Here is a 112483-nt window from a genome sequence, read left to right on the forward strand (position 1 = left end):
TCGCCGCCAACATCGACCGAACCTCATCCGAGACCGCCATAGCAGATCAACGAATGGAAATCCGTTAAGCAACGCGTTGTTCTCCGACGAGCCCTTATCGGGCGTGATTACCTGCCTGCGCTACGGCTCGCCCTCGGCGGCGGCCAGACCTTGGAACATCGGAGGCGCTCCGACCAGGGACGGCCGCGGTGCGCGCTCAAGATCGGCCGAACGGCGTGGCCGGGGACTGTTGGGCGGCGTGGCCGGGGACGGCCGAACGGCGTGGTCAGGGGCGGCCCAGCAACGCGCCCAGGCTGGCGTCCGAGGCGGCCAGCGCGTCCCGGTCGAACGTACTGCCGGACGCGACCAGCTCCACCGCCCCCGTCCGCTCGATCAACTCCGCGAGCCTGCTCTCCACCCGCGCCGCCGTCCCGATGATCGCCGCCGCCACGGTCTGCTCCACGTACTGCTGCTGCCGCGCGGACCGCCGACCGGCCCGGACCGCGGCCACCGGCTCCAGCGGCGGGAACACCCCCGTGGTACGGCTCTGCGCCATGGCCCACGCCTCCGGCAGGATCAGTTCGGCAGCCTCGTCAGCGGTATCCGCGATCAGTACGTCGACACTGACCGCCACCCGGGGCTCCGCCTGTTGAGCCGACGGCCGGAAGTCCCGCCGATATCCCGCCAGCGCCTCCAGCCCCGGCGCGGGATCTCCGCCCACCCCCAGCAGCGGCCCGCCGACGATCACCGGGAGCCCGGCCTCGGCGGCGACCCGCAGCCCGGTCCCGGTGGCCAGCACGTGGAGCGGAACCGGCCCGTCCGGCTGCGGATGCAGCGTGACTTCCGCCGTCCCACCGAGGAATCCCCGTAACTCGGCGATGTCGGCCGCGAAGTCGCTGTCGCCCTGCCGCAGGGCCCGGCGTACCGGGGCGGTGAAGCCGGGGGAGCGGCCCAGCCCCAGGTCGACCCGGCCCGGCGCGAAGGCGGACAGGGTGGCGAACTGCTCGGCGACGACGATCGGCTGGTGGTGCGGCAGCATCACCCCGGCCGAGCCGAGCCGGATGCGCGAGGTGGCGCCGGCGACAGCGGTCAGCAGCACGGCCGGGGCCGCGCCCGCGATGCCGGCCACGCCGTGATGCTCGGCGACCCAGAACCGGTCGTACCCGAGTCGTTCGGCGTGGGCCGCCCGCGCGACGGTCCCGCGGAGCGCCGCCGCCTCGGTCTCACCGGCGCGGGTACGGGACCGGTCCAGCAGCGAAAGCTTGATCACGAAGGGTGCAGCGTCCCAGGCCGGCCGCCTGTTCCCAGGTCAGGCGGATCAGGAGACGGGCCGCGGGCCGGGAGGCGGGCGCGGGTCAGGAGGCGCGCCGGGCGGGCAACCGGAACATCGGGTCTTCTCCTCAGCGGCAACGGCGTGGAGAATCGGTCGCCGCCGATCATCACCGACCCGGGGACCGGACCATGCCTTTCGATGGGTTCATCTCGTACAGCCATGCCGCCGATGGGCGTCTCGCGCCTGCCGTGCAGCGTGGCCTGCACCGGCTGGCGCGGCCCTGGCACCGGCGCCGGGCGTTGTGGATCTTCCGGGACCAGACCGGGCTGGCTGTCACGCCGGGCCTGTGGTCGTCGATCCAGACCGCGCTGGACGGCTCGCAGTACTTCGTGCTGCTCGCCTCGCCGGAGGCGGCCCGCTCGCCGTGGGTGAACAAGGAGATCGAGCACTGGGTGACCACGAAGTCGCCGCAGCGGATCCTGCCGGTGCTGACCGACGGCGAGTGGCGGTGGGACACGGCGGCCGGTGACTTCACCGGCGACTCCACGGCGGTGCCGGACGCGCTGCGCGGGGTGTTCGCCGAGGAGCCGCTCTACCTGGATCTGCGCTGGGCCCGCGACGACCTGCACCTGAACCTGCGGCACGCCCGGTTCCGGGACTCGATCGCGCAGCTCGCCGCGCCGATGCACGGCGTCAGCAAGGACGAGCTGGAGAGCGAGGACGTGCGGCAGCATCGGCGGGCCCGCCGGCTGTGGTCGGCGGCGACCGCGACGCTGGTGGCGCTCGCGATGGTGGCCTCGCTCACCGGGGTCCTCGCGATGCGCAACGCCGGCCGGGCCAACGCCGCGGCGGTGGAGGCGCATCGGCAGCAGCGGATCGCCTCCGAGCAGCGCGGCAGCGCCGAGCGGGCCACCGAGGAGTCCCGCCGGCAGCAGCAGAACGCCCAAACCCAGGAGGAGCGGGCGCAGGCGGCCGCGGAGGAGACCCGGCGGCAGGAGCGACTGGCCGGCGAGCAGCGCGCGCTGGCCGACGAGGCGGCGGCGGAGGCCGCCACCCAGCAGGAGAACGCCGGCCGGCAGGAGGAGAACGCCCGGCGGCAGCAGGAGAACGCGAGACGGCAGGGGGAGAACGCCCGGCGGCAGCAGGAGAACGCCCGGCGCGCGGCGGAGGACGCCCGGCGCGAGCAGGAGAACGCGCGCCGCCACGAGGAGGACGCCCGCCGGCAGAAGGAGAACGCCCGGCGGCAGCAGGAGGACGCCCGCCGGAACGCCGAGGACGCCCGCCGGCAGAAGGAGGACGCCGAGCGGCAGAAGGGCAACGCCCGGCGTGCCGAGCAGGAGGCCCGGCGGCAGCAGCAGCTCGCCGACCAGGCGGAGAGCCGGGCCCGGGAGCAGGAGCAGCTGGCGCGGCACCACCAGAAGCTGGCCGCGGAGGCGACCGAGGAACGGCAGCGGCAGGAGAAGATCGCCCGCGAGCAGGAGGCACTGGCCCGGGAGGCGGCCGAGGAGGCCCGCCGGCAGCGGGAGGAGGCGGCGCTGCAGCGGCGGATCGGGATCAACCAGCGGCTCGTCGAACGGGCCCGGGCGATGATCGGCGACGATCCGAGGAAGGCCCTCATGCTGGGGGTGGCCGCCCAGCGGCTGCACGCCGACGCCCCGACGAAGGACCAGCTCAGCCACCTCGTCATGTCGACGAACTACGCCGGGGCCCTGGATGGCGTGACGGATGTCGTCAGCGTCGCGGACCGGGTGCTCGCCACCGCGGACGCCGCCGGGACGGTGTCGCTGTGGAACGTGGCGGATCCGGCGAAACCGGTCCGGCTGACCCGGTTGCCGGCCTCCGGCGCGGCGGACACCACCCTGGCGGTGAGTACCGGCGGGCAGACCCTCGCGATCGCCGACGGAAGCGCCACCGCGACGCTGTGGAACATCGAGGACCACACTTCCCCGGTACGGGCGAAGCCCCTCACGGACGCAGCGGGGATCGTCGCCGTGACGTTCAGCCCGGACGGCCGTACCGTGGCGACCAGCAACCGCGACAAGTTCACCGTCCTGTGGGACGTCCCGCCCGGCCGGGACCCGGTCGCGCTCGCCACGCTGCCGCAGGCGTCCGCGCTGACGTTCAGCCCGGACGGCCGGACCGCGGTGACCAGCGGCGCGAAGGCCACGGTGTGGAACCTGGCCGACCGGGCCGCCCCGGTGGCGCTCACCACGCTGACCGGCGCCCGTCCCGGCGGTCTCGTCGCGTTCAACCCGAAACTGGCCGTGGTCGCCGTCGAGGAGGACCTCGGCTGGATGGCGCCCTGGGACCTGCGGGACCCGGCCGCACCGAGACGCGGCTCCGGCGTGGAGCCCAAGGTCAGGGGCTCCACCCTCACCCGGATCGGGTTCAGCCCGGACGGGCTCGCGCTGGTTCTCAGCGATTCGAGTGGGACGACGACCCTGACGAACTTCTCGCTCGGCTCGCTGCCGGGCCAGGCCACCTCGCTGGGCAGGATCGCCACGCTGACCGGCCGGGACGGCCCGATCCGGTCGATGTCGCTGAGCCCCGACGGCCAGATGCTGTTCACCGCGGGCCAGCGCGGGACCGCGACGCTGTGGCGGATCCGGGGCGCGTTCGGGCGCGACCCGATCGCCGCGTTCTCCCGGCCGTCTCCCGCGGACGTCGTCGGTGTGGCGTTCGGCCCGGACGGCCGGAGCGTGCTCGCCGCGGACGCGCCGGGCACGGCCGTGACCTGGGACCTGACCGATCCGGCCCACCCCGTCGAGCGTCCCGCCCAGACGTTGAACACCGGCCGGATCCAGCTGATGAAGCAGAGCCCGGACGGCCGTACCCTGGCCGTCGGGGGCATGGACGAGGTGGTCTGGCTGCTGGACCTGACCGCCCCGGACGGTCCCGCCGTGCTGACCACCATCGGCAAGGGCGGCGAGGACGTCAGCGCCTTCACGTTCAGCCCGGACGGGCAGACCCTGGCCATCGGCCGGGCGGACGGCACCACGACCCTGTACGACCTGGCCGACCGATCCCGGCCGGCCACGATCACCAAGGTCACCGACCGCGGCGTCGTGAACGTGATCACGTTCAGCGCGGACGGCCGCACGATGGCCGTCGGCGCCGGGTACATCGTCTCGCTGTGGACCCTGGCCGACCGATCCGCCCCGGTGCGCCACGCGGAGTTCGGCACCGGTGACCTCGTCTTCGCCGCGGCGCTCAGCCCGGACGGCCGTACCCTCGCTGTCGGCGCCGGTTTCACCGGCTCGGTGGCCCTGTGGGACATCGCCGACCTGGCCCGGCCGCACCGGACCGCCACGTTCCAGGGCACCGACAGCGGGACGCGCTGGCTGGGGTTCAGCCCGGACGGGCACACCCTGGCGACGGCGGGGATCAGCGAGGCCCGGCTGTGGGAGGTCACCGACCGCAGCACACCGTTCCGGTACGCCACCCTGGCGAACCCCAAGCTGAAGACCATCGACCTCACGTTCAGCCCGGACGGCCGCACCCTCGCCGCCGGTGGCAGCCGCCACGTCACGCTCTGGGACTACGCGGTGCCGCCGGACCTCGCCGCCGCCCCGGACACCCACGCCTGCGCGATCACCGGCCGGGGTCTGAGCGAGGAGGAGTGGAACCGCTACATCCCCGAGCTCCCCTATCAGCCCACCTGCTGACCGATGCGGGCTCCGGCACGGGTGGTGCGAGAATCGGCGGCGTGCCGGTGGGGGAGAAGCGGACGCGGCGTCGGGGGCGGGTCCTCGAGGAGGCGATCCTGGACGCCGCGTGGGCGGAGCTGGCCGAACGCGGGTGGTCCGGGTTCACCGTCGAGGGTGTGGCCGCGCGGTCCGGTGCGGCGAAGTCGGTGATCTACCGGCGGTGGAGCGGGCGGGTCGAGCTGGCGCACGCCCTGCTGGCCCGCGGCGGGGCGGCGACGCCGGAGACCGTCGAGTCCCGGGGCGACCTGCGCGCCGATCTGCTGGCGTTCCTGCGGGACACGGTGCGGTTCCTCGGCGGGCCGTTCGGCGACGCCTCCCGGGGGATCGTCATGGAGGGCGATTCCGGTCACCACGCGAGTGTCTTCGGTGGCCGGGTCCTGGCCGCGCTCGTCGGTGAGCTGGTCGACCAGGCCCGCCTCCGCGGTGAGATCAGCGGCTCGCCGTCACCGCTGGCGCTCAACATCGGTCATGCCGTGGTGATGTGGGAGTTCACGCTCACCCACCGCCTGCCGGCCGACGACGATCTCGCGCGGCTCGTCGACGAGGTGTGGTTGCCGGCGATCCGCTCCGCGCCGGCCTGACGCGGAGCGGTTCACCTCGAGGACCTTTCCCGGTACGGGGTCAGCACCACCGGCCCGATCAACCCGGTGCGCTGCCAGTCCGCCATCCGGTAGTTGCTGTCGCCGCTCGCCCGGACCGCGTTGAACATCGTGGTGGCGACCCGTACCTCGATCGTGTTCCGTCCCGGGCGGAGCCGGGTGCCCAGGTCGATGCGGTCCCGGTCGGACTGGTTCACCACGACGGCGCTGCCGTTGACGGTGACCGCGACGGTGTCCAGCACGTCACCGAGCGCCAGGTAGGCGCCGGTGGCCGGCCGGTCCGCCGGGAGCTCGACCGTCGTGGTGTAGACGCCGATGCCGGACGAGGTGCTGAGATCGACCGGCCCGGTGATCTCCCGCCAGGACGGCAGCCGCCCGTCCGGCCCGGCGGTCACCGTGACCGCGGGCTGATCGGTCTTCACGGTGGTGTACTGGTTCTCGCCCGGCGTCCAGGTCTGCGCCCGCAGCGTCCAGGAGTTCAGCGCCTGCCCCGCGGCGATCTCCCGGCTGCCGGTCACCGCGGATCCCGTCCCGAGCCGGGCGGACGGCTTCGCCACCGCGAGGATGACCTTGTCGTAGGCCGGGACGCGGACCCGTACCGTGATGCCGTTTTTCCCGGTCTTGTGGTCTTCGACCCGGGTGATCCGCCCGGTCCACGTGTCGAGCAGGTAGGGCGTGCCGGCGCCGGTGAGGGTCAGGTCGGTGGTGACAGTGGCGCCCGAGCGGTTGTAGACGTAGTCGTAGGTCACGTCCCGGTCCGCTCGCCGCACCAGCCCGAGCGCCGGGGACGGCTCCGCCGGTGTGACGGCCGGCCGGATCCCGGCCGCGGCGAGCGCGGCGGGCAGACCGGCCTCGTCGGCGACCCGGGTCACCGTGCGCTGCGCGAGCAGATCGGCGACCACCCGGGTGAGCCGGGCACGGTCCGGGCCGGCGCCGGTGGTGGCGCTGGGCGCCCCGCCGGTCACGAAGATCCGCAGACCCTTCCTCGCGAGCGTGAGCAGCCGTTCCGCGTCGGCCACCGCCATCGTCGTCTGGTTGTTGAGGACCAGAGCCCGGTAGCCGAAGTCACGGACGGACATCCCGCCGAGGAGGCGCGGCGTCAGATATTCGTACGTGTACCCGGCGCTCGACGTCGCGGAGCTCGTGCCGAGCAGGTGCTGGGTGGGCTGCTGGGTGCCGGTGCTGCGGCCGGCCAGGCCCAGGTCCTCGTAGTAGACGGCCAGGTCGGCGACGCTGCGCCCCTGGCGGAGCACGAGCTGGGTACGGGCCAGCGACGTGTTGATCGCGGCGTAGTCGGACCAGTTGGCCTGGCGCGGGCCGAACTCGTCGTTGACGTTGAGCACGCCGAAGATGTCCCACGGGTGATAGCCCGGCCAGGACCCGTCCCGGCCCGAGGTCCCGGTCCCGGCGGGGGCGTCCCGGTACGGGTAGCCGTGCCAGACGAGCTGGTTCACCCCGCCGGCGTACGCCTTGTTGACGCTGTCCAGCAGACCCTGGGAGTACCTGCCGCCGAGCTGGCTGCCGTCGCCGCCCTCGCCGTACTGGCCGCCCACGTTGGGACCGGCCACGCTGGAGCGGTAGTTGCCGAGGAACGCGGCGCAGCACTCGGTCGAGACGATGTTCTTCCCGGCGGCGTGGGCCCCACCGGCCAGGACGCGGTAGTCCTGCTCGGCTCCGGCCGGGTTGGCGCTGCCGAAGTTGAGCGACTCGCCCTCGGCGATGCCGGCCGCCGCGGCCGCGTCCCCGGAGGCGATGGGCGTGCCGTAGGACTGGACCCGGAACTGCAGGCCGTGTCCCCGGGCCCAGCGTTGCATCGGGGTGACGTACTCGGTGGTGTAGAGGTCGCTGAGCGTCTGCCGGTAGTCCTCGCGGACCTGCGGACCGATGCCGGCCAGCTCGAACGCGGGCGTCTCGTCGCCCTGAAGACCCGCTCCGGCGAGGGCCGGGAGCAGCAGCGTGGGGTCGTACCCCCGCAGTCGTTTGAAGCTCTTGAGGAAATCCCACGTCCACTTCTGCGTGCTGCCGAGCTCGAGGGAGTCCTCGAAGACGGCGCCGCCGCCGATGCGGGCGAGGTTGCGCCGGACCTGCGGGGTGAGGATGTCGCGGTCCCAGAAACGCGTCTGGATGGTGACGCCGCCACGGTTCCAGTGGTCGACGACGTAGTTGGGCTGGGTCGCGGTGTAGCCACCGCTCTGCGCGATCAGCCCGGAGGCCGTCTGGAGCAGGTCGATGACCACCCACGGGTTCCCGTTGCCCGGCCGGAACGTGTGGGTGAGCCGGTCGCCGCGGACCCGGTCGGTGACGTCGGCGACCGAGGCCGGATCCAGCGCGACAGCACCGGCGTCGCCGGGCGCGCAGGCCGTCGCGCACTGGGCCACGAGCGTGGTGATCCTCGTCGTGCGGGCCGCTGTCACCGCTGCCGCACCGATCGGGTGCCCGGCGCTGAGCCGCGAGATCCGCAGCTCTGCGCAGGTCGCGGTCCGGTCGCCGAGCGCGGTGACGGTCACCTTCTCCGCGCCGACGGTGACCGTGTCGCCGGGTGCGAAACCGCCGAGGCTCTCCAGGCGCAGGACGCGGTCGCCGGCGGTGGCGGGCGCGCAGAGTTTCGCCGTCACCGACGGCGGCGCGGTGGTGGGCGCCGGCAGCGCGCCGGTCCGGGTGCTGCCGGCGGCGTTGAACTCCCGGCCGAAGATCACCTGCTGCTCGGCCTGGGGCTGGTTGAAGCTGTTCAGCGTCGGCACGGTCGGCGGGTAGGCCGGGCCGAGATTCTGGTCGACGGTCAGCCCGAGGGCGGCGGCCTCGCCGGTGATGACCTCCATCTTGTGCGCCCAGGACGGGGTGCCCCAGCCGTACTTCGCCAGGAAGGCGTTCGTCTGGTTGCCGGCGCCCGGGACGACGAACGGGGAGACCTCGACGCCGCCGGCGCCACCCGCGGCGATGTCGCGCAGCTCCCGGCGCAGTTCGTCGTCGTCGGTGTAGGCGAGCGGCATCCACCAGCGGTACAGCGGTTTCACGCTCATCGGGGGCGTCGCGAAGGTGGCGGGGGTCAGCACCGGGGTGGCGCCGGTGTCGTACGCGGTCGCCGGGGCGCTGGGCGCGAGCGCGGCGGAGAGGGTGAGCGCGGCGGAGAGGGTGAGGACGGCGGTCAGCGCCGCGGCGAGGCGGGGCCGCGGCGAGTGACGTGGAGACATGCGATCTCCCGGGTGAAAGGTTTCAAGTGGTGGCCGTCACACTAGAGCCCTCGGGCCGTCTAAGCAACGGTCAGTTGCTTATCGGGTACGCGCCATCGCCGCCGCCCTTGATCATCTGTACGGTGGCCCGATGCCAGTCAGTCAGGTGCGGAATGTCGACGAGTTGAAGCGCTGGATCGCTGACGGGAAGCCGTACCAGGAGATCATCGACACGTATCAGGAGAAGTACGGGATCCTGCTGAAGAAGCCGATGCTCTCGGCCTTCCGGCGCCGGCACGGCATCGGGATCCGCATCGTCCGCGACAACGACCTGATCCCGTGGAAGCTGGAAGAGGCGGACCGGCGCCGCTACCAGGCGGACATGCTGCGGGCCGAGGCGCGCCGCCGGGCCGGCAGGCAGTTGAGCCCCGCGCTGGAGGCCAAGCTCGACCGCTTCCTCCGCCGGCTCGCCGAGGAGCGTGTGGTCGTGCACTACGACCCGGAGTCCGCGGAGGGCTTCTGCTACGTGCCGGCCCGCCCGGGGATCGACACCGATCTGGTGCGGGTGCCCGAGAAGATCACCAAGACCACGATCCGGGCGGACACCGAGTGACCGATGCGGTTCACCTCAGGGGTACGGGTGACCGGCGTGCCGTTCGCGGCCGGGTTCGCCGAGGCCGCCGATCAGCCGTCCCGGGTCGAAGCGGACGAACCGGGGCTCTCCGCCCGGGTATCCCGCGCCGGCTCTGATCAGATCGGCGGGGCGCAGGCTCGGCCACCGCCCGGTGTCGACGCGGTGTTCGAGCGCGTGCAGCGCGGTGAGGTACTCGCTGGGCCGGAACGCGCAGTGCCCGGACGCCTCCACGACCAGGCCGCGGAACCGGTCCGGCCGGTACCGGGCGTGCTCGGCGTACCAGTCGGCCTGCTCGACCGGCACCAGTTCGTCGGCGACCGTGTGGATCTCCAGGTGGGGTACCCGCAGCTCGCCGTGCGGCATCGAGGACCGGCCCAGATCCGCGACGGCCCACGGGTCGGCCGTGATGTCGGCGGTCCGGGTGAGCCGGCCGAGCTCGGCCCGCAGGTCCAGGCCGGCCGCCCGGTACAGTGCCGCCACCTGTGCCGACTGCCGGCTGCCGGCGAGCAGGGCCCGGTAGTCGACGCCCTTGGTGAAGGCGGAGTTTCCGCCCGCCGACAGTTCGATCTGCTCGCGGGCGGTGACGTAGCGCTGGAGGGCCCCGGAGGTCAGGATCCGGTACTGGTGCTCCTGCTGCGCCGCGTAGTCGCGCGGCGCCGGCCGGGCCTCGCCCCGGGCCCAGCCGGTCAGGTTGAACAGCGCGGCCGCCAGGGCGATCCGGGCGCGCCCCGGCGCGGTGTTCTGCGCCTCGGCGACCAGGGCGGTGATGTCGGCGGCGGCCTGCGCGGCCTGTTCCGGGCCGGTGTACCGGACCAGCGGGATGTCACGGCCGGGAGCGAGCAGCTCGGTGAGCGCGTGCAGGCCGTCGAGCTGGTAGTTGTTGAGGTTCAGGCCCCCGGCGACGATCCCGCAGGTGGAGAGCGCGCCGTCGATGACCGGCCGGTGCTGGTGGGCCTGCCGGGTGCTGACCAGTCCGCCCATCGACTGGCCTACGGCGAGGGTGCGGCGGGGCTCGCGGCCGAGCAGCGCGGTGAACGCGGCGAGGGCGGCGGCCTGGTCGCCGGGCGCGGTCTCCAGGGCCCACAGGGTCGGCCCGGAGTACGACGACCCGACGAGCGCGTATCCCTCGCCGAGCAGGAGATCGCGGACCTGGTCGTTCGGGGCGTCCTGGGCGCGCAGCGGGCCGAACCCGTGTGCGAACAGCAGAACGGTGCCGTTCCAGCGCTCGGGGACGTGACCCAGCCAGGTGGCGCCACTGGCAAGCGTGCCGCGATGCTCACCCGCTGGTGGCGCGGCCGTGGCGGGTGCCGGTGCGAGCACCGCGGCGACCGTCAGGACGACGGCGAACAGCAGGGGACCCACGCGTCTCATGTCGATATCCTTCGATGGGCGACGCCCGCTATCGTCACGCCGCACCGCCGCGGACGTCAATGCGCCCCCTGCCGTCCGGTGAGGCCACCTCCCCCCGTGTGGAGGTGGCCTCACCCCCCGTGGAACGCGTTCCAGTGCGGCCCGGCCAGCTGATCCGGGCGGAGACCCGTGGCGCAGTAGGCGTCGCCGGCGTCCGTGCCGCTGATCCCGTCCGGGCTGTCGCCGTCGCGTCCACCGGCGACGGCCGCCCGGCCCGGCCCCGTCACCGCCAGCGCCAGACCGGTGGCGAGCAACGCCATGACGGCGGTCTGGACGGTCAGCCGGCGAAGACGTCCACACATCGGGCATCCCTTCGGTGCTGGTCCGCACCGGGCTCCCCGGCCCTGTGCCGCTTCCCAGGCAACCGGGTGGCAGCGTTGTTCAGTAGCCCCGGCCCGGACTAAACAACCGCAGGTCAGCGGGGCGGAAGGCGGAACGTCTCCCGTTCGGCGGCGGTCAGGGCACGGGTGACCAGCGTGCCCGCTACGGCGCGGACCCCGGCGATCGGGCCGCAGACCCGGCACTGCCAGATCCGGACGGTGCCGTCGTGGTGCGCGGTGATCAGCCGGTCGCCGGGAAGGAATTCGGCCTGCGCGACAGTGGAGCCGTGACCGCGTACGGTGACCAGCTCCTGCCCGGTCGTGGCCTCCCAGATCCGGACGCCGCCGTCCTGGCCGCTGCTGGCGAGCAGCCGGCCGTCCGGGCTGAACGCGACGCTCCAGACGGTGTCGCGATGGCCGTGCAGGGAGATCGGTGGACCGTGACCGCCGGTCGGCCAGATCCGCACCGCGCCGTCCTGGCCGCTGGCCGCCACCCGGCTGCTGTCCGGGCTGAAGGCGACCGCCCAGACCTGCCGGCCGGGCGGCTGGTCCTGGATGGTCGTGGTGGTGCCGGTGCCGTCGGCGGGCCGGACGTGGACCGCGCCGTCGCCGCCCGCGCTTGCCACGAGCCGCCCGTCCGGGCTGACCGCGATGCCGCCGATGCCGCCCCGGTGGCCCTGCAGGATTCGGGGCCGGGCGCCGGCGAGCGACCAGACGTGGATGGTGCCGTCGTGACCGGCGCTGGACACGTGTTGCCCGTCCGGGCTGAAGCTGACCCCGGACACGGCGCCGGTGTGGCCGGGCAGCGCGGCGCGCAGGTCACCGGTCCGCGCGTTCCAGACGCGTACCGTCCGGTCCGTGCCGCCGCCGGCCACCCAGCGTCCGTCCGCGCTGACCGCGACCGCCGAGACCTCGCCCTTGCTGCCTTCGAGCAGGGTCGGGGCGGCGGTCCACGGGTGCTGCCAGACCCGTACCGTGCCGTCCGCCCCGCCGGCGGCCAGCACCCGCCCGCCGGCGTCCGCGTCGACCGACCAGACCGGTGCCCGGCTGCCGCGCAGGACGAACGGGTCCGCGGCGGCGGCGGGATCCCAGAACCGCAGCGTGCCGTCGGTGCTGGAGCTGGCCAGCCGCCGCCCGTCCGGGCTGAAGGCGAGGCTCCACACCGCGCCGTCGTGCCCGCGCAGCACCACCGGGTCCTGGTCGCCGAGCACACTCCAGATCCGGATGGTGTTGCTGCCGCTGTGGCTGCTGGCCACCCGCCGGCCGTCCGGGCTGAACGTCACGGTCTCGACGGAGGAGTCGTTGCCCCGCAGGATCACCGGAGCTCCACCGCCGGTGACCGGCCAGACCCGGACGGTGCCGTCGTCGCCGGCGCTGGCCAGCAGCCGCCCGTCGGGGCTGAAGTCCACCTTCTTGACCGCGCCCTCGTGGCCGGAGAGGGTCGTCGGTGTGCCCCGGCCGGACGCGTTCCAGACGCGGATCGTGCCGGTGCCGCTGCCGGCGATCCGGGTCCCGTCCGGGCTGAACGCGACGCCGAGCACCGGGCTGCCCAGCGTCAGCGTCGTCAGCGGCCGGCCCGTGATGTCCCAGATCCGCACCGTGCCGTCGCCGACGGCGGCGGCCACCCGCCGGCCGTCCGGGCTGAACGCGACAGCGTGCACGGCGTCGCCGATCGGCGACCGGAGCATCCGCGTGTAGCCGGTGGCGATGTGGATCGCCGAGACCAGGCCCGCGGCGCCGCCCACCAGCAGCCAGCTGCCGTCCGGGCTGAAGGCGAGGTCGTTGAGCGCCGCGCCGGCGGCGGGGAGGACCAGCGGGGTGACGCGCAGCACGTCCGGTGCGGCGCGTTGCCACAGCCGGACCGTGCCGTCGACGCCGGCGCTGGCGACCACGTCGCCGTCGGGGTGGTACGCCACCGCCAGGACCTGACCGTGGCCGGTGGGCACGACGGCCCGTACCCGGGAATCCGTCACCGCCTGGCGCAGCGCCGCCTGCGCCTGCGCGGTGGGCTGGGTGTCGTAGGCCTCGATGGCCAGCAGCAGGGCGACCTCCTGGTCGACCCCGGCCTGAGCGGCGGCGTTGGCCACCAGCTGATGGGAGCGGGCCAGGTCGCGCTGCTGGTGGGCGCGGGAGGCCTGGACGCCGGCGACGGCGGCGAGCACCGTCATCACCACCACCCCGGCGGTCAGCGCGGTCAGGGTGAGCCGCAGGCGGCGCCGCCGAGCGGTCGCCTCCCGGGTCCGCCGGTCGCGGCTGGCGGTCAGGAACTCCCGTTCCAGGGCGTTGAGCCGCTCCGGGTCGCGGCCGTCCCAGGCGGACAGCGGAGCGCCCCGGTACAGCGCGCCGCTGTCCCGGTGATGCGACCGCCAGGCCCGGCTCGCCTCGGTGAGCCGGCGGTGCAGGCGCAGCTCGTCGCGGCCGCCGTGCAGCCAGTCGTCCAGTCGCGGCCAGGCCGTGATCAGCGCCTCGTGGGCGATCTCGACGGTGTCGGCGTCGAGCACCAGCAGGCGCGCGCCGGCCAGTGCGGCCAGGACCGTGCTCGCCCCCGGCTGGTCCAGTTCGTCGCGCTGGACCCGGCGCCGGGTGTCCGGCACGCCCTCGCCGAGCGTGACCAGCCGGGTCAGCACCTGGTGCACGGTTTCCCGCTCGGGCGGGGCCAGCCGCTGGTAGACCGATTCCGCGGTCTGGGCGATCGCGCCGCTCATCCCACCGGCGGCCTCGTACCCGGTCACCGTCAGGACGTCGCCGCGACGGTGCCGCCAGGTCTCCAGCAACGCGTGCGACACCAGCGGCAGGGCGCCGGGCTGTCCCTCGGCGTCGGCCACGATCTTGGTGACCAGTGCCCGTTCGACGCTGAGCCCGGCCCGGCGCGCCGGCTCGGTGACCACGTCGCGAAGCTCGTCGGAAGTCAGCGGGCCCACCGGGATGTTGGCCCCGGCGAGCAGGCCGGCCAGCGGCGCGGACTCGGCACACCGGGCGTAGAAGTCGGCGCGGACCGCGATCACCACCCGCCGGTCCGGCCCGGTGGCGTGTCGGTCCGGCTCGGCGGCGTCCCGGAGCTCGGTGATGAAGGCGTCCCGCTCGGCGGGGTCGCGGCAGAGCGTGAACAGCTCCTCGAACTGGTCCACCACCAGCAGCCCCGGGGCCGCGTCGAGGGCCCGGCGCAGCGCCTTGTGCGGGTCGGCGCCGGGGGTGAACACCGTGACCGGACCGTGCCCGGCGTGGTCGCGGCGCCACGCCGGGATGAGGCCGGCGCGCACGAGCGAGGACTTGCCGCTCCCGGAGGCCCCGAACACGGCCACGAAACGGTGCCGGTCCAGCGTCTCCAGCAGCCGCGCGAGGATCCGCTCGCGTCCGAACAGGAGGTCCGCGTCGTCGGCGCCGTAGCTGATCAGGCCGAGATAGGGCGGCCGCGCGCCGGATGCGCCGGCCTGCCGCTGGGCGGCCGCCAGTTCGGCGGAGGCCCGCCGCCACCGCTGCTCCCAGGCGGACCCGTCGCCCCCGCACGCCCGGACGAACGCCAGGGTCACCGGCAGGCTCGGCAGCTGCCTGCCGCCGGCGGCGGTGGAGAGGGCCGCGACCGAATAGCCGCTCGCGGCGGCGAGCGCCCGGTATCCCGGGTTGCCCGCCTGCCGGCGCAGGTCCCGCAGTTCCGCGGCCAGCAGTTGCACCGGGCCGGCCGCGGGATCCAGCGAACGTTCCGGACGCGGCATCCCATCCCATCCCGTTGACTCGATGCGTGGGGTTCAGCATCTCGGGAGATGAGCGGAAAGTGCCGGTGATGTCGGATTGTCGTCGCGCTTCTACGATGGTCGATGTCTGCCGGATCGGGGAGGGGAGCAGATGGCGCTGTTCGACGACGCGTACGCGAGGAACCCGCACCCGGCCCTGGCCGAGCTGCGGCAGGCCGGCCCGGCGCACCGGGTGACCTCGGCGGCCGGGACCCCGTTCTGGCTGGTCACCCGCTGGGACGAGGCGCGCCGGGTGCTGACCGATCCGTCGCTGTCCAAGCAGCAGCCGGTCGACCGGCTGCCCCCGCCGCTGCGCGCGGCGCTCTCCACCCAGATGCTGCTGCGCGACCCGCCGGACCACACCCGGCTGCGGCGGCTGGTCTCGGCGGCCTTCACTCCGCGCCGGATACAGGAGCTGGCGCCGTGGATCGAGCGGATCACCGAGCGGTTGCTCGGCGACGTGGACACGGTGTCCGATCCGGATCTGATCGACCGGTTCGCCGTACCGCTGCCGTTCGAAGTGATCTGCGAGCTGCTCGGCATCCCGGTGGCCGACCGCGGCCCGTTCCACGCCTGGTCCACCGTGATCATCACGGGTGGCGCCGACATGGCCGGCGCCATGTCGGCGATCGTCGCCTACTTCCGGGACCTGATCGCCGGTAAGCGCGCGCAGCCGGCCGGCGACCTCCTCAGCGCGCTGCTGGCGGGCGGCGGCCTCACCGACGACGAACTGGTCGGCATGGCCCTGCTCATGCTGGTGGCCGGCCACGAGACCACGGCCAACCTGATCGGCAACGCCGTGTACCTGCTCTGCCGGTGGCCGGACCAGCGCGCGCGGGTGCTGACCGACCCCGATCTGCTGCCCGCCGTGATCGAGGAGGTGCTGCGGATGGCCAGCCCGGCGGCGACCAGCACCTACCGGATCACCACCCGGCCGATCACGCTGGGGGACACCACGATCCCGGCGGGCGAACAGGTGCTCGTCTCGCTGCTCGCTGTCAACCGGGAGCCGGGCCGGTTTCCCGACCCGGACACGTTCGACCCGGATCGGGGCGACGGCGGGCATCTCGCTTTCGGACACGGCGTCCATTTCTGCCTCGGCGCGCCGCTGGCCAGGCTGGAGGCCCGGATCGCCCTGGGGCGGCTGCTCGCCCGGTACCCCGGCATGCAGCCGGCGGTTCCGCCGGAGCAGCTGCGCTGGCGGGCCGGCCTGCTGATGCACGGCCTGGAGGCCCTGCCGGTCCGCCTGCGCGGCGTCCGCTGATCGCGCCCTGTCACGCCCCCGGCAGGCGCAGGCCCGGCACCGGGAATCGCCGGGCCGCCGTCGCGGTCCGGGCTGCCGGTGCTGTCACTCCGAACGCGGCGAAGGTCAGCTCGTTCAACGCCTCGTCGAAGTCGCCGAGCCACGGGTTCACCGAGACGGTGAGCTGCGTCGCGGCGTCCGGTGTGGAGAACGAGTAGCTGAGGTACCCGAAGATGCCGCCGCTGTGCCCCCAGAGGATCTGGCCGCCGGGCAGGATCTGCTGGTAGATGCCGAGGCCGTAGGCGGCCTCGCCGACCGGGTTCGCCAGCATCTCGGTCAGCTGCGGGCGGCGCAGCAGCCGGCCGCCCAGCAGGGCGCGGTAGAACCGGTTGAGGTCCGCCGTGGTGGAGACCATCTCCCCGGCGGACTGCGCCATCGACGGGTTGAGGTCGGTGAAGTCCAGCGGCACGATCTCGCCGTCGCGCTCGATCGGCTCGTACCCGTGCGCGTGCGGCCCGTCGATCGTGACGTCGGTGCCGGGCACCTCGGTGCCGCGCAGGCGGAGCGGCCTGAGGATGCGACGATCAACCTCCCTGCCGTACGCCCGGCCGGTGACCTTCCGCACGATGAGGCCCAGCAGGATGTAGTTGGTGTTGGAGTACGACCACGACGTGCCCGGCTCGAACACCGGCGGCCGGGCGGCGGCCAGCGCCACGAGCTCCTCCGGCCGGAACGTGCGGTACCGGGCGGCCAGCACGTCGTCGATGCTCGCGAACAGCGCCTCGGTGTAGTCGAAGATCCCGCTGGTGTGCTGCAGGAGGTTGCGGATCGTGATCCGGGCGCCGTTGGGTATCGCGCCCGGCAGCCACCGGTCCAGCGTGTCGTCGAGGCGCAGCCGCCGCTCACCGGCGAGCTGCAGGATCACGGTCGCCACGAACGTCTTGGTGATGCTGCCGACCCGGAACTGCCCGCCGGCCAGCGGCCGGGCCGGACGCCCGAGCTCCGCCACTCCGCTGGCGCCGTGCCAGCTCCCGGACGGGCTGTCCACCCGGGCCAGCGCGGCCGTGGCGCCGGTCGCGACGATCCGGTCCAGCGCGGCCTGCAACGCGGCCCGGTCCAGTCCGCCCGGCCCCGCCCCGGCGCGGTCCGGTCCGCCCGGCGCCACCCCGGCCCGGGACGCTTCGGCTCGGGACGCGGTGCCGACACCGGCGGTGAGCGCCGCCGCGGCGGCGCCGGCCAGAACGGATCTACGGCTGAGCATGATGATTCTCCCCCCGGACAGTGACTTCTGTCGCCACCGACGCTGCCAGCATCAGTGACCAGATTCAATGTCCGAGAGCCCTGGGCGCGCCCCTAAGGGAAGCCCCGCACTGATAGGTTCGGTCCCGTCGACCGATGCTGACCAGGTACCGATGTTGACCACGTCTGGAGACGCGCTCATGGGTGAGGTGGCCCTACGGCCGGTCGACGATTCCGATCTGGACGCCCTGTTCGATCAGATGCGCGACCCCGAGTCGGTCACGATGGCGGCGTCGCTGCGGGTGCTGCGCAGGGCCGGATTCACCCCCGTCGGTACGGATGTCGGGTTCGCGAACGCGCGGAGCGCCGAGATCGAGGAGACGATCCTGCGCCTGGACGAGCCGGCCCCGTAGTCCCGGCGGCGGCCGTGCCCATCGACAGCCACCGTTCAGAATGTCGCCAGAGCGAAGATCGCCGCGAGCGCCAGCACGACGCCGATCGCGGCGCCCGTGGCCTGGGTTCCCAGCACCAGCCCGGAACGCGCCGACCGTGATCGGACGACGATCACCGCCGTGCTCAGCGCCATCCCGACGAGCATCACCGGCAGGCCGACGAACATGCCCATGACCAGGAGAAGGCCTTGCGTGTTGAGGCATTGGACGCCCCGGCATCCGGGCGGCGCGCCCTCGGCGGAGAACGCGACGACCAGGTAGACCGCCGCCGCCGCGAGCCACCAGCCCGCCGAGACCAGCAGCGCCCGGCTCCGGACCTCACCGGCAGCGGGCCGAGCAACCCCGTCATCCCCGTCCGGACGGCTCTCCGGGTGGTGCGCGCTTCTCACGGGCACGCCGATCGAACGCTCTTTACATGGATCATGGCGGCGACCCTACGCCGCGGTTGTGCGCGATTCGTGGAGATCCCGGGGCGAACAGGTGCACGGCTCACCGACCCTCCGACATCAGCGATGGAGCGCGGACGAGATCACACACAACGTCACCGTGTGCCCGCGTCCCCGCCAGAGCCGAGACCCGGTCGCACGCACGGCTTCGATGAGTCCTCATCCGCGCCGGACACCGCGGAACTCGTCCACCCACTGCGGGGTGCGCCTGGTGACTCGAGTGTAGGGAGCCTGTTCGGGCGTGTTCCGATCAGTGCGGATGTGGCCGTCCCGGTTCCCGGTCGGGCGAGTGCGCCGGTCCACTGGTGCGGACAGACATCCATCGATATAGGAGTCGAGATGTTCAGTACCCGCAACGCACTGCTCCGGCTGGCCGCGGTCAGCACCGTGGCCGCCGCCTCGGTCGGCGCCGCCGGTCCCGCCCTGGCCCGGGATGCCGCGGCGGCGGTGCCGAAGTGCCCCACGTGGTCGAACCCGGTGCCCGCCAAGGGCGCGATCATCAACATGACCGACATCCCGCTCGGCGTGTTCCACCTGGCGGACGGCAAGTGCCCCAACGGCGGTGGCGCCTACGACCAGCGGCTACCCGCGAAGAAGGACACCTTCCACTACTTCGGCTGGGCGGAGGCCGCCGGCGTGTACGTCGGGCCCGGCTACACCGGCGCGGGCTATCTCGACGGCGACCTGATCGCCACACCCGTCGACGGTCCGAACTTCGTCGTCCGTCCCAAGGGCGGGAACTGGCAGATCTACGTGTGGAAGAAGAGCTGAGCGCGTCAGCTGCTCCCCTCCGCCATGACGACGTCGGACACCCGTAGCCGGAAGCGTTCCGGCTGGCCGCCCACCTGAAAGGTGAGCTCCGAGTGCGGGCTGGTCTTCGCGCCGGTGAACCGGTACGCGTGCCGGCAGGTGGCCGGGCCGACCGTGAGGTCACGGGAGAAGGACGGGTGGTAGGCCGGCGGCTCGCTGTCCTGGACCCGGACCCGGATCGTGGCCCCCCGGTCGGCTTCCGCCGTGAAGGCCAGCGTGTAGACGTGCCCCTGGACGAGCGTGATGTCACTCCTGACGATCAGCACGTCAGCGGGGCGCTGCGTGCCGCCGGCCACCGTGGTGTCGAACCGCCCGCCGTCGGCGTCCACTGTCCCCAGGGCGGGATCGTTGATCCACCAATCCGCCCTGGCCGGCGGCTGGAGCACGTCCTTCCCCGCCGGGGCGGAGACGGTCCCCGCCGGAGCGGGGGCGGTCACGCAGTCGTCCGGCGTCGCGGCGGCGGAGCTGTCCGGGGACGGCCGTTGGGTCCACCACAGGGTGCCGGCCACACCCGTACCCGTGCCGAGAAGGAAGACCGCGGCCATGGCCGCGGCAATCGCGCGCCGCCCGGGGGAACGCGCCCCGTCGATCTCCGGCGTCTCCGCGCTCTCGGGGGTCTCCGCGGCGGCCAGCGCGGACCAGCGGGCCCGCCACCGGGCGATCTCGGCGGCGACCGACGCGTCGTCCGCCCCGGCGGCGTGCAGGCAGGCCGCCACGTACGATTCGACGAACCCCCACCGGGGCATCCGGGGCAACCGCTTGCCGGCCAGCACCTCCGAGATCGTGCTGGGCGGGAGCGGCTCCGGCCGGCTCTCCGGCGCCGAGTTCGCGATCCGCTTCTCGGCGATCTCGCTGAGCCTGCGGAACGAGGGGCGGCCCGATCCGGCCCGCAGCCGGCGCAGTGCCGCGACGAACTCGTCGGCGAGATCAGCCGACGAAGCCGGCGCATCGCCGGATCGCTGCATACCGGTCATGAGCTGGACAATCCTATCGATTCGGGAGCCTGCGTCACCCCGACCATATCGACTATCGTCAAATTGCTCACGGTGCCGGCAGGGCTGCCACCACGGCGTCGAAGAGGCCGGCGTCGCATCGGTCGCCCCGCGGCGGCGGGAGTTCCGCGGGCAGGCCGGCGGCGGGCAGGTCCCACACGACATGGGCGGCGCCCACCCGCTCCACCGCCTGGTACCACTGCCGCAGCGGCTCGGCGAGCCGGACGTGGAGGTCGAAATTGCGGCGCCGGCGCGCGGGATCGGCGTCGCGGCGGCGGCGCAGTTCGTCCTCCGCTGGTGCGGAGACCAGGACCAGGTCCGCGAACCCGAGCCGGCCGGCCGCCACCGCGCCGCGGTGCGCGTCGACCTCGGCCTGCCAATGTCGCCAGGACAGCGCGCCGATGCGGGCGAGCGACCAGGTGTAGTGCAGCTTCAGCGGGTCGTCGTCGCAGACCGCGAGGCCACTGCGGCGCTCGTGCCGCTCGGCCCGCAGCCACCGCCGGTTGCTGACCTCGCACCAGAACGCCGCTTGGTCGGCGGGGTCCGGTCCGGGAAGGTCCTCGGGGCTGGGAACGTGCTCGGGCACGGTGTCGGCCGGGAAGTGCCGGCGGCACCACGTCGTCTTCCCGGCGGCGCTCGGGCCCGTCACCACGACGATCACGCCACCCGTTCTACCGCCGCGCCGCAAGGAAATAAACAGCCCAGGTTCCTAGGATGCCGCTACGGTGTGTGACCTTCGCCCGGGGGAGTGCTACCAACCCGGCCGTTGGGTACACCGGCGCCCATGTGGTTTCCTTTGACGCGGGCGACGGGTTCTCCGGCGTACCCGTCGTCGTGGTGGCGCAGCGCTAGGTAGCAGGTGTCGGATGACTACTCTGACAGCACACTTCGACGTACCCATCGGCCCGGATTCGCCCCGGACCTCTCGCAAGGCCGTCGTCGGCGTGCTCCACGTCTGGGGCTACTCCGACGAGCTGTGGACGGCCGACGTCGCCGTGGTGGTCAGCGAGCTGGTGACGAACGCCGTCCAGCACGGCGCCGGGTCCGTGGTGCTCGAGATCGAGGCCTACGGCGATCAGGTGATCGTCTCCGTCGCGGACGGATCCTCGATCATTCCCCGCCGGCGTGAGCCCGACGGCCGCGGCGGGCGCGGGCTGGCGCTGATCGAGGCGTTGACGCGGCGCTGGCACGTCGAGGAGTACCAGGGCGGCAAACGCATCCGTGCCCAGATGCCGCCCTACCCGGATGCCGGCGGTCCGGGCACGGCGGCCGGCAGCGGCAGGGAGCACCCGTGAAGATCACATCGCAGTACGCCGACGGTGTGGCGCGGTTGCTCGTCTCCGGTGAGCTGGACATGTCCACGGCGCAGTACCTGCACGATCAAGTGGCGGCGGCGCTGGCCGGGACCGAACCCCGTACCCTCGTGATCGATGCCGTTGATCTTGATTTCTGCGACTCGTCGGGCATCCAGGCGCTCGTGCTGACCCATCGGCGCGTCACTCAGCGTGGCATCACGTTCCGGCTCGCGAACGCGCGCGGCGTGACCCGCCGGACGTTGCAGATCACCGGCGTTCTCGACGTGCTCACCGGCCCGCCCGAGGACTGAGGGCGGGCGGCAGCGGCTGATCAGCGGTTGGCTTTTTCGGCCAGCAGCGCTGTGGTCAGCGCCTCGGTGGCCCATGCCTCGGACTCGTCCAGCGACCAGCCGAGGTCGTCGGTGCGGATGAAGTAGGCGGCGTTGCACAGGTGCAGCCACAGGAGGTCGGCCGCGCGGGCCGGGTCCACGCCGTCGCGCAGGCCGCCCAGGGCGGCGAGCCGCTCGGCGACCAGCCGGAAACCACCGCGCATGCTGTCGTGGGCGATCTCCAGGGTCTCCCGCACGCCCGGCTCGCGCGGGGCGGCGGCGACGACCTGCCGCATCAGCGCCGACCACTGATCGAAGGTGGTCCGCGTCGCGTGGACGATGAACCGGATCAGCTCCGCCGGGTCGGTGATGGCCTCGATGCCGGCGATGACCTCGGCGACGTCCTGTGCCGCGGTGCCGTCCGCGATCAGGGTGCGCAGCAGGCCGTGTTTGCCGCCGCCGACCGCGTAGACGGTGGCGGGCGCGACGCGAGCCGCCGCCGCGATCTCTTCGACGCGGGTCTCGAAATATCCGGTGCGCACGAACAGGTCCCGCGCGGCGTCCAGGATCGCCTGGCGGGTCAGTTGGGCGTACTCGGCTCTTCGTCCGCGGGGGCCGGATGTCATGTCGCGATCATAGCTGCTACTTTTCATCAGAGTTAGCTCTACCGAATAGAGCTGGCGCTGGTCAATGAGGAGTTCTGATGCGAGCGGTGTGGTTGACGGCCTTCGGGCCCCCGTCGGTGCTGCGGGTCCAGGACACGCCGGATCCGGTCGCGGCCCCGGGCGAGGTGCTGATCGCGGTGGAGTTCGCCGGCATCACCTGGATCGAGACGATGTTCCGGGCGACCGGCTTCGGCCCGTTCCCGGCGCCGCCGATGATTCCCGGCAACGGGGTCGCGGGCACCGTGCTGGCGGCCGGCTCGGCGGAGGTGGCGCACCTGGTCGGCAAGCGCGTGGTGACCGGCACCGGCGGGTCCGGCGGCTACGCCGAGCTGGTCGCCGTTGACGCCGGGCAGGTGATCGAGGTGCCGGCCGGTGTCGCGACGGAGGACGCCGCCGCGCTGCTGGCCGACGGGCGTACCGCGCTCATGATCATGGAGGCGGCGGCGGTCCGCCCGGGCGACCGCGTGCTGATCGAGGCGGCCGCCGGCGGCGTCGGGTCGCTGCTGGTGCAGCGGGCCCGCGCCGCCGGCGCCGAGGTGGTGGCCCTCGCCGGCACGGCCCGCAAGCTGGACGTGGCACGCGGGCTGGGCGCCCGGCACGCCGTCGACTACCTCGAGCCGGGCTGGCCGGACGCGGTCCGGGCGGCCGTCGGCGAGGTCGACGTCGTCCTGGACGGTGTCGGCGGCGCCGTGGCCGAGACCGCGTTCGGCCTTCTCGCCTCCGGCGGCCGGATGATCAGTTTCGGATTCAGCGCGTCGACCGGGTGGCCCGACGTCCCGGACGAGGCCGCCGCGCGTCGCGGCATCCGGGTGCGACGCGGCGTCTTCGCGTCGCCCGAGGAGCAACGCCGGCACACCGTGGCGGCCCTCGACCTGGCCGCGGCGGGCGCCCTGCGAGCCGTCGTCGGCCAGCGGTTCCCGCTCGAGCGGGCCGCGGAGGCGCACACCGCGATGCAGTCCCGTGCCGCTGTCGGAAAGACCCTGCTGACCGCCTGACCGGCGGTACCTACCCCTGCGAGGAAATCATGCGAATCCTGTTCACCAGCGTGCCCGCTTTCGGTCACCTGCTCCCGATGCTGCCCCTCGCCCGCGCCGCCGTCCGGGCCGGCCATGAGGTGGCGCTGCTCACCCATCCGTCCCTGCGCGACGCGGCGCCGGATCTCACCCTGCTCCCGGCCAGCCCCAGCATGCCGGAGACGCTGGCCGACGTGACCGGGCGGACCCGGCTGGACGCTCTGCAGGACATGGCCCGGGGCGCTGTCGAGTTCTTCGTCGAATCCCGGCTGAACCTGGGCGCCGCCGAGGCCCTGGCCGCCGCGGACGCCTTCGCGCCGGACTTCGTCGTCGCGGACATGGTCGACTTCGTCGGGCAGCTCGTCGCGGCCTCCCGCGGCATCGCGTACGCCGTCCACGGCTCGACCCTGCCGCTCGCCGAGCCGCTGCGCCTCGCCTTCGAGCAGCGGATCAACGACAAGTTCCCCGGGTACGGGGTGACGCGCACGCCGCCGGTGGCCTTCGTCGACCCGTGGCCGGACAGCCTGTTGCGCCCCACCGACACGTTCCCGGTGACCAGGATCGCGATCCGGCCGGAACCGCACACCGCCGAGGGCCCGGAATGGACCGCGCCGCGGTTCCCCGGGCCCGGCACCCGGCCGACCGTGCTCGTCACCCTCGGGACCGTGGTCGAGGACGCGGACGCCCTCGCCGCCGTCGTGGCCGCGCTGCGCCGGCTGGACGTCAACATCCTCGTCGCCCCGGTCCACGGTGCCGAGGCGTCCGCCGGCGACCGGGTGCGCACGGCGGGTTTCGTACCGATGAAGCAGCTCCTCGGCGCCGCCGACGTCGTCGTGTCGGCCGCCGGCGCAGGCACCGTCCTGTCCGTCCTGAGCGCGGGGCTGCCGATGGTCCTGTTCCCGATGGGCCTGGACAAGCCGGTCAACGCCGAGCGGGCGGCCGAAGCCGGCGCGGCAGTCGTCGTCACCGGCCCCGGCGAGATCGCCACGGCGGTCGAGAAGGTCCTCGCCGACCCGTCCTACCGCACCGCGTCGGCCGCCGTGGCCGCCGAGATCGCCGGGCGCGCAACACCCGGCGAGGTCCTGGAGCTTCTCCTGGGCCGTCGGTGACCGTCCGGCGCGGGGACTAGATTGTCCTGATGGGTTCCCTTGACGAGGTCGCGAAGCGTGACGGCTGGCGCTGCTGGGTGTGTGACGAGCCGGTCGATCCGGACATGTCCGTGAACGATCCGCGGGGGCCGAGCGTCGACAGCCGTACCGCTGACCGCAAGGCCAAGGTCGCGGAGCGCCTCGCGCACCGGGCGTGCAACACCCGCAAGGGCGCTGTCAAGGTGGTCATCGCCTGGCCGGACCGGCTCAACGTGGTGGAACCCGCGCCGCTGATCACCGTGGCCGAGCGCCTCGAGCGCAAGGGCGGCCGCGAGCTGGTGGCCCGCTGCCCGAGCAAGCGGGACGCCCAGGAGGCGGCGGACTGGCTGGTCGACCGGTTCTCCCGGCTCGTGCCCGGCCTGCCGGTGACCGCGACCGTCGACGCGGGCGGCGGCCAGTTCCTGGTCGCGCTCGCCACCGGCCGCCGCTGAACGTCCCGTGTCCGGCCGCTGCGCTGCCTCCGCCCGGGGAGTGGGAATGTGATCGAGGGAGTTGCGGCGGCGGGGCAGCATCACCGTCATGAAGGTGCATGAACGAATCGACGGGCGGCTGCGGGCGTTCATCGAGGCCCAGCCGATGTTCTTCGTCGCCACCGCGCCGGCCGGGCCCGGCGGGCATGTCAACGTCTCGCCGAAGGGCATGGGCGGCACGTTCGCGGTGCTCGGCGAGCACCGGGTCGCCTACCTGGACTATCACGGCAGCGGCGCCGAGACGACGGCCCACCTGAGCGAGAACGGCCGGATCACCCTGATGTTCTGCGCGTTCCAGGGCCCGCCGAACATCGTCCGGCTGCACGGCCGGGGCCGCGCGGTGCCGGTCACCGAGCCGGAGTTCCCCGACCTGCTGCGCCTGTTCGCGGCGGCGCCGGACACCCACGGCGTCCGGTCGGTGATCGACGTCGCGGTCGACCGGGTCAGCGACTCCTGCGGGTACGCGGTGCCGCTGATGTCCTACGAGGGCGATCGTGACCTGCTGCTGCGCTCGCACGGCCGGCGCACCGACGCCGACCTGGCCGAGTACCGCCGGGTGAAGAACGGCCACAGCATCGACGGCCGCCCGATCTTCGCCGAGACCCCCGCGACCGGGAGCTGACATCCGGCAACGCCGGCGTCAGGCGTCGACGCGGTAGCGGGCGAAGATCGTGCCCTTCGAGAACGTGTGCTGCTCGATCAATGTCAGGTCGTGGCGGACGCCGCCCTGGAGGGCTCGGGTGCCGCCGCCGACGATCACCGGGCAGATGACCAGGCAGACCTCGTCGATCAGGCCGGCCCGGTAGGCCTCGCCGGCCAGGGTCGCGCCGCCGATCGCCAGGTCCTGGGTGGCCGACTCCTTCAGGGCGCGGACCGCCTCCGGATCGAAGGTGCGCTCGACGCGGGTGCGGGCGGTGCGCGGCTCGGTCAGCGTGGACGAGTACACGATCTTGTCGGAGGACCGCCAGATCTCGCTGTAGTCGAGGATGTAATCCGGGGCGCCGGGCTCCTCGTGCGCGGTCTCCCAGAACGACATCACCTCGTAGAGCCGCCGCCCGTACAGGTGGGTGCCGATGCCCCGGTCCAGGTCGTTCATGAAGCGGTGCACCTCCTCGACCGGCTCGGCCCAGCCGAACTTGCCGTTCTCGTCGTTGACGCACCCGTCGAGGGACACGATGTCGATATTGATCAGCTTGGCCATCGGAACGCCTCCGCATCCGGTTGCACATTGCAACCGGTCAATAGCCTAGGCGGACCGCTTGCAGAGCGCAACCGGTGTGGTCAGCCCGCTCGGGTGCGGAACTCGTGGACCGGGCGCCAGCGATCGTGCAGCGTCGTGATCAGGGAGATCATGGTCAGGAAGAACAGCGTGTCGTAGCCGTCGATCCGCAGCCCGAGCAGCACGTTGGCGACGACGGAGAGCCCGATGTTGAGCACCAGGCGGGCCGCGAAGGCGAGCGCCGTGGAGCGAATGGTCCAGCTGCGCCGGGCAAGGGCCAGCGAAATCGCCGCATTGAGTACGACGGCGATGCCTACGCCGATGAACAACTCGCCCGTGCTCCCGGTGAAGTCGGGCAGCATCTGCCCGAAGACGCAGCAGATCAGCCCGAGCAGCAGCGCCTTCTCCGCGGTGTTCCAGGAGAGGACCCGATCGTTGCGGATGCGCCAGGCGCTCTGCTCGTGCGGCTCGTCGATCGGCGCGGGCAGCGGCTCCGGGCGGATCCGCCAGTCCCAGTCGGCCGGGCGCAGCCGGGGCCGGACCAGTCGCTGGAACGTGACCACGAGTCCGGCGAGCAGGGCGACGATGAGCCCGAGGATCCACCGGTGCGCGGCGATCTCGTCGGTGAGGTCGAGCCGGGCGACGTGCAGCCACCACTCCTGCGGCAGCTTCACCACCACCCAGATGATGCCGGCGAGACTGAGCCACCAGGTGGTCAGCAGGGTGACCGGGGACCAGCGGGACCGGATGGTCTCGTACGCGATGAAGAAGTACTCGAAGACGTTGGGGAAGACCAGCAGCAGCCAGCGGGCCTGCGTCAGCTCGAAGATCAGGGCGCCGGCGAGCCGGTAGAAGAACAGGAACCGGGAGATCCGGAACGCCGCCTCACTGGTCCAGTTGCGCAGCGTCGAGAGATAGGCGATCGCCAGGTAGTAGACGTCCATCGCCTTGTCGTAGGACTGGTAACCGGGAGGGTCGTACCCGAAGGTCTGGAAAATGGTTTGATCGACGCCGTCCAGGACCAGGCAGGCGATCACCGCCGGCAGCGGGAAGTACGGGATGGCCAGCGGTAGCAGGAAACGGGCCGCGACGACGGCGAGGAAGACCACTGCGACGCCGGCGCTCATGATCCGCATCCTCGCACGATGCGCGCGAGGGATCAGCCGGGCTCGGACTCGTGCCCGGCCGGGTGGGTGCGCAGTAGGCCGTCGTAGGCCCGCGCGGCGGTGATCTCGCCGGTGACCACCCGGTGGATCGTGCGGGTGATCGGCATCGGCAGCCCGTGCCGGTCGGCCAGCCGGACCGCGGCGTGCACGGTCTTGACCCCCTCGGCCACCTGGCCCATCTCGGCGAGGATGTCGTCCAGGCTCCGCCCGCGGCCGAGCTGCTCACCGACGTGCCGGTTGCGGCTGTGCGGGCTGATGCACGTCGCCACCAGGTCACCCATCCCGGCCAGCCCGGCGAGCGTGCTCGGCTCGCCGCCCATCGCGACCGCCAGGGTGGTCAGCTCGGCCAGCCCGCGCGAGATCACCCCGGCCCGGGTGTTGTCGCCGACGCCCAGACCCTGCGCGATGCCGGTGGCGATCGCGACGACGTTCTTCAACGCCCCGCCGACCTCACAGCCGATCACGTCGTGGTTGGTGTAGACGCGCAGCAGGCCACGCCGGAACACCCGCTGGATCTCGGTCGCGACGGTCAGGTCCTCGGTCGCGATCACGGTGGCCGCCGCCATCCCCGCCATGATCTCCTTGGCCAGGTTGGGGCCGGTCAGCGCGGCGGCCGGGTGTCCCGGCAGCACCTGTTTGATCACCTCGGTCATCCGGGACAGCGAGTCGCGTTCCAGGCCCTTGCTGAGGCTCACCACCGGAATCCACGGGTGCAGATCCGGCCGGACCGATTCCAGGGTGGTGCGGAACGCTCCGGTCGGCACCCCGACGACCAGCAGCTCGGCATGGGCCGCGGCGTCGGCCAGGTCCGGGGTGGCGCGAAGCCGGTCCGGAAGCGGGAAACCCGCCAGGTAACGATCGTTGGTGTGCTTCGCGTTGATCTCGTCGGCGGTGGCCGGGTTGCGCGCCCAGATCAGCGACTCGTGATCCCGGCGGGTCAGCACGGACGCGACAGTGGTTCCCCAGGAGCCGGCGCCCAGCACGGTGATTCGCACAATCAAACTCCTTGGGTACGGGGGCGGGTCAGCCCTTCGTCTCGATCTCCGCGCGCATGTCGGGGAAGTCGCCCTTTACGTCGACGGCGGTCTCGTAGAAGAACAGGAACATGCCGACGCTGCCCTCGTCGGCCCAGCCGCAGAGTGCCACGTTCTCCTTGCCGATGACGCTGTCGCCGCACTGCGCCACACCGCCGAGCGCGCCGGTGCTGGCGGGTGAGACCCCGGTGAGCTGGCTCTCCCCGCTGAACGACTGGAACATCGTGTCGAGCATCCGCTGCGGGTCGTCGATGTCCACCTCGGCCGCGAGCGCGGCGATCAGCTTCTTCTGGCCCAGGGCGCCGTAGGCGGCCCCGAACGCGTTCGCCGCGCCGGGATAGCCCTCCAGCTCCTTCTCCAGTTCCGTGGTGAGCGAGGACAGCTCCTCGGCCTCGATCTTGTCGTGGCCGTTCAGCGTGTCCGGCTCGCTGATCGTGATCGTGTCCTGGGGATCGGTCACCGTCGCGCTCGGGACGGCGCTGGCGCTCTCGCCCTGCGCGACCGCGCCCCGGTCGTTCCCGTTCAGCCTCTTGCCGGCCAGATAGGAGACGGCGCCGCCGCCCACGAGCAGGACCAGCGCGATCGCCACCGACAGCAGGATGATCGCCGGGGTCCGTGACCTGGCCGGCGGAGCCGGGGGCGGCGTCATCGGAAACGTCGGCGGCATATACCCGGCGTGCGCCGGGCCGGAGTGCGCAGGGCCGGACTGTGCCGGGCCGGGGTGCGGGGAGCCGGGATGGCCGTAGCCGGGCTGGTCGAAGAGCGGCTGCGTGTGCTGCGGCGTCTCGAAGGGGTCGACAGGCGGCGGGTATGTCATCGACGCTCCAGTGGTCGAACTGTCTGTGGATACTAGCGACGAGCAGTAGAGCGACGGATGGCGGCAGGCTGCGCGCTTGGCAATCTCGAATCGGAACACGGCTCATCAGGGCCTACCCGATTTAGGAGATTTATCGTGTCAATCCGCAAGTCTCGGGTCGCCCTCGCCGGCGTCCTGGCCGCGTCCGTGCTCGCTCTGATCCCGACCGGCGCGTCGGCCAGCACCCCGGCTGCCGCCACCGGGAAGTCCACCCAGGCCGGCAAGCCCGCGGTCAAGCCGACCGTCGTGCTGGTCCACGGCGCCTGGGCCGACGCCTCCGGCTGGAACGCCGTCACCCAGCGGCTGCAGGCCAAGGGCTACACCGTCATCGCCCCACCGAACCTGCTGCGCAGCCTGGACGAGGACAGCGACTACCTGAAGAGCTTCCTCGCCACCATCAGCGGCCCGATCGTGCTGGTCGGCCACTCCTACGGCGGCGCGGTCATCACCTCCGCCGCCACCGGCAACCCGAACGTGAAGTCGCTGGTCTACATCTCCGCCTACGCCCCCGACCAGGGCGAGACCATCGCCGACGCCGGCGCCCTCAACGGCGGCGACAACTCGGTCCTCGTCTCCCACCTGATCAAACGGCCCTACCCGAACTCGACCGGCGCCGTCGACACCACCGTCGACCCGGCCTGGTTCCCCAAGCTGTTCGCCGCCGACGCCCCGCTCAGCGAGACCAAGCTGATGGCCACCCAGCAGCGCCCGCTCTCCTCGGCCGCCTTCACCGGCGAGATGGGCGTCCCCGCCTGGAAGTCCATCACCTCCTACTACCTGGTCTCGCTCGACGACAAGACCATCCCCCCGGTCGCCGAGAAGGCCATGGCCGCCCGCGCCGCCAAGGGCCGCACCGTCGAGATCCACAGCTCGCACGCCGCGATGGTCGCCCACCCCGCCCAGGTGACCGACCTGATCCTGCGAGCCGCCCGCTCCTGACCGCCCGGCACGCCCCGGGGACCCGTTCGTGGGTACCCCGGGGCGATCCGGCTCCCGTAGCGTGGGGACGTCATGTCTGCCCCGGCGTCCTACGGCCCCGACCGCCTGTCCGATCTGGACCGCCCGGCGGCCGGCGCCGGCACGTGGCCGCTCTGGCGGGTCCTCGCCCTTGTCGTGATCTTCTACGCCGCGGGCGCCTCGCTGGCCTTCCTCGGCTTCGGGGCGCCGTCGATCGTGGTGCTGTTCCTGCCGGCCGGCATCACACTGTCAGCGCTGCTGCTCAACCCCCGTACCCGATGGCCCTGGATTCTGCTCGCGGTGGCGGTCACCGAGGTCGTGGTGGACGTGTCGCACGGCATGTCGCCGCGCTGGGTCTGGGGGTTCGCGCTGGCCAACACCGCGGAGCCGCTGATCGGCGCGCTGCTGCTGCGCCGGTACGTGCCCGGCGACGTGGACCTGCTGCGCCGCGATCACCTGGCCGCGTTCCTCGCCTGCTGTGTCGGCGCCGGCCCGGCGGCCGGCAGCCTGATCGGCGCCACCATGCTGGCGCTCAGCATCGGCCTGCCGTGGCCGCAGTCGGTGGTGTCGTTCTGGGCCGGTGACGCCACCGGTGTGCTCGTCGTCGCCGGGTGCGTGCTGGCCTGGTGGCACAGCCGCCACGGCCGGCCGGTCGGCGCGCGCTGGCCGCTGGGGATGGCGCTGGCGGTGCTCGCCACTGTCGCCGGTTTCTGGCCACCGCACGTGCCGCTGTTCTACCTGCCCATTCCGGTGCTGTTCGCGCTGGCGTTCACGCAGCCGCTGCCGGTCACCATGACCGCGGCCCTGGCGACCACCGTGACGGCGAACCTGATGACCAGCACCGGTCACGGCCCGTGGGTGTCGGCCGGCACCTCCGACCAGTGGCAGACCCTGACGCTGCAGGTCTTCCTGGTCAGCACGATCCTCGGCGCCCTGCTGCTGGCGGTCGGCGTGGCCGAGCGCGACCTCGCCCGCCGCGACACCTCGCTGGAACGGGAGGCCCGGTTGCGGCTGCACGCGTTGCAGGTGCTGACGACGGACCTGGCGACGGCGGCCACCTCGGAGGCGATCGCGCAGGCCATCGTCCGGGAGGGCATCGGCCTGGCCGCCGACCAGGGCAGCGCCGCGATCATCTCGCCCGGCGGCGCCGGGCTGATGCTCTGGACCACCGGTGGCCGGCCGGCCGGCGTCCCCGGTTCCCTCGACGCGGACACGCCGCACACCGCCGCGATCCGGCTGCGCCGGCCGGTGCTGCACCAGACACGCCAGGACATCGAGGCCGCGTTCCCGCAGATGGCCCCGGACTATCGGGCGCTGGGCATCCACAGTGGGGTGTGCGTGCCGATCCCCGGTGACGACGACGCGCCGCTGGGGGCGCTGACGTTCGGCTTCCATCGCGAGCACGGCGTCGACGCCGACGTGCTCTCCTTCGCCGACGCGCTGGCCAGCCTCACCGGGCAGGCTCTGCGCCGGGCGCAGACCTACGAGCAGGAGATCAGTGCCGCGCACCAGTTGCAGCAGGCCCTGCTGCCGGTGGTGGCGGCGGACGGGCTGCCCGGTGTCCGGGTCAGCGCCGACTACCGGCCCGCCGACCTCGCCCACCAGGTGGGCGGGGACTGGTACGACGTGTTCGCCCTGCCCGGCGGCCGGATCGGGTTCGCCGTCGGTGACGTGGTCGGCCACCACGTGACGGCGGCCGCGGCGATGGCCCGCCTGCAGTCGGCGCTGCGCTTCGTCGCACAGACCGCGCGGCATCCCGCCCAGGTCCTCGACGACCTCGACCGGGCCAGCGCGGTCATCCCCGACTCGATGATGGCCACCGTCGGATTCGCCGACTACGACCCGGTGACCCGGCTGCTGCGGTTCGCCTGCGCCGGGCATCCGCCGCCGCTGCTGGTCACCGGCAACGACGCCCGGTTCCTGTGGGACGGCCGGTCGCTGCCGCTCGGCGTCGGCGCGACCGCCCGGCAGCACGCGGAGTGCGTCCTGGCGGACCAGGCCGTCGTGGTCTGGTACACCGACGGCCTGGTGGAACGGCCCGGCCAGCACATCGCTGCGTCCATGCAGCGGCTCGCCGACGCGGCCGGGCGGCACGGTTCCGGCGACGCCCACGCGCTGCGCCCGCACCTCATGCGGCACATGGTCGGCGACCGGACGCTCGGCGACGACACCGCCATCCTGTGTGTCCAGTTCACCCCGGCGGCCCACGGCGGTTGACACCGGTGACGGGTGCCGCAGATGCTGACAGGGCTGCCACTCCCGGGGAAGGTTCATGTCGGACTTCCAGATACGCACCGCCACCCATGCGGGCCGGATCGTCGTGTCCGTCGCCGGCGAGTGCGATCTGCGCCATCGCGACGAGATGACCACCGCACTGGAAGCGGCCGTGCGGGCCGCCCCGGTGGTCGCCGTCGACCTGGGCGCCGTGCGCTTCCTCGACTCCAGCGGCCTGCACGCCCTGGTCTCCGCCCGCCAGGCCGCGAGCCGCCGGGACGGCGTCGTCTACGTCGTCAACGCCACCGGCACGGTCGCCATGGTGCTGGAGATGACCGGCGTCCTGCAGCTGCTGCGACCACCGGCATGAGCATGGACTACCACAAACCCGAAGACCTTCCTTCGGTACGGGGATTCGTCCGCGCCCGGGCACAAGCAGCCGGCCTGGACGAAGGCGCCGTGGAGGCCATGGCGATCGCGGTCAGCGAGCTGGTCACCAACACGTTGCAGCACACCACCGGCGGCGGTCAGGTCCGGGTCTGGGCCGAGAACTCCTCGGTGTTCTGCGAGGTGGCGGACGGCGGGACCCTGCCGGCCTTCCCCCGGGCGATGCCGGCGGCGGACGCCGAGCGCGGGCGCGGGCTGGCCATCGTGGAGATGCTCTGCGACGACGTGACGGCGATCGCCGAACCGGGGCGCACGGTCGTCCGCATGCGGTTCGCGACCAAGCCGAGGGCGTGACGCCGGCCGATCAGCCGGTCCGCCGAACGCGGCGCTGTTCAGCCGACCGGGCCGAACCAGGCTGATCAACCGCCGGGCCGAACGCGGCCGGTCAGCCGGGCAGGCCGAACGCGGCGGACAGCCCGGTCACCGCGATCGCCTTGGCGACCGGCGGCGACGGGCTCACCAGCGTCAGCGTGACACCGGCCGCCGCGGCCGAGTTGCGGGCGCTGATCAGCGCGCCCAGCGCGTACGAGTCGATCAGCGTGACCCGGGAGACGTCCACCTGCAGGAACCGGCACGGGGAGGCCTGTGCGGCGGCCGCGAGGTTGTCCCGGACCTCGTCGGCGTCCGCGAGGTCCAGCTCCCCGGCCAGCGCGGCCCGCAGGGTGATCCCGTCACTGCTGGTCTCATACATGATCAACGCGCTCCCCGGCATGCGTCGACCGTATCGGCCGCCGGGGCGGCCCGCCCGGTGAGGGGGTCCCGGTACGGATCGACGCGGCCGTCGCGGAGGCCCGCGGGCCCGGGAAGTCCCTGATCAGGGGGCGGGTGGGCTGACCCTTGCGGGCCGTGCTGCCACCCTGGCGGATGAACTGCGGCGAACAGCCACGGCGCGGTGAGCACGATCGTTACGGTGCCGGTGTGACTACCGAGAGAGATGACCGAAGCGCCTTCCGGCGCAGCGCCGGCCGGATCGCCGCCGTGACCATGATCGGGCTGCTCGCCTCCACCGGCGCCGCCACCGCCGTCCGGGCCGACCCGCACCCCGCGCGCACCGCCGGGGCCGCCGGGGTGCCGTCCCGGAGCGTCATGCCCGGCACAGCCGGGATCATCGCGGTGCGCCCGGACGGGAAGGTGTTCGCCACCGCCAGCACCGGGAAGGTGAAGCAGTGGAACACGGCGACCGGCGGCCCGGCCGGGACGTCGTTCGCCGCCCACGCCGGCCCCCTGCACGCCATCGTGTTCAGCCCGGACGGCAAGCTCCTGGCCGTCGCGGGGGACCGGGGGGCGTCGATCTGGGACGCCGGGAGCGGAGAGCGGTCCGGTCCGGTGCTGACCGGCCACGGCGGGCCGGTGCGGTCGGTGGCGTTCAGCCCGTCCGGGCGCCTGGTCGCCACCGCCGGTGACGACGGCACGGTCCGGCTGTGGAACGCCGCCACCGGCGACCCGGTGCGCACCCTGACCGGGCACACCGGCGGGGTACGGTCGGTCGTGTTCAGCCCGGACGGCAGGCTGCTCGTGACGGCCGGCGCGACCGGCCGCGACAAGACCACCGACGCGGATGACGACAACACCGTCCGGCTGTGGCGCACCGGCACCGGCCGGCCGGTCGGCGAGGCGCTGTCGATCAGCCCCGGCCCGGTGTTCGCGGTGAGCTTCACCCCGGACGGGGAGCTCCTGGCCACCTCCGGCGGCGGCCGGGTCGTCCGGCTGTGGGACACGGCGACCGCCGATCCCGACGGCGACCCGCTGGTCAGCAGCTCCGCGCCGGTGTTCGCGCTCACGTTCAACGCCGGCGGCAAGCTGCTGGCCACCTCGTCCGGCGGCGACAACACCGTGCAGCTGTGGGACACGGCGTCGCGCCGGCCGGCCACCGCGCCGCTCACCGGTCACACCGGCCCGGTCCGGGCCATGCGGTTCAGCCCGGGCGGGAACCTGCTGGCCACCGGCAGCGACGACGGAACCGTGCGGCTGTGGGACGCGGCGACCGGCAAACCCGAGGGCAAGCCGCTGACCGGCCACGACGGACCGGTCTGGGCGCTGCGGTTCACACCGGACGGCAAACGCCTGATCACCGCCGGCGCGGACGAGCGGGTGCGGCTGTGGACGCTCGCCACGCGAGACCCGGCCTGACCCGGACGATCGGCTCGGGACCGACCGGAGACAGGCGTAGAGACAGGCGAAAGGGCGGCCCGCACCAGCGGGACGCCCTTTTCGGCCTGGCGGGGGGGTTGTCAGTACCAGACTTTTCGGCCACCGACCGGGCGGCCGACAGCGCCGAGGATCCAGAGCACGGCGCCGATCACCAGGAGAACGATGCCGATCGTGTAGAGGATCGACACGTCCAACAGAACGCCCAACAGCAGAAGAATGAGTCCGAGTGCCAGCATGACTGTGCTCCGTTCCATCGGCGGGTCTCTCCCGCCGGACGCTGCTGTACCCGGTCCATCGAAATATCAATCAACCTCCACGTCGGCCCGCGCCGGCGGCGGGGTGGCGGCGGCCGTGGCGGGCCGGACCAGCAGCGACAGCGGCACGGTCAGCAGCGCCACCGCGGCCGCCGCGAGGAACCCGGCGCCCGCCTCGCCGGTGCCGTCGATCAGCTGACCGGCGGTGGCCGAGCCGAGCGCGTAACCGGCCCACGTGGACGCCCCCATCCAGGCGTACGCCTCGGTCCGGAAGCGTTCCGGCGCCGCCTCGCCGAGCACCACCTGAATGAGGGTGTCCTGCGGGCCGGTCACCATCCCCGCCGCGAGCAGCAGCACGGCGAGCACCAGCAGCGTCGGCGCCCCGCCGGCGGCGGCGAGCACGAGCGTCACCGCCGCGTGGGTCAGCGCGAGCTGCGGGCCCGGCGCGCCCCGGCGGCGCCGGCTGCCGTAGATCAGGGCGCTGACCACCGAGCCGACGCAGAGCGCGGCGACCAGCACGCCGGCCACGTCGCGGTGGCCGGCGCCGGTGGCAGCGGCCGGGCCGCCGACCATCACCGCGCCGAACGTGAACGCGCTCAGGGTGATGACGGCGAGGATCAGCCGTACCTGGCCGGTGGCGAGCGGGCCCAGATAGTCGCGGCGGGCCCCGGTGCGGGCCGGCGGGCGCCGCCGCAGGGCGGGCGTGGCGACGAGCAGCAGGACGCCGGTGGCGAGGATCGCAGCGACCACCCCCAGCACCACGATCGGGCGGGTGACCAGCAGCAGCGCGGAGACGAGCACGGGACCGCAGACGTACATCGTCTCGTTGAGCGCGCCGTCGAGCGCGAAGGCGGTGGGCAGCCGCTCGGCGCCGACGAGCGACGGCCAGGTGGCGCGGGCCACCGGTCCGCACGGTGGCGCGGTGACGCCGAGCGCTGCCGCACCGGCGATCAGCGCCCCGGCCGGCCACGCGCCGAGCAGGGCGGCGGCCATCACCCCGTACCCCAGAAGGTGTGCCGTCAGCAGGCCGAGGAGGATGCGATGCGCGGGGTAGCGGTCGATCAGCCGGGAGCTGAACGGCACGCACACGGCGACGGCGACCGCGTAACCGGTGAGGGCGAGACCGGCGGACGCGTAGGAACCGCCGGCGTCGACCACGGCGAGCAGCAGGGTGAGCGTCAGCATCGGCGGGGCCAGCCGAGTCGTGACGATCGCGAGGATCAGCCGGGGCACCTCGGGCACGGCGAACAGGTCGCGATAGGCGCGCATGCAACCCATTGTTCAACATCGATGCTTACGTGGCGGCCGGTCCGCGTCCGTCCGGGTGCCGTTCGCTGATCCGCCGGGCCGCCCGCCGCACCGGTTGAGTCACCCGGCCCCCGGCGGGTATCACATTGAGGACGGACGATGTGGTCGGCGGCGGGGGAGGCTACCAATGGTGGACCGGGAACACAGGGCGCCGCGGGACCGGTTGCTGGCCCCCGACGAGTGGCGGCGACTGCGTGCCGCCCGGCTGGCGGCGCTCGCGGACGCCCCGGACGCCCTGCTGCCCGCTCAGCCCCCGGAGTCCACCTGGTCGGAGCAGCGCTGGCGGTCGTCGTGGCGGGACGCCCTCTGGGTGGTGGCGGAGTCGGGCACCGAGACGGTCGGGCTGGCCCGGCTCTCCTGGACCGGGACCGGCGCCTACGTCGAATCGGTCTGGACCCGGCGCGACCATCGGCAGCGCGGGGTGGCGTCGGCCCTGGTCCGCCGGCTCATCGCCGAGCACCCGGCGGATCGGGGGGAGATCTTCGTCTGGGTCGTCCAGCCGAACGACGCCGCGATGCGCCTGTACGCGTCACTGGGTTTCGAGACCACGAAGGTCACCCAGTGGCTTTCCGCCCTGAACCGGGTCGAGGAGCAGCTGCGCCTCAACGGCGGGCGCCCGCGAGGCTGAGCGGGGCGTGCCCGAAGCTGGCCTGCCGCCATCGGGTGATCCCGAGCTCCGCGAACGCCTCCGGGTGATCGCACCGCTTGTCGCGGGCGGCCAGGCTCCGGACGGCGAACGCGCTCTGGTCCTCCTCCCAGGCTCGCAGGAACGCGACGCAATCCGCCGGGCGGATCCGGTCGAGCTGGAACAGCGCCTCGTTCAGCGACTTCACGGCCTGGACGTGTTCGCGGGCGGCGTGCTGCCGGCGGAGGTCCTGGATCAGCCCCGCCCGTTCCTCGATGAAGCGTTCCCAGTAGCCGCCGGTCGCCCGGGACACGTCCGACCCGTCGTTGAAGAGCGCGTAGAGTCCTTCGGCGACCAGATCTCCGAACTCCTCGACGGCGGCCCGCTGCGGGTCCTCGAACGGATCGAACTCCAGCTGCCGCACCTCACCCGCGTCCGCCACGCCGTTCCGGCGGGCCTCGCCGGCGAGCGCGAACCAGTCCTCGTTGTAGACGTCCGGGAAGACGTCCAGCTCGTCGGCCGCCACGCGGACGCCCAGCGCGGCGCCGCTGACGAAGATGCCCTGCGGCCGGCCGAGCTCGCGGATCGCGTGGCAGACGACCGAGTTGTCCGGGAAGCTGACCGTCCGCAGCCCGGCGTACCGGTTGGCGCCGAGGTGGTGCGCGACCCGGGCCACGTGGTGCGGGGTGAGCCGGATGATGTCGTCGTCGACGAACATGATCTTCTGCCAGCCCAGGTGCCGGGCGAGCAGCAGGCCGAGGTTGCGCTTGAGGCTGAGGTTGCTCGACCGGCCGGCGCTGAGCACCCGGAACCGTTCCGCCGACGTGGCCGGGGTGAGCAGCCCGGGCCCGTCGTCCGGGATCCCGGCGAGCAACGCGCGGCAGCCCGGGATGCGAGCCACCTCCGCCGCGGCCTCGTCGAGGTCGCAGCCGTGCGAGGCCAGGACGACGAGGGTGGTGTCACAGGCGGCGGCCAGCCTCGCGACCGTACGCAGGCGGTGGGCCCGGCGTGCGGCGGGCACCACGATGGCGTCCACCGGCCCGCCGGTCGGCCGGAGAGCCGGGTCCCAGGCGACGCGCCGCAGCAACTGGTTGTGGTGCGCCCGCTGTCCAGCGCGGCTCATGCGCGGTCCTTCCGGGATTTCGGCGCCACGGCGGGCTCGTCCGGCCAGGCGAAGAGGATGTTCCGGGAGTCCTGCAGGTCGGGGGAGAGGGCTCGGCCGTGGAAGACGGGGACGCGGATGAGCAGGCCGTACACGCCTTCGGGGAAGCGGCGGGCGAGGAGGGCCTCATTGGCCTCCCGGACCTGGGCGTCGGTGAGCGTGCGGACCGCCCCCAGGACGCCGCGGCTGTGGATGCCGTTGCACAGCGTCAGGGTCCGGCTGGAGTTGAACGGGTTGGGCACCCGCGCCAGCAGCGCGACGTCCTCCTCCAGTTCACGGCTCTGCTCGTCGCCGTCCGACCAGACCGGCTTGAAGCGTCTCTCGTCGTCGCCGTGACCCACCGCGAAGATCTCGCCGGTCTTCAGCGTGGGCGTGTCGTCGATCTGCCGGACCGGGAGATCCGCGAGCATCCGCAGGAGCCGGCGGGTGACCGGGTTCCAGCCGATGCCACCGATCAGGACCAGGTGCCCGGAGAGATCGTCGGCCTCCACCTTGGACGCCGGCTTGAAGAAGACCGGCAGCGTCGGGTCGTTCTCGGCCCGGATGTGACCGTGCAACTCGATCAGGGCGTCCAGGTCGGCGAACTGATGCGCCGTGGTGTGGTTCGGATGGGCCTCGTCCGCGAGCGGGCCGACCGCGTCCTTTCCCGCGTCCGGCACGACGATCACGACCGGGCCGCCGTCGGCGAAGAACCAGGAACGGTGCGAGGCGGCCCGGGCCGCGTCGGCGGGGGCCGGCCCGCCACGAGCCTGATCGATGAGGTCGGTCAGCTCGCCGAGCATCCGCCGGCGTTCCTCCTCCTGCTCCGGGGAGAGGCGGGCGGCGGGGACCAGCCGGCGTGGGGTGCCGGTCAGCGTGTGCAACCGGGCGTACGGCTCGGCCCGGTTCTCCGGTAGCAGGACCGGCTCCTTCGGCCGTTCCCACGAGGACACCGCGGCGGCGCTCACCTGCTTGCCGTCCTCTGTGAAGATCACGGCGAGTTCGTTCTGGGTGAGCCGGGCCTGCTCGCGGAGCCCACGCAACCGCTGGGCCAGCTGGATCGCACCTGGTGTCGCCATGAGCGCCACCTCCCGGATTCTGTTATCCGTGGGTCGTGTGAGGCCTTGTTGACAAGGAGTTACCGGAGTAGATTCGAGTTGTCTCTAACTGATTGAAGTTGACTAAACTTAACTCTACTTGAGACAACTTGAGTCAACCAGGCTAGCATAGCGCGAAAGCAGACCGAGGGTGGCCGGTATGCGAAGCGACACGCCCCAGCCGCAGGAGACGAAGGAGCGGCTGATCGAGGACGGACTTCAGGCGGTGACCGTGAAGTACCGTCAGAGGCTCGCGCGCGACCTGCTGCTCGGGCCGGCGCGGCTGCCCCTGGCGTGGCTCAGTCCCCGCCAGCGCGCGTTTCTCGCGCTCCGCCCGGATGCCGCGATCATTGCCACCGGCACCGCTCACGCGGCCGGCGTCGAGCTCGTCCATCACGTGATCCAGCTCTGCGACCACCTCGTCCCGCAGCTGGTCGACGACTTCCTGGCCGGGCGCGAGCTCGACGGGCCGGCGCGCGCCGGCCTGCGCCAGCGGGCGCCGGCGGTCGTCCGCGACGTGCTGCTCCGATCCTGTTCCACCTGGCCGGCCTACGGGATCGAGGCGCTGGACGCGAATGCCCGGGCCGCCGTCGACGCGGCGCTCACCAGCGAGCTGGCCCGCGGCGCCACAGCGGATCCGCCGATCGCGGCTCTGCCCGAGGCCGGACCGGCCGACCAGCGGCACCACGAGGAGCGGGTGCTCTTCCTGACCTCCAGCACGCACGACCGGCACCGGCGGGTCCAGGGACACCTGTGGGAGGAGCAGGCCCGCCACGGGGTCAGCGTCGCGATCACTCTGGTGTCGTCCGCGGCGATCGCGGTGCTCTATCTGGTGATCGTCCTGGTGGCGCGCCGGATCGACCAGGCCATGACGGTCAAGGAGGCCATGGCGCTGGCGGGCGCCGCGCTGGCCAGCGGCGGCCTCGGGATCCTCGGCGCGAGCCTCAGGGAGAAGCTGACCCGTGGCCGGTCCGGGAGCGAGCCACCGCCTGCCCGATCCGGCGACGCAGATCAGGCCCGGCCAGAGCCCCGCTGACCAGTCCGCAGACGACTGTCACGGCGAGAGCCACGGCGAACGATCCGCCGGCGCCGGGAAGGCGGGCCGCGAGCAGGCCCGCGCCGGCCGCCACCGAGGCGATGACGGCGAGGGCGAGAACCACGTAGCTCACCGCGGCCACCGGGTAACGGCCTGCGGGTCGATGCGTCCGGGCTGCCACGATTCGTAACTTACGGCGTTGCCGGCGACAGCGGCACCACCGAACGGCCCATGCCGCGCCGAGGCGCCTCAGCCACGGGGCGGCCTCCGTCGTACGGTCCGGGCCACCACGACCGCCGCCAGTCCCGCGCTCCCGAGCAGGACCACCGCACCCGCCCAGGCCACCGATCGCAGCGGCCCGGCCGCCGGCCCCGCCGTCGTGCTGGTCACCCAGCCGGCCAGGGAGTCGACCCGGGCGCTGTAGTCCGGGCCGGTGTGCGGGCAGCTCGGCCCGGAGCTGACCACGGCCACGAGGGCGACCCGGCCGCCGGGCTCCTGCCGGAAGTACGGCCCGCCCGAGTCGTGCGGGCACGGGCTGGTGTCCGCCCGCGGTGAGCGCCCGGACGTCTCGATCAGCGCAGCACCGACCGCGTCGACGGTGAACGTCCCGGTCTGCAACCGGTCCGGCGGCCGGGTCGCGTCACCGTCGCCGGTCAGCCCGAACCCGGCCAGCCGCAGCACCTCACCGGGCCGCGGCGCCGGACCGGCTAGCGGGATCGGCGGGACGTCGGTGACCGCCTCACCCAGCTCGGCCAGCGCCACGTCGGCGCCCTCGGCCTGGACCGCGCCGACCACCTCGACCTCGTGGCCGTCCGCGCCGCTCAGTTCGGCGCGCCCGACGACCGCGGTGGTCCGCTCGGCGACGGTACGGCTGACCCGCCGGCCGTCCGCGTCCCGGAAGCAGTGGCCGGCGGTGATCACCCAGCGGGGCGCGATCAGCGCTCCGGAGCACCAGCTGTCCCGGGTGCCGCCGCCCTCGGCGGGCAGTCCGGTCATCGTCAGCATCACCGCGAACCGGTAGGCCCGGTCCGGCGCGTCGTCGCCGTTCGCGATCGCGGCGGCCGGCCGCGCCGGACAGAGCACGGCGGCGGCCAGCGCGAGGACGACGAGCAGGTTGCGAGAAGACACGAGCATGCCGCACATGCTGCGCACCGGGCGGTCCGGTGAGCGTCAGCGGCGTCTTTACGGGCGGTTTATGGTCGGCGTGCGAAGCTGGCGACCGGTACGCGGAACGGGGAGGACACGGATGCGGGTGCTCGTGGCGGACGACGAACGCCTGCTCGCCGACGCCGTCGCGCAGGGACTTCGCCGGCTGTCGATGGCCGTCGACGTGGTCTACGACGGCGACAGCGCTCTGGAACGCGTCGCGGTGAATCGGTACGACGTCGCGGTCCTGGACCGGGACATGCCCGGATGCGGTGGCGACGAGGTGTGCCGGCAGGTCGCCGCCGGGCAGCAGGGCACCAAGATCCTGATGCTCACCGCCGCGGCCGGCATCCGCGACCGGGTCGAGGGGCTGGGCCTGGGCGCCGACGACTACCTGACCAAACCGTTCGCCTTCGCCGAGCTGGCCGCGCGGGTGCAGGCGCTGTCCCGCCGATCCGGCGTCGCGCTGCCGCCGGTGCTCGACCGGGCCGGCATCGTCCTGGACAGCACCCGGTACACGGTCACCCGGGACGGGCAGCTGCTGGCCCTGTCGTCGAAGGAGTTCGCCATCCTGCACGTCCTGATGCGTGCCGAGGGCCGCGTGGTCAGCACCGAGGAACTGCTGGAGCAGGCCTGGGACGAGCACGCCGACCCGTTCACCAACACCGTCCGGATGACGGTCATGACGCTGCGCCGCAAACTCGGCGACCCGCCGGTGATCCACACCGTCCGCCGGGCCGGCTATCGGATCGGCTGATGAGTCGTTCCGCCGCCCGCCGGGTGCTGCTGGGCTGCGCGATCGTGCTGGTCGCGGCGCAGGCCGTGCCGATGATCGCGGACGAGCTCCTCGCCCTGTGGCGCGAGCTCGGCCCCGGCTGGTGCCGGCTGCCGATCGACCGGGCCCCCGAGGCGAACACCTCGTTCGTCTGCACCCAGCTCTACCGGCGCCCCAGCATCCCGGGCGTGGTCGTCCGGCTGCTCGTCCTGGCCGCCGCGCTGGCCGCCTGCTACCCGCTGGTGCGCTGGTCGCTGCGCCCGGTCCGGGAGCTCGCGGCCGGCATCGACGCGGTCGGCCCGCAGAACCTCGGGCACCGGCTGCGTCCGGGCCCGGGCACGGACGAGGTCGCCGTGCTCGCCCGCGCGATCGACGACATGATGGACCGGATCGCGGTGGGCTACGAGGCGCAGCGCCGGTTCGCCGCCGACGCCTCGCACGAGTTGCGCACCCCGCTCGCCGTGCAGCGGACGCTGATCGAGGTCAGCATGGCCGACGAGCTCACCACCGAGCAGCTGGAACTGCTCACCGAACAGCTGCTGGTCACCAACGAGCGCAACGAACGCCTGATCGAGGGTCTGCTGGTGCTCAGCGAGAGCGACCGCGGGCTGATGACCCGCACCCCGCTGCGCCTCGACCAGATCGCCGCCGCCGTCGTCGACAGCCACCGCAAACGGGCCGCCGAGGCAGGTGTCACGATCACCAGCACGCTCCGGCCCCGTACCGTGGTGGGGGAGAAGGTCTTGCTGGAACGGCTGGTCACCAACCTGGTGCAGAACGCCGTCAAGTACAACCGGCCGGACGGGACCATCGACGTCCAGGTCGGCGACGAGCCGGCCCTGATCGTCGTGAACACCGGCGACGACGTGCCGCCGGAGGACGTGCCCGCGCTGTTCGAGCCGTTCCGGCGCAAGAGCGCGACCCGCATCGACCACAGCGGTGGCGCCGGGCTCGGCCTGGCCATCGCCCGCTCGATCACACAGGCGCACGAGGGCCTGATCTCGGCGTCCTCCACCGGCCGTGACGGCCTGCGGGTCGAGGTGTCGTTCCCGCCGGCGCACCCATGATCAGCATCGGTTCCCGCTCGGATCTCACCCACAGGTGACAGCACTGACGACCAGCTGGACCAGCTGGACCAGCTGGTCGCGGGCGTCGGCTCCGGCGTTGTGGATCGTGGAAAGGCGTGGCCCGGCTGGCGCTCAGTGCTGTCCCGGCGGGCCGGCGAGAACACTGACAGCCAGCCGGGCACGACGAGCTGGTCACCAGTGCTGCCGAACACCTGTCTGGGCAGCACTGAGCGCCAGCCCGCCCGGACCGCTCCACGATCGACAACCGGCGGCACCCATCTCACCTCCGGCGAGTCGACGGCTCGTCGATCAGCCAGCAAGGTCAGCCCTGGGAGCCAGCTACCGCCCCGGCGTCCAGCCGCTGAACCACTCCGGCAGCTCGTCGGCCTCCCGGTATTCGGGTTCGAAATAGCCGCAGGCGCCACGGCTGTCGCGGCGTTCTCAAATTGATTAGTCCGCTCGTCGTCGTGCGGACTCATTCGGAGAATGAGTTGACCTGGCAGATGGATATTGGCTGCCCAGGATCACTGCTTCGATTCCTGGTGTACTCCACAGGTCTGTCAAGGAGCGTCGTGAAAACAGCGAAATCCATGTATCGAATGGGAGTGGTGGCTCTCTGTCTCGCCGCCGGGGGACTCGTCGCCACCACCACCAGTCCGGCGTCGGCGGCCACACCGCACCGCTACGTCGCGATGGGCGACTCCTACTCGTCCGGTGAGGGCACCTACGCCGACAACAACAGGTACGACCCGGGCACGACCGGTGACTGCCATCGCAGCGACCTGGCGTGGGGGCGGATGCTTGCCGGCGATTCCGCGAACGGGCTGCAAATGTCCGCGCACCTTGCCTGTTCCGGGGCGCTCACCAAGCACGTCATGACGGCCGGCCACCATGGCGCCGAGCCACAGGTCAATCAGCTCAGGAAGCTGAATCCACGGCCGGAACTGGTAACCCTGACGATCGGTGGCAACGACGCCGGCTTCGGTAAGGTCGCCAAGGATTGCTATTTCTGGGGCGGAAAGAAGTGCTCCGACGCCCTCTCCGACGCGGGCAAGGCCATCGACCGGCTCGCCGACTGCACGGATTCCCGGGAGGCCGGGGAGGGCTACACCTGTCTCAAAGATGTCTATCGGGCGGTCAAGGATCAGGTGCCGACCGGCCGGGTCGTCGTGGTCGGCTACCCGCGCCTGTTCGCGACCGGGCGGGAGGCGTACACCCGCTGCTGGTGGGCGAACGGTCTCCCGGGCTCTCTCGGCAAGATGAACGACCTGGTGATCAAGATGAACAAGCAGATCCTCGCCCAGGCAGGGCTGGCGCGGGTGGAGTACGTCGACGTCACCGACACCATGAAGGGTCATGAGCTCTGCACCGACCCGTCCTGGATCCGCAGCATCACGGCGCCGAGCGGGAAGTGGAACACGATCTCGGCCCATCCGATGAAGGAGGGGCAGACGGCGATCAAGAAGGTGGTGGCGGGCTACCTGCGCGACCACCCGGTCGTGTCGGTCACCCCGCCGGCCACCGGGCCGGCTCCGCAGCCGTCGAACAAGCCGCCGGTGGCCGCGTTCACCTCCGGCCGCCTGACCGGCGTGGGCAACCGGGTGACACTCGACGGAAGCGCGTCGTCGGATCCCGACGGCACGGTGACGTCGTGGACGTGGACGTCCGGTGGCCGCCCGATCGGGACCGGCCGGACACTGACCACGTCCTTCGCCGGGAGCGCCGCGCCGGCGGTGACGCTGACCGTCGCCGACAACCGGGGAGCCACCGCCGCGGCCACCAAGGTGCTGTCGTTGCCGAACCGGCGACCGGCCATCTCCGGGGTGACGCCTCGCGACGCCACGGTCGTGCCCAGCACCACGCCGTCCTTCACCGTCGCGGCAACCGACCCGGACGGCGACACGCTCACGGCGACATTTCGCGTCACCGGCCCCTCGGTCGACGTCTCGTCCGGCCCGGCCGGGCTGCGCTGGACCGTTCCCGCGCACCGGCTCGATCCCGGTACCAGATACCGCCTAGAGGTCACGGTGCGCGATCCGTCCGGAGCCGTCGCGACGGCTGCCAGCACCTTCACCGTGGCCATGCTGCCTACCGCCGCCGATGTGACAGCTACCTCTTCCGGCGACGGGTACTGGCAGGTGGACACGTACGGCGGGGTCTTCTCGTACGGCGACGCGCCGTTCCACGGATCGCTGCCCGGCCTCGGAGTACGGGTCACCAACATCATCGGCATGGCGCGCACCCCCGACGACGGCGGCTACTGGCTGGTCGGCAGCGACGGGGGCGTCTTCGCGTTCGGCAACGCCGGCTTCCACGGGTCGATGGGCGGCAAGCCGATGAACGCCCCGGTCGTCGGGATGGCCGTCACACCCACCGGCAAGGGGTACTGGCTCGCCGGTGCCGACGGGGGCGTCTTCGCGTTCGGCGATGCGGGCTTCTTCGGCTCGATGGGCGGCAAACCGCTCACCAAGCCGGTCACCGCGATCGGTGCCACCGCGGACGGCGGCGGCTACTGGCTCGCGGCGAAGGACGGCGGCGTCTTCGCCTTCGGCAACGCCGGCTTCCACGGATCGATGGGCGGCAAGGCGCTCAACGCTTCCGTCGTCGACATGGACGTCACGCCGGACGGCGGTGGTTACTGGATGACGGCTGAGGACGGCGGTGTGTTCGCGTTCGGCAACGCCGGCTTCCACGGCTCGATGGCCGGCCGGTCCCTCAACGGTCACATCACCGGCATGTCGGTGACCCCGAGCGCCGGTGGTTACTGGCTCGTCGGCTGCGACGGCGGCATCTTCGCCTTCGGCGACGCGGTCTTCCGCGGTTCGAAGCCGACCTTCCAGTGCCGCGGGACCTGACCGTTCGGCACTGCATACTCGTGATCCATGGGTTTCGAAGCGGAGTGGCAGGGCGGTCGCCTGAGGACCGATGCGGACGAACTGCCACGACACGCTGCGCGCCCTCATGGACCGGCCGCCCACCATGACGGCTGACCGTTTCACCGCCTTGGTACCGTGACCGGCCCGGGGGAGGTCGCCATGGTCAACGCCGTCGCGCAGCGTTCCGCACGCCGGTCCGTGACGATCGTCGCGGTGGCGGTCGTGCTCGGCCTGCTGGCGTTCGCGGCCGACGCCGTCGACGGCATGGCCGGGCAGCTGATGATCGTGGTAGTCAGCAGTGGCTTGGCCTGGGGTTCAGCGGCGTTGCTGGCCGGCCGCTCGGCCCCGGACCGCCGCCGTGCGATGACGGGCGCGACAGTGCTCCTGGTTTGCGCCACCCTCGTCTACTACCTTCTGATCCTCGTGGTCAGCCGCCGCTGGAGCGGTGGCACGCTGGTGGACGGGTCATCGGGGGATTGGCACGGACTGCGCTCGCTGGCGATCATGACCACGGCCTGGCTGCTGGTCTCGGTGGTCGCGGGGCCGTCACTGGGCCTGCTGGGCCACCTGACGCGCACCGCGCGCCTGCCGAGCGCCGCCCTGGCCGCGGGCGCCGCGTGCGGTGCGCTGTCCGGCCAGGGCTGGCTGACGGTCACAGCAGCCCCGCCCTGGCTCATCTGGACGTACGACGGACCGGACGCCGCCCTGGTCCGCGGCTTCATCGCCGCCAAACTGATCGAGGTAGTGGTCCCTCTCGCCTTGCTCGCGTGGCTGGCCACCGCCCACCGCCTCTGGCGAGCATGGCCCCTCATGCTCTCCGCGACGGCGCTCACCGCAACCCTGAGCGCGCTCGCCTGGCGCTTCCTCCACACCGCCGCCAACCAGCTCGGCTGACCCCTCACCCGTGGACAGAGATTCAGACGGCGATTCGCGAACCACAGACACCCGAAAGCGCTGCCCCGGGTCGTCAGCCGGCCCGCGACACCCCGCGAGCGCCCGTCAGCGCATGCTCAGCGCCGCGTAGATGATGCCCTCGGCGGTGCTCATCTGGCCCGAGCCCTTGGCGTCGGTCGAGGTCACCGAGTACACCAGGCGGAAGCTGCCGTCGCGGCTGGCGCCGATCGCGCTGGAGTACCCGTACCGGGCGCCGGACTTGGCCCAGAGCACCTCACCGGTGGGCAGCGTGGTCGCCTCCAGCCCGGCGCTGTGGGTGGCCGGGCCGCCGCTCACGTCCGGCACCGCGGGGAGCGTGAACATCTCGTCGAGCTGTGCGGCCGGGAGCAGCCGGCCGGTGAAGAGCGCGGCGGTGAACGTGTCCAGGTCGGCCAGCGTGGAGATCATGTCGCCGGCGGCCGGGGTGAGGGTCTGGCTCCAGTTCGTCACGTCGATCAGCGACTGCTCCCCGTCCCGGGTCACGGTCTGGTATCCGTGCGCGTGCGGGCCCCGGATGGCCGGGTCGGCGCCGGGCGCGTACGTGTCGCGCAGCCCCAGCGGTCCGGAGATCCGCCGCCGCACCTCGGTGGCGTACGAGTGCCCGGTGATCTTCTCGATCAGCATCCCGGCGACGATGTAACCCATGTTCGTGTAGTGCTGCTCGTCGCCGGGCGCGAACTCGCGCGGGTTGCGCAGCGCCTGCCGGACGATCCGTTCCGGGGTCCAGACGTCGTACCGGTGTGCCAGCGCCCATTCGATGTCGTCCGGCAGCGTGGGGCTGGGCAGTCCGCTGGTGTGGTTCAGCAGCTGCCGCACGGTGACGCCGGCATACGAAGCGGGGAGCACCCCGGGCAGGTGCCGCCGGACCGAGTCGTCCAGGCTCAGCCGCTGCTCGGCAGCCAGTTGCAGGACGACGGTGGCGGTGAAGACCTTCGTGACGCTGCCGATCCGGAACCGCGCGTTCGCCGGCACCGGCTTGTTCGTCCGCAGGTCCGCGACGCCCGACGCGCCCGCCCAGCAGCCCGCCGCCGTGGTGACCCGCGCCTGTGCGCTCGTCGCCGCGGCGCTGGGCAGCCCCATCATGGCCTTGCCCATCGCGGCCGCGTCAAGCGAGCAGATCGTGGAAACCGGCGGGGAAGAAGCGGTGGCGGGCGCGGCGATCCCGAGAGCAAGCGCCGAAGCGAGCGAGACAGCGGCGACGCGGACCTTATTGATCTCCATGCCGACCACCCTGCCGAGGCGGCGCGTCCCGGACATCGGGGTCACCACCCCGGCCGGACCCTGAACCGTCCACTTAGGGGGTCTGGATCAGCCCGTCACCCACGTCGGGGGCGGTCTACGCGCCGGGCCGGACGATCTCCGCGCGCACCTCGTGCATCCGCAGCTCCCCGCTGCGGATCTCCTCGGCGAAGTGGCAGGCCACCCGCTGCCCCGAGTCGTCGAAGACCCGTAGTTCCGGCCGCTCCTCGGCGCAGCGGGTCTGCGACCAGGGGCACCGGGTACGGAACCGGCATCCGCTCGGCGGGTTCGCCGGGGACGGCAGGTCGCCGGCGAGCAGGATCCGCTCGCGCCGGTCCTCCACGCGCGGGTCGGGGATCGGCACGGCGGAGAGCAGCGCCTTCGTGTACGGGTGCAGCGGGCGCTCGTAGAGCCGGTCGCCACCGGCCTCCTCGACCAGTGCGCCGAGGTACATCACGCCGATGGTGTCGGAGATGTGCCGGACCACGGCGAGGTCGTGCGCGATCACCAGGTAGGTCAGCCCGAGCGAGTCCTGCAGGTCGCCGAGGAGGTTGATCACCTGCGCCTGGATCGACACGTCCAGCGCGGAGACCGGCTCGTCGGCCACGATCAGCTCGGGCCCGAGGACCAGGGCGCGGGCGATGCCGATCCGCTGCCGCTGGCCGCCGGAGAACTCGTGCGGGTACTTGTGCAGCGCCGACGCCGGCAGGCCGACCGCGTCGAGGGTGGACCTCAGACGCGTACCCACCTCGGCCTTGTTCTTGTGCAGATCGTGCGCCTTGAGGCCCTCGACCAGCAGGGACTCCACCGACTGCCGGGGGTCGAGGCTGGCCATCGGGTCCTGGAAGACCATCTGCATGCGCCGCCGGAATCGTCGCATCTGCTCGCCCTGGAGCGCGCGGACGTCCGTACCGTCGAAATTGATCTTTCCGCTGGTCGGCTCGACCAGTCGCAGCAGGCCGCGCCCGAGTGTCGACTTGCCGCACCCGGACTCACCGACGAGGCCGTAGGTCTCGCCCCGCCGGATCCTCAGGGACACGCCGTCGACGGCATAGACGAATCCGACGGTACGGTCGAAGAGCAGTCCGCTTTTGATCGGGAAATGGACAGTCAGGTCGTCGATCTCCATCAGGGCGTCGCTCACGCCGGCACCTCCTGCGGTACGGGGTTCGTGCACCGCAGCGCGCCACCGCGGGCGGTCGGCTCCAGCGGCACCGTCGCGCCGACGCAGTCGTCGATCACGCGGTCGCAGCGCGGCGCGAAGGCACACCCCTCCGACCACGGGATGTTGTCGCCGACCGAGCCGCGGATCTGGTGCAGCCGCCCGCCGCGAGCGGCGTCGAGCCGGGGGACCGACTGCAGAAGCCCATGGGTGTACGGGTGCCGGGGGTCCCCGAACAGATCGTGCCGGGCGGCCCGCTCGACCACCTTGCCGGCGTAGAGCACGTTGACCGTGTCGCAGAGCCCGGCCACCACGCCGAGGTCATGGGTGATCATCATGAGAGCCGTGCCGGACTGCTCGACGAGCTCCTTGAGCAGGATGAGGATCTGCGCCTGGATGGTCACGTCCAGTGCCGTCGTCGGCTCGTCGGCGATCAGCAGGCGCGGCTTGCAGGCCAGCGCGATGGCGATCAGGGCCCGCTGCCGCATGCCGCCGGAGAGCTGGTGCGGGAACTCCTTGAGCCGCCGCGTGGGGTCCGGGATGCCGACCGCGTCGAGCAGTCCGCCGGCCTGGCGCAGCGCGGCCTGCCGGCTCTGACCCTGATGGCGTTCCAGCACCTCGGCCACCTGGAGGCCGAGCGGGATGACCGGGTTCAGCGAGGAGAGCGGGTCCTGGAAGATCATGCCGATGTCCCGGCCGCGCCGGTCCCGCAGCTCCTGCGGGCGGAGCCGGAGCAGGTCGACGCCGTCGAAGCGGACCTCACCGGCGACCCGGTTGCCGTGCCGGGGGAGCAGACCCATGATCGCGAGGCTGGTCACCGACTTGCCGCAGCCGGACTCGCCGACCAGCCCGACCGTCTGACCGGGTTCCACGGTGAAGCTGACGCCGTCCACCGCGGTGAACGGCGCGGCGCCCCGGCGCTGGAAGACGACCGACAGATCGCGTACGTCGAGCAGAACCATGACAAGGTCACCGCCGGTTCTTCGGGTCGAGCGCCGCACGCATGCTCTCGCCGAGCAGGGTGAAGCCGAGGGCCACGAAAATGATCGCGAGGGCCGGGTAGTAGGCCAGCTCGGGCCGGACCTCCAGGTATCGCACGCCGTCCACGCCGAGCATCAGGCCCCACTCGGCCCGGTTGATGTCCGGGTCGCCGAGCCCCAGGAACGACAGCGCTGCCGCGTCCAGGATCGCCACCGCGAACGTCAGGGTCGCCTGCACGATGACCGCTGTCATCGAGTTCGGCAGCATGTGCCGGGTCACGATGTGCCGCTGCCGCACCCCGAGCGAGCGGGCCGCCAGCACGTGGTCGCTCTCCCGCTGCGCGAGCATCGACCCGCGCAGCAGCCGGGCGAAGATCGGCACGTTCACCACCGCGACCGCGATGATCACGGTCCACTGGGTGGACTCGCTGGCCAGGGCGACCAGCGTGATCGCCAGCAGCAGGCTGGGCAGGGCCAGCATCACGTCGGTGACCCGCATGATCAGCACGTCCACCCAGCCGCCGACCGCACCGGCGATCGCGCCGAGCAGCACCCCGAAGAGCAGGCCGATGAGCGTGGCCAGGACACCGACGAACAGCGTCTGCCGGGCGCCGTAGATCATCCGGGACAGGAAGTCGCGGCCCAGCGGGTCGCTGCCGAGCGGGTGCCCGGCGGTCGCGCCCGGCACCGAGTCGACGGTCAGCTTCTCGGTCAGCTCGGGGAACCGCTGCACCGGGTCGTGCGGCGCCACCAGCGGCGCGAAGATCGCGATGATCAGGAACACCAGGATGATGACCGCGCCGGCGATCGCCGTGGGGTCGCGCGTCAGCCGGCGACCGGCGTCCCGGATCAGGCTGACCCCACCGGCTTCCGACGTCCGCGCGGCCAGCTCGTCGATGCGGCGGCGCTTGTGCTCGGCGAGTGTGCTCACTGGACCCGCACCCGGGGGTCGATGAACGCGTACGAGAGGTCGACCAGCAGGTTGACCACGATGAAGACGACGGCGGCGAGCAGGATCAGCGCCTGGAGCACCGGGTAGTCACGGCCGCCGCTGATCGAGTCGGTGATCAGCGTGCCGAGGCCGCCCCAGTTGTAGACCTTCTCGGTCAGCACCGCCCCGGCCAGCAGCGCGCCGGTCTGCAGGCCGATCGTGGTGACCACCGGCAGCAGGCCGTTGCGCAGCACGTGCCGCTTGCGGATGGTGGCGTTGCGCAGGCCCTTGGCGTCCGCGGTACGGATGTAGTCCTCGTCCAGCACGTCCAGCACGCTCGCCCGGGTGATCCGCACGATGATCGCCAGCGGGATCGTGGCGAGCGTGACGGCCGGCAGCACCAGGTGCCAGAGCGCGTCGGCGGACGCGTCGAACTCGCGGGTCAGCAGCCCGTCCAGCACGAAGAAGCCGGTCACGTCGGTGTTGTCGGTCCCGGTGGTGATCCGCCCGGACGGCGGGAAGAAGTGGATGTCCTGGGTGAGCCAGTCCTTGAGCAGGTACCCCAGGAAGAAGATCGGGATCGAGATGCCGATCAGGGTGACGATGATCGTCGCGTTGTCGAGCAGCCGCCCGCGGTGCCGGGCCGCCAGGTAGCCGAGGGGGATGCCCAGACCGACCGCGATGATGATCGCCGCGATGGCCAGCTCGACGGTCGCCGGGAAGGCCCGGCCGATCACGTCGGTCACCGGTTCGCCGGTACGGATGGAGTTGCCGAAGTTGCCGGTCACCACGTTCTTCAGGAAGCGGCCGTACTGGACCCAGATCGGCTGGTCGTAGCCGAGGGCCCGGATCAGCGCCTCGCGGGTCTGCGGGGTGGCGCGTTCGCCCAGCAGCGCGTCGACCGGCCCGCCGGGCAGGCTGCGCAGCCAGAAGAAGACCAGGGTCATCAGGGCGATCAGCGTGACGAAGAGTTGGATCAGGCGGCGCGAGACGACTCTCACCATGACGTTTCCTCCGGAATCGGCGCTGCCGCGGCCCGGGGTCCGGGTCGCGGCAGCCCTCGGCGCCTACTTGGTGAGCGTGACGGTGTCGAACTCCTCGGCGGTGAGCGGGCTCGGCACCAGACCCTCGACCTCCTTCGTGGTGACGATCGCCGGCGGGGCGTGCCAGATCGGCACGGCCGGCAGCCACTTGGCGGCGAGATCCCGGTTGACCTGCTCGAACGCGGTCCTCTTGGCCCCCTGGTCGACTGTCGCGTCGGCCTTGCCGATGGCGGTGAACATCTCGGTCATCGCGTCGGCGCCGAACTCGACCTTGGGCCGGCCGAAGAACGTGCCGACGAAGTTGCCCGGGTCGTTGTAGTCACCTGTCCAGCCGAGGATGTGCAGGTCCTGCTTGCCGAACTGCTGCACGTCGTCCTTGAAGCCGCCGTTCCACGGACGGGGCACTCCGGTGACCTTGATGCCGGCGGCCTGCAAGTCGTTCGCCAGCACCGTGAAGATCTCCTGCGGGTTCGGCATGTACGGCCTGGACACCTCGGTCGGGTAGTAGAAGTTGAGCGTCAGGCCGGTCGCGCCGGCGTCGGACAGCAGCTGCTTGGCCTTGTCCACGCTGTAGTCGTACTTCTGCACGTCCGGGGCGTAGCCGAGGACCGACTCCGGCAGGAACTGGTCGGCCACCACCGAGCCGCCCGGACCCTTGGTCTGCACCAGCTGGGCCCGGTTCAACGCGTACGCGATCGCCTGGCGTACCCGGAGGTCTTTCAGTTTGGGGTTGTTCTTCTGGTTGATGCCCAGGTAGAGGATGTTGAAGGCGGGCCGCTCGAGCACCTGGTAGCCCTCGTCGGCGAGGGCCTTGCGGTCGGCCGGCGCCGGGAAGTCGATCGCCTGGACCGTGCCGGCGCGCAGTTCCTGTTTCCGGGTGCTCTCATCCTTGATGATCTTTATGATCACCTTGTCGACCTTGGCTTTCTCGCCCCAGTAGTTCGCGTACTTGTTCAGCGTGATCTCGCCGGTCGCCTTGTTCCAGCCGCCGAACGTGAACGGGCCGGTGCCGGTCGGGTGCTCGTTCGCGAACGCGCTGTAGGAGAAGGAGTCGCCGTTCTGCGTCACGGTGTCGGAGCCGTACTGCTTCATCGCGGCCGGGCTCGCGATGGAGAACGCGGTGAGCGCGAACGCGCCGGGGAACGCGCCCTTGTACTTCGTCATCGTCACGACGGCGGTGGAGGCGTCCTGCGCCGTGCAGTTGTCGTAGACGGCGTCCGGGCTGCCGGCGAACCCGCCGAAGACGTCGGCGTAGTAGATCATCTGGGACTGGGCGGCGTCGCCCTTCATGTTGAACCACCGGTCGAAGTTCGCGCAGACGGCGGCGGCGTCCAGCGCGGTGCCGTCGTGGAACGTGACGCCCTGGCGCAGCTTGAACGTCCAGATCTTGCCGGTCGGGTCGTTGGACCAGCTCTCGGCCAGGCCGCCGGTCAGCTCGGCGGTGCCGGGCTTGTGGGTGATGAGCGTTTCGTAGACCTGCCGGATCGGCCGGAGCGACTCACCGTCGTCGTTGAAGATCGGATCGAAGTTCTTCGGGTCGCCCGCGCCGGCGAAGATGAAGGTGCCGCCGGTGGCGGCCTCGCCGTCGTCGGCGTTGTCACGGTCGCTCTCCGCGCAGCCGGCCGCGCCGATCGTCAGTGCCGCGATGACGCCGGCGGCGATGACCCTCCCTGGTGCACGCATCGTGTTCACCCCGTCCTTGTGGGTCGGACAAACCGCTTCGGAGCGACACTATCCATTTACGGTGATCAACATGTTGAGTTGGTATCGGATCGTGTCCTTCCGGTGCCATAACGCCACTTCTATCTCCCGTGCGATATGCCGAGCAATATTGACGATTAACGATTAGTTGCTTAGCGTTCAGGCACACGCCGGCGCGTCCCACCCCACGTCCGCGCCGGATCCTCCGCGCGAAAGGCGCCTACCATGCGTCGCATCACGCTCGCCGTCACCGCGCTCCTCCTGCTCGCCCTGGCCGGCCCACCGGCCACCGCGCACGACCCGGACACCCCTGAGGGCCGCGCCGAGCAAGCCGAGATGCTGCGCATCTACGAACCTGCCTGGCGCAGCGGCGAACGCCTCGCGGGCGCGCCGGTGACCTGCGTCAACGGCCTGGCCGACAGGTACCCGTGCAAGAACGTCGACCTGCTCAGCTTCCTGCCGCAGTCCGCGATCGGCGGCGGCGGGTCGTCGAGCATGTGGTACTGGGCCGACCCCGCCGACAGCAACGAGTACATCCTGTACTGCCGCTCCAACGGCGTCTCGTTCATCAACGTCACCGACCCGGGGAACCCGAGATACCTCGGAAACCTGCCGTCCGCGAATGGCGTCAGCTCATCCTGGTGCGACATCCGCACGTACCGGAATTACGCCTACATCGGCAAGGATTCGGTGTCCCACGGCATCCAGATCTTCGATCTCAACAAATTGCGCGGCGTGACCACCACGCAGACGTTCACCGCGGCCGCGCGGTTCACCGGCCTGACGAACAGCCACACCCTGTGGATCAATCAGAACACCGGCTTCCTGTACGTCTCCGGCGCGAACACGTGCAGCAAGGGCCTGACCATCTACGACATCAAGACGCCGCTCTCGCTCAAGCTGGCGGCCTGCTACAGCCGCGAGGTCTACTCGCACGAGTCGGTCGTGGTGAACTACGCCGGCCCGGACACCCGGTTCACCGGCCGGGAGATCGCGTTCAACTACACCGGCCAGGGCAAGCGGTTCCAGATCCTCGACGTCACCGACAAGGCGAACATCAGGGTGCTCTCCAGCGTCACCCATCCCGGCGCGAGCTTCATCCACCAGGGCTTCGCGACGAGCGACTACAAGCACATGATCGTCAACGACGAGACGATCAGCACCCGGGGCGGCAGCCCGGACTTCGTCTACAACATCGAGAAGCTGGACGCCGCGCGCTACGTGGGCAAGGACGTCGCCACCCGGGGCGAGTTCGTCAACCACAACGGCTACACGGTCGGCAACCGGCACTTCCAGGCCTCGTACCGGGGTGGCCTGCGGATCCTGGACACCACGTCGGCCGCCTCGGCCCGGTTGCCCGAGGTCGGCTACTTCGACGTCGACCCGGCCTCCAACGCCAGCGGCTACAGCGGCAGCTGGATGGCCCTGCCGTTCCTGAAGAACGGTGTCGTCGCGGTGCAGAGCATCGGCGTCGGCCTGTTCCTGGTGCGGCCCACCGGAACGGCGGCGGTGAGCTGACCGGTCAGCCCGCGGCCCCGCGTCACCGTCGCCTGCTCGCGGCGGCGGTGACGCTCGCCGGCTTCGCCGGCGCCGCCTACCTGTTCGCCGACAGCCGGCCCGCCGCCGCGCCGCCGCCGGTGCCCGAGCCGGTCGCCTACCACAGCGACGGGCTCTCCGACTCCTACGACGGCTTCCGCGTCGAGCCGCTGCGCCTGCCCACCGGCCGCGGACCCGGCACCGTCGCGCTGCGCGTCACCGGCCCGACGACACAATTCCAAACCATTCACACCAAACCCATGCACATGTACGTCCTCCGCGACGACCTGTCCGGATATCAGCACCTGCATCCGGAGGTCGTCGACGGCGCCTGGACCGCACCGGTCACCATCACCGACGGCGGCGCGTACCGGGTGTACATCGAGTTCGTCCCGCAGGGCCGCCCGGCCGGCGCCGACCCCACGGTGCTCGGCGTGCCGTTCGTCATCGCGGGCGACACCAGCATGGTGGCGGTGCCGGCCCCGCGCGCGGAGGAGCGCTCCGGCCGGTACACGGTGCGCCGCCTCGACGGCACCGCCGACCTGGCCTCCGGAACGCAGACCGCCCTGCGATTCCAGGTGCTGCGCGACGGCCGCCCGGCGGCGCTGGAACCGTATCTCGGCGCGTACGCCCACCTGTCCAACTTCGAGGTGCGCACCCAGGGCCTCAAGCACCTGCACCCGATCCCGGCCAACGCCACCGGCGACGCGCCGGCCGACGGCGTCCTCGCGTTCCACGCCGCCTTCGCCGAGCGCGGCGACAAGCGGCTGTTCCTGCAGTTCCGCGCCAGCGGGACGGTCCACCAGGTGGCGTTCACGGTCTTCACGAGGTGACCGCGCCCCCGCCGGTGACCGGTGGGGGCGCGATCGGATCGGGGCGGTGCTCAGACGGCGGCCGCGTGCGCCCGCCGCCCGGCGTCCGTCTGCTCGGCGTCCGTCTGCCCGGCGTCCGTCTGCCCGGCCTCCGGATCAGCGCGGACGGCAGGAAGGCGAGGCCGGAGGACCGCTCCCGGTGATCCGGGCCGCTCAGGTCGTGGTGGCGCGCCGGTGGTGCGCGTCGTTGAGCGCGGCGGCCTCGGCCCGCACGTCGTCCGGGATCCGGTCGCTCGCCCAGGACTCCATGCTGCGCGTCATCTGCGTGACGAAATGCCGCCCGATGGGGGTGAGCAGCCCGGAGGAGAGCAACCAGGCGCACACCCGCTCGATGGCGAGACGCCAGCGCGTGTACTCGACCAGCGCCTCCCGGCGGCGCGCCCCGTCGTTCTCCCGGGCGGCCTCGCTCCGCCAGAAGCGTGCCACGGCGATGTGGGCGTAGCAGCCGTGCAGCAGTCCGGAGGGCGGGCGGGGGTCGTCCCGCCAGGGCGCGTAACCGCGGACCTCCGACGACATGTCGACCAGCGGGAAGAGGTCCATCACCGCGGACAGCTTGAGGTGCTGCAGCTCGTGGACGAAGGTGACGGCGGTCGACTGGGGATCGGTCGGCAGGGAGATCGCCAGACAGCCCGACGCGTGCCGGAAGGTGCCGCTGACGTGTCCGCTCGCGACCGGGGAGAGCGGGAAGAGCGTGCGCATCGCGGCGCGGACGTCAGCGGCGTCGGCGGGATGGCGTGCTCTCAGCCATTCCCAGCCGGCGGACAGGCGTTCGGTCCAGAGGCCGGCCGACTCGGGCGGGATCAGCGGCTGGGCCGACGGGGCCAGCGTGTGCGGGTCGTCGACCGTCAGCGTCCACCCGTCCAGGGCGATCCGATCCACCGGGTGCCAGGCCGGTGAGCGGATCTCGCCGTCCGGTCCCAGGGGGAACCGTTCGCCGCCGACGGTCAGCGCGGCGCTCGCCGGCTCGACCCGTACGGTGACCGCTCCGCCGGCGGCGACGTCCAGGACGCCGAGTGTGGGGATCGGCAGGCGGCCGTCGTCGGCGGTCACCTCGATGCGGATGTCGCACCGGGCGCGCAGGGCTGCCGCCAGCGCGACCAGGGCCAGGCCGGTGGGCTCGGCGTTTCCCGCCACCGTCCGCATCGCCCAATTGCTCACCGACGGGTGGGTGAGCACGCGGTTCACCGTGGCGGGGGAGTGTGCGGCGACGGTTCGCAGCGCGTCGTGGACCGGGCCCGCCGAGCGGATCGCCAATGCCCGGGCGAGAATGATGTTCTTGCTGCGCTGCGTATTGATCAAGAATGTGAGCGCGTCGTGGCCTTCACCCCGCGCCAGGCGGGTGAGCATCGCCGGCGACATCACGTGTGTGGCGGGGAAGCCGTGCGGCCCCGGTGAACCCTGGTCAACCCGAGTCTGATTCACGTTGATAGATGGTAATGGTACCGCCCGGAAGGCCGGATCGTTGCCGCCGAGAGGATGTGGACAGATACAGTGAGCAGCCGAGATAGTGGGGGCACGAAGTGTTTCGGCGAATTGTCTCTCGGCGGTGTCCGAGCCGGTTGGCGGGCTGGTGAATGCAGGAAGAAGACAGCGGGCTCGTCTCGGATCTGATCGAGGCGGCCGATTTCGGGGCACCGCACGTCGACATGATCGGTGATGAGGCTTTGAGTAAATCTTTGCGGCGGCTCATCGCGGAGACCCGCTCGGGTTTCTCCGAGTTCAGCGGCTTCCAGAATCACATCGCACCCCCGCGCCCGTCCCGTGGAAAAGACGAATGACCGGCGCGGACCAGCCGGTCATCGCGTCCTTCGTGGCGCCCGGCCACCTCTCCGGCCGGACCAGCGTGGCCGCGAACCTCGCCTGGATGCTCGCCAGCAGCGGCCAGGACGTCCTCGTGGTCGACTGGGACTTCCGGGGCACGTCGATCCATGACTACCTGCGTCCGTTCCTCGTCGACGAGGTGACCGGCACGGGCATCGGCGCGGTCCTGGGCGGTGAGCTCGCCGCCGCCCTCAGCCGGGCCGCCGACCTCGGTTCCCTGGCGACCGGCCCCCTGGACGTCGGACCGGTCCTCCGGCGGTACGTGCCGGCGGCCGGCAGACCCGGCACCCGGCTCGACGTCCTCGAGCACCGGCTCACCCCCGCCCGCGACGCCTACACCACCGAGGCGGTGATCGCCTTCACCGAGCTCCGCGCGCGGCTGCTCGCCTCCCAGTACGACTACGTCCTCGTCGACGGGCCGCCGTCCGGCACCGGACCGGCCGCGCTTCTCGAAGGCCGGCTCGCCGACCGTGTCGTCCTCTGCTTCCCGTCCCGGGCGGCGGACGCCGGAGCGGCAGCGCGCCTGGCGGTCGAGATCGTGTCCGAGAGCCCTGCCCAGGCCCGCATCATCGCGGTGCCGACGTTCCTCGACCACACCGATCCCGGCCACGCGTCGGAACAGACAGCCGATCTGCGGCGGATCCTGCTGCGCGCGCTCGACAAAGCTCCGGTGCCGGCCGGCGACACGCTGCGGCAGGTCGTGCCGATTCCCTTCCACACCATGCTCGACGTGCTCGTGCCGCTGGTCTTCGACCGTGACGAGCAGCGTGAGCCGCTCCTGATCGCGTACGAGCAGCTCCTCAAGGCGATCACCGACGACCGGGTCCCCGCGCTGCCGGCGCACACCCGGTCGCTGACCGGCCGGTACCGGGACCTGATCCGCAGCCGCAGCGGCGCGTCGTCGCCGGAGAGCCGCCGGGTCGACCTGGTCTACTGCGCGGCCGACCGTCCCTGGGTGGACTGGATCGCCGATCAGCTCACCGGCGCAGGCGCCCAGGTGGGCACCCTCTGCCTCGACCTGGAGCCCGGACCGCCGCCCAGCGGCGCGGTGATCGTCGCCGGCTCCGGCCTGACCCTGGAGCGGGCCGGTCTCGACGGCGGCCAGGGCCCCGACCTGCTCGTGCTCCGCGTGGCGCCGGACGCCGAGGAGGTCGCCGGCACGCACGGCGTCGTCCTCTACGACTGCGCGCCCGCCCAGGCTCGCTGGCGTCTGCTGGCGGCGCTCGCCATGTCGGGTGAGCCGCTGCCGGGCGAGCCGGCCCGACTGCCGTCCACCGGACCGGGTCCGGTGGCCGGATTCAACGTGCCGGCCTGCGACCGGGCCACGGCACACCGCGCCAGGGAGTTCGAGGCCCTGCGGGACGCCCTGCGCGCCGCCGAGCACGGCAGCCGCGCGCTGATCACCGGCGGGTCGGGCACCGGGAAGACGCACCTCGCCAAGGAGTACGCCCATCGGTACGCCCACGAGTACCGGGTCGCCTGGTTCGTCCCGGCCCGTACCCGGCAGACCGCCCGGCGCTCGCTGGTCGAGCTGGCCGGCCGGATCGGCGCCGTCGCCGGTGACGAGGAGGACCTGCCGGCCGCCGCCCTGCACCGGGCGGCCGACGACTACCGGCCCTACCTGATCATCTACGACGATGTCACCGACGTCGGCGCCCTGGCGGGGCTGGTACCGGACGACGGCAGCGGCCATGTCATCTACACCCGGACGCCGGAGACGCCGGACGAGTCGCCGGATCCGCGCACCGGAACCCTGGTCCGGCTGCCGAGCCTGGATCGCGACGAGGCCCGGCGGACCCTGCGCGGCCAGCTGCGGGACGTCGCCGAGGAGCACCTGGACACACTGCTCGACGCGGTGGGCACCGATCCGCTGACCATCAGGCTGACCGCTGGTTGCCTGCGAGCGGCGAGCCGGGTGCTGCGAGCCGGCGACGCCATGCACGCCGGCGAGGCCTCGGCCGTCGTTGTCCAGCAGTTCCTGCGCGCGCTGCCGCAGCGCTCCGCGGATCGGCTCGCCGACGTCGCACGATGCCTGCTCGAACTGCTCACCACGTACCCGGACGGGCACGCCGTCGCCGCTCTCGCGCTGATGTGCGCCAACCTCTCCCCGGACGGTGTCGCCCTGCGGCTCGTGCGCAGCAGCGCGTTCCTCAGCGGCCTCGTCACCGCGACCGGACGGGATGACATGTCCACCGCACGGGACGACATGGCCACTGGACGGGACGACGAGGACACCCTCCCGCTGGCGAACGACGCGGCCGAGATCGAGGTGCTGCTGGCCAACGCCGCCGCGTTCGAACTGTTCGGCGTGGACTGGGGCGGGCGGCGCGAGCTGCGCATGCATCGCATGATCCAGAAAGCGTTGCGCGAGGTGACGGATCCGGCGCGGATGCGCAGCATTCGCTGGACGACGATGCTCGCGCTGTCGGCGTACGCGCCGAACGACGCCGAGTACCTCGCCGGGGACGGCGCCGCGGCGCTGGAGATCCTGGCGCCACACGTCGAGCCGGTCGGCGCGCTGGGGGAGCGGCAGCTCACCGCGGTCCGCCGGTGGGTGGTCGTCCACGTGGGTTCGATCGCCCGCACCGGCACCGTCGAGGAGCGTCAGGAGGCCCTCGGTCTCGTCGACCGGGTCCGGGACGCCTGGGGGGAACGCGCGGCCGACCCGCTGGGCGTCCGGCTCGCCATGCACCACGCCGACCTGCTGCGATCGCTGGGACGCAACACCGAGGCGCTCCGGATCGACATGGCGATGCGGGACCTGCCGCAGAGCTCGCCGGCGGGCGGCCAGCTGCGGGCCGCCCTGAACCGGCGTGGCACCCCCGGCGACCTGCGTGGCGTGGGAGCGTTCGGCCGGGCGCTGACCGAGGACAAGAGGATCTACCGGGCGCTGCGCACGATGCTCGGCCCGGATCACCCGCAGACCTTGCAAGCACGGCACAACCTGGCCGTCTCGAACTACCTCGACGGCCGCCAGGTGGACGCCGCCCGGCGTGAGGAGGAGACCTACCACGCCCGCCTGCGGCTTGACGAGAACGACATCCTCACCTGGTGGTGCGCCATCGATCTGGCGATTTTTCGCCGCGAATTGGGCGAACTGACCGATTCACGACTGCTCCTGACCCTGGCAGCGGACAGACTGCGAGGCATCGTCGGCGTTGACGACCACCCGCAGATCTACCGAGCCATGGCGGCCCGCGCGGTGACCGAGCGCCGGTCCGGCGATCCCCACTCGGCCCGCACCTACAGCAGCAAGGCAAGCGTCGGGTATCGCAAGACTCTCGGAGACCAGTCCCTCGTCACCCAGGGAGCCCAGCTCAGCATGGCGATCGACTACTCGCTCACCGGCGACATGACGTACGCGCTCGAGGTCGCCGGTGGCAACCTCGCCGAGTTCCGCCGGCAACTCGAACCCGGACACCCCTTCATCGCCATCTGCCTGACGAACGTCGCGGGCATCCAGCGGCGGGCCGGCAAGGCCGCCGAAGCCGTCCGGTCGGCCGAGGAAGCCGTCACGATCTTCACCCGGCTCTCCCGGAGCCATCCCTGGACCGTCGCGGCTCGGACCAATCAGGCGAACGCCCTGGCCGCGGCGGGCGAGACGGACGAGGCCGTCACGGTGCACGCCGACGCGGTACAGACCGCCGGACGGTTCCTGCCGATCCGGCATCCCTATCTGGCGGTCCTCGCCGGCAATGCCGGCTTCGTCCGAGGGCCGGCGGCGGGCTCGGCTGCGCCGGACAGCGCCGGAAACGGGCCTGTGGATATCGATATCGAGGTCCCCTCCACATGAGACGCTGGCAGCAGGCATGCGGAGCAGCGATCTCCGATCGGCCGGACGACGCGATCGGAGGACCCGCGACATGAGCGCCAGCCGCTGGGATGCCGTTCAGCAGATGCCGTCGACCTCGGGTGCCGGTGCGCGTCACGACGACCGCACCGGAGCACGCGTCGTGGACCCCTTCGGCAACGACGCGGCCGTGGAGCTCTGCATCGACATACTCCATCGGGCGCCGTCCCTGCGTTCCCTCGCGCAGTACACCCTCGGCAGGAGCGATTTCGTCGTCGACACGCTCGAGACCGTCACGGACGAGCCCGTCCCCGCCTGGGAGGACGTCGAGGGGTTCGGCAGCGACATCTACGACTCCATGGTCCGTCTCAACGCCCGGCTCACCGGCGCCCGCACCGGAGCGCTGATCCGGGTCTTCGCCAGCGCCGGCCGGGGCGCTGTCCACTGGGCCGAGGTCAGCGAGTCCCAGCACCTTGTCGCATTCTCGCTGATCCCGCCGGACGAGCCGGTCCCGCGGGACGAGCCGGTCCCGCGGGATGAGCCGGTCCCGCGGGATGAGCCGGCCCCGCGGGATGAGCCGGCCCCGCCGGATCAGCAGGCGTCGGCGTTCGAGCGCCAGCGTCACAACGATCGCGCGGTGACCAGGCTCGCCAACCAGCTCCGCGAACAGTTGCGGCAGCTGCCTCGTGACTACGGCGGCTGGCTCGCGGAGGAGCGATCCGCCACCGGTACGGACGAGTCCCCGGACCCGGCGCCCGCCCGGACCGATGACGAGACAGCGCCAGTGATCCCGCACGTTCTGAACGAGGGTTCCTTGCTGGCCGACCTGTGCCGGGAGTGGCTCGATCCGGACGACCTCCACTACGCGTCGGTGTTCGTCGGCGGGGAGCAGATCGCGGTGGCGGACATCCTGCATCACCGCCGGCTGCGGCCTCTCGCGTCGGGGACGACGCCCCCGGAGCGCCGGCGGTTCTACGCGGCCCTGGGACGCGACCTCGACGACTACTCCACCCAGGTCGACCGCAAGGTTCACGACCTCATCGGCGGTGAGCTGTTCTATCTCGTTTTCGACGTGGAACGGGGCGCTGTCTACTTCCACTCGCTCGGCGGCAAGGCCTATCTCGTCGCGGTGACTCTCGCCCAGGACCGGGTCGCGGACACCGAGCTGAAGGTGCGAGCCCTGGCCGAGCGCCTTCAGGGGCAATGACCCCGCCGGCGGCCGCCGCGAGCCTGCGTGCGCATCCGCTGGTCGGCGCGGCGGCCCGGCTCGGTGTGTTCGTGGCGATCGCCGCCGCCGGGTGGGCCACCGCGGCCGCTCTCGACGTGCACGATCTCGGTGACACCGGCGCCTACCTGCACGTCGTCACGTCCCTGCTGGCGATCGGGCTGGTCGCCTCGGTGCGCGGCATCGACCTGGTCGAGGCCAGGCGGCATGTGACGGTCGTGGTCACCGCCGTCACCGTCGGCGTCCTGCTCAAGGCGCTGCTCATCACCGCGGTCATGTACGCGTTCTTCCGCGAGCCGGCATTCCTGGTCCTCGGCATCGCCGTCGCCCAGATCGATCCGCTGTCGTTCGCCGCTCTGAGCAGCAGCGGTGACACCTCACCGCGGGTCCGCACACTCCTCGCCGCCTGGTCGGCCTTCGACGACCCGATCACCGTGCTGCTGACCGTCTACCTGGCGGGAACGCTGGCGACCGGACCGGCCGGAGCGTCGCTGCCCGACCTCTCCAGCTTCGGCACGGGGCTGCTGCACAACGCCGCCTTCATCATCGTGGCGTACCTGTTGTGGCGGCTGACCCGCATCGCCGGCGCCGGCGGGCGGGTGCGCACGATCGTGCAGACGCTGCTGCTGGGCGCGCTGATGGCGTACGCGGTCTGGCAGTTGCTGATGCTCGGTCTCGCGGTGTCCGCGCTGTTCTTCCGGCCGGACATCGGCAGACTGCTGGACCGGCTCGCCACCGCCGCCTTCAACGTGGCGACGTTCGCGCTGGGCCTGCTGCTGGCCGCGGGCGTCGCGATGCGTGCCGGCATCGTGCTGGGCGCTGCGGCGTTCGGCGCGCAGATCGTGGTCGGCAGCCTGGTGGCGGTGCGCTTCTCCGGTCCGGACCGGCGGGCGGTGGCCCTCGGCCAGCAGAGCGGCATCACCGCCGTGCTGCTCGCACTGCTGCTGGAGAAACCGTTCCCCGGGAGCGTCGCCGTCGTGGCGCCGGCCATCGTGATCGTGAACGTGCTGCACGCACTGGCCAACAATCTGCGATCCCGGCCCGCCCCGGCCGCTCAGCCGGGCGCGTCGGACGCGAAGTCGGAGAGCACCTCGGTGCGCACTCTTCCGGACAGCCCGCCCAGCTCGTCCTGTCCCTGAAGCAGACGCGTGGCCCGGATGCTGTGGTCGAGCGTGCCCTGCCGGGCGTCCTCCCCGCCCGCGAGCTGATCGGCCAGCCAGCTCGCCTCGTACACGTACAGGAAGCCCATGAACGTGTCGAACACCCGGATGATGGCGTCGAAACGTTGCCGGTGCTTGCCCAGCAGCCGCCCGTGCTCGTCCGTCTCGGCCGTCGCGTACCAGTCCGTCACCGCCCGGCGGAACGAGTCGGTGAGCAGGCGCAGCAGGGTGACCACACCGGTCGCGGTGTGCGCCCGCTGCTGACGAAGCGTCGCCGTGACCAGCCGGCGGGCGGACGCCGCCTCGGCGTTGTCGTCGAACATCTGCCGGAACAGCGTGGACAACCGGGTGTCGATGCTGAGCGCGTTTATCGCGTCGTCGAAGACGGCGGTGACCCGCTCCGGCAGCTGACCGGCCGGCGGCGGCGCCGCGGAGCCGGCGTCGGTCCGCAAGCCGCCGATCAGCAGCGGAACCGTCTCGAACTGCCTGCTCAGCTCGGCGATCCGCTGATCCGAGGAGGTCGCCAGGCTCTCCACGCGACCGGCGAGATCGAGGACGATGTCCAGCGTGTTGGACTGCTGCTGCCCGAGACGTTCGAGACGGGCCAGCAACGCTGCCGCGGGATCGGCGGCGTCGACGCGGTCGAGCCGGCGCTCCACGCCACTGAGCGCGGCATCGAAGTCGGCGGCGAAGCCACGCTTCTCATAGATGATCGGGTCGCGCTGCAGGACTTCCCGGAGACGGTCGGTGTACTCCGGTGAGAGGTAGCCGCCGATCACGACCAGGACCTCGCGGTTGGCGGCGCCACGGAGCCGGGAGACGTACGAGATGAGGGTGGTCAATTGTGAATCGTCGAGCACCGCGTCGTTGACCAGCACGGTGATCGCGGCGCCCCGGGAACCGATGGGTATCCAGTAGTCGACCGGCACACCGTCCACGAAGTTCTTGGCGCCGGAGGTGAGCCCGTGCGCCGTCAGCGTGCGCCTGATGTCGCGATGGGTGGCCTCGGTGTTCGGCCCGTAGAAGGCGTCGCGTGCCACCACGCGGACCATGGCGTCGGTGACGGCGCCGTCCTGGTCGGCTGCCCTGCGGTAGAGCTGGTAGCAGAGCCGGATCACGTCGCGTGGCGAACCGCCCGAGATGTCGACGATGTAGCTGACCACGCCCTCGGAGAAGGGGAAGAGCCGGTCGGCTCCCAGCTCGCTCTGCTGCCGTGCCCGGATGTAGCTGACGGCGTCCTGCGCGGTGAGCGGCGCCATCGTCACCTGGCGGGTGATCCGGGCGCGGACGTCACTCTGCAGGCTTTCCAGGAAGTCCGGCAGGCCGGCCAGGACCAGGAACGCCCCGGCTGACAGGAATCCCTCGAGCAGTTGTTTCAGCGCGATCTGCACCTCACCGTGCGGCCGGTTCGACGCGGAGAGCAGGTGGTCGAGCTCGTCGATCACCACCATGAACCGGAACCGGCCGCCGCGGAACAGCACCGCGAAGACGCTCATGGCGTCCAGTGCGGACCGCTCGCTCATGGTCGTCGGATCGACGATGCCGCGCTCGCGCAGGTTCTCGGCCGGATCGTTGCCGACGAGCCATTCCCAGACCGCGTCCTCGAACCCGTGGCGGAGCAGCAACGTCAATGCCGTACCGAATGCCTTGTTCTCGGTGATGTCACGGAGCCGCTGCTGGACTTCCTCGATCAGGCCGCTCTCCGGCAGTCCCAGAGCCTCCACGACGGCTACCGGATCGGCTTTCCCGGCGCGCAGTTTGCTCGCGATCTCGGCGTGCAGCTCCGAACCCGCCATGCTGTCCGCCACGACGTCGGCATAGAAATGGCGAACGCGTGCCATCACCAGTTCCCGGCGGTCGGCGAGGGATTCGGCGAAGGCTCGATAGAGAGAGACGAAATTCCCGTACGGAGCGTTGACGAACAGTTGTTGAACGGTTTCTCCGGCGATCTGCCGGGCGGTGTTCAGCAGATAGACGGCGAGGTGGGACTTACCCGTTCCGTAGTTACCGACGATGGCCAGCACGCGACCGGCTCCGGGAGAAGCGAGATAGTCCTGGAGCTCGGCGACAGCCGTGCGGATGGCCGCGGTCTGTATGGTGACCGTCTCGGCCCCGATGTGCGAGACCTGAGCCACCGCGGTCGGCGGGAAGGGATTGATGTCGCTGAACCGGGGAGGCGGGCGTCTGTCATTCATTGATCTCCCCCGAACCTCGTTCTGCTGATGTAGAAGTCCGCGATCAGGTCACGGGTCAGCTGCTGGGCGGGGGATCGCCGCCGGAGCACGTCGTCGTACAGTCCGTACAGTACCTGTTGGAGTTCCCCCACAGACGTTGGTTTGACGGTTACCAGCCAGCGTAGGACCTCGGGGGCGGCTTCGGCGATGCTTCTATCGGAGGCATGACGGTCGCGACGCTGGTTGAAGAACTTCTCGCCGTCCTCCGGACGGAGGACTCCGAGGCGGAGAAACACCGGAACGGTGGCCGCCCTTTTCAGCCTCGCGCTGTACTCCTCGAGGCGGCCCACGAAAGATGTTTCGGCCAGCATGACAACTCTTTTAGGTATCAAATTCGCATATACCACTAACTCGTCTATTACGTCGGCGGTCGGCGGCAGCATGACGATGAGGACGGCGTCCCGGGTGAGTTTGTCGGCGAGATAGGGCAGGACGAGGTTGGCTTCCCGCTGGCCCTCGTCCTGCCAGGGCTGCGCCAGATGCCGGCTGTCGTGCAGCTTCTTCATCAGGTGGTGGCACACCGTGTTCACGCGTTCCGGCGCGGTGAGAGCGGCCGGGACGTCGCCGGCGAGAAAACGAAGGTCGATGATGTGCGCGGTCGTCTTCTTCCGGGCGGCCGTGGCGCGGGCCTTGATCTCGCGTTGCATCCAGTAGGCACAACGATTCAGCAGCGCTGTCTTGCCGAACTGCCGATCGCCGACCGCGATGGCCATGGCGCCGCCGCGCTCGAACGCGTAGTCCGTGTCGAGGATGCTCTGGAACTCCTCGAAGGCCTGCTTGGTGTTGTCCACGTCGATGAACAGGTCGTCGTGGTGCGCATCCGTCACCGGGTTGAGCGGCTTCAGCGGATCACGCTGGCCGGGGATGTCGAACGGATTGGTCACGGCGCCACCCCCGGTCCGGCCGCGGGCCTCATCACGACCCCCGGTCCCGCCTCGGGTCTCATCGCGGCGCGTTCCCGCCGCGGCCGTTCGACCGCCACCGCCACCTTCTCCACCCGGGCCAGCAACGCGCGCACCATCGCCCGGGCGGCGGCCGCCGTCTCCGGGGGCCCGTCGTGCCGGACGTCGTCGATCGCGTCGGCCAGCTCCTGACCTTCAAGCAGCTTCTGCACCGTGCCCGGCTCCGTCCAGCCGCGGTGGGACGCGGCGATCTCCTCGAGCTGATTCACCAGGTCGACCCGCGCCGCCCGCCAGGCGTCCGGCGGCGGCATCGGTCCGCTCTCCTGAGCCGCGCGCCCGTCGATGAGCGACTGCGCCTCGCGGTCGTACTGCCGCTTGGCGGACCGCAACGCGGTGGCCTGCAGCCGCCGGGCGCCGCGCTCCGCGAGCTGGGTGGCGAACAGCCAGGTGAGCAACGCTCCGGCCACGGCCGGCAGCAGGACCGTCAGCATGTTCCGGATCGGCCCGGGAGTGCTCGTTCGTGGTGCCGACGTGACCTGAGCGGCCGCGATCAGGGCCGCGCAGGCTCGGCTGAACGCCGGCCCGTTCTGCGCGCGCCACGCCTCCAGCGAATCCGGGGCGCCGGGCGGCGCGGACGCGGACATCGTCGGCAGACCGCTCGCCGATGGCGCGGGGCTGGCCGGTCGGAGTATCACGGCGGTTTCAACGAGTGCCGCTCGCTGTGCGGTACTGAGGCAGTAAACGACGTCACCATCCTTGTCATCCGCTCGTACGGGCCCGATTGATGCCAGGTTCAGAGCGGCACTCGCGAGAAGGGCCGCGAAAAGGCCTCTCCCGAAGTGACGTGACGTCATAGGCACGCACTGTATCGGCTACGGATGCGTTCCGGGGCCACCGTCCGGCTGTTATTCATCGACCGATATGGCTGTCCATCGTGTCATCCGCGATCGCCGTGCGGGTCCGGCCGGAAACGGCCGGCGGCGGCCTGCCACAGGGGCAGACCGCCGCCGGCGCCGCATTCGTCACCAGACGCGGGTGCGCCGGCTTCCCGCGGTGAGACCGGCGAGCGGACCCGCCGGGTACGTCCGGCCCGGCTCCTTGGCGACACCGGTCAGGTCGGCGCCGATGACCGCCGGCGTCCCGTCCCGCTCCTCGAACTCCGCGTCGGCGAACCGGACCCGCTCCAGATCGCGGCCGCCGACCGGGGCGAGACCGGGCCCGCCGATGCCCTCCGGCAGGTCGGTGACCAGGTAGACCTCGGCGCCCTCCTCGACGATCGCGGCGGACGCGTCGCCCAGTGTCACCGGGTCCCGCTCGCCGGCGTACGGGCGGGCGCCGGCGGCGTAGACGTTGTCCCGGGCGTACACGGCCTGCTTCACCGCGAGGAAGCGCTGGTGGTCGCCGGGCGGCTGCTCGTCGATGCGCCGCAGGTACTCCTCGAACGAGGCCGGGTAGGCGTCGTAGCCGGCGGTGCCCGCGTGCGCCGGCTCACCACCCTCGGGAACCGTCCCCGCGTACGCCGCGGCCGGGTCCCCGCCCACGAACACGTTGCCGATCCACCGGTCGTCGCCGCCGACGATGAATGCGTAGCCGGCCACCTGGGTGCTGTGCGGCAGGTGGTACGGCGTGGCCCGGTCCATCACCGGCATCAGCCACAGCGTGCCGCAGATCAGGTTGTGGACGAACGCCCCGCCCTGGCTCCACAGCTCCAGCGCGGCCGGCGAGGCGAGGACGTTGTGCTCCACCAGGTACGGCCCGTGGCTGACCTCGATGAACAGGTCCCGGTTGTTGTTGTAGTAGACGTTGCGCGACACCCGGGTGCCCTGCGTCTGCCAGTCGAGCCAGGTGCCGAGCGAACAGTCGTGGATCCGGTTGTGCCGGATCACCACGTCGATCGCCGCGTGCAACTTGATCCCGCCGATCTCGTACCCGTAGAACTCGCGCTTGAGCGCGATGTTGTAGATGTGGTTGTCCTCGATGGTGGAGAAGACACAGCCGAGGTGGCCGACGATGCCGTTCTGCCCGCAGTCGTGGATGGTGTTGCGGCGGATCACGTGCGAGCCGATGTGCTCGCGGTCCCAGCCGATCTGCCGGGCCGCGAAGACCGACTCCAGCTGGTACTGGTAACCGGGCTTGTCGCCGCGCTCGGTGGCGTAGTTGTGCCCGGTCGACGCCTCCTTGCCGATCGAGATGGCCGAGCACTTCGCGTCGTGGATGACGTTGTCCTCGATGATCCAGCCCTTGGCCCAGTTCGGGCCGATCAGCCCCGGCTGGTCCGCCGTGGGCGGGGCCCACGGGGTGGCGGCCTGAGCGAGCTCGAAGCCCCGCACGGTGATGTAGTCCAGGTGCGGCACGAGCGGATAAAACACCGACCGTCGTACGTTGATCTCGGTGAGCTCGGCGTTCGGGTCGGCGCCCTGGAAGTTCGCCCAGATCGTCGTCTCCGCGGCGCCCACCTCCGCGTACCAGACCAGCAGCGTCCGTTCCGGCTCCCGGATCCGGTCGGTGACGCCGGTCCAGTTGTCGACCACCTCGATCCGCTTCTCCGGGGCGGCCACCTCGGCGCGCGAGCCGGCCTCGTAGAAGCTGACACCGTTCAGGTAGACGTCGCCCAGGTGCTTGCGGGTCGCCCCGTCGGCGTAGACCACCCAGTCCCCGGCGATCTCCTCGGCGAACGGGTTGAACTCGCCGAAGAGCGTGTTCGGCACCGTCGCCCGCCACACGGTTCCCTCGTCCGGCTCCCAGGTGGTGATCCGCTCGGATCCCTTGATGACGACGTGCTCGCCCTCGGCCGCCTGGTAGGTGATGCGCCGGGTGTCGCTCAGGCCGCCGCGCCGCGGCGTCACCCACTCCCGGTACTCGCCGGCGTGCACGACCACGGTGTCACCGGGCCGGGCGAGCGCGGCGGCCCGGTTGATGGTCCGCAACGGACGCTGCCGCGATCCGTCGGCGTCGTCGGTCCCGGTGGTCGCCACATGCAGCGATGTCATCTCGTATGGCCTTTCTATCCTTTGACGGCGCCGGTGAGGCCACCGACGATGCGACGCTCGAACAGGCTGAAGAACACCAGCGCCGGAATCATCGACAACGATGTGAAAGCGAGCACCTTCGCGGTGTCGACCGAGTACTGCGACGCGAACGCCTGCACGCCCAGTGGCAGCGTGAATCCATCCTGGTCGTTGAGGATGAACAGCGGCAACAGGTAGCTGTTCCAGCTGTTCACGAACGCGAGGATGCCGGTGGTGATCAGGCCCGGCACGCTCAGCGGCAGCACCATCCGCCAGAAGAAGCCGAGCCGGCTGCACCTGTCGATGGCGGCGGCCTCCTCGATCTCCCGCGGGATGGCCCGCAGGAACGGGACCAGGATGATGATCGTGGTGGGCAGCCCGAAGGCGATCTGGGGCAGGATGACGCCGGGCAGCGTGTTCACCAGACCGAGGTTCTTCACCAGGATGTACAGCGGCGTGATGGCGACCGTCGCCGGGAACATCAGGCCGGCGGCGAACAGGGCGTACAGGGCGCCTCTGCCGGCGAACCGGTATCGGGCCAGGACGTAACTGGCCATCACGCCGAGCACGACGACGCCGGCGGTGGTGGTGAGCGCCACGATCGTCGAGTTGCCGACCTGGCGCCAGAAGACCTCGCCGGTCAGCACGTCGGTGTAGTTGCTGAACACCCACGGGTCCGGCAGACCGGCCGGATCGGTGGTGATCTGCGAGTTGGTCCGGAAACCGCCGACGATGATGTAGATGACGGGTCCCAGCATGAGCCCGATCAGCACCAGTGCGGCGAAATAGCGGGAATGTCTCATGCCTGTCCTTCGCTGTCCCGGCGCAGCACGAACCGCTGGTACACCAGCGCGATGATCATGGAGATGGTGAAGAGCACGACCGCGACCGCGTTGCCGTACCCGTAGTTCGCCGCGTTACGGCCCTCGGCGACCATGTACGTCGCCATCGTCGAGGTGCCCGCCGTCGACGCGACGTACTGGCCCCAGATGATGTAGACCAGGTCGAACAGCTGCAGCGCGCCGATGATCGACAGGAAGCCCCAGATCCGGATGGTGGGCCCGAGCAGCGGCAGGGTGATCCGCCACTGGGTCTGCCAGAACGTGGCGCCGTCCACCGCGGCGGCCTCGGACAGCTCCTCCGGGATGTTCTGCATCCCGGCCAGGAACAGGATCACCGCGAACCCGATGTACTTCCAGGTCAGGATCAGCATCAGGGTCCAGATGGCGAGTTCCGGGTTCGCCAGCCAGTCCTCCGCGAGCCCGCCGAGGCCGATCGAGCGCAGCACGTCGTTGACCGCGCCGTTCGTCTGCAGCAGGAGCGCCCAGGCCGTCCCGACGATCACTTCGGAGATCACGTACGGGACGAAGATCAGCACCCGGATCAGCGACTGGCCACGGATCTTCTGGTTCAGCAGCAGCGCCAGCCCGACCGCGATCGGGCCCTGCAGCAGCAGCGACAGCACCACGATCTGACCGTTGTGCCAGAGCGCCTCGTGGAACGCGCTGTCCTGCAGGATGGTGACGTAGTTGTCCAGCCCGACGAAGTCGGTCGGCGGCCCGTACCCCTTCCACCGGTAGAAGCCGTAGTACGCGGCCATCACCATCGGGAAGATCACGAAGCCGGAGAACATCAGGATCGCCGGGCCGGACAGCGCCGCGATCTCCAGGCGTTGCCGCCAGCCGATCCCGCGCCGGCGGGGCCGGGCCGGAGGCGGCGTCCGCACGCCGCGCCCGGCCCGCACCTCGGTGACCGTCACGGTCAGCCCTTCTTGGCCGCGTCGTTCACGGCCTGGATGATCCCGGCGACGTCACCCTTGCCGGCGAGCATGTTCACCACGCCGACGTTCAGGGCGTTGCCGACGTTCTGCCCGTAGATCGTGTCGAGCCAGAGCGAGACGTAGGGCGCCTTGTTGTAGGCGTCGAGGACCGCCTTGAGGTAGTCCTCGGTGACCGCGCCCTGCGCCTGCTTGTTCACCGGCAGCGCGTTGTAGGCCTTGTAGTACGCCTCCTGCACGTCCTTGGTCAGCAGGTAGTTGAGGAACTCGGTGCACTCCTTCGGCGCCTGGGCCGAGCACGAGTACCCGTCCGTGCCACCCATGATCGCGGCCGGGTCGCCCTGCCCGCCGGCCACCGCGGGGAACGGGAAGAAGCCCAGGTCGGGCAGCGGCTTGGTGTCCTTGGTCAGCGAGGCGATCACACCCGGGTCCCAGGCGCCCATCAGTTCCATGCTCGCCTTGTAGTTGGCGACCAGGCCCGCCGAGCTGCCCGCGCCCTGCTGGGCGGAGGTGGTCAGGAAGCCGTCGTTGAACGGTTTCGTGGCGGCGAAGGCCTGGAGGTCGGTACCCGCCTTCACCCAGCACGGGTCGCTGAAGTTCTTCTCCTTGGCGGCGGCGTCGAGCGAGGCCTTGCTGCACGCGCGCAGGGCGAAGAAGTAGTACCAGTGGGCGGCCGGCCACGCGTCCTTGGCGCCGAGTGCGATCGGCGTGCCGTTCGCCTTCAGCTTGCCGACCGCCTGGTTGAGCTCGTCCAGCGTGGCGGGCGGCGTCGTGACGCCGGCCTTCGTGAAGAGATCTTTGCTGTACCAGAAACCCCCGGGCAGGATCGACACCGGTACGGCGTACGCCTTGCCGTCGATCTGCCCGGTTCCGAGCGCCGCCTCGCCGACGGCCTGCTTGCTCTCCGCGGTGATGTCGTTCGTGATGTCCTTGAGCTGGCCCGCCTCGGCCATCGCGGCCATCTTCCCGCCGCCGCGCTGCAGGAAGATGTCGGGCGCGGAGCCGGAGTTCAGCGCGGTCTGCAGCTTGCCGTCCAGGTCCTCGTTCTGCACCTGCTGGATCTTGATCTTCACGGTGGGGTGGGCGGACTGGAAGCCGGCGACCGTCTTCTCCCAGAACGCCGCGCCTGGCCCGGTCGACGCGTTGTGCCAGAGCTGCATCGTGACGTCGCCACCGGAGTCGGAGCCGTCGTCGTCACCACCTCCGCAGGCGGCGAGGCCCGTGGCGCTCAGTGCCAGCACGGCGGCGGCGGCGAGAGTTCTCCTTGACAACATGTGGTGCCCACCTCTCGGTAGCGAAACTTTCGGAAGTCATTCGAAAGATGTCGCTCAAGTTATGGAGAGGTCAATGCGCATGTCAAGACGTGACGCGCGAGAATCAGGCGAGTCCGCGTCCGGAGTGGCAGTAACCGAAAATCGGAAGTTGGCAGGGCTAGCCGAAAGTTTCGGATGCCGGCGGGCACGACGAAGCGGTGCGGCGGCGTGTTCCGCCTCCGCACCGCTTCACGGGACGGTCAGCTGAGGCTGAACCGCTGGTTGGCCTGCCCGTTGCAGTCGTAGATCTGCATCTGCTGGCCGTTGCCGGTGCCCCACACGTCCAGGCAGCGGCCGGACTGCACGCCGGTGATGGTGCCGTTGGCGTTGACGTTCCACTGCTGGTTGGCCTGGCCGCCGCAGGCGTAGATCTGCACGGCCGCGCCGTTGCCGGAACCGGCCGCGTCCAGGCACCTCGAGCCGTACACGGTCAGCTGCTTGCCGGACGTCAGCGTCCACGTCTGGTTGGCCTGGCCGTTGCAGTCGTAGAGCTGCACCCGCGTGCCGTTGTTCTGCGACGCGTTCGGCACGTCGACGCACCGCCCGGACTGGGCGCCGACGATCCGGCCCGTACCGGCAGGCGGGGTGGAGCTCCCGCTCGGCGCCGGCGAGGACGGGTTCGGCGTGGCCGCGTTGAGGGCGTTGAGCACCGAGTTGTAGGCCGCCTTCTTGTTGCCGCCGCCGTCGAACAGCAGCGGGTTCTCGCTGGCGCGCCACGAGTCGCTGTCCCGTACGCCCCACACCGTGATGCCGATGCAGCGCGGCACGTTGAGGCAGGCCTGGGTCAGCCCGGCGTACTGCGTGGTCGACGCGTTGGTGACGTCGACCTCGGTCAGGGTCACGTCCACGCCCAGGGCCGCGAAGCTGGACAGGGTGGTCTGGAAGTTGCCCGGCAACGAGCTGCCGCCGGTGAAGTGGGTCTGCAGGCCCACGCAGTCGATCGGCACGCCACGGGCCTTGAAGTCCCGGATCATGTTGTAGACGCCCTGCGTCTTGCCGTAGGTCCAGTTCTCGATGTTGTAGTCGTTGTAGCAGAGCTTGGTCGACGGGTCGGCGGCGCGCGCGGTGCGGAACGCCACCTCGATCCAGTCGTTGCCGGTGCCCTGCAGGTTGGACGGCCGGCGGCTGCCGTCCTCGTTGAACGCCTCGTTCACGACGTCCCACGCGGCGAGCTTGCCCTTGTAGTGGGCCATCACGCCGTTGATGTGCTCGATCATCGCCTGACGCAGGGCGCTGCCGCTGAGGCTCTGCATCCAGCCCGGCTGCTGGGCGTGCCAGGCGAGGGTGTGGCCGCGGACCTGCAGGCCGCGCTGGGTCGCCCAGTTGTAGATCTGGTCACCGGACGTGAAGGTGAACCGGCCACGCTGGGGCTGGGTGGCGTCCGGCTTCATCTCGTTCTCGGCCGTGATCATGTTGAACTCGCGGCCGGCGATGGTGCTGTAGGTCGCGTCGTTGAGCCGTCCGGCGGCGATCGCCGTGCCGAAGTACCGGCCCGATTGCGCGGCCGCGGCGCCCAGCGTGCTCGCCGCGGCGTTGGCGTCCGGCATGACCATCAGGGCGCTGAACGCCCCGACGGCGGCCACCGTGGCGGCGATCAGCAGGCGGGCCGGCGTCGATCGCCATCGCGGGGAGCCGGGGGAGAGGGGTGGGGATGTGGTTGCCACGAGAGCATTCCCTTCTCGACCTGGCACGCTCTTCACATGGGTGGGTCGGTGTCGCATGCGAAATGCGCGCTCAGCCGAATCGGAGCGACGATTCTCAATGCCGCGATGCTGGCACGGCAACATCCCGGAAACAAGAGATTCCGGAAGCCGGCCGTAACTTATGGACCGCATCTCCGTGCGTGGCGATCAGCTCATGTGGCTCTCCAGCAGCGCTTTTGCGCGAGGCTAATTGCGCCGTTGGGTGGCAACCAATTCTGAAACTTTCGAACCCCCGACTTCGTCGCTCCCATCCCTATAACACTTCCGCGAATAATTCTTTTTGCGAAAGGCGCGGAATGGCAGGAAGTCGCATGCGCCGGTGCCGGGCGGTCACTGCGGCGCGGGCGGCGGCCGGTGCCCGGCGCGCTTGACCTTGTCACTGTGTCAAGCCGTTCACTGGGCTCATGACCACGATGCTGGAGAGCCCGAACTCCTCGGCCCGGCTGCAAGCCGCCCTCGCCGCCGGGACGTCCGCCGACCCGCGGATGATCGACAAGCTCGTCGAACGCTGCGGGATCGAGCCGGACTTCTTCGTCCGCGACATGCTGACCTGGGCGCTCACCCGTTACCCGTCGTCGCTCACGGTTCCCCGCCTGATCGTTGCACTCGGCTCGCCGAATCCGCGGGCACGCAGCCAGGCGCTGCACACGCTTTCCAAGATCGGCGACCGGGCGGCGTGGCCGGCGATCACCACGGCGTTGCTGACCGACGCCGACGACGAGGTGGCCCGCACCGCGTGGCGTACCGCTGCCGTTCTCGTGCCCGCCGGTGCCGAGCCCGACCTTGCGGCGGTGCTCGCCACCCAGCTCGGCCGGGGCGGGCGCGAGACGCGGCTCAGTCTCAGCCGGGCGATGATCGCGCTCGGCGACGTGATCCAGCCGCTGCTGGAGATCGCCACGACCAACCCCGCCGATGGGGTACGGGAACACGCGCTCGCCACCCGGCACCTGGCCCTCGATCCCGAGGCCGACTTCGCGTTCGCCGTCGAGGAGGCGAAACGTATCGTGGCCCTGGGCCCGGCCGCGCAGGAGGTGTGACGAACCGTGTTGATCGGGGACGTGGCGCGGCGGTCCGGGGTCAGCGCCCGCATGCTGCGGCACTACGAGTCGCTCGGCCTGGTCCGGCCGACGGGTCGTAGTGCCGGCGGCTACCGGGAGTACTCCGGCGACGACATCCGGCGGATCTCGCACATCGAGATGCTGCGCTCGCTCGGGCTGTCGCTGCGCGAGGTCGGCCGCGCCCTGGACGATCCCGGCTTCACGCCGTCGGCCCTGGTCGCCGACCTGATCCGGCAGACCCGGGAACGCATCGCCGCGGAGACGGAGCTGCTCACCCGGTTACGCCGGATCGACACCGCCGAGCCCTCCGGCTGGGACGACGTGCTGCGGGTCGTCGCGCTGCTGCAGGCGCTGGGCTCGGAGAGCGCCGGCCGGCGGCAGCGTGCGGCCCTGACCCCGGCCCTGTTCCCGGCTGACCGGCTACCGGTGGAGGCGCTGGTCGAGGCGGCGCTCAGCGAGACCGACCCGAACGCGGCCGGCGCGCTGCGGTGGGCGCTCGCCCGCTCCGGCGAGGAGGGGCTGGCGCAGCTGGCCGGCGCGCTGGACGCACCGTCCGCCGAGGTGCGCCGGCGGGCGGTCGACGCCATCGCCGAGATCCCGGGCGAGGCGGCCACCGCGATCCTGCTCGACTATCTGACCCACGCCGAACCGGAAGCCGGCACGGACGCGGCTCCCGGCGCCGCCCCCGGTTCCTCAGCCGGCCCCTCCTCCTGCGCCTCTTCCGGCGCCGTCGGCACCTCCCCGGACGCGGCTTCCGCCGCCGCCGGTGCCTCTTCGGGCGTCTCTTCCGGTGCTGATCTCGTGGTTCGGCGGCGGGTCGCGCTTGTTCTCGGTGCGCGGGGAGCGCCGGAAGCGGTGCCGACGCTGATCGGGATGATCGTCGACCAGGCCAACGACGTCGACGCGGCCGATGCGCTGAGCGCGCTCGCGGCCGACCCGGCGCTGACCGACCGGATCGCCACCGGCCTGGTCGACCGCCTGCACCACGACGACGTCGACGCGGCCGCTCGGGGCCGGCTCACGCAGGCGCTCGCCGACATCCCGGGCGACACCACGACGCGAGCCCTGACCAGCCTGACCGGGGACGAGGACCGCGCGGTCGCGCTCACCGCAACCTACCTGCTGAAACGCCGCGCCGGCTGAAGCCGCACGTCGAAGACCGCCGGCTGGGGCTCGCCTCGGGCGCCTCCCCGCGGCGGCGGGGTCCGACAAGATGGGCTGGCTCTGCTCGGACACCGCCGAGCTGTCGTTCACCGACTGCCGGCCGGGCGATGGGGAACGCCGTGCCGCAGGCTTCACCGGCGCCCGCCGAACGTCCACGGATGCACCTCGATCCGCGCATAGGCGCCAGTGCCGGCGAACAGTTCCCGGACAGCCTCCGGCTCGGCGAACTCGCCGATCACGGCCGTACCCTCCCAATCCTCTCCGTCCTCGGAGAGCAGCCGCCCGAAAGCGATGAGCCGTTCCCGGTCGAGCTCAGGCTCGGTCAGCGCCGCTCCCGGCCAGTCGATCAGCGGCTTGGCGTGCGCGAGCACCAGATATCGCCCGCCACCGTCGTCCCGGCTGCCCGGGAAGTCCCACATCGTCCGCCCGAGCAGGTCGACGAACCGCCGGATGATCACGGAACGGTAGATCCCGGCGAGATAGTTCGGTTCCTCGTACCCGAAGATCTTGACGGTGTCGGGGTCCGGCAGGTCGACGATGTGCACGCTGCCGGTGGCGGCCTCCCGGTCCTCGGTGAGCGTCGGCCCCCGCGCGATCATCCGATCGGCGAACCGGTCCATGAACGCCCAATGCTCCTCCACGAGCCGGTCACGCAGCTCTCCGGAGCCGTCACGATCGCGGCAGTAGAAGAAGTAATCGCCCATCCGACGAGGATGGCACCCCATCCACGCACGTGCCGCCCGCAGGCGGGTCTCTAGGCTGGGGGAATGAAGGTTCTGTCCATCCAGTCGGCGGTCGCGCACGGCCACGTCGGTAACTCCGCGGCCGTGTTCCCCCTGCAGCGCATCGGCGTCGAGGTCGTCCCGGTCCTCACGGTGAATTTCTCCAACCACACGGGCTACGGCGCTTGGCGGGGTCCGCTGATCCCGCCGGCGGATGTGGCCGAGGTCCTCCTCGGTGTGCAGGAGCGGGGAGTGTTCCCGCAGATCGACGCGGTCCTCTCCGGTTACCAGGGCGGCGCCGGCATCGCCGACGTCATCATCGACGCGGTCGGGAGGGTGAAGGCGGCGAACCCGGCGGCGGTCTACGCGTGCGACCCGGTCATGGGTAACGCCAAGTCGGGTTGTTTCGTGGCCCCGGAGATCCCGGTGCTGCTCCGCGACCGGGTCGTCCCGGTCGCCGACATCATCACCCCGAACCAGTTCGAGCTCGGCTTCCTGACCGGCACCGCGCCGGCGAGCATCGAGTCGACCCTGGCCTCGGCCGACCTGGCTCGTGCCATGGGCCCGTCGACGGTGCTGGTCACGAGCGTGGAGCGCCCGGACCGCGAGGAGGGCACGATCGAGATGCTGGTCGTCGACGACGCCGGCGCCTGGATCGTCACCACGCCCCACCTCCCGTTCAAGGCGAACGGCTCGGGCGACGTCACGGCGGCCCTGTTCACCGCCCACTACGTGGCGACGAAGGACGCCGCACTGTCCCTGGAGCGGACGGCGTCCAGCGTCTTCGACCTGATCGAGACGACGTACCGCTCCGGCGAGCGTGAGCTGCGGCTGGTCCAGGCCCAGGAGTTCTACGCCAACCCGCGCATGCAGTTCGAGGCGAAGCAGGTCCGCTGAACCGAGCCCCGACGCCACGGGCCCGCTGACCGGGCCCGTGGCCGCCGGGCAGACGACGGGCCGGTGGCCGCAGGGCAGGCGCAAGCCGATCGGATCACCGGCTCCGACCGGCCAGCCCGCGGCGACGGCCGCGTTGGTGATGCGGTCGACTCCTCGCGGAGATTTGTCGCGCACTCGGCGCGGGCGGTGGAGCTATGCCCGTGTGGCGATTGTCTTGGCGGCCTCTATCGCCGACGTGTAGTCGGGGTTGGCCCCGATCTGGGCGAGCAGCATGTTCGCTGAGTTGTAGCAGTCGAACCTTTCGATCTTTCCGTCACGGAGAAACCAGAGATCTGCCGTCGGCACGTCGATCGGATTGCCGGTCGGCGGGATTTCGCCGACCGGGGTCGGGAAGCCGCCGAGGTGCGTTCCCTGGATTCGGAGTTCGACGGCGACGACGTCACCGAGTGCGTGCACTTCGAGCAGCTCGCGGTGAACGTCGGGGAAGACGCTGGCGAAGCCCGACACCGCCTGAGGAATCTGGTCTCCGCGGAAGGTCAGCGAATTCGGCAGGTCGTTGAACGTCCCGTCCTCGGTGAACAGGGCGCGGAAGCCTTCACCGTCGAGGGTGCTCCCCTCCGCCAGCCGGTATGCCTCACGAACGATTTCTTCGTTGCTTTTCATTTCCGCTCTCCTGGATGCGTGGAGTCGCTACGGGAATAGGTTGCTGCGGCTCGGCGGCAATCGAGTGGCGACGCCATCTCCGCGGTCGGCGACGCTCGCGATGCGATCTCACCGCTGCGCGTCCCACCAGGCTACCAAGTTTTTGACTGTATGGTCAATAACGTAAGCTTGCTCACGTGCCTCGTCCCCGCAAGTTCCACGAGAGTGATGTCGTCAGCAGCGCCGGTGAGGTGTTCGCCGTGCACGGCCTTGCCGCTGCGACGCTGGATGACCTGGTGCGGGCGACCGGCTTGGGGAAACAGAGCCTGTACAACGCGTTCGGCGGGAAGCGGGAATTGTTTTTGCGGGCACTTTCCGAGGATCGCGATGAGGCGACGCGCGCCGTCACGGAAGCGCTCGGACACGATGACGCTTCGCCGCTGGAGCAAATCCGGGGTCACATGCTCCGGATGGCGATCGATTTCAGCAGCACTGATCGACGGGTCTCACTCACCACACGGGCGCTGGTCGAGTCGACCGGCGCGGAGGATCCGCTCTCGACGGTCACCAAGGCCGGTATCGAACAGCTCGCGGGCGTCTATGCCCAATGTCTGGACCATGCGCGGGAGAACGGGGATCTCCCGGCGGGCGTGAACGTGCAATCGCTGGCGGTTTACTTTGTCGCCGTCACCCGAGGGATGGAATTGCTTGGCCGCGCCGGCGTGGGCCGCGGCGTTCTCACCGCTGTCGCACTCGACGCGCTTCGCGTGCTCGACGGTCAGCGGACGGAAGCGGCCGATGACGTCCGTTGACGCGGGATCGATCGCCGAGGCCTTGACACTGAGCCATGCTGAGCCCGGAAATGTCGGTGCCTGCTGTTAGCGTCCGCGGCGTGATGAACGTCGATACCGAGAAGGCCGTTCTGTCCGAGTTTCTCGCCTATCAGCGCGCCAGCGTGCGAGCCATCCTGGTGGGCCTCGACCGGACCGCTCTGAGCGCGTCCGTGCTGCCGTCCGGCTGGACGCCTCTCGGCCTGGTGGAGCACCTCGGGCATGCGGAGCGCCATTGGTTCCAGGAGGTGTTCCGGGGCTCTGCCGAGGCGTTGCCGTGGCCGGACGGCCACGCGCCGCTCACCACGCCGCGATCGCCGGCTCAGGTCTTCCGGTTCTACGACGACCAGTGCCGGGTGTCGGACGCCGTCATCGCGGAGTCCGCACTGACGGCCACGCCCGTCGGCCGGCATCCGAGCGAGCCGCTGGGGTCGCAGACACGCGACCTGCGCCGGATCATTCTGCACGTCATCGAGGAGACCGCCCGGCACGCCGGCCATCTGGATGCGGTGCGGGAGCTCATCGACGGGCGTACCGGGCTGGGGCCACGCTGACCACGGGCTGACCTGGAACAGTCAGTTCTGTCTGTTTCAGGCCAGCAGGGCGTGCCGGGCGAGCTCCTTCCAGTGCTCCAGCAGCGGCTCCGACGACGGATCGCGAGCGTCGAAGGCGTAGCTCAGCGCCGTCCCCCGCATGCTGGTGAACAGCACCGGCCGGATCGGCAGGTACAGCGGCCGCCCGACCAGGTCGGGGCCGAAGAGGTGGTCCATCCGGCCCCAGATGGCCTGGCCCAGGCGTTTCTCCGCCGGGCGGATCGCCGCGGCCAGGGCCGGCTCGGTGCGCGCGGCGACCCACAGCTCGGTCGCCGCCCAGAAACTCGGCTCCTGGAACGTCGCCCAGAGCACGTCCACCACCACGGCGATCCGCTCGCCGGGACCGCTCGCCTCGGCGATCCGCTCGCTCAGCACCGGCGGGACCGGCTGCTCCAGCTGCGTGGCGAAGATGTGGTGCGCGGCGGCGACCAGCAGCTCCTCCTTGGACCGGAACTGGTGCAGCATCCGGCCGCGCGACATGCCCGCCTCAGCCTGGATCGAAATGGTGCTGGTCCGGGCGTATCCGTCGCGCAGCAGGCAGGTGACAGCCGCGTCGAGGATCAAGGACCGGGACTGGCTGGTACGGTCCGCCCGGGAGCTGGTTGTCGTCATGACGTCGACAATAACGGTCTAAGCTGACTCCTCGACAACGGAAACGGCCGCCAGCGCTATCCGTACATAATCGGCCGCCGCCTCCTCGGGAGTCTGCGGACCGCTCGGCTGGAACCATCCGGCGACCCCCTGGCACATCGCCAGGATCGCCCGCCCGCACGCCGTCGGATTGGTCGTCCGGAAGACGCCGTCCCGGCACCCCGCCGTGATCGTGTCGCGCAGCAGGCCCTCGATCCGATCCCGGTGCCGCACATAGCGCTCCAGGTGCGGCGGCGTCAGCGACCGCCGCTCGGAGTCGAGGAACGCCAGGTCACGGTGATGTGCCATGTAGAGGACGATCGCCTCGACCGCGCCGCTGAGCCGGGCGACCGGGTCCGGCCCGGCCTCCTCGAGGGCCGCGTCGACGTGGCTGGTGACGATCTGCATGGCGTGGTCGAGCAGCGCCATCAGGATCGCCTGCTTGTTCTCGAAGTGGTAGTAGAGCGCCGGAACGGTCACCCCCACCTCGCTGGCGATCTTGCGGACGCTCGTCGCGTCGTACCCGTGCTGGACTATCTGATCGAGTGACACCGCGAGGATCGGTGGCAGCTCCAGCGCGGGATAAACCGTCCACTCCCTCATAACGCTGACATGCCTCCGTCGACGACAAGGCTCGTACCGGTCACGTAGGAGGAGGCGGGCGAGGCCAGGAAGAGCAGCGCCCCGTCCAGCTCGGCCTGCTCCCCGAACCGGCCGAGCATGCTGTTGCGGGCCACCATCGCCCGCAGTTGCTCATCATCATTCGCGGTCATCTCGCTGGCGAAGTACCCGGGGCAGAGCGCGTTCACCCGGATGCCCTTGCGCGCCGACCACTCGCTCGCGAGATCGCGGGTGAGCCCGAGGACACCGGCCTTGCTCGCCGCGTAGGCGGCCTGCGGGAACGGCGGCGCGATGTGCGCGAGCACGCTGGCCACGTTGACGATCGAGGAGCCGTGCGGCATGTGCGGCGCGCAGGCCTGTGCCATCCAGAACGGTCCGGCCAGGTTCACCCGGAGCACCGACGTGAAGCCGTCGAACGACTCCCGCGAGGCCGGCACGGCGTGCCCGATCCCGGCGTTGTTGATCAGCACGTCGATCCGGCCGAATGCGGACACCGTCGCGGCGACGGCGGCCCGGCACTGCTCCGGGTCGCTGACGTCGGCCGCGTGGGTGAGCACGCGCGTGCCTGCGGCCCGCAACGTCTCCGCGAGGCCGGTGAGCCGATCGGCCCGGCGCGCGACGAGCGCCAGGTCCGCGCCTGCGGCGGCGAGGGTACGGGCGAAACCCGCCCCCAAGCCCGAACTCGCGCCCGTCACCAGGACGACCCGGCCGTCGAGACGAAAGATCTCCACGAATACCCCTCTTGACTTCGGCTACAGTGGCCCGAATTCTAGTTAGCGCTCGCTAAGTAGACGAGAGGCGCTCCGAGAATGACGGATCTGTACGCACGACGCTCGCTCTTCGACGACGAGCACGAGGCCTTCCGGGACAGCGTCAAGGAGTTCGTCGCCCGCGAGGTCGCCGCGCACGTCGAGGACTGGGAAGAGGCCGCCGACATCCCGCGCCACGTCTGGCGGGTCGCCGGCGACCTGGGATATCTCGGGCTGCCGGTGCCCGAGGAGTTCGGCGGTGGCGGCATCGGCGACTACCGCTTCCGGACCGCGATGATCGAGGAGACGGCCCGGGCCGGCGCGAACTCCCTCGCGGCCGGGTTCGCCGCGCAGACCGACGTCGTCCTGCCCTACTTCATCGACCTGGCCGCCGGTGAGCAGCGCAAACAGTGGCTGCCGAAGCTGGCGTCCGGCGAGTGGATCGGGGCGATCGCGATGACCGAGCCCGGCACCGGCTCGGACCTCAAGGGCATCCGCGCCACGGCGGTCCGCGACGGCGACGGCTGGGTGCTCAACGGCGCGAAGACGTTCATCACCAACGGCATCAACGCGGACCTGGTCGTCGTGGTCGCCCGCACCGGCGAAAGCGCGTTCAGCCTGTTCGTCGTCGAGAGCGGCACACCCGGCTTCACCCGCGGCCGCAAGCTGCGCAAACTCGGCCTCAAGGCGCAGGACACCGCCGAGCTGACCTTCGACGACGTGCGGCTGAGCCCGGGCGCGTTGCTGGGGGAGGAGGGCCGCGGGCTGCACGCGCTGATGGCGCACCTGCCGCTGGAACGGCTCAACATCGCCGTCACGGCGTGTGCCGGCGCCCGCGCCGCGCTGGCTTGGACGATCGGCTACGTCCGGGACCGCTCGGCGTTCGGCAAGCGGCTCGCCGAGTTTCAGAACACCCAGTTCACCATCGCCGAGATGGTCACCGAGCTGGAGGTGACGCAGGCGTACGTGGACGACGCCGTGCTGCGCTTCAACGCGGGCGAGCTGTCCGCGGTCGACGCGGCGAAGGCCAAGTGGTGGGCCACCGAGATGCACAACCGGATCGTGGACCGCTGCCTGCAGCTGCACGGCGGCTACGGCTACATGCTGGAGTACCCGATCGCCCGCGCGTACGCCGACGCCCGGGTCACCACGATCTACGGCGGCACCACCGAGATCATGAAGCTGATCATCGCGCGTGACGTGCTGGAGACGCGGTGAACGCCGGGCTGGTGCGCCCCGAGCGGCTCGGCCCGGCCCTCGCGGCGGCCCTCGGGGACGACGCCTGGCGCGGCTTCACCGCCGAGCTGATCGCCGGTGGCAAGTCCAACCTGACGTTCCGGCTGCGGTCGGCGGCCGGTGAGGTCATCCTGCGCCGGCCGCCGGACGGCGAACTGCGGCCCAGCGCGCACGACATGGGACGCGAGTGCCGGGTGCAGACGGCGCTGGCTTCCACCCCCGTACCGGTGCCGGAAATTCTTCTGAACGACGCCGGCGGCGAACTGATCGGCGTGCCCAGCTACGTCATGTCGGCGGTGCCCGGTGTCGTCGTGCGGGACGCGTTGCCACCGGGATTCCCGGTGGACCTGCGCGCGCTCGCCCGGGGGCTGGTGGACGCCCTCGCCGCGATCCACTCCGTCGACGTGGAGAAGGCCGGGCTGGGCGATTTCGGTCGCGCGGAGGGATACCTGAGCCGGCAGATCCGGCGCTGGAGCCGGCAGTGGGAGGCGGTCGGGCAGGACGGGGTGCTGGCCGTCGGCGAACTCGCGGCGGCGCTGGCGGCCGCGGTGCCGGAGCGGACCGGGCAGTCGCTGGTGCACGGCGACTTCCGGCTGGACAACTGCGTGCTCGACCCGGCGCGCCCCGGAGTGATCAACGCGGTCCTCGACTGGGAGATGTCCACTCTCGGGGACCCGCTCGCTGACCTGGGACTGCTGCTCTTCTACTGGCGGGAGCCCGGTGAGCAGCCGTGGCGGCTCGCGCCCTCGATCACCCGTACCCTCGGATTTCCCCGGCGTGCCGAGATCGCCGCCTGGTACGCCGAGGCGACCGGCGCCGACCTGTCGCATCTCACCGTCTACCTGGCCCTCGCACACCTCAAGTTCGCGGTGATCACCGAGGACATCAATGTGCGAGTCCGGTCAGGCGCGATGGCCGGCCAGGACTTCGGCGACCTCACCGGAGAGTCCGCCCGGATCGCCGAGGCCGGACTCGATCTGCTTGCTTCGTCGCCGACCGGGAGGGTCTGACATGGACTTCGCACCCAGCCGGATCTCCACCGACATGGTCGACGCGATGTGGCAGTTCATGCGCGAACGTGTCTTTCCCGCCGAGCCGGTCTGGAAGGCGCAACTCGCCGAGCTCGGCCCGCACGCCACCCCGCCGGTCCTCGAGGATCTGAAGCGGGACGCGCGCCATCGCGGTCTCTGGAACCTCTTCCTGCCCTCGGTCTCCGGGCTCAGCAACCTGGAATACGCGCCGGTCGCCGAGGTCACCGGCTGGTCCCCGGTGATCGCGCCGGAGGCGATCAACTGCCAGGCGCCGGACACCGGCAACATGGAACTGCTGCACCTGTTCGGCACGCCCGAGCAGAAGAGCCGCTGGCTGGAGCCGCTGCTGGACGGAACGCTGCGGTCCGCCTACGCGATGACCGAGCCCCAGGTCGCCTCCTCGGACGCCACCAACATCGAGACCTCGATCGTCCGCGACGGCGACTCCTACGTGATCGACGGCCGCAAGTGGTGGATCACCGGCGTCGCGGACGCGCGCTGCCGGGTCTTCATCGTGATGGGCAAGACCGACCCGTCCGCCGCGCCGCACCGCCAGCAGTCCATGATCATCGTTCCGCGCGACACCCCCGGCGTGCAGGTGGTCCGTGACCTGCCGATCTTCGGTTACCAGGATCAGCACGGGCACTGCGAGATCAATTTCTCCGGGGTACGGGTACCGGCCGCCAACCTGATCGGCGAGGAGGGCGCGGGTTTCGCCCTCGCACAGGCCCGCCTCGGACCCGGCCGGATCCACCACGCGATGCGTGCGATCGGGATGGCCGAACGTGCCCTGGCCCTGCTGGTCGAGCGCGCCCGGACCCGGACCGCGTTCGGCGGCACGCTCGCCGAGCAGGGCGTCGTCCAGCAGCTGATCGCCGACTCCCGGATCGAGATCGACCAGGTACGCCTGCTCGTCCAGAAGACCGCCTGGCTGATCGACACCCAGGGCGCTCGTGCGGCCCGGACCGAGATCGCCGCGATCAAGGTGGCCGCCCCGGCCGTCGCCACCCGCGTCGTCGACCGGGCGATCGAGGTCTTCGGCGGGGCCGGGGTCAGCGACGACACGCCGCTCGCGTACTTCTACGCGTGGGCCCGGGTGCTGCGCATCGTCGATGGCCCGGACGCGGTACACCGCCGCACGATCGCCCGCCAGGAGCTCAAACGTCCCGCCGCTCATACCGGTTAGCCCGCCGTCCGGCCTCCGCCGGCGCCGCGGGGCGTCACCGAGCACGACTACGGTCGATGAGCGCGCACGCATGCTCGCGCCGGCGGGGACGAGGTCGCACGCATGCTCGCGCCGGCGGGGACGAGGTCGCACGCATGCTCGCGCCGGCGGGGACGAGGGCACACCGAAGCGGTTCGTGCGCTTTCATCCAGGTTCTGGCGTCGACGAAAGCGCACAAAGGTGATGTGTGTGCCCTCGTCTACGCTGCGCCGCCGATCCCGCCTGCTGGGCCGCCCGTCCGCATGTCGCCCGCCGGCGTGCGGCACCGCCGGCGTGCGGCACCGCCCCGGCGGGAGTTGACCCTGCTTCAGAACGCGGCCTCGTCGTAGCGCCTGCGCAGGTCGGCCGCCTCGGCCTCGGACAGGGCCTCCCGGGACGCCAGCTCCGCGTACACCGGCGGGAACATCTCGTGCAGCCGGTCGATGAACTTCACGTCGGCGGTCGCCTCGACCACCCGGATGCCGGCCGGATCGGTGGTCATGTCCAGGATGACCGGGCCGGCCAGCTTGACCGCCACGTCCCAGGGGCGGCCCGGCTCGGCGACCCCGCAGAGGTGGAAGCCGTAGACGGTCCGCACCTCGGCGAGCTCCTCTGCCTCGGCCGGCTCGTGGCCGTAGACGCGGACGCCGCAGATCACCTCACCGGGCTGCTGGGCGCCGTGCCCGGCGTGCTGGTGCTGTTCCGGATCGGCGGACTCCAGTGTGGTCCGCATCCGGGTCATGATCTCATCTTGCAGATGAGCGGGATCCGTTCCCGGGTTGAGCAGGGCGACCGCGCCGGCCGACACCACCAGGATCAGCGCCGCCCACGCGTGTCTGCGGGCAATCATGATCGGGTTTCACCTTGCCGTAGGGGGCACCCTCCGACCGTCGCCGGAGGGTGCCGTGCCGATCAGACGAAGTTCACGTCGCTGCACCACATGTAGGCCTGGTCCTGGTGGGAGGCCTGCCAGATGACGAAGAGGACGTGATGCCCGGTGTAACCCGAGGTCGAGATGTTGAACGAGATGTTCTGCGCGGGCGCGTACCTGCCGGTCTGCGTGATGAAGTCGAGGTTGCCCCAGCCGAGGCGCTGGGTGGCCGGGTTGAACCCCTGCTTGCTCACGTAGACGCGGAAGTAGTCGGCGCCGTGGCTGGCCTGGTCGTACAGCTGGACCGTGAAGTTCCGGCTCAGGGTCGTCTGCTTCCACGCGCCGGGCTGGTTCAGGCTGTCGTTGCGGGTCAGGCCGTTGCTGCACAGTTGCCCGTCGGGGGTGCGGGCCTGGAACTGGGCGCCGAGGCCGTCGCGCAGGGCGCTCATCCAGTTCCACATGGTGTCCGGGTTGGCCTGGAACGCCTGCCAGCACATCGGATCCTGCTGCTGCATGGCCGGGTTCATGTGCTGGCTGCCCCAGGTCTTCCAGCACTGGTAGGCGCGCGATGCCGGGTTGATGATCGTGCCGTGGGCCTGCGCCGCGCCGGCCGAGGGCAGCAGGCTGAGCATGGTGGCGAGCAGGACGATCAGCACGTGGCCGGACCGGCGGCGTCGAGTGGACTCGTGTGGGGGCACGGTGGTCCTCCGTTCTTCGGTGATGGGGATGATGGGGATTTGGGAGCGCTCCCGGACCCAGCATCACACCTCGCCGCCGACATATCAACCTATGTCGATTGGTGTCCTCCGGTCAGCGGCGGCCGAACTCCTCGGACAGGACCGCGCGCGTGACGGTGGCCCCGAGCCGGTCGCCCTGCACGGCCGCGCCCCGGTAGTGCACCCCGGCCCAGATCCGGGCCTCGATCAGCTCGGCGCGGGCCGCCGCGAGGCTGCCGAAGTGCCGGGTCGTGCCGGATTCCGCGCTGTAGGCGCTGAACGACAGGTCGTCGCGGCCGAAGAACGCCCGCAGCGCCGTCATGATCGCGCTGGTGTAGCACGCGTGGCCGGAGGGCCATTCCGGCGAGGGCGCGGTGACCCGCAGTGGCGTCCAGGCCGGGTCGGCGCTGGTGGCCGGGTTGCCGTCGGTGTCCGCGAGGGGGATCGACGTCACCGGCCGCCAGAAGCTCCAGCGCCGCTTCTCCTGGTAACAGGAGATCATGGTGTCGGCGGTGGCGATGTCGACCATCGCGAGCATCCGGGCGGTCTGCAGCGGGCTGAGCCGGTGGCCGGTGGCGAGTTCCCGCTTGATGTACCACTCCACCTGCCGGTAGTCGTCCCACCAGGCCGCCGCCTCGGTCTGGTCCGGGGTGCGGGTGGTGCTGTTGATCGCGCCGACCGACTTGACCTCGTTGAGCTGGCGCGCGTAGGTGGCGCTTGTCAACGCGGGCGGCCCGGCCACGCGGTAGGCGGAGGGGTCGTCGACGGCGAACGGCTTGAGGAACGCGTACCAGGCGCCGGCCTGCACGAATCCGGGCGGGGTGAGCCGGTACTGACCGGGCTCGGTGCCGACCGGCCACGTAGCGGCGGAGAACGCGCCGTCGTCCCGGCGATCCGCGATCATCGCGGCTGCCGCGGCCGCGCCGACACGGATCCCGCCGCGCTTCGCGCGACCATCGGGGATCGCGGCGAGCGCTTCGTCGTACTGTGCCCGCAGGGCGTCCGCCTGCGCCGGGAACAGCGATTGGAGTACGTCGTGAGCCGCCGTGGCGACGGCCGCCGGCGTGGAATATCCCCGCCCGGCGGCGGGGGCGGCCAGGTAGGGCTCGTAGGGCGTGCCGGCGATCGCGTTGACCGCGTCGTACACGGCACCCTGCACCATGGCGAAGCTGCGCGCGCCCGCGGTGGGCGACTGGCGGCCGACCTCGAAGATGGCGGTCTGCGCGTGGATGTTCCAGACGATGACGGGATTGGCCGAGGCCGCGGGCTGCGCGGCGGCCGCGGCAGTGGCGGTGGCGGTGGACGCGGTCACGGCGAGCGCTGCCACCAGCGTCGCGGCGGCCAGTCCGCGGAAACGAACACGATGTGCCATGGGATTCCCCCCGTGGGCCGGATCGAGTGTCGGCCCCAGCATCGAGGTTCGCCTATGGAAAAGACAACGTTCTGACGGGAAGCCGCTATCGGCCGGGACCTCGCCGATCGACTGCGAGGCCCCGGCCGCTCCCTCGTCGTCAGCCGGCGAGGTGCTTGCGGGCGAAGGCGATGTTGTTCGGCAGCGCCTGCGCCCACACGTTGTGGCCGGTGGCGTAGTGGCGGTAGGTGACGTTCGCGCCGTGCACCCGCATCTCGGTCACCTGCAGGTCGGTCAGGAACGGGAAGGCGACCACGTCGAACCGGCCCTGGTTCACCAGCACCGGCGCGTCGAAACCGGACACCGGCAGCGTCGTGACGTCACGCAGCACCGACGGGAACGGCCCGGTGTTGAGCGGCTTCTTGAGCATCTGGCCGATCCCGATGCCCTGGGTGCGGGTGTTCATGTCGAAGTAGCAGAGCCGGTGCGCGTCGTCGACGATCGCCCGGCCGGCCGGGGTCAGGTAGGCGTCGAGGTCGAAGCTGGGCCGGGCCGTCTCCAGGCCGGCGAGGATGTAGGAGACGTAGGTCGTGTAGTCCGGCGCCGGCAGCGGGGGGATGTACGGCCCGGCGAGCGGGATGTAACCCTCCACCTTGGTGGCCGGCGCGTCCGCCATGGCCGCGGCGAGCCGCAGTTCCGGCGCCCGCTCCTTCGCCTTCGCCGCGGTGGCGAGGGTGGCGTGGCCGCCCTGCGAGATGCCGTTCACCACGTAACTGCTGGACAGCGCCGGGGTCGTGGCACGCGCCGCGCGCACCGAGTCGATCACCGCGTTGGCCTCCGCGTCGGCGTCCAGATAGGCGTGTGACCCCTCGGTGCCGATGCCGATGTACTCGGTGGCGACGAACGCGAAGCCCGCCTGGATCCACGGGGTCACCACGTTGACGTCCGCCGCGGCCGTCCCGTAGTCGTCGGTGTAGGCGCAGTCGTCGGCCAGCCCGGCCGTGACGTGGGCGTTCGCCAGGATCGGCCAGCCGCCCGCCGGCGCCGTGCCGGTCGGCACGTAGACGGTGGCGAGCGCCTGCCGCGGCTGGTCCAGCGAGTCCTGCGTCCAGTAGGTGATCGACGTCGCGACGCTTCCGGGCGCCTCCTTGCCGGGCAGCGGCGTGGAACTGATCACCGAGCCGGGGGCGCCGGCCGGCTCGGCGGCCGACGCCGGAGCCGGCAGCCCGAGGGCCAGGAGCGGGCCGATCGCCAGGGGCACGACGCGGCGGAGGTGAAGCATCGACATCACTCGTCTCTGTGGAGATCCTGTTAGGTTAGGCGAACCTAACATGACGACTGTCCGATTCGTTCAAGACAGTGCCGCGGTTTCTTTCGTACCGTGAGCGCCATGGCACCCACCTTCAACGCGATCGGCCTGGCCACGGCCGACATGGCCGCGTCCCTCTCCTTCTACCGCCGGCTCGGTGTGACATTTCCAGCCGGCGCGGAGAAGGAACCCCACGTCGAGGCGACAGTCGCCGGTGGCATTCGTCTCATGTGGGACACGCACGACGCGCTGCGGTCCTTCGACCCGGAATACCGGCCGGGGCCACCCGGCGGCGGCTGGGCCTTCCTCTGCGCCGATCCGGCCGAAGTGGACGCCTGCCACGGTGACCTGGTCGCGGCCGGGCACCGGTCGGTGAAACAGCCGTGGGACGCCCCGTGGGGTCAGCGGTACGCCCAGGTCCAGGACCCCGACGGCAACGTGGTCGACCTCTTCGCCTGGACCGGGTCAGGTGATCAGGGCTCAGCGACGCAGGAGTAGCGCGCTGAGCGGCACGCCGGCCATCGCCCGCACCTCACGAGCCAGGTGGGCCTGGTCGGCGTAGCCCGCATCGGCCGACACCGTCGCGAACGGCCGGCCGGCGCGGGCCAGCGCGACGGCCCGCTGCAACCGGAAGATCCGGTGCAGGGTCTTCGGACCGTACCCGAAAGCGGTGTTGCTCCGGCGCTGCAACTGCCGGGCGCTGAGGCCGCACCGATCGGCGACCGCGCCCACCGGCAACCCGGCCCGCGCGGCGCCGGCCAGGGCGACCATCACCCGGTCGGCGTCCTGCCAGCGGCGGCCCGCGGCGGCGGTCAGCGCGGCAACCGGATCGGCTGCCTCGGCGATGGCCCGCACGGCAGCCGCCGGCCACAACGCATCGAGCGGCACACGCTGATCGACCAGCTCGGAGGCGGGCACGCCGAGCACGCCGGGCCCGGTGCCGACGCCGAACCGCAGCGCGGCGAACCGGCTGCCGGGCGGGGGGAGCGTGACCCGCGCGGTGGTGTCCGGCCCGGCGACGAACACCGTGCCGTCCTGCCAGATCAGGTCGAGACAGCCGTCCGGCAGGATGCGTTTCGGCTCACCGCGTTTCGGCTCACCGCGTCCCTGTTCGGCGCGTGTCTGCCCGGCGCGTCTCGGCTCATCGTGCGGCGGCGTGACGCTGCGCCACGCGACGACGTGGGGCAGAGGCGAGGCCCATTCCCGATACACGCCTGCGACCATGCCACGAGGGTGTGACAAGTCCGGGGCTCGTCTACCGCGGGAGCGTTTTCTGCGCTGGCGGGTGGGCGTCACGGTGGTCGGATGTCAACGAGACGTGGTGGCCCGGCGTCTGAAGGACAGCCCGGTCGTGCTGGTGGTGACGCGGCGGCTCGGCGAGCCGGAGACCTCGCCGTCGATGCTTGCGGGTCTGCGGGACGCGGGGGAGTGGACGGTCCTGCGGCCCGCCCCGCTGAGCCCGGCCGGGACGCGGGAATCGTCGACGGCCTACTCGGACCGATGCCGGCGTCGTCCGCCGAGAAGGTGCACGAGCTGACCGGCGGCAACCCGCTGCTGCTGACCACGGTGCTGACGGCGTGCCCCGCGCTGCACCCGACGGCATCGAGCTGACCGTGAACCCGCAGGGCCTGCTGCCCAAGCTGCGGGCCCGCCTGACCAGCGCGTGGTCGCCGGTGGACCAGGTCGGGACCGTGCTCACCTACGCGACGGCGCTGATGCGTACCAATCAGGTGCGGGAGGCCGCCGAGGTGGTCGCGGAGTCCTACGCCGCGCTCGCCGCGGTGCCGCCGTCGGCGGAGCGCGCGTTCGTGGTGCGGCGGCTGGACGGCGCCCAGGCGATGATCGCCCTGTTCGGATCCCGGGCGGCGGCCCGGATCGCCGACCTGCTGGCCACGCTCGACGACCGGGATTCCGGCGACGCGTCGCACCGGTCCACGTTGCAGGCGTTGCAGGCGGCCGTGGAGGTGCGCTTGCCGGCCGAGGCGGTGGTCGCCGCGCTGCGCCGGGAGTTCGAGGCGCACACCCCGGCGGCCCAGGACCCGGTGGTGATGCCGCACACCCTGTTCACGCTGCTCTGGGCCGACGAGTTCGACCTGGTCGAACGGTGCTGCGACGCGCTGCTGGACCGGCGGCAGCGTAGCGAGACCATGCTGAACGCCGTCGTGCTCGCGGTGCGGGCCGGTTCGCGGCTGGAGGCCGGGCGCCTGGCGGACGCCGAACGTGACGCCCGGCTCGCCACCGACCTGTTGCGCGGACAGCAGGTCGCCGACCCGATCCTGGCGCTGGCTCTCACGCCGCTGCTGAACGTCCTGGTCGAGCTGGACCGCACCGACGAGGCCGGCACCCTTCTGGAGCGGGCCGGCTGTCTGCGGGCGCTCCCGGACACCTGGCCGCACACGCTCCTTCTGGCGGCGCGCGGCCGGGTCCGCGGCGCGGGCGGGGACTTCGCGGGCGCGCTGGAGGACCTGCTGGAGAGCGGCCGGCGGATGGAATCCTGGGGCACCGGCAACCCGGCCATCTCGCGCTGGCGCTCCGAGGCGGCGTTCATGCGCGGCCAGCTGGGTGACACCGCGGGTGCGCTCCGGCTGGTGGACGAGGAGTTGCGCCTCGCCCGCCGGTGGGGCACACCGCGGGCGATCGGCATGGCGCTGCGGGCCCGGGGCCTGCTGCTGCGCGGGGCGGACGGGATCGCGTGCCTGTCCGAGGCGGTGTCCGTGCTGCGGCCCGCGCCGGCTCGCCTGGAGCTGGCGTACGCGCTGGCCAGCCTCGGTATCGGGCAGCGGCGCGGCAACAACAAGGGCGAGGCCCGCGAGACGCTTCGAGAGGCGCTGGCCCTGGCCCAGCAGCTCGGCGCGGTGCGGCTGGCCGCCCGGACCCACACCGAGCTGCTGGCCGCCGGCGCGTTGCCGCGGCGCAGCGAGCACTTCGGTGCGAAGGCCCTCACCGCCAGCGAACGCCGGGTGGCGCGGCTCGCCGCGGTCGGCCGGACCAACGGGGCCATCGCCCGGGAGCTGTTCGTGACGCGTCGCACGGTGGAGACCCACCTGACCAGGGTCTATCGCAAGCTCGGGATCCAAGGCCGGTCGGAGCTCGTCCGTGCGCTCCAGGTCTGACGTGCGCTCCAGGTCTGAGCGGCCGCCGGGGTCAGGAGGGGGCGCAGGCGTTGGTGGCCTGCTGTCCCTCCTCGATCCGCTCGATCGGCCCGGCGGCGAGCTGCCGCAGGGTCGTGCGCAGCAGCTCGCGGGCCGGTGCGTCCAGCTCCGCGAGGAGCTGGTCCTCGACCGCGGCGATCGCCTCCCGGGTGGCGGCCAGCGCGCGGCGGCCCTCGTCGGTCGCCTCGACGATGCGGACCCGGCGGTCGGCGGGGTCGGGCCGGCGGAGCACCAGCCGGGCCGCCTCCAGCTCGTCGATGACCAGGACCAGCTTGCTCTTGTCCACGGAGACGGCCTGGGCGAGGGCGAGCTGGCTGGTGGCGGGCGTCTCGACCACGGCCATCAGAACCGTGTAACCCCAGAGGCTCATGCCGTGCTCGCGGACGACCGCGGCCTCGGCGGTGGCGAGCCCTTGCTTGAGCCGGGCGAACAGCCAGTGCAGATCGTCGTGCAACCGGCTGCTGGTGGCCTGGTCAGCGGCTGCGGGGCTCAACGACATGCGGAGAGAATAGCAAATCCGATATCGTCTTGACTCAAGACGATTTCAAGTTACTCTTATCGCACTCCCGGATCATCTTGTCTCGGAAGGAAATGCTGTGGCGCATCTGCTGCATCTCGATGCCAGTGCCCGAAGTGAGTCGATCTCCCGTGAGCTCGGCCAGGACTTCGTCGCGCACTGGAAGAACGCCCAGGCGGACGGCACGGTCACCTACCGTGACCTGGTTCGAGACCCGGTCCCGCCGGTCGACGAGGCGCGTGTCCGGCTGTCCACCCTGTCCGGCCAGAACGGGGTACGCGACCTCGCCGCCATGGACGAGGTGGTGGCCGCCACGCCCGAGTTGGCCGGCGCCTGGGCCGCCACCCGTCCGCTGATCGAGCAGTTCATCGCGGCCGACACCCTGCTGCTCGGCGCGCCGATGTACAACTTCTCGATCCCCGCGGCCCTCAAGACCTGGATCGACCGGGTCACCCTGCCCTGGCTGCCGGTCGCCGGGAAGTCCGTCGTGGTGCTCAGCGCCCGCGGCGGCGCCTACGGGCCCGGCACCCCGCGGGAGCCCTTCGACTACCAGGAGACGTACCTGCGGGCCTACTTCTCCGCCCTCAAGATCGAGAACGTCGAGTTCGTGCACAGCGAGTTCACCCACGCGCCGGTCATGCCGTTCCTCGCGCAGTTCCGGGACCAGCAGAAGGCCTCGCACACCGCCGCCCTGGAGACGGTCGAGGCGCTCGCCACCCGGGTGGCCGCCGGCTCGGTCAGCTCCTGACTCCCGCTGCGGCGACCGCGCCGCACCACTCGACGGACATCCGACCACGGAAGGAAACCCCCACCATGGACAGCTCCCTCAAGGACCGGGTGGTCCTGGTCACCGGCGCCTCGACCGGCATCGGCGCGGCGACCGCCCGCGCCTACGGCCGGGAGGGCGCGCAGGTCGCCCTGACCTACCGCAACAACCCCGAGAAGGCCGAGAAGGTGGCCGCCGAGATCGAGGCGGCCGGTGGCCGGGCGCTCGTGGTCCGCCTCGACCTGGAGGACCTGAGCACCATCGAGGCGGCCGCCGCCGAGGTGGTCGCCCGCTGGGGCCGGATCGACGTGCTCGTGGCCAACGCCGTGCGCTGGGGCGGCGACGGCCCGCCGGACCCGAGCGTGCGCTTCGAGGACGTGCCGCTCAGCGAGTGGCAGGCCATGATCAGCGCCAACCTGATCGGTGCCGCCGCGCAGGTCCGCGCGGTCCTGCCGAGCATGCGCTCGAACGGCTGGGGCCGGATCGTGCTGATCTCGTCAAGCGTCGCCGAGGAGGGCGTGCCCGGCCCCGGCCCGTACGGAACCGCCAAGTCCGGCCTCTACGGCATGGCCCGCGCGCTCGCCTGGGACGCCGGACGGGACGGCATCCTGGTCAACGTGGTGGCCCCCGGCTTCACCCTGACCGACAGCCGCCCGGTGCCCAAGGTCCTCACCGACCGGATCGCGGCCGGCATCCCCACCCGCAAGCTCTCCCACGCCGAGGACGTGGCGAACCTCGTCCTCTTCCTCGGCTCCGGAGCCAACGGAAACCTCACCGGTGAGGTCGTGCGCGACGGTTCCTCCGCCGCCCGCGCGCCACACATCGGCGGCTAGATCCATCTCTCCCCCCGGGCGGGAGACCTGCCTGGTGGAGGTCCGCTACCTGCTCTCTCTGCTCCCGCAGAACAACCGGGAGACGCCACCCGCCGTGGCGTGCGCCGACCCGGCCGACCGGCCCTGCACGGCGCTGCTCGACCTGGTCCCGGCCGACCCCCACCTCGGGTACGACGTCCGCGCCGTGATCGAGGAGGTCGTCGACGACGGCGAGTACTTCGAGGTGCACGAATCGTGGGCCGGCAACGTCGTCTGCGCGTTCGCCCGCCTGGACGGGCACGTGGCCGGCATCGTCGCGAACCAGCCGTCCACCGTCGCCGGCGTCCTTGACGTGCACGCCTCGGAGAAGGCCGCCCGGTTCGTCTCGGTCTGCGACGCCTTCAACATCCCGCTGGTGACGCTCGTCGACGTACCCGGCTTCCTGCCCGGCGTCGACCAGGAGCACGGCGGGATCATCCGGCACGGCGCGAAGCTTCTGTACGCGTACTGCAACGCGACGGTGCCGCGGATCTCGGTGGTGCTCCGGAAGGCGTACGGCGGCGCCTACATCGTGATGGACTCGCAGTCCATACCACCCGGGCCATCTCGCGCAGCACCCGCGCGCGATCCGGCATGTGGATGATCGACTCGAGCGCCCAGACGGAGTCGAACGAGCCGTCCGCGAACGGCAGGTCGGCGGCGTCCGCCCACTGGAACGACACCCGGTCGGCGAGGCCCGCCGCACCGGCCCGGAGGCCGGCCCGCTTGACCTGCTCGTGGCTCACCGTGACGCCGACGACCTCGTTGCCGGTGGCGGTCGCGAGCCGGATCGCCGGCGTGCCCATGCCGCAGCCGACGTCCAGCACTCGGCCACCCGGCTTCGGCTGAAGCTTCTCGATCATCAGCTCGGTGAACCGCTCCTCGGCACGTTCGAGGGACGAGGTGTCCTCCGGGTTGTCCCAATAGCCGAAATGCAGATTGTGGTCCCCGCTGAAATTGTCCGACTCGAAACCCGCCATCTGATCGTAGAGCTGTCCGACCTGATCTGCGGTGTCGGATTGGGCTCGGGTCATGGGTCTGCTCCATTCCAGAGAGATGAATGAGAAACGCGGTGCTGCGCATTCTCCGTTCCGGGATCGGGGAGAGCGGCCCCGCTGTTCGATGGAGTGCCGCCTGGCAGGCCATGCGTCACCGCCAAACTAGCAACACGTTTGTCGGCCGAGCAATAAGGAAATGGATCTCAAAATGTTTCGGTGTTTATTGCGGTGGCTCCCGGATGCCATTCGTCGCGGGCCGCGCCGATAATGCGTTCGTGTCACCGCGAATAACGCCGGCGGGTGTCGGACATTCTAGTGATGGCGGGCGCGCGCTACTGTGGCCGGATGTCTACGAGACTGTCACCCGCGGAATGGGTGCGGCGCCGCCGGGCCGACCGCATCGACCGCCGGCTCGAGGTCGCCGGTGCTCGGGCGTTCGGGCGGCTCGGCCGCCTCGGAGAGAGCTGGCACATCGTCGACTGGTCGCAGACCGGGCTGTCACGCCGGCACGACGAGAGCGACCCGGTGCGCGCCCGGGCGAGCTTCCTGGCGATCGGGCCCGCCGGCGTCTACGCGGTCACCGTCGCCGACCAGGGACTCTCCCGCGTCCTGATCGTCGGCGACGTGGTGCAGATCAACGGCAGGCGGCTGCCCTATGTCGCCGAGGCCCGCCGTGCCGCCGCCCGGGCGAACACCGCGCTCTCCGAGGCGGCCGGCGTCAACGTGCCGGTGACCCCGGTCCTCGCGTTCGCCGGCGCCGGTGTGCTGAGCACGCACGGCCTGCCCACCACCTGCCTGATCACCACCGACCGCGACCTGGACAAGCTGCTCACCGCCGGCGGTAACCGGATCAACCCGGGAACCGCCGCGCGGCTCGCCCGGATCGCCCGGGACCGCGCCGGCGCCGACCGGCCGAGCATGGCGGCCCGGCCCGGTTGAGCATGGCGGCCCGCCTCATTTGAGCATGGCGGCCTGCCCCAGTTGGGCATGGCGGCCCGCCCCGGCTGACCGCCGCGACCATCCGTTCGTGGGTCGCCCGGACGGGGGGTCCACGCTCCGTGCGCCCCCGCCCGACCTGGCGCGCCGACGACCGTACCCATTGGTGTCCCTCGATCGTGGTGTTGACCCTCCGATCGTGAGCGTCAATCGTGTGCGGCGGGCCGGAACGGCCTGCTCCGGCGCGGCCACCGCCGTGCGCGAGCGCCGGAGGCCGGAGGCGACGGAGGGAAGACCGCATGGGGCACAGGAGCGGCGCGACGTCCGCACGCGGTGGCACGATTCGCGGTCGCGTCGTCCGCACCCTCGTGCCGCCCCTGGTGGCCATGCTGGTGCTGCTGAGCGTGGTCGCCGCGGGCGAGGTCGCCGGGTACCGGGCGGCGAACGCGACCGAGACCCGGGTCGACGTGGTGCTGGCGCTGCAGAGCCTGGCGCGGGAGCTGCAGACCGAGCGCGGGGTGACCGCCGGGATGCTCGCCGGCGACGAGCGTTTCCGCGCCGAGATCGCCGCCGCCCGCGAGCGGGTGGACGCGCGCCGCGATCGGGTGGAGGCGCTGCTGGCCGGTGGCGGCCCGCTCGCCGAGCAGGCGGCCGAGCAGGTCGAACAGCTGGACGAGCTGCGGGACGTGCGGGCCGGCGCCGACGCGGGATCGGCCGGCGACACCGAGACGTTCGACTTCTACACCGAGCTGATCGAGGAGCTCGGCGACATCTTCCTGGACCTGGAGACGGTCGCCGACGACCAGCTGCGCCGGGGCGCGGAGTCGCTGGAGATGCTCAACCAGGCGACCGAGGCGATCGCCCGGGAGCGCGCCGTCCTCAACGTGGTCTTCTCGGCCGGTGGGTTCGAAGCCGGCGAGTTCGCCGACTTCGTCAAGATCCTTGCGGTACGGGACCTCGCGCTCGGCGAGTTCGACGAGTTCGCCGGCCCCGATGCGGCACGGGCCAAGGACGCCCTGTTCGCCTCGCCGGCAGCGGCCGAGGCACGCGCCATGGAACAGGTGGCGCTGGAGGCGAGCGGCGGTGAGCGGCTGCGCGTCGGCGCCGAACGGTGGTGGACGGTGCTCGCCACGGTCCTGGACGACCTGTCCCGGCTGGCCCAGCGGATCGGCGCCGACGCCCAGGACCGGGCCCAGCAGCTGCGCGAACGCGCGACCGTCCGGGTCGGCGCCCTCTCCGCGGTGGTGCTGCTCTGCCTGGCCGGCTCGCTCTATCTCGCGACGGTGGCGACCCGGTCGCTCGCCGAGCCGCTCGCCGCCCTGTCCGAGGAGGCGCACCGGCTGGCGGGGGAGCGGCTGCCGGCCGCGGTGAGCCGCGCGGTCGCCGGCGGGGACACGACGCCACCCGATCCGGTACGGGTTCCGCCGGACGCCAGCGGCGAGGTCCGCCGGGTCGCCGACGCCCTCGACCGGGTGCAGACCACGGCGTACACCCTGGCGACCGAGCAGGCGGCGCTGCGGCGCACCAGCGCCGAGTCGCTGGCGAACCTGGGCCGGCGCAACCAGAACCTGCTGCGCCGCCAGCTCGGCTTCATCACCCACCTGGAGCGGGAGGAGTCCGACCCGGCCGAGTTGGCGAACCTCTTCGAGCTCGACCACCTGGCCACCCGCATGCGGCGGAACGCGGAAAGCCTGCTGGTGCTGGTCGGCGCGGCGAGCCCGCGGCAGCGTACCCGGCCGGTCGCGCTCGCCGACGTGATCCGATCCGCTGTCTCCGAAGTGGAGGAATACCGGCGGGTGGTGCTGCGCCGGATGGACGACGCGACGGTGCACGGCCCGGCGGCCAGCGGCCTCGCGCACATGCTCGCCGAGCTGGTGGAGAACGGCCTCACGTTCTCCCCGCCGGACCTGGAGGTGGAGATCCACGGACGGCGTCTCGACGACGGCTATCTGATCGCGATCTGCGACCAGGGTGTCGGGATGACCGACCCGGACCTGCGCCGGGCCAACGAGAGGCTGCGCGGTGGCGGCGACTTCCTGACCGCGCCGGCCCGGTTCCTCGGGCACTACGTGGTCGGCCGGCTCGCCGCCGAGATGAACGTCGACGTGCAGCTCACGCCGTCACCGGTGATCGGGGTGACGGCCCGGGTGGTGCTGCCGGCCGGGCTGCTGGCCGATCCGCCGGCGCTGGCCCCGGTGGAGCCCGATCCGCTGGTGGCGCAGCCCGTGCGGGTGAGCCCGTTGCGGGTCCGGCCGCAGGCCGACGAGGTCGACTACGTGGTGCTGCCGGAGAGGCCGGTGACCTGGGCGAACCCGGAGCCCCTGAGTACCCCGGCGTCCGTGAGCACCCCCGCGTCCCCGGGGACCTCCGGGACGGCGCACGCGTCGGCGACCGTGGCCCCGATCGTGCCGGCTCCGATTGTGCCGGCTCCGATCGTGCCGGCTCCGCGCGCCACGATGGACACTCGCGCGCTTCACCGCGACGGCGACTCCGGCGCCGAACCGCCACGCACCCCGAACGGCCTGCGCAAACGCATCCCACGGGTGCGGCCGCCGGTCACCCCGGGGCCGGCGCCGGCCGCCGCAGCCGAGGCTCCGGCGCTGGTCACCGACTCGCCCCGCGCGGTGCGGGACCGGCTCACCGCCCTGCGTGACGGCATCCATCGTGGCGCCCGCCGCCCCTGACCCGAGGAGTACCCGCATGAGCGTGGACGCGCCCGCCGCCGACCGGCATCAGTTCAACTGGATGCTGGGCAACTTCGTGCACCAGACGGACGGTGTCCGGGACGCCGTGGCGGTGTCGTCGGACGGCCTGCTGATCGCCGGTTCGGACGGCCTGAGCCGGGCCGACGCGGATCAGCTGGCCGCGATCGTGTCGAGCATGGCGAGCCTGGCGCGGACCGCATCCCGCCGGTACGACTTCGACGGCCTCAAACTCGTCATGATCGAGATGCGCCGGGGCTTCCTGGTGATCTCGGTGATCCCGGGCGGCAGCTGCCTCGGCGTGGTGGCCGGCGGCGACAGCGACCTCGGCCTGATCGGTTACGAGATCTCCCTGCTGGCCGAGCGCTTCGGTGACCTGCTCACACCGGCGCTGATCGCCGAGTCGCGGCAATACCTCCCGCGATGACACCTGCCGCGATGAACCGTCCGAGGGACGCCGATGAGCCGCTCGTGCGCCCGTTCATGCTCACCGGCGGGCGGACCCAGCCCATGCACGACGGGGTACGGGTGGAGACCCAGCTGCACGCCGCCCCCGCCGCGCTGTCGGCGCCGCTGCGTTTCGAGGCCCGGCGCATCGTCGAGCTCTGTCAGGTTCCCCGGTCCGTCGCGGACCTGTCGGTGGCGCTCGGTGCGCCGCTCGGCGTGGTCCGGGTGATCGTCGCGGACCTGATCACCGAGGGGTTCCTGGTGGTCGGCGAGGCGCCGGGCGAACTCTCCACCGCGTTGATCGAGAGGATCAGGGATCGTGTTCGGGCGCTCTGACACCGTACCGGCGCTGACGCCGGTAGCCGTCAAGATTGTCATCAGCGGGGGCTTCGGCGTCGGCAAGACGACGTTCGTCAGCGCCGTCTCCGAGATCGAGCCACTGGTCACCGAGGCGGAGATGACCGAGCGGTCGATCGGGGTGGACGACACGTCGGCGGTGGCCGCGAAGACCACCACCACTGTCGCCCTGGACTTCGGCCGGATCACGCTGGACGACGCGTTGCTGCTCTACCTGTTCGGCACGCCGGGACAGGACCGGTTCGCGTTCCTCTGGGACGACCTGGTGACCGGGGCGCTTGGCGCGGTCGTGCTCGTCGACACCCGCCGGATCGAGGACTGTTTCCCGGCGATCGACTACTTCGAGGAGCACGACATCCCGTTCGTCGTCGGCGTCAACGCGTTCGACGGCGCGCGGCGATTCGATCTGGGCGAGGTCCGGGACGCCGTCGGGGTGCCGGACGGCATCACGCTGCTGGAGTGCGACGCCCGCCGCCGCGAGTCGGTGAAGGCGGTGCTGGTGGCCCTCACCGAGCGGGTGCTGACCCGGCGCCTGGAACGCGCCGGCGTGTGAGCCGGGCCGTCCGCTTCCGCAGCCGGATCGTCGGCTTCGGCGGCGGGCCTTCGCCCGCCGGGTCGTCGGCTTCGGTGGCGGGCCTTCGCCCGCCGGGTCGTCGCTTTGTCAGCCGCCGAGCACCCACACGTGCGCGCGGCCGTTCGCGGTGCCGGTCTTCTGCACCACCACCATGTCCTGGCGCTTGTCGCCGCTGGCGTCGGTGACCAGCACCGCGTACCGCTCGTCGGCGAGGCCCAGCAGCGTGCGGGCCTTCACCAGCGTGCGGCTCAGCTTCGCCGCGCCGTCCAGGACGTGCAGTTCGGTCTTGCCCTCGGCGGTGGCCGGCTTACGCACCAGGACGACGTCGGGTCGCTTGTCCCGGTTCCAGTCGGTGACCTGGGCCTGCATGCCGTCCTGCACGGGCTCCGCGGTGACGATCGTCGGCAGCAGATCGCGCTGCAGGTTCGCCGCGCCGTCGAGCACCTGGACCTCGACCTTGCCGCTCGCGGTCCCGAACGTGCGCACCGCGACCAGGTCGAGGCGGCCGTCGGCGTTCCAGTCCACCACGGCGAACTGCGCGCGGTCGTCGACGGCCAGACTCGTCGTGGCGTCCAGGATCAGGTCGCGGAAGGAGTCCCCGTCGGCGACCCGGATCTCGACCTTGCCGCTGTCCGTGCCGGTCTTCTGCACCACCACCAGGTCGGGCCGGCCGTCGCTGTTCCAGTCGGCGGCCGTGTAGTCGTGCCGGGCGTCGGTGGCCTCGATCGCGGTCGCCGTGATCAGCGACAGGGAGGTGAAGTCGCGGGTCCCGTTCAGGATGCGGACCTCGGTCTTGCCGGTGGCCAGACCGGCGCCGTTGATGACCATCAGGTCGTCGTGCGAGTCGCCGTCCCAGTCGGCCATCAGCAGCTCGTGCTGCCCGGTCAGGGCGCCGATCTCGGTTTCCGCCGTCGCGGTGACGCGCTGGAACGGCCCGGTCGGCGTGGGGGAGGAGGCCGGGGTGGGCGAGACCGGCGAGGCGGGCGGGACCGGCGAGGCAGGCGACGACGCGGGGCCGGTCGCCGGCGACGCGCCGGACCACAGGCGCGCGACGATCAGCGCGGCGTCGTGCGCCTCCGGCGAGTAGGCGCCCGGGTAGGCCGACGTCTGCACATACTGGCAGATCGCGCCGATGTCGCCGGTCAGCCAGCCGCCGCCGGGGAACTTGCGCTGCATCGCCTTGAGGAACGCGTCGGTCGCATAGGCCGGGTCGGTCAGCTCCGTGGTGCTGCCCCAGCCCTGCGAGGGCCGCTGCTGGAAGAGGCCGAGGCTGTCATGGTCGTGCGCGACGCGATGGTTGTTGAGGGTGCTCTCGGCGATCGCCGTGGTCATCGCGATGACGGCGGCCCGCTCGGGCAGGTCGCGGGCCTTGACCCGGGCGACGATGATCCGGGCGCAGGCGATGGCGCGGCCGCTGACGGCCGAGCCGAGACGCCGGCCGTTCATCAGCGGGCGCAACTGCTCGGCGATCGCCCTGTCGGCGGCGGTGGCGTCGCCGGGGATGCAGGCCGTCGACCCGGGCGCCGGCGCCGGCAGCGGGGCGGCCTGCGCGGCCGCGGGCACCAGCGAGGCGACCGTCCCGACGGCGAGTGACGCGGTGAGCAACAAACGGTGCACGACACGAGTGCGAACCTGAGTCACTGCCATGTCGTACCGGACCTCCCCATGACCGTCGACGCGGGACCAATCTGCCATAGATCGGGCCCGGATCGGAAGGCGCGGAGGGGCAATGAGACGAAGATGTTTCAGCTCCAGTCGGCTTTTCGGGCGATCGCCGTCAGTTCCGCCGGGTCGGCGACGGCGTCGGCGGGATTCTCCGGCCAGGACTCGACCTGCTCGGTGGCCCAGTCGGCCCACCGCGCGACCATCGCGTAGAAGTCGGTGAAGAACGCGCCGGCGAGCATGGGTACGGCGGCCCGGTGCTGGTAGGGGCCTTCGCCGGCCGCGTACTCACGGGCGGCGGCCAGGTTGCCGGCGTTGGCTTTCCCGGCCCAGTCGCGGGCCGCGGCGATGGTGCGCAGGGCGTCCTCGCGGGTGCCGTGATCGGCGTAGGCGAGTTTGACCAGCTGCTCGAACTCGAGGACCGGCCCGTCGCCGGGCTCGGCGAGCCACCCGGCCAGAGCGGCGCGGCCGGCCTCGGTGATCGCGTAGACCGTGCGTGGCCGCCGCCCGACGGTCTCCGTGGTGGCGGTCGCCCAGCCGAGGGTCACCAGCTTCTTGGGCTCGTCGTAGAGACGGCTCTCGGCGCGCGGCCACATCCGGCCGAGGCTGCGCTGCACCTGCCGGGTCAGCTCGTAGGTGCTCCAGGACCGGACGGCCAGCAGACCGAGCACGGCGAAGGTGGTGCTGGTAGGGCGGGCGCTTGACACATACTCTCCTTGGGACCATTCTGAATACTCTCAATGAGAGTATAGGGAGGTGTGATGACCAGCAAGACGAACCGGGAGCAGGAGCGGGCCTGGAACGGCGACGAGGGCGCCTACTGGGCGCGCCACCATGAGCTTTTCGAGGGCTCCCTGGCGCGCTATCAGCCGGCCTTCCTGGCCGCCGCCGCGATCGAGCCCGGCCATCGCGTGCTCGACGTGGGTTGCGGCACCGGCGTCACGACACGCGCGGCGGCGGCCGCCGCACCCGCGGGCCACGCGGTCGGGGTCGACCTGTCCTCGGCGATGCTCGACGTGGCGCGCGAGCTCGCCGGCCGGGCCGGGCTGGCCAACATCAGCTTCGAGCGGGCCGACGCGCAGGTGCACCCGTTCCGCTCCGGGGCCTTCGATGTGGTCATCAGCCGTACCGGATCGATGTTTTTCGAAGGGCCGCGGGCCGCCTTCGCCAATCTGTGCCGGGGTCTCGCGCCCGGCGGCCGGCTGGTGCTGCTCACCTGGCAGCAACCGGGCCGGCAAGAGTGGATCAACGAGTTCGCGCGGGCGCTCACCGGCCGCGAGCTGCCGGCGTCGGCGCCCGGCGGCCCGGGCCCGTTCTCGCTCAGCGACCCGGACGAGGTGCGGGCGGTGCTCGGCGCGGCCGGGTTCACCGGCATCGAGCTCACCGCGGTCAGCGAGGCGATGAACTACGGCCGCACGGTGGGGGAGGCGCACGAGTTCCTGCTCGGACTGCTCGGCTGGATGCTGCAGGGGCAGGACGACGCACGCCGGGCCGCCTCGGCGGAGAACCTGCGGCGCGTGCTGGCGGGGCACGCTACGCCGGACGGCGTCTGTTTCGGCTCGTCCGCATGGCTGATCACCGCCCGGTCCGGGTGACCTCTGCTTCCCGGTCGCCTGTTACCGGTCGTCTGTTACTCGCCGCGGTTTTCATTCCGGGCCTATGTCATCGCCGGGGTGGCGTGTGCATCGCGGCGGCGGAGCAGGAGGGCGCACGCAGCGATCGTCAGCATCAGCAGGACGCCGATGTAGAAGCCCCAGCCGGCGGTTCCGGAGGTCAACGAGTCGCGGACAATGCTGCCGAGCCGTGGCCCACCGTCAAGCGTGGACACAAACCTGTAGGTGCCGCCGTCACCATCCGGCGTCGCTATGGCAATCAGCCAGGTGCTGACCGTCGTCACCGCGGCGGCGAGTGCGACGATGGCTGTACCGGCGTCCCGCACCCGCCGGGAGAGCCGGCGTGGCCAGAGCAGCCATCCGAGCACGGCAGTCACCGTCAGCATGATCCCGGCCGACCACGCGGTCGAAGACGCCCAGGCGGATGCCGTGTTGACGTGTTCGGTCACCTGACCTGTGCCGTACCGCATCGACGTCCAGCGCTCGACGTACCACGGCAGGAAGCTGTCCAGCACCAGTGCGACTGCGGCGATCACCATCACTGATTCTGGGCGTCTCACCGTCACGGCTCCCGACTATCTCATCCGGCACTCCGGTGTTGCACACGCGTCGCGGGCGCGCCTCCACAGAGGTGACATTCATGGCGCCGGCTCAGCTCGAACCGTCTCGCGCTCCCGGCTGACATGGGATAGCTTCCTTGCGCGCGCCGGGCAAAGGCACATGGGAAGGTGCGTCATGTTCAGTCATGTTGCCTTTTGCTGCGGGCACTGCTCCGCAGCGGCATGAGCCGGTTCGAGTCCGGTAGCCCGGCGCGCGTTCTTCGCTGATATGTACGATCTGCCGGTGAGCCATTCGCGCCCGGAGGGGTCCCTGATTTCCGTCGGATTGTTTTTCGATCGGCTGGCGGACGCCGAGGCGCTGGATTCGGTCTGCGCGACATTGGTGGCACGAGGCGCGGAGTACACCGGCGAGGCGTGGGTGGGGCAATCCGATCCGGGCCCGTTCTCGTATGTGAGCGATCTCGCGGTCATGAGTGTCGACGACTGGCCCGCGCCGCGCGTGGATCGACGCCCTTACCGGGTATACCTGATGACTGCCGAGTTGGGCCCGGTCGCGGTGACCTTCGGCAAAGGGGATGTCCGTGGTGGTCGTTCGGTCGAGGTCCTCATCTCCGGTGACGTACATGACGTGGATCCGGCGTACATGGATGAAGAGGATCGCATCGACGCGGAGCGGTCCTGGCGTGAGCTGACCAGGCTCTGCCGCGACCTTTGCGAGACGCTCGACCCGCTCTACGCTGTGCTCGGACTGGAGGAGCCCACGCCGACCCCGACGGAGTTGCATTCCGGTTCGTATTGGTCGCCGGCCACTGATTTCTTCGTCTCCGACCGGCTGCGACCATTCGGCACGGCAGTGTTCGACCAACTGCTGGCGGGGGATGTGACAAGACAGTGGCATACCGGGATGTTCTACTCGTACTTCTATTCGGAGACTCCGCCACATCAGGCCCGGGAATCCGCTGAACTCAAGGAAGCGATGCAACGGCTCGGCGCTGCAGTGGTCGCCAATGGCTGGGTCGCCAGAGTGGGGTAGCACTGTTTGGGATGACACTCGCACTCTTCTCGGCTCGAGCGTGCGCTGGCCGGTGGCGGCAGCTGCGACGGTCCGTAACGCGGGAATTGCGGCCGAACAATGAACGCCGTGCGGGTTCCAAGATTGCTTATCCTGTTACGGGTTCTCGCGGGCAGCGGATGGGTGGCGATCATGACCGGAGCTCATGTGAAGTATTAGTGATTTCTGTTGGCCGGTTTCCGGTGGGGCGGCGACAATGGGTTCATGGCGCAGCTTTCTTTATTCCCCGTGAGGCATCTGCGGGACCCTGCTGCGCGTCGCAATTATTCGCCGGAGGGGGAGCGGTTCCGGCGTGAGCACGAGCGGCATCGCGCGTGGGGCCTTGTGCAGCGGCATGCTCGGCGGCTGCGTCAGTTGCGTGATCAGATGGAGGCTCCGGCTGCTGCGGAGCCGGCACCACAAGTCCCGGAGCCGCCACCACAAAACCCGGCCTTGTCGGCCACCCCGGCGCCGTGCGATACGCCGCCGCCGTCCGCAGCCGGTGCTGCGTCCCTTGCTCCGGCTGCGTCCGTCGCTGGCGCCCCCTCCACAGGTCAGGTGCAGTCTGCGACCGTGCCAGCGACCGCGCATCAAACATCGGCGGCTGATGCGCCGGCTGTCGAGGCGGAGACGCTGACCGCGGATCGGGCAACGGTGCTCAAGCGCTCGCGCCGGGTGCCGGGGCCAGTGGTTCAAGATGTCCGGCACAAAATGATCGGCCGGTTTTCCGAACTCAGGGGAGGGCTGCCGTTCACGCGCGGTAAGCGCCAGAAATGGAATGATCCGAAGAATGGCAGAGGTCCGCCGTGCAGCGGAACCGACAAATGACACCGGAGCCGGCCGCGATCTCCTCGGCATCGCCGGTCCCCTTCGTCATGGGCGGCGCCTCGCCTTACCGGTCGAATCTGCGGTCTCGGTCGACCGGGCCTTCCGGCCGTGTCTTCGATCATCGCGGCAACCGACCGCCGTGTCTCGCAGCCCAATAATGGCATCGCTGGTAGGCGCGCGTAGGGACATCGCTGGCAGGCGCGTAGGGGCATCGCTGGCAGGCTCGTAAGGGCGTCGCTGGCAGGCTCGTAAGGGCGTCGCTGGCAGGCGATCGATCGGTAGAGCTCGGGAAGACGGCGCCCGCGGTGCGCCCGGGAGTGTGATCGGCTCCGCCCCCGGATCCCCGTGGGGACGGGAATCCGGGGCGGAGGTGGTGTCAGATCAGGTTGAGCGTCATCGTGTTGTTCGGGCCGGACAGCAGCAGCGTCAGCAGCGGCGTGAGCAGCCCGCACCCGGTGAAGGGCGGGATCGTGTACGTGCCCTGCATCGTGATCGGCTTGAACAGCTCGACCGGGCTGGTGTTGTTCAGGGTCAGCGTGGACGGCCGGACCGTGCGGCAGCCCTGCTTCACCAGGTTGAGCTTCGGCAGGGCGTCCTTGTGCACGTTGGTGACCTGGAGCGTGAACTGCGACGTCGTCGAGAGCTTCGACGCGCCGAGATCGATGGTGCCGGTCAGGTTGCCGACCGGCACGATCTTCACCGTCGAGGTGACGCCGATCAGGTTGGCCAGCTTGAGCTTCGCGGTGAGGTCGGCCAGGTTGACGCTGCCGGTCACCGTGTTGGTGTCCAGGTCGATCTGGGTCTTCACGGACGACGTCGGGACGGTGACGTCGACGTTCGGCTTGGCCAGATGGGTCGTACCCGTGACGTTGTTGAAATCGATCGCGATCGGTGCGGCCTGTGCGGGAGTGGCGGCGGTGATCGCGGCGGCGGCCCCGAGCACTGTCGCTGTGGCGAGCACGATGGTGCGGCGAAGGTAACCCACGGTTCCTCCAGAGTGGTGGTGGCTCTCACGGACGGGGGTTCGCGAACCGGCATGCGGCCCTGAGGTTACTCCAGAGTAAGTTTGGAGGGAAGCAGCTCATGCGGGCATTCATCGAGACGTAGATCGATGCTTCAGGCTCAGGGGGCGGTCCAGCCGACCGGGATCTGACCGATGCGGACCCGCTGCGGATGGTCACCGACGCCGACCGAGGTGACCGCGCGGCCGGTGGCGAAGCTGATCGCGGTCACCTTGTCGGCGCCCGCCTCCGAGATCACGCAGTCGCGGCCGTCCGCGCTCACCGTCGCCCAGTACGGCTTGATCGCGGTGACCAGCGGTCCCGGGTTGAGCGTGGCCCGGTCGACCACCGTCGCGTAGTCGTCCATGGTCCCGGCGACGCACAGTTTGGCGCCGTCCCGGCTGATCGACAGGCCGTGGTGACGGGAGTCGTTCACCCACGTGGTGCGGTCCGGGTCGGTGGCCGGGTTCTGGGGCATGTCCCGTACCCGGGAGATCTTGTCGGTTGTCACGTCGTATTCGACGAGCCCGGCGAAGAACGAGACCTGGAAGTACAGTTTGGACTCGTCCGGTGCGAAGACGGCGGGACGGACCGCGTCGGACAGGTCCCGGCGGCCGAAAGCGTCCAGCCGGGGCCGCATGTCGATGGTCCTGACCACGGAGAACGTGCTGGTGTCGGCGATCGTGATCTTCCGGTCGCCCTTGGTGAAGTCCAGCCAGGGCGCGTCGAGGTCGGTGTTGACCTCGCCGATCGACATGTTCCAGAGCTGCCGGCCGCCGTTGGTGTAGACGTTCTCGTGCGGCTTGTCCCCGGTGGCGAACGAGCCGACCTGGCGGCCGGTGGTGATGTCGAGGACGTGCACGGTGTTGCCGGTGGAGGCGGAGACCGCGACCGTGCGGCCGTCCGGCGAGACCGCCATGTGGTCGGAGCGGAAACCGCTGACCGGGAACCGCCAGCGCAGCGCCCCGGTCGCCAGGTCGATGGCGACCACGTCGGCGAAACTGGGCCGGGAGACGACGAGGGCGTCCCCGGTGGGTGTGGTGTACATGTCGTCGACGAGCTGGTCGTGCCCCTCGCCGGGCCCCTGCTGGACGCCGAGGTAGAAGGCCAGCTTGATCGGGTTGAGGTAGATCTCGGTGAGCCGCTGCGCCCGGTCCGGGGTCACCGAGAGGCGGCCGATCCGGCTGTAGGAGCCGCTGGCCTCGATGACGTCGACAGTGCCGTCCCAGTTGTTGCCCACGAACATGACCTGACGCAGTGCGGGCGCGGCGGCGGTCCCCGGGACGGTGGCGGCACCGGCCGCGAGCAGGCCGACCAGGGCCGCCGCGGCCAGGCGTTTCCAGGGTACGAGCGGAACCATGACGTGACTCCCATCAATGTGTTCGGCTGTTACTGAGCAGTAACGCCCATGAAACAAGAGGGCGGCTCACATTGATAGATGTCGTAATGCTCGGCCATCGGAAACGCTGGGGCCTTCGTCCCGTGCCGGTCGGCTGCCGGCAGGCGGATGCTGAGCGCCGATGGAGTGGTTTCGGTGCTCGCCACGCTGGAAGGCGCCCTGCGCGGCGTCGCCCCCGAGGTGCAAAATCGGTCACGATCGCTGCTACGCTCGTCGCCCAATCGATCTTGACGGGGGCACTCGTGGCCAAGTGGCTCGACTACCAGACGATGACGACCATGGCCAAGGCGGTCGGCGGACCGCGGGTGCTCGCTGCCGCGTTCTTCGTCGGAGGCGCTGTGGTCACCCGGGGTGGCGAGGCAGGTCTCCGGAAGATTCTGGCCATGAAGCGGGCGTTCGACGCGCGCGCCGAAGCGGCAGCCCAGTCGCGGCTCCACCGCGTCGCCCGGGACGCCGATGCCGGCGGCGGCCTGACGCTCCGAGCCGGCGACGAGTTCCGGGTGCTCGCCCGCGACGGCGACGCGATCCTCATCGAGGTCGTCGGCAACGCGAACAATCCCTGGTACGCGTCGAGCGACCTGCTCGCCTCCATCTCGGACTTCACACCCCACGGCGAGCAGGGATAGCTCGGCGTCGGACGACGAAGCCGACCGTGCCGATCCCGCGCCGTGGCCCGGCCGGCGACGCCGGCCACGGGGTGGGGCACCGCCTGATCAGCCCGGGGCCGGCAGCGGCACCCGTGGCCAGTTGAGCAGTTTGGCGCCGAGCACGGCTGCCTGCAGGGTGAAACGGTGCGTGGGATCGGCCGGGTCATAACCGGTCAGGGCTTTCACCCGGGCCAGCCGGTACGTGACGGTGCGCACCGAGATGTGCAGCTGTTTGGCGGCCTCGGTGGCAACCGTGCCGCTGGCGAAATAGGCATCCAGGGTGTCGAGCAGCGGCGCGGCGCCACCGCGGGCCTGTGCCAGCGGGGTCAGCACCGCCTGGACCAGGTCGACGATGGCCGGCTGATCGCGCAGCAGCACCCGGTAGATGAGCAGGTCGTGCGCGCTGGTGACCGGGTTGTCGGTGTTCAGCCGCCCGGCCATGGTGAGCGCCTCGCGGGCCTCCTCATAGGAACGGGCGATGCCGTACAGGCCCGGGTGGGCCCGGCCGACGGCGACGCGCCACGGCCGGCCGCGGGGGAGACGATTCAACTCGCTGTGCATGAGAGCGCCCAGGTCGGCACCCGTGCCCGTCGCGGACGAGGAGCGGCCCGCCGCGGGCGGGTCGGCCGGTGCGATGACCACCAGCAGGCCCTCCTTGGTCGCCACCAGAACGTCGCGGTCGCCGAGCCGGTCGAACACGACCGCCTCCAGGGCGCTGATGGCCGTGTCGGCGTCCGGCAGCCGCCGGCTCGGCGCCGCCAGCGCCACCTGGTGGCTGCGGGCCAGATCGAGGCCGAACGGTTCGGCGCGCTCCACCAGCGCGCCCACATCGGAGTCGCCGCGCACCAGGTCGTCGATGAGCTCGCGGCGCAGCGTCTCCTCGCGCCGGACCAGGTCGCGCCGCGCGTCCGCGTAACCCTCGGCGAGGGTGGCGACGGCCTTGTCGACGACCTGCAGCACCGCGGCCGCCGCCGCGCGCACCGCTTCCCGGTCGCGCGAGCGCACCACGATGGGGAGGTCCTCCCACAGCCGACGGGCCGCGGACAGGTACAGCTGCACCACGCGCCCGGCGGAGATGCCCTGCTCGGCTGCCTGCCGGCCGAGCCGGCCGACAGCATCCAGCTCGCGTTTCTTGACCTGCCGGCCGTGGATGGCCGCGTCGGCGAGCATCGGC

At 71.4% G+C, this 112483-nt stretch carries 104 protein-coding genes and 1 pseudogene (1 of these 105 cut by a window edge); 52 read left to right on the top strand and 53 right to left on the bottom strand.

All coding sequences use genetic code 11. The features are described from left to right. Positions 1-265 precede the first annotated feature (265 nt). Positions 266-1249, bottom strand: coding sequence for an MsnO8 family LLM class oxidoreductase (locus AB0F72_RS25650; protein ID WP_360435867.1), 984 nt, complete (start codon positions 1247-1249; stop codon positions 266-268). A 191-nt stretch (positions 1250-1440) separates the two neighbouring features. Between AB0F72_RS25650 and AB0F72_RS25655 the strand changes: the two genes are divergently transcribed. Together AB0F72_RS25655 and AB0F72_RS25660 are read left to right on the top strand one after the other, a co-directional pair. Then, entirely contained in the window at positions 1441-4917 is a 3477-nt protein-coding gene (locus AB0F72_RS25655) for a TIR domain-containing protein (RefSeq protein WP_360435869.1), read from the top strand. A gap of 41 nt (positions 4918-4958) precedes the next feature. Beyond that, a complete protein-coding gene (locus AB0F72_RS25660) occupies positions 4959-5540 on the top strand; it encodes a TetR/AcrR family transcriptional regulator (RefSeq protein WP_360435871.1) in 582 nt (193 codons plus the stop codon). An 11-nt stretch (positions 5541-5551) separates the two neighbouring features. On the opposite strand, the gene AB0F72_RS25665 is transcribed toward AB0F72_RS25660, so the two are convergent. Beyond that, entirely contained in the window at positions 5552-8749 is a 3198-nt protein-coding gene (locus tag AB0F72_RS25665) for a glycosyl hydrolase (RefSeq protein WP_360435873.1), read from the bottom strand. A 130-nt stretch (positions 8750-8879) separates the two neighbouring features. On the opposite strand from AB0F72_RS25665, the gene AB0F72_RS25670 reads away from it, so the two are divergent. After that, complete coding sequence (locus tag AB0F72_RS25670) at positions 8880-9341, top strand: hypothetical protein (RefSeq protein WP_360435875.1); 462 nt, start codon at positions 8880-8882, stop codon at positions 9339-9341. Between the two features lie 15 nt (positions 9342-9356). Here AB0F72_RS25670 and AB0F72_RS25675 read toward each other — a convergent pair whose 3' ends face one another. The 3 genes from AB0F72_RS25675 to AB0F72_RS25685 form a co-directional block, all read right to left on the bottom strand. Then, a complete protein-coding gene (locus AB0F72_RS25675) occupies positions 9357-10733 on the bottom strand; it encodes a hypothetical protein (protein WP_360435877.1) in 1377 nt (458 codons plus the stop codon). Positions 10734-10843: 110 nt separating this feature from the next. Continuing rightward, entirely contained in the window at positions 10844-11074 is a 231-nt protein-coding gene (locus AB0F72_RS25680; protein WP_360435879.1) for a hypothetical protein, read from the bottom strand. 113 nt (positions 11075-11187) lie between these two features. Further along, positions 11188-14805: a hypothetical protein gene (locus AB0F72_RS25685; RefSeq protein WP_360435881.1), complete on the bottom strand. Its 3618-nt coding sequence runs from the start codon at positions 14803-14805 to the stop codon at positions 11188-11190. A gap of 130 nt (positions 14806-14935) precedes the next feature. Between AB0F72_RS25685 and AB0F72_RS25690 the strand changes: the two genes are divergently transcribed. Next, positions 14936-16087, top strand: coding sequence for a cytochrome P450 (locus tag AB0F72_RS25690; protein WP_360435883.1), 1152 nt, complete (start codon positions 14936-14938; stop codon positions 16085-16087). 10 nt (positions 16088-16097) lie between these two features. Here AB0F72_RS25690 and AB0F72_RS25695 read toward each other — a convergent pair whose 3' ends face one another. After that, positions 16098-17327, bottom strand: a complete 1230-nt coding sequence (locus AB0F72_RS25695; RefSeq protein ID WP_360435885.1) for a serine hydrolase domain-containing protein — start codon at positions 17325-17327, stop codon at positions 16098-16100. A gap of 178 nt (positions 17328-17505) precedes the next feature. Here AB0F72_RS25695 and AB0F72_RS25700 point away from each other — a divergent pair, with 178 nt between their 5' ends. Continuing rightward, positions 17506-17718 carry a hypothetical protein gene (locus AB0F72_RS25700; RefSeq protein ID WP_360435887.1) on the top strand — a complete coding sequence of 71 codons (213 nt, stop codon included), beginning with the start codon at positions 17506-17508 and terminating at the stop codon, positions 17716-17718. A gap of 35 nt (positions 17719-17753) precedes the next feature. On the opposite strand, the gene AB0F72_RS25705 is transcribed toward AB0F72_RS25700, so the two are convergent. Then, positions 17754-18152, bottom strand: coding sequence for a hypothetical protein (locus AB0F72_RS25705; RefSeq protein ID WP_360435889.1), 399 nt, complete (start codon positions 18150-18152; stop codon positions 17754-17756). Positions 18153-18542: 390 nt separating this feature from the next. Between AB0F72_RS25705 and AB0F72_RS25710 the strand changes: the two genes are divergently transcribed. Continuing rightward, complete coding sequence (locus AB0F72_RS25710; protein WP_360435891.1) at positions 18543-18974, top strand: hypothetical protein; 432 nt, start codon at positions 18543-18545, stop codon at positions 18972-18974. Between the two features lie 5 nt (positions 18975-18979). Here the strand turns inward: AB0F72_RS25710 and AB0F72_RS25715 are convergent, their stop codons facing one another. Together AB0F72_RS25715 and AB0F72_RS25720 are read right to left on the bottom strand one after the other, a co-directional pair. After that, entirely contained in the window at positions 18980-19987 is a 1008-nt protein-coding gene (locus AB0F72_RS25715; RefSeq protein WP_360435893.1) for a carbohydrate binding domain-containing protein, read from the bottom strand. 67 nt (positions 19988-20054) lie between these two features. After that, a complete protein-coding gene (locus tag AB0F72_RS25720) occupies positions 20055-20666 on the bottom strand; it encodes a hypothetical protein (RefSeq protein ID WP_360435895.1) in 612 nt (203 codons plus the stop codon). Positions 20667-20871: 205 nt separating this feature from the next. On the opposite strand from AB0F72_RS25720, the gene AB0F72_RS25725 reads away from it, so the two are divergent. Further along, on the top strand, positions 20872-21300 hold the full coding sequence (locus AB0F72_RS25725) for an ATP-binding protein (RefSeq protein ID WP_360435897.1): 429 nt from the start codon (positions 20872-20874) through the stop codon (positions 21298-21300). Beyond that, positions 21297-21611, top strand: coding sequence for an STAS domain-containing protein (locus AB0F72_RS25730; protein WP_360435899.1), 315 nt, complete (start codon positions 21297-21299; stop codon positions 21609-21611). The genes AB0F72_RS25725 and AB0F72_RS25730 overlap by 4 nt, the downstream gene beginning before the upstream one ends. A gap of 20 nt (positions 21612-21631) precedes the next feature. Here AB0F72_RS25730 and AB0F72_RS25735 read toward each other — a convergent pair whose 3' ends face one another. Further along, a complete protein-coding gene (locus tag AB0F72_RS25735) occupies positions 21632-22255 on the bottom strand; it encodes a TetR/AcrR family transcriptional regulator (RefSeq protein ID WP_360435901.1) in 624 nt (207 codons plus the stop codon). A 77-nt stretch (positions 22256-22332) separates the two neighbouring features. Here AB0F72_RS25735 and AB0F72_RS25740 point away from each other — a divergent pair, with 77 nt between their 5' ends. The 4 genes from AB0F72_RS25740 (at position 22333) to AB0F72_RS25755 (ending at position 25547) form a co-directional block, all read left to right on the top strand. Continuing rightward, positions 22333-23289 carry a zinc-binding dehydrogenase gene (locus tag AB0F72_RS25740; protein ID WP_360435903.1) on the top strand — a complete coding sequence of 319 codons (957 nt, stop codon included), beginning with the start codon at positions 22333-22335 and terminating at the stop codon, positions 23287-23289. 29 nt (positions 23290-23318) lie between these two features. After that, a complete protein-coding gene (locus AB0F72_RS25745) occupies positions 23319-24416 on the top strand; it encodes a glycosyltransferase (RefSeq protein WP_360435905.1) in 1098 nt (365 codons plus the stop codon). A 29-nt stretch (positions 24417-24445) separates the two neighbouring features. After that, positions 24446-24886 carry a hypothetical protein gene (locus AB0F72_RS25750; protein ID WP_360435907.1) on the top strand — a complete coding sequence of 147 codons (441 nt, stop codon included), beginning with the start codon at positions 24446-24448 and terminating at the stop codon, positions 24884-24886. An 88-nt stretch (positions 24887-24974) separates the two neighbouring features. Further along, positions 24975-25547, top strand: a complete 573-nt coding sequence (locus AB0F72_RS25755) for a pyridoxamine 5'-phosphate oxidase family protein (RefSeq protein ID WP_360435909.1) — start codon at positions 24975-24977, stop codon at positions 25545-25547. 18 nt (positions 25548-25565) lie between these two features. Here the strand turns inward: AB0F72_RS25755 and AB0F72_RS25760 are convergent, their stop codons facing one another. The 4 genes from AB0F72_RS25760 to AB0F72_RS25775 form a co-directional block, all read right to left on the bottom strand. Next, positions 25566-26126: a dihydrofolate reductase family protein gene (locus tag AB0F72_RS25760; protein WP_360435911.1), complete on the bottom strand. Its 561-nt coding sequence runs from the start codon at positions 26124-26126 to the stop codon at positions 25566-25568. An 80-nt stretch (positions 26127-26206) separates the two neighbouring features. Then, positions 26207-27271 (bottom strand): hypothetical protein, encoded by a 1065-nt coding sequence (locus AB0F72_RS25765; RefSeq protein WP_360435913.1) that lies wholly within the window; start codon positions 27269-27271, stop codon positions 26207-26209. 32 nt (positions 27272-27303) lie between these two features. Then, positions 27304-28305 (bottom strand): NAD(P)H-dependent glycerol-3-phosphate dehydrogenase, encoded by a 1002-nt coding sequence (locus AB0F72_RS25770; RefSeq protein WP_360435915.1) that lies wholly within the window; start codon positions 28303-28305, stop codon positions 27304-27306. A 28-nt stretch (positions 28306-28333) separates the two neighbouring features. Further along, positions 28334-29161, bottom strand: a complete 828-nt coding sequence (locus AB0F72_RS25775; RefSeq protein WP_360435917.1) for a hypothetical protein — start codon at positions 29159-29161, stop codon at positions 28334-28336. 135 nt (positions 29162-29296) lie between these two features. Here AB0F72_RS25775 and AB0F72_RS25780 point away from each other — a divergent pair, with 135 nt between their 5' ends. The 4 genes from AB0F72_RS25780 (at position 29297) to AB0F72_RS25795 (ending at position 33112) form a co-directional block, all read left to right on the top strand. Continuing rightward, the gene (locus AB0F72_RS25780) at positions 29297-30139 is read left to right on the top strand and encodes an alpha/beta hydrolase (RefSeq protein WP_360435919.1); all 843 of its coding nucleotides are present in this window, start codon (positions 29297-29299) and stop codon (positions 30137-30139) included. 72 nt (positions 30140-30211) lie between these two features. Beyond that, complete coding sequence (locus tag AB0F72_RS25785; RefSeq protein ID WP_360435921.1) at positions 30212-32374, top strand: SpoIIE family protein phosphatase; 2163 nt, start codon at positions 30212-30214, stop codon at positions 32372-32374. Positions 32375-32429: 55 nt separating this feature from the next. Further along, positions 32430-32741, top strand: a complete 312-nt coding sequence (locus AB0F72_RS25790; protein ID WP_360435923.1) for an STAS domain-containing protein — start codon at positions 32430-32432, stop codon at positions 32739-32741. Beyond that, positions 32738-33112: an ATP-binding protein gene (locus AB0F72_RS25795; protein ID WP_360435925.1), complete on the top strand. Its 375-nt coding sequence runs from the start codon at positions 32738-32740 to the stop codon at positions 33110-33112. Before AB0F72_RS25790 ends, AB0F72_RS25795 begins: the two co-directional genes overlap by 4 nt. Before the next feature lie 91 nt (positions 33113-33203). Here the strand turns inward: AB0F72_RS25795 and AB0F72_RS25800 are convergent, their stop codons facing one another. After that, entirely contained in the window at positions 33204-33530 is a 327-nt protein-coding gene (locus AB0F72_RS25800; protein ID WP_360435927.1) for an STAS domain-containing protein, read from the bottom strand. Positions 33531-33736: 206 nt separating this feature from the next. Here AB0F72_RS25800 and AB0F72_RS25805 point away from each other — a divergent pair, with 206 nt between their 5' ends. Continuing rightward, on the top strand, positions 33737-34948 hold the full coding sequence (locus AB0F72_RS25805) for a WD40 repeat domain-containing protein (protein ID WP_360435929.1): 1212 nt from the start codon (positions 33737-33739) through the stop codon (positions 34946-34948). A gap of 101 nt (positions 34949-35049) precedes the next feature. On the opposite strand, the gene AB0F72_RS25810 is transcribed toward AB0F72_RS25805, so the two are convergent. Together AB0F72_RS25810 and AB0F72_RS25815 are read right to left on the bottom strand one after the other, a co-directional pair. After that, positions 35050-35175, bottom strand: a complete 126-nt coding sequence (locus AB0F72_RS25810; RefSeq protein WP_360436111.1) for a hypothetical protein — start codon at positions 35173-35175, stop codon at positions 35050-35052. A gap of 96 nt (positions 35176-35271) precedes the next feature. Then, complete coding sequence (locus AB0F72_RS25815) at positions 35272-36492, bottom strand: MFS transporter (protein ID WP_360435931.1); 1221 nt, start codon at positions 36490-36492, stop codon at positions 35272-35274. A 166-nt stretch (positions 36493-36658) separates the two neighbouring features. Here AB0F72_RS25815 and AB0F72_RS25820 point away from each other — a divergent pair, with 166 nt between their 5' ends. Next, positions 36659-37159 carry a GNAT family N-acetyltransferase gene (locus AB0F72_RS25820; RefSeq protein WP_360435933.1) on the top strand — a complete coding sequence of 167 codons (501 nt, stop codon included), beginning with the start codon at positions 36659-36661 and terminating at the stop codon, positions 37157-37159. Here AB0F72_RS25820 and AB0F72_RS25825 read toward each other — a convergent pair. Then, positions 37134-38279, bottom strand: coding sequence for a hypothetical protein (locus tag AB0F72_RS25825; RefSeq protein ID WP_360435935.1), 1146 nt, complete (start codon positions 38277-38279; stop codon positions 37134-37136). The genes AB0F72_RS25820 and AB0F72_RS25825 overlap by 26 nt on opposite strands. Then, on the bottom strand, positions 38276-39376 hold the full coding sequence (locus tag AB0F72_RS25830) for a helix-turn-helix transcriptional regulator (RefSeq protein WP_360435937.1): 1101 nt from the start codon (positions 39374-39376) through the stop codon (positions 38276-38278). The genes AB0F72_RS25825 and AB0F72_RS25830 overlap by 4 nt, the downstream gene beginning before the upstream one ends. A gap of 178 nt (positions 39377-39554) precedes the next feature. On the opposite strand from AB0F72_RS25830, the gene AB0F72_RS25835 reads away from it, so the two are divergent. Further along, the gene (locus AB0F72_RS25835) at positions 39555-40430 is read left to right on the top strand and encodes a hypothetical protein (protein WP_360435939.1); all 876 of its coding nucleotides are present in this window, start codon (positions 39555-39557) and stop codon (positions 40428-40430) included. A gap of 249 nt (positions 40431-40679) precedes the next feature. On the opposite strand, the gene AB0F72_RS25840 is transcribed toward AB0F72_RS25835, so the two are convergent. After that, positions 40680-41564: a trypsin-like serine protease gene (locus tag AB0F72_RS25840; RefSeq protein ID WP_360435941.1), complete on the bottom strand. Its 885-nt coding sequence runs from the start codon at positions 41562-41564 to the stop codon at positions 40680-40682. A 112-nt stretch (positions 41565-41676) separates the two neighbouring features. On the opposite strand from AB0F72_RS25840, the gene AB0F72_RS25845 reads away from it, so the two are divergent. From AB0F72_RS25845 to AB0F72_RS25860, 4 genes are all read left to right on the top strand, one after another. Continuing rightward, the gene (locus AB0F72_RS25845) at positions 41677-42333 is read left to right on the top strand and encodes a response regulator transcription factor (protein ID WP_360435943.1); all 657 of its coding nucleotides are present in this window, start codon (positions 41677-41679) and stop codon (positions 42331-42333) included. Beyond that, the gene (locus tag AB0F72_RS25850; RefSeq protein ID WP_360435945.1) at positions 42333-43418 is read left to right on the top strand and encodes a HAMP domain-containing sensor histidine kinase; all 1086 of its coding nucleotides are present in this window, start codon (positions 42333-42335) and stop codon (positions 43416-43418) included. The genes AB0F72_RS25845 and AB0F72_RS25850 overlap by 1 nt, the downstream gene beginning before the upstream one ends. Before the next feature lie 605 nt (positions 43419-44023). Then, complete coding sequence (locus AB0F72_RS25855) at positions 44024-46273, top strand: GDSL-type esterase/lipase family protein (protein ID WP_360435947.1); 2250 nt, start codon at positions 44024-44026, stop codon at positions 46271-46273. Positions 46274-46453: 180 nt separating this feature from the next. Beyond that, on the top strand, positions 46454-47188 hold the full coding sequence (locus AB0F72_RS25860; protein ID WP_360435949.1) for a hypothetical protein: 735 nt from the start codon (positions 46454-46456) through the stop codon (positions 47186-47188). A 105-nt stretch (positions 47189-47293) separates the two neighbouring features. On the opposite strand, the gene AB0F72_RS25865 is transcribed toward AB0F72_RS25860, so the two are convergent. From AB0F72_RS25865 to AB0F72_RS25890, 6 genes are all read right to left on the bottom strand, one after another. Then, the gene (locus AB0F72_RS25865) at positions 47294-48448 is read right to left on the bottom strand and encodes a serine hydrolase domain-containing protein (protein WP_360435950.1); all 1155 of its coding nucleotides are present in this window, start codon (positions 48446-48448) and stop codon (positions 47294-47296) included. 115 nt (positions 48449-48563) lie between these two features. Next, positions 48564-49595, bottom strand: a complete 1032-nt coding sequence (locus AB0F72_RS25870) for an oligopeptide/dipeptide ABC transporter ATP-binding protein (protein WP_360436105.1) — start codon at positions 49593-49595, stop codon at positions 48564-48566. An 11-nt stretch (positions 49596-49606) separates the two neighbouring features. Then, entirely contained in the window at positions 49607-50590 is a 984-nt protein-coding gene (locus tag AB0F72_RS25875; protein ID WP_360435952.1) for an ABC transporter ATP-binding protein, read from the bottom strand. A gap of 7 nt (positions 50591-50597) precedes the next feature. Further along, positions 50598-51539: an ABC transporter permease gene (locus AB0F72_RS25880; RefSeq protein WP_360435954.1), complete on the bottom strand. Its 942-nt coding sequence runs from the start codon at positions 51537-51539 to the stop codon at positions 50598-50600. Continuing rightward, on the bottom strand, positions 51536-52543 hold the full coding sequence (locus tag AB0F72_RS25885; RefSeq protein ID WP_360435956.1) for an ABC transporter permease: 1008 nt from the start codon (positions 52541-52543) through the stop codon (positions 51536-51538). The genes AB0F72_RS25880 and AB0F72_RS25885 overlap by 4 nt, the downstream gene beginning before the upstream one ends. A gap of 63 nt (positions 52544-52606) precedes the next feature. Continuing rightward, complete coding sequence (locus AB0F72_RS25890; protein WP_360435958.1) at positions 52607-54265, bottom strand: ABC transporter substrate-binding protein; 1659 nt, start codon at positions 54263-54265, stop codon at positions 52607-52609. Positions 54266-54508: 243 nt separating this feature from the next. Here AB0F72_RS25890 and AB0F72_RS25895 point away from each other — a divergent pair, with 243 nt between their 5' ends. After that, the gene (locus AB0F72_RS25895) at positions 54509-55801 is read left to right on the top strand and encodes a choice-of-anchor B family protein (protein WP_360435960.1); all 1293 of its coding nucleotides are present in this window, start codon (positions 54509-54511) and stop codon (positions 55799-55801) included. Positions 55802-55848: 47 nt separating this feature from the next. Next, entirely contained in the window at positions 55849-56652 is an 804-nt protein-coding gene (locus AB0F72_RS25900) for a hypothetical protein (protein WP_360435962.1), read from the top strand. A gap of 192 nt (positions 56653-56844) precedes the next feature. Here AB0F72_RS25900 and AB0F72_RS25905 read toward each other — a convergent pair whose 3' ends face one another. Further along, a complete protein-coding gene (locus AB0F72_RS25905) occupies positions 56845-58113 on the bottom strand; it encodes an HEXXH motif domain-containing protein (protein WP_360435964.1) in 1269 nt (422 codons plus the stop codon). 152 nt (positions 58114-58265) lie between these two features. Here AB0F72_RS25905 and AB0F72_RS25910 point away from each other — a divergent pair, with 152 nt between their 5' ends. The 4 genes from AB0F72_RS25910 to AB0F72_RS25925 all read left to right on the top strand — a co-directional run bounded on the left by AB0F72_RS25910 (position 58266) and on the right by AB0F72_RS25925 (position 64666). Further along, positions 58266-58469 carry a hypothetical protein gene (locus AB0F72_RS25910; protein WP_360435966.1) on the top strand — a complete coding sequence of 68 codons (204 nt, stop codon included), beginning with the start codon at positions 58266-58268 and terminating at the stop codon, positions 58467-58469. Then, entirely contained in the window at positions 58466-62305 is a 3840-nt protein-coding gene (fxsT, locus tag AB0F72_RS25915) for an FxSxx-COOH system tetratricopeptide repeat protein (RefSeq protein ID WP_360435968.1), read from the top strand. The genes AB0F72_RS25910 and fxsT overlap by 4 nt, the downstream gene beginning before the upstream one ends. 70 nt (positions 62306-62375) lie before the next feature. After that, complete coding sequence (locus AB0F72_RS25920; RefSeq protein WP_360435970.1) at positions 62376-63509, top strand: hypothetical protein; 1134 nt, start codon at positions 62376-62378, stop codon at positions 63507-63509. After that, complete coding sequence (locus AB0F72_RS25925; protein WP_360435972.1) at positions 63506-64666, top strand: hypothetical protein; 1161 nt, start codon at positions 63506-63508, stop codon at positions 64664-64666. Before AB0F72_RS25920 ends, AB0F72_RS25925 begins: the two co-directional genes overlap by 4 nt. Here AB0F72_RS25925 and AB0F72_RS25930 read toward each other — a convergent pair. The 8 genes from AB0F72_RS25930 to AB0F72_RS25965 form a co-directional block, all read right to left on the bottom strand. Continuing rightward, a complete protein-coding gene (locus AB0F72_RS25930) occupies positions 64582-66882 on the bottom strand; it encodes a BREX system ATP-binding domain-containing protein (RefSeq protein WP_360435974.1) in 2301 nt (766 codons plus the stop codon). The genes AB0F72_RS25925 and AB0F72_RS25930 overlap by 85 nt on opposite strands. Then, positions 66879-67805 (bottom strand): hypothetical protein, encoded by a 927-nt coding sequence (locus AB0F72_RS25935; protein WP_360435976.1) that lies wholly within the window; start codon positions 67803-67805, stop codon positions 66879-66881. Before AB0F72_RS25935 ends, AB0F72_RS25930 begins: the two co-directional genes overlap by 4 nt. Continuing rightward, positions 67802-68467, bottom strand: a complete 666-nt coding sequence (locus tag AB0F72_RS25940; RefSeq protein ID WP_360435978.1) for a hypothetical protein — start codon at positions 68465-68467, stop codon at positions 67802-67804. The genes AB0F72_RS25935 and AB0F72_RS25940 overlap by 4 nt, the downstream gene beginning before the upstream one ends. A 378-nt stretch (positions 68468-68845) precedes the next feature. After that, positions 68846-70813, bottom strand: a complete 1968-nt coding sequence (locus AB0F72_RS25945; protein WP_360435980.1) for a right-handed parallel beta-helix repeat-containing protein — start codon at positions 70811-70813, stop codon at positions 68846-68848. A gap of 14 nt (positions 70814-70827) precedes the next feature. Further along, positions 70828-71634, bottom strand: coding sequence for a carbohydrate ABC transporter permease (locus AB0F72_RS25950; RefSeq protein ID WP_360435982.1), 807 nt, complete (start codon positions 71632-71634; stop codon positions 70828-70830). Then, positions 71631-72590, bottom strand: coding sequence for a sugar ABC transporter permease (locus AB0F72_RS25955; RefSeq protein WP_360435984.1), 960 nt, complete (start codon positions 72588-72590; stop codon positions 71631-71633). The genes AB0F72_RS25950 and AB0F72_RS25955 overlap by 4 nt, the downstream gene beginning before the upstream one ends. 2 nt (positions 72591-72592) lie before the next feature. Continuing rightward, positions 72593-73882, bottom strand: coding sequence for an extracellular solute-binding protein (locus AB0F72_RS25960; protein WP_360435986.1), 1290 nt, complete (start codon positions 73880-73882; stop codon positions 72593-72595). A 239-nt stretch (positions 73883-74121) separates the two neighbouring features. Next, a complete protein-coding gene (locus AB0F72_RS25965; protein WP_360435988.1) occupies positions 74122-75585 on the bottom strand; it encodes an endo-1,4-beta-xylanase in 1464 nt (487 codons plus the stop codon). Between the two features lie 443 nt (positions 75586-76028). On the opposite strand from AB0F72_RS25965, the gene AB0F72_RS25970 reads away from it, so the two are divergent. Together AB0F72_RS25970 and AB0F72_RS25975 are read left to right on the top strand one after the other, a co-directional pair. Next, positions 76029-76661, top strand: coding sequence for a HEAT repeat domain-containing protein (locus tag AB0F72_RS25970; RefSeq protein WP_360435989.1), 633 nt, complete (start codon positions 76029-76031; stop codon positions 76659-76661). A gap of 6 nt (positions 76662-76667) precedes the next feature. Continuing rightward, a complete protein-coding gene (locus tag AB0F72_RS25975; protein WP_360435991.1) occupies positions 76668-77825 on the top strand; it encodes a MerR family transcriptional regulator in 1158 nt (385 codons plus the stop codon). Between the two features lie 152 nt (positions 77826-77977). Here AB0F72_RS25975 and AB0F72_RS25980 read toward each other — a convergent pair whose 3' ends face one another. Beyond that, on the bottom strand, positions 77978-78550 hold the full coding sequence (locus tag AB0F72_RS25980; protein WP_360435993.1) for a YciI family protein: 573 nt from the start codon (positions 78548-78550) through the stop codon (positions 77978-77980). 63 nt (positions 78551-78613) lie between these two features. Here AB0F72_RS25980 and pdxY point away from each other — a divergent pair, with 63 nt between their 5' ends. After that, complete coding sequence (gene pdxY / locus AB0F72_RS25985; protein WP_360435995.1) at positions 78614-79465, top strand: pyridoxal kinase PdxY; 852 nt, start codon at positions 78614-78616, stop codon at positions 79463-79465. 192 nt (positions 79466-79657) lie between these two features. On the opposite strand, the gene AB0F72_RS25990 is transcribed toward pdxY, so the two are convergent. Continuing rightward, positions 79658-80128: a nuclear transport factor 2 family protein gene (locus tag AB0F72_RS25990; RefSeq protein ID WP_360435997.1), complete on the bottom strand. Its 471-nt coding sequence runs from the start codon at positions 80126-80128 to the stop codon at positions 79658-79660. A gap of 176 nt (positions 80129-80304) precedes the next feature. On the opposite strand from AB0F72_RS25990, the gene AB0F72_RS25995 reads away from it, so the two are divergent. Beyond that, the gene (locus AB0F72_RS25995) at positions 80305-80919 is read left to right on the top strand and encodes a TetR/AcrR family transcriptional regulator (RefSeq protein ID WP_360435999.1); all 615 of its coding nucleotides are present in this window, start codon (positions 80305-80307) and stop codon (positions 80917-80919) included. An 83-nt stretch (positions 80920-81002) separates the two neighbouring features. After that, positions 81003-81491, top strand: coding sequence for a DinB family protein (locus AB0F72_RS26000; RefSeq protein ID WP_360436107.1), 489 nt, complete (start codon positions 81003-81005; stop codon positions 81489-81491). A gap of 36 nt (positions 81492-81527) precedes the next feature. On the opposite strand, the gene AB0F72_RS26005 is transcribed toward AB0F72_RS26000, so the two are convergent. From AB0F72_RS26005 to AB0F72_RS26015, 3 genes are read right to left on the bottom strand one after another with little or no spacing between them, the layout of a single operon-like run. Further along, positions 81528-82142: a TetR/AcrR family transcriptional regulator gene (locus tag AB0F72_RS26005; RefSeq protein ID WP_360436001.1), complete on the bottom strand. Its 615-nt coding sequence runs from the start codon at positions 82140-82142 to the stop codon at positions 81528-81530. Positions 82143-82160: 18 nt separating this feature from the next. After that, the gene (locus tag AB0F72_RS26010; RefSeq protein ID WP_360436003.1) at positions 82161-82763 is read right to left on the bottom strand and encodes a TetR/AcrR family transcriptional regulator; all 603 of its coding nucleotides are present in this window, start codon (positions 82761-82763) and stop codon (positions 82161-82163) included. Then, positions 82760-83512: an SDR family oxidoreductase gene (locus tag AB0F72_RS26015; protein ID WP_360436005.1), complete on the bottom strand. Its 753-nt coding sequence runs from the start codon at positions 83510-83512 to the stop codon at positions 82760-82762. Before AB0F72_RS26015 ends, AB0F72_RS26010 begins: the two co-directional genes overlap by 4 nt. A gap of 78 nt (positions 83513-83590) precedes the next feature. Here AB0F72_RS26015 and AB0F72_RS26020 point away from each other — a divergent pair, with 78 nt between their 5' ends. The 3 genes from AB0F72_RS26020 to AB0F72_RS26030 are packed head-to-tail and all read left to right on the top strand — an operon-like array spanning position 83591 to position 86983. Continuing rightward, complete coding sequence (locus tag AB0F72_RS26020) at positions 83591-84748, top strand: acyl-CoA dehydrogenase family protein (protein ID WP_360436007.1); 1158 nt, start codon at positions 83591-83593, stop codon at positions 84746-84748. Continuing rightward, a complete protein-coding gene (locus tag AB0F72_RS26025) occupies positions 84745-85776 on the top strand; it encodes a phosphotransferase family protein (RefSeq protein ID WP_360436009.1) in 1032 nt (343 codons plus the stop codon). The genes AB0F72_RS26020 and AB0F72_RS26025 overlap by 4 nt, the downstream gene beginning before the upstream one ends. A gap of 1 nt (position 85777) precedes the next feature. Beyond that, positions 85778-86983 carry an acyl-CoA dehydrogenase family protein gene (locus AB0F72_RS26030; RefSeq protein ID WP_360436011.1) on the top strand — a complete coding sequence of 402 codons (1206 nt, stop codon included), beginning with the start codon at positions 85778-85780 and terminating at the stop codon, positions 86981-86983. Between the two features lie 346 nt (positions 86984-87329). Here AB0F72_RS26030 and AB0F72_RS26035 read toward each other — a convergent pair whose 3' ends face one another. The 4 genes from AB0F72_RS26035 to AB0F72_RS26050 form a co-directional block, all read right to left on the bottom strand. Then, on the bottom strand, positions 87330-87851 hold the full coding sequence (locus AB0F72_RS26035) for a hypothetical protein (RefSeq protein WP_360436013.1): 522 nt from the start codon (positions 87849-87851) through the stop codon (positions 87330-87332). Positions 87852-87913: 62 nt separating this feature from the next. Then, complete coding sequence (locus tag AB0F72_RS26040; protein ID WP_360436015.1) at positions 87914-88570, bottom strand: lytic polysaccharide monooxygenase; 657 nt, start codon at positions 88568-88570, stop codon at positions 87914-87916. Between the two features lie 112 nt (positions 88571-88682). Further along, positions 88683-89960: a PA-phosphatase gene (locus tag AB0F72_RS26045; protein ID WP_360436017.1), complete on the bottom strand. Its 1278-nt coding sequence runs from the start codon at positions 89958-89960 to the stop codon at positions 88683-88685. 139 nt (positions 89961-90099) lie between these two features. After that, a complete protein-coding gene (locus tag AB0F72_RS26050) occupies positions 90100-91227 on the bottom strand; it encodes a lipase family protein (RefSeq protein WP_360436019.1) in 1128 nt (375 codons plus the stop codon). Between the two features lie 102 nt (positions 91228-91329). Between AB0F72_RS26050 and AB0F72_RS26055 the strand changes: the two genes are divergently transcribed. Then, positions 91330-91746 (top strand): VOC family protein, encoded by a 417-nt coding sequence (locus AB0F72_RS26055; protein ID WP_360436021.1) that lies wholly within the window; start codon positions 91330-91332, stop codon positions 91744-91746. Here the strand turns inward: AB0F72_RS26055 and AB0F72_RS26060 are convergent. Continuing rightward, positions 91729-92460 carry a helix-turn-helix domain-containing protein gene (locus tag AB0F72_RS26060; protein ID WP_360436109.1) on the bottom strand — a complete coding sequence of 244 codons (732 nt, stop codon included), beginning with the start codon at positions 92458-92460 and terminating at the stop codon, positions 91729-91731. The genes AB0F72_RS26055 and AB0F72_RS26060 overlap by 18 nt on opposite strands. A gap of 216 nt (positions 92461-92676) precedes the next feature. Here AB0F72_RS26060 and AB0F72_RS26065 point away from each other — a divergent pair, with 216 nt between their 5' ends. Beyond that, positions 92677-92859, top strand: coding sequence for a hypothetical protein (locus AB0F72_RS26065; RefSeq protein WP_360436023.1), 183 nt, complete (start codon positions 92677-92679; stop codon positions 92857-92859). Then, the gene (locus AB0F72_RS26070) at positions 92826-94361 is read left to right on the top strand and encodes a LuxR C-terminal-related transcriptional regulator (protein WP_360436025.1); all 1536 of its coding nucleotides are present in this window, start codon (positions 92826-92828) and stop codon (positions 94359-94361) included. Before AB0F72_RS26065 ends, AB0F72_RS26070 begins: the two co-directional genes overlap by 34 nt. Before the next feature lie 31 nt (positions 94362-94392). Here AB0F72_RS26070 and AB0F72_RS26075 read toward each other — a convergent pair whose 3' ends face one another. Beyond that, positions 94393-94899 (bottom strand): MarR family transcriptional regulator, encoded by a 507-nt coding sequence (locus AB0F72_RS26075; RefSeq protein ID WP_360436027.1) that lies wholly within the window; start codon positions 94897-94899, stop codon positions 94393-94395. Between the two features lie 97 nt (positions 94900-94996). On the opposite strand from AB0F72_RS26075, the gene AB0F72_RS26080 reads away from it, so the two are divergent. The 3 genes and pseudogenes from AB0F72_RS26080 to AB0F72_RS26090 form a co-directional block, all read left to right on the top strand. Next, entirely contained in the window at positions 94997-95665 is a 669-nt protein-coding gene (locus AB0F72_RS26080) for an NAD(P)H-dependent oxidoreductase (RefSeq protein WP_360436029.1), read from the top strand. Positions 95666-95730: 65 nt separating this feature from the next. Further along, a complete protein-coding gene (locus AB0F72_RS26085; protein WP_360436031.1) occupies positions 95731-96516 on the top strand; it encodes an SDR family NAD(P)-dependent oxidoreductase in 786 nt (261 codons plus the stop codon). Positions 96517-96547: 31 nt separating this feature from the next. Then, positions 96548-97087: pseudogene (locus tag AB0F72_RS26090) on the top strand (carboxyl transferase domain-containing protein); the annotation flags it as partial. Here the strand turns inward: AB0F72_RS26090 and AB0F72_RS26095 are convergent. Next, positions 96969-97568 carry a methyltransferase domain-containing protein gene (locus AB0F72_RS26095; protein WP_360436033.1) on the bottom strand — a complete coding sequence of 200 codons (600 nt, stop codon included), beginning with the start codon at positions 97566-97568 and terminating at the stop codon, positions 96969-96971. The pseudogene AB0F72_RS26090 and the gene AB0F72_RS26095 overlap by 119 nt on opposite strands. 309 nt (positions 97569-97877) lie before the next feature. Between AB0F72_RS26095 and AB0F72_RS26100 the strand changes: the two genes are divergently transcribed. From AB0F72_RS26100 to AB0F72_RS26120, 5 genes are all read left to right on the top strand, one after another. After that, entirely contained in the window at positions 97878-98471 is a 594-nt protein-coding gene (locus AB0F72_RS26100) for a hypothetical protein (RefSeq protein ID WP_360436035.1), read from the top strand. A gap of 296 nt (positions 98472-98767) precedes the next feature. Then, positions 98768-101152: a nitrate- and nitrite sensing domain-containing protein gene (locus tag AB0F72_RS26105; protein ID WP_360436037.1), complete on the top strand. Its 2385-nt coding sequence runs from the start codon at positions 98768-98770 to the stop codon at positions 101150-101152. A 16-nt stretch (positions 101153-101168) separates the two neighbouring features. Further along, a complete protein-coding gene (locus AB0F72_RS26110) occupies positions 101169-101597 on the top strand; it encodes a roadblock/LC7 domain-containing protein (RefSeq protein WP_360436039.1) in 429 nt (142 codons plus the stop codon). Between the two features lie 11 nt (positions 101598-101608). Next, entirely contained in the window at positions 101609-101953 is a 345-nt protein-coding gene (locus AB0F72_RS26115; protein WP_360436041.1) for a DUF742 domain-containing protein, read from the top strand. After that, positions 101937-102527 carry an ATP/GTP-binding protein gene (locus tag AB0F72_RS26120; RefSeq protein ID WP_360436043.1) on the top strand — a complete coding sequence of 197 codons (591 nt, stop codon included), beginning with the start codon at positions 101937-101939 and terminating at the stop codon, positions 102525-102527. Before AB0F72_RS26115 ends, AB0F72_RS26120 begins: the two co-directional genes overlap by 17 nt. 108 nt (positions 102528-102635) lie before the next feature. On the opposite strand, the gene AB0F72_RS26125 is transcribed toward AB0F72_RS26120, so the two are convergent. Then, positions 102636-104165, bottom strand: a complete 1530-nt coding sequence (locus tag AB0F72_RS26125) for a VCBS repeat-containing protein (protein ID WP_360436045.1) — start codon at positions 104163-104165, stop codon at positions 102636-102638. Positions 104166-104293: 128 nt separating this feature from the next. Then, positions 104294-104917 (bottom strand): PadR family transcriptional regulator, encoded by a 624-nt coding sequence (locus AB0F72_RS26130; RefSeq protein WP_360436047.1) that lies wholly within the window; start codon positions 104915-104917, stop codon positions 104294-104296. A 54-nt stretch (positions 104918-104971) separates the two neighbouring features. Between AB0F72_RS26130 and AB0F72_RS26135 the strand changes: the two genes are divergently transcribed. After that, positions 104972-105805, top strand: a complete 834-nt coding sequence (locus AB0F72_RS26135) for a class I SAM-dependent methyltransferase (protein ID WP_360436049.1) — start codon at positions 104972-104974, stop codon at positions 105803-105805. A 62-nt stretch (positions 105806-105867) separates the two neighbouring features. On the opposite strand, the gene AB0F72_RS26140 is transcribed toward AB0F72_RS26135, so the two are convergent. Then, complete coding sequence (locus AB0F72_RS26140; RefSeq protein WP_360436051.1) at positions 105868-106365, bottom strand: hypothetical protein; 498 nt, start codon at positions 106363-106365, stop codon at positions 105868-105870. Positions 106366-106666: 301 nt separating this feature from the next. Here AB0F72_RS26140 and AB0F72_RS26145 point away from each other — a divergent pair, with 301 nt between their 5' ends. Further along, on the top strand, positions 106667-107416 hold the full coding sequence (locus AB0F72_RS26145) for a hypothetical protein (RefSeq protein WP_360436053.1): 750 nt from the start codon (positions 106667-106669) through the stop codon (positions 107414-107416). Between the two features lie 591 nt (positions 107417-108007). Then, positions 108008-108262, top strand: coding sequence for a hypothetical protein (locus tag AB0F72_RS26150; RefSeq protein ID WP_360436054.1), 255 nt, complete (start codon positions 108008-108010; stop codon positions 108260-108262). Between the two features lie 376 nt (positions 108263-108638). On the opposite strand, the gene AB0F72_RS26155 is transcribed toward AB0F72_RS26150, so the two are convergent. After that, positions 108639-109247, bottom strand: a complete 609-nt coding sequence (locus tag AB0F72_RS26155) for a hypothetical protein (RefSeq protein WP_360436056.1) — start codon at positions 109245-109247, stop codon at positions 108639-108641. A gap of 137 nt (positions 109248-109384) precedes the next feature. After that, positions 109385-110623, bottom strand: coding sequence for a YncE family protein (locus AB0F72_RS26160; RefSeq protein ID WP_360436058.1), 1239 nt, complete (start codon positions 110621-110623; stop codon positions 109385-109387). Positions 110624-110904: 281 nt separating this feature from the next. On the opposite strand from AB0F72_RS26160, the gene AB0F72_RS26165 reads away from it, so the two are divergent. After that, on the top strand, positions 110905-111288 hold the full coding sequence (locus AB0F72_RS26165; protein ID WP_360436060.1) for a hypothetical protein: 384 nt from the start codon (positions 110905-110907) through the stop codon (positions 111286-111288). An 87-nt stretch (positions 111289-111375) separates the two neighbouring features. Here the strand turns inward: AB0F72_RS26165 and AB0F72_RS26170 are convergent, their stop codons facing one another. After that, positions 111376-112483: the 3' portion of a helix-turn-helix domain-containing protein gene (locus AB0F72_RS26170; RefSeq protein ID WP_360436062.1), read on the bottom strand. The gene runs 185 nt beyond the window's last position; the window shows 1108 of its 1293 coding nt (coding positions 186-1293); its start codon lies beyond the right edge, outside the window; the stop codon is at positions 111376-111378.

Source organism: Actinoplanes sp. NPDC023936 (genome assembly GCF_040639325.1).
Lineage (GTDB): Bacteria > Actinomycetota > Actinomycetes > Mycobacteriales > Micromonosporaceae > Actinoplanes.

Bases quoted from the DNA above. Each gene is read 5' to 3' on its own strand.
- AB0F72_RS25655 (WP_360435869.1), top strand. From the start codon at position 1,441: ATGCCTTTCGATGGGTTCATCTCGTACAGCCATGCCGCCGATGGGCGT.
- AB0F72_RS25665 (WP_360435873.1), bottom strand. From the start codon at position 8,749: ATGTCTCCACGTCACTCGCCGCGGCCCCGCCTCGCCGCGGCGCTGACC.
- AB0F72_RS25670 (WP_360435875.1), top strand. From the start codon at position 8,880: ATGCCAGTCAGTCAGGTGCGGAATGTCGACGAGTTGAAGCGCTGGATC.
- AB0F72_RS25675 (WP_360435877.1), bottom strand. From the start codon at position 10,733: ATGAGACGCGTGGGTCCCCTGCTGTTCGCCGTCGTCCTGACGGTCGCC.
- AB0F72_RS25680 (WP_360435879.1), bottom strand. From the start codon at position 11,074: ATGTGTGGACGTCTTCGCCGGCTGACCGTCCAGACCGCCGTCATGGCG.
- AB0F72_RS25685 (WP_360435881.1), bottom strand. From the start codon at position 14,805: ATGCCGCGTCCGGAACGTTCGCTGGATCCCGCGGCCGGCCCGGTGCAA.
- AB0F72_RS25690 (WP_360435883.1), top strand. From the start codon at position 14,936: ATGGCGCTGTTCGACGACGCGTACGCGAGGAACCCGCACCCGGCCCTG.
- AB0F72_RS25695 (WP_360435885.1), bottom strand. From the start codon at position 17,327: ATGCTCAGCCGTAGATCCGTTCTGGCCGGCGCCGCCGCGGCGGCGCTC.
- AB0F72_RS25700 (WP_360435887.1), top strand. From the start codon at position 17,506: ATGGGTGAGGTGGCCCTACGGCCGGTCGACGATTCCGATCTGGACGCC.
- AB0F72_RS25710 (WP_360435891.1), top strand. From the start codon at position 18,543: ATGTTCAGTACCCGCAACGCACTGCTCCGGCTGGCCGCGGTCAGCACC.
- AB0F72_RS25715 (WP_360435893.1), bottom strand. From the start codon at position 19,987: ATGACCGGTATGCAGCGATCCGGCGATGCGCCGGCTTCGTCGGCTGAT.
- AB0F72_RS25725 (WP_360435897.1), top strand. From the start codon at position 20,872: ATGACTACTCTGACAGCACACTTCGACGTACCCATCGGCCCGGATTCG.
- AB0F72_RS25735 (WP_360435901.1), bottom strand. From the start codon at position 22,255: ATGACATCCGGCCCCCGCGGACGAAGAGCCGAGTACGCCCAACTGACC.
- AB0F72_RS25740 (WP_360435903.1), top strand. From the start codon at position 22,333: ATGCGAGCGGTGTGGTTGACGGCCTTCGGGCCCCCGTCGGTGCTGCGG.
- AB0F72_RS25745 (WP_360435905.1), top strand. From the start codon at position 23,319: ATGCGAATCCTGTTCACCAGCGTGCCCGCTTTCGGTCACCTGCTCCCG.
- AB0F72_RS25750 (WP_360435907.1), top strand. From the start codon at position 24,446: ATGGGTTCCCTTGACGAGGTCGCGAAGCGTGACGGCTGGCGCTGCTGG.
- AB0F72_RS25755 (WP_360435909.1), top strand. From the start codon at position 24,975: ATGAAGGTGCATGAACGAATCGACGGGCGGCTGCGGGCGTTCATCGAG.
- AB0F72_RS25760 (WP_360435911.1), bottom strand. From the start codon at position 26,126: ATGGCCAAGCTGATCAATATCGACATCGTGTCCCTCGACGGGTGCGTC.
- AB0F72_RS25765 (WP_360435913.1), bottom strand. From the start codon at position 27,271: ATGAGCGCCGGCGTCGCAGTGGTCTTCCTCGCCGTCGTCGCGGCCCGT.
- AB0F72_RS25775 (WP_360435917.1), bottom strand. From the start codon at position 29,161: ATGACATACCCGCCGCCTGTCGACCCCTTCGAGACGCCGCAGCACACG.
- AB0F72_RS25785 (WP_360435921.1), top strand. From the start codon at position 30,212: ATGTCTGCCCCGGCGTCCTACGGCCCCGACCGCCTGTCCGATCTGGAC.
- AB0F72_RS25790 (WP_360435923.1), top strand. From the start codon at position 32,430: ATGTCGGACTTCCAGATACGCACCGCCACCCATGCGGGCCGGATCGTC.
- AB0F72_RS25795 (WP_360435925.1), top strand. From the start codon at position 32,738: ATGAGCATGGACTACCACAAACCCGAAGACCTTCCTTCGGTACGGGGA.
- AB0F72_RS25800 (WP_360435927.1), bottom strand. From the start codon at position 33,530: ATGCCGGGGAGCGCGTTGATCATGTATGAGACCAGCAGTGACGGGATC.
- AB0F72_RS25815 (WP_360435931.1), bottom strand. From the start codon at position 36,492: ATGCGCGCCTATCGCGACCTGTTCGCCGTGCCCGAGGTGCCCCGGCTG.
- AB0F72_RS25820 (WP_360435933.1), top strand. From the start codon at position 36,659: ATGGTGGACCGGGAACACAGGGCGCCGCGGGACCGGTTGCTGGCCCCC.
- AB0F72_RS25825 (WP_360435935.1), bottom strand. From the start codon at position 38,279: ATGAGCCGCGCTGGACAGCGGGCGCACCACAACCAGTTGCTGCGGCGC.
- AB0F72_RS25830 (WP_360435937.1), bottom strand. From the start codon at position 39,376: ATGGCGACACCAGGTGCGATCCAGCTGGCCCAGCGGTTGCGTGGGCTC.
- AB0F72_RS25835 (WP_360435939.1), top strand. From the start codon at position 39,555: ATGCGAAGCGACACGCCCCAGCCGCAGGAGACGAAGGAGCGGCTGATC.
- AB0F72_RS25840 (WP_360435941.1), bottom strand. From the start codon at position 41,564: ATGCTCGTGTCTTCTCGCAACCTGCTCGTCGTCCTCGCGCTGGCCGCC.
- AB0F72_RS25845 (WP_360435943.1), top strand. From the start codon at position 41,677: ATGCGGGTGCTCGTGGCGGACGACGAACGCCTGCTCGCCGACGCCGTC.
- AB0F72_RS25850 (WP_360435945.1), top strand. From the start codon at position 42,333: ATGAGTCGTTCCGCCGCCCGCCGGGTGCTGCTGGGCTGCGCGATCGTG.
- AB0F72_RS25860 (WP_360435949.1), top strand. From the start codon at position 46,454: ATGGTCAACGCCGTCGCGCAGCGTTCCGCACGCCGGTCCGTGACGATC.
- AB0F72_RS25865 (WP_360435950.1), bottom strand. From the start codon at position 48,448: ATGGAGATCAATAAGGTCCGCGTCGCCGCTGTCTCGCTCGCTTCGGCG.
- AB0F72_RS25870 (WP_360436105.1), bottom strand. From the start codon at position 49,595: ATGGAGATCGACGACCTGACTGTCCATTTCCCGATCAAAAGCGGACTG.
- AB0F72_RS25875 (WP_360435952.1), bottom strand. From the start codon at position 50,590: ATGGTTCTGCTCGACGTACGCGATCTGTCGGTCGTCTTCCAGCGCCGG.
- AB0F72_RS25885 (WP_360435956.1), bottom strand. From the start codon at position 52,543: ATGGTGAGAGTCGTCTCGCGCCGCCTGATCCAACTCTTCGTCACGCTG.
- AB0F72_RS25890 (WP_360435958.1), bottom strand. From the start codon at position 54,265: ATGCGTGCACCAGGGAGGGTCATCGCCGCCGGCGTCATCGCGGCACTG.
- AB0F72_RS25895 (WP_360435960.1), top strand. From the start codon at position 54,509: ATGCGTCGCATCACGCTCGCCGTCACCGCGCTCCTCCTGCTCGCCCTG.
- AB0F72_RS25910 (WP_360435966.1), top strand. From the start codon at position 58,266: ATGCAGGAAGAAGACAGCGGGCTCGTCTCGGATCTGATCGAGGCGGCC.
- fxsT (WP_360435968.1), top strand. From the start codon at position 58,466: ATGACCGGCGCGGACCAGCCGGTCATCGCGTCCTTCGTGGCGCCCGGC.
- AB0F72_RS25920 (WP_360435970.1), top strand. From the start codon at position 62,376: ATGAGCGCCAGCCGCTGGGATGCCGTTCAGCAGATGCCGTCGACCTCG.
- AB0F72_RS25925 (WP_360435972.1), top strand. From the start codon at position 63,506: ATGACCCCGCCGGCGGCCGCCGCGAGCCTGCGTGCGCATCCGCTGGTC.
- AB0F72_RS25930 (WP_360435974.1), bottom strand. From the start codon at position 66,882: ATGAATGACAGACGCCCGCCTCCCCGGTTCAGCGACATCAATCCCTTC.
- AB0F72_RS25940 (WP_360435978.1), bottom strand. From the start codon at position 68,467: ATGTCCGCGTCCGCGCCGCCCGGCGCCCCGGATTCGCTGGAGGCGTGG.
- AB0F72_RS25945 (WP_360435980.1), bottom strand. From the start codon at position 70,813: ATGACATCGCTGCATGTGGCGACCACCGGGACCGACGACGCCGACGGA.
- AB0F72_RS25950 (WP_360435982.1), bottom strand. From the start codon at position 71,634: ATGAGACATTCCCGCTATTTCGCCGCACTGGTGCTGATCGGGCTCATG.
- AB0F72_RS25960 (WP_360435986.1), bottom strand. From the start codon at position 73,882: ATGTTGTCAAGGAGAACTCTCGCCGCCGCCGCCGTGCTGGCACTGAGC.
- AB0F72_RS25970 (WP_360435989.1), top strand. From the start codon at position 76,029: ATGACCACGATGCTGGAGAGCCCGAACTCCTCGGCCCGGCTGCAAGCC.
- AB0F72_RS25980 (WP_360435993.1), bottom strand. From the start codon at position 78,550: ATGGGCGATTACTTCTTCTACTGCCGCGATCGTGACGGCTCCGGAGAG.
- pdxY (WP_360435995.1), top strand. From the start codon at position 78,614: ATGAAGGTTCTGTCCATCCAGTCGGCGGTCGCGCACGGCCACGTCGGT.
- AB0F72_RS25990 (WP_360435997.1), bottom strand. From the start codon at position 80,128: ATGAAAAGCAACGAAGAAATCGTTCGTGAGGCATACCGGCTGGCGGAG.
- AB0F72_RS26000 (WP_360436107.1), top strand. From the start codon at position 81,003: ATGAACGTCGATACCGAGAAGGCCGTTCTGTCCGAGTTTCTCGCCTAT.
- AB0F72_RS26005 (WP_360436001.1), bottom strand. From the start codon at position 82,142: ATGACGACAACCAGCTCCCGGGCGGACCGTACCAGCCAGTCCCGGTCC.
- AB0F72_RS26010 (WP_360436003.1), bottom strand. From the start codon at position 82,763: ATGAGGGAGTGGACGGTTTATCCCGCGCTGGAGCTGCCACCGATCCTC.
- AB0F72_RS26020 (WP_360436007.1), top strand. From the start codon at position 83,591: ATGACGGATCTGTACGCACGACGCTCGCTCTTCGACGACGAGCACGAG.
- AB0F72_RS26030 (WP_360436011.1), top strand. From the start codon at position 85,778: ATGGACTTCGCACCCAGCCGGATCTCCACCGACATGGTCGACGCGATG.
- AB0F72_RS26035 (WP_360436013.1), bottom strand. From the start codon at position 87,851: ATGATTGCCCGCAGACACGCGTGGGCGGCGCTGATCCTGGTGGTGTCG.
- AB0F72_RS26045 (WP_360436017.1), bottom strand. From the start codon at position 89,960: ATGGCACATCGTGTTCGTTTCCGCGGACTGGCCGCCGCGACGCTGGTG.
- AB0F72_RS26050 (WP_360436019.1), bottom strand. From the start codon at position 91,227: ATGTCGATGCTTCACCTCCGCCGCGTCGTGCCCCTGGCGATCGGCCCG.
- AB0F72_RS26055 (WP_360436021.1), top strand. From the start codon at position 91,330: ATGGCACCCACCTTCAACGCGATCGGCCTGGCCACGGCCGACATGGCC.
- AB0F72_RS26075 (WP_360436027.1), bottom strand. From the start codon at position 94,899: ATGTCGTTGAGCCCCGCAGCCGCTGACCAGGCCACCAGCAGCCGGTTG.
- AB0F72_RS26085 (WP_360436031.1), top strand. From the start codon at position 95,731: ATGGACAGCTCCCTCAAGGACCGGGTGGTCCTGGTCACCGGCGCCTCG.
- AB0F72_RS26095 (WP_360436033.1), bottom strand. From the start codon at position 97,568: ATGACCCGAGCCCAATCCGACACCGCAGATCAGGTCGGACAGCTCTAC.
- AB0F72_RS26100 (WP_360436035.1), top strand. From the start codon at position 97,878: ATGTCTACGAGACTGTCACCCGCGGAATGGGTGCGGCGCCGCCGGGCC.
- AB0F72_RS26105 (WP_360436037.1), top strand. From the start codon at position 98,768: ATGGGGCACAGGAGCGGCGCGACGTCCGCACGCGGTGGCACGATTCGC.
- AB0F72_RS26110 (WP_360436039.1), top strand. From the start codon at position 101,169: ATGAGCGTGGACGCGCCCGCCGCCGACCGGCATCAGTTCAACTGGATG.
- AB0F72_RS26115 (WP_360436041.1), top strand. From the start codon at position 101,609: ATGAACCGTCCGAGGGACGCCGATGAGCCGCTCGTGCGCCCGTTCATG.
- AB0F72_RS26135 (WP_360436049.1), top strand. From the start codon at position 104,972: ATGACCAGCAAGACGAACCGGGAGCAGGAGCGGGCCTGGAACGGCGAC.
- AB0F72_RS26160 (WP_360436058.1), bottom strand. From the start codon at position 110,623: ATGGTTCCGCTCGTACCCTGGAAACGCCTGGCCGCGGCGGCCCTGGTC.